This window comes from Pelagihabitans pacificus (genome assembly GCF_009371985.2).
GTDB lineage: Bacteria > Bacteroidota > Bacteroidia > Flavobacteriales > Flavobacteriaceae > Pelagihabitans > Pelagihabitans pacificus.
The window spans coordinates 1-115,343 of record NZ_VIKU02000003.1; the positions used below are offsets into that span (position 1 = coordinate 1).

A 115,343-nucleotide genomic window follows, 5' to 3' on the forward strand; every position below is an offset into this window, starting at 1 on the left:
AGGACGGTCAACGTGGTAATGACCGACGCCACCCCGCCGGTCATCACGCTCAACGGGGCGAACCCCCAGGAAATCGAACTGGGAGCGGGCTATACCGAACTGGGGGCGACCACCGACGACGGTTCGCAGGTCGTCATCGACGCCACGGAGTTCGTGGATGCCGTGGGCAGCTACACCATCTACTACAACGCCACCGATACCGCTGGTAATGGCGCGGTCGAGGTGACCCGTATGGTCAATGTAGTCCAAATCAACCCAACCCAGACCTCTGTGCCCAATGTGGTAAACCTGGAGCAAGCAGCCGCGGAGACAGCTATTGAGGATGCAGGTTTAGTAGTGAGCAGCATCGCTACGGCCAATAGCGATTTGATTCCCTCGGGCAATGTCATCGTTCAGAACCCGACTGGAGGAACATTGGTAGCTATCGGCACCAGAATTGAATTGGTCATTTCCCTTGGAGCCCCATGTCAGGTAGTCATCCTGGAACAACCAGAAGGATTGGCGGTATGCCCTGGTGCTTGTCCATCCCTTTCCGTAGTCACCGAAGGGTCGGGAACGATAACTTATCAATGGCAACTGAACGGTGAAAACCTCTTGGGACCACAAGCGACCAATGCGACCATCACTTTGGATGCTGTTGATGTACAGAACGACGGTGATGCGTATGCTTGTATCATTACCTCCGATAACGGCACACCCGACGATCGCTCGGACGATTGTTCGGTGACCACCGATGTGGCGGTTTTGAATGTGGGTCCATTACCGGTAGTAAACTTTAGCGCCTTGGCCGATATTGATTTGAATGCTGGAATACAAACCGGGCTTACTGGGGGACTTCCCATAGGGGGTGTGTATTCAGGCCCCGGGGTTACAGATGACGGAAACGGACAAACCTACAGTTTTGCCCCGGTAATAGCTGGTCAAGGAATACATACACTTTCCTATACCTATACAAATCAGGACGGATGTTCCAATTCAGCTAGTGATGAAGTGGTGGTGGTGCTAGATCGGGCAGTAGTGCCCGATGTAGTAGGACTTTCTGAAGAAGAGGCGACTTTGGTCCTTGAAGGGGTCGACCTAACGATCGGTACGGTGACCATGACCAATAGTGACACGGTTCCGGCAGGCTTCGTTATCGGTCAAGATCCCGGGGAGGGTTCTTCGGTTATACAAGGCGCCGCGGTAGACCTGGTGGTGTCCGCAGGTACTACCGAGGTTTCCGTACCCGATGTAGTTACTATGAGTCAGGAAGCTGCGGAGAACGCTATCATAGCCGCTGGTTTAATCGTGGGTATAATCAGTTACAGTAGTAGCGATATCATTCCGGCAGGAAGTGTAGTCGATCAGAATCCACTCGGAGGAACCTTAGTAGGTATTGGCACTAGAATCGATTTGGTCATCTCTTCTGGGGAAGAAACCCCGACACCTTCTATAACAGGTTTTATCTTGATGAATGCGATCACCGGGGAAAATCTAATGACCCTATCAGAGGGAGCTATTATTGATATTTCGACCCTTCCTAGCGACCCATTGAATATAAGGGCGATTGTTTCAGAAGATACCGGAAGTGTTCGATGGGTACGTTCCGGCACTGATAATTATAACAGAACGGACAATGTTGCTCCCTTTGAAATATTCGATGGTGATGGAAGCACTTTCATACCTGGTAGGTATAGCATCCAGGCCACTCCCTACTCAGATAGTGATTTGGCCGGTAACCAAGGTATGACCAGGACGGTCAACTTTGAGATTATCGACCAAATATCGGATTGTGCAACTTTCGAAATAAACGTGGATTCCTTCCAAGACCCCTCCAGGTGTGGCGGTACGGACGGACGTATCACCCTTCAAGCACTCGGGGCGTCCGGAGCCGTGACATACCAATGGAGTCATGATGCCCATATAACAGGGAATGAGGCAAACAACCTGGCGGCAGGTACGTACACGATTATTGCCACGGATGACGATTGTATGGATACAATAGTTTTTATACTAACAGACCCGCCGTTGCCAGAAGTAAGTTTGGACGCATTTGTCGATGTTCAGGAAACTGATGATGCCTTTTCATTAACAGGTGGTTTCCCTTCAGGAGGCGTTTATAGCGGAATGGGAGTCGAGAATGGGTCATTCAATCCGTCGGAAGTCGGTGAAGGCACCTATGAAATCTCCTACACGTATACCGATGAATTAGGTTGTAGTAATAGTGCTATCTCAAGTATTACTGTCCAGCCTGTTGGCGCACTTTCCATTAACGGTTTTGTTCTTGTGGATGCCGATACCGATGAGGACATCATGCCATTGACCGATGGTATACAAATCAATCTTTCGGATTTGACAACTGAAAACCTAACCATTCGAGCTGAATATTCGGGAGCGGTAAAAAGTGTTCGTTTCTTGCTGACCGGTGCGTTTGACAGTGAATCTACCGTGAGTCTGGTGCCCTATGCAATTTTTGGATACGGCCCCCAAGGTTATATGGGACAACAATTTTTGATCGGTACCTATGAATTGATGGCAACGCCGTATTCGCAGAATGAGGGAGGGGGAATTCGGGGAAATACCGCAGCCATTAGTTTTGAGATGGTACTACCCTCATCATCAGGACGGCCAGATCGCAAAGGAATGATCGTATACCCGAATCCGGCGGACCAAAAAGTAATGGTCAGTATTGAAGGAGGTGCAAAAATTCAAAAAATTGGTGTATACGATATGTTAGGCCGTCCCATGTTAATTTCTGATATGGAACGTTTGGGCGGCAGCCAGGAATATGAATTAGAGGTTGCGCAATTGTCACCAGGGAGATATGTTCTTTTTACGATAAACGGGCAGGGAGAGACATTGCAACAACAGCTTTTAATAAATCGATAATAAATAAAGACCCAATAGAAATTTAGAGTTTCCGGTACGTATCGAAAAGATTCATTCGGTTTATTGGTCTACGGTACCCAATGTATAGGTCGATGAACGATTCCTGTCTCTTGGCGTGAAGGTGCCCGTCCCAAGAATTCGACTAAGACTATACACCGTCCGTCTCTCTAGCATCCGACCGCTGATTAGGAAAGCTTCCTATCAAATCCTCTTACTTTGAACGGGTTGATTTATTATAGGTAATGCTATCTTTGCGCCATGGAAGAATGGTACCACTACCTGCTCCTGATCGGGGTGGGTTTTGTTGTGGGGTTTATCAATACGGTGGCCGGGGGTGGGTCGCTTCTTTCCCTGCCCGTACTTATTTTTTTGGGGCTCCCGCCAAGTGTGGCCAATGGGACCAATAGGGTAGCGGTCGCCATTCAGAATACGATGGGTACCGCGGGCTTCGCCAGCAAAGGGGTGTCGACCTTTCCTTTCAATATGTATTTGGGAGTCTCCGCACTATTCGGTGCCATACTGGGAGCGTACATCGCCGTTGATATCAAAGGGGAGACGTTTAATAGGATTCTGGCCATTATCATGATCCTCGTGGTGCTGGTCATTGTGTTTAAGCCTAAAATGAAGGTAGAGGAAATGCAGGAACTCGTACTGGGTAGACCCCGCTGGATAGCGACTGCGGCTTTTTTCTTTTTTGGTATCTACGGAGGTTTTATCAACGCTGGGCTAGGCTTTGTAATTATCTTATTTTTGCACTATGTAAACAAGATGACCTTGGTAAGGGCCAATGCGACCAAAACAGTTGTGGTGCTTATCTATACGCTGGCTGCCTTGGCCGTTTTTATAGCAAACGACAAAGTCGATTGGAAAGTAGGACTGGTCTTGGCTATCGGGAATGGTACAGGGGCTTGGATAGCCAGTAGGTTTTCGGCAAGTAAAGGAGACGGATTCATAAAGGCCTTTTTAGTGGTCATGGTGGTCGTCTTATCGATCAAACTTTGGTTCTTTGATTCATAATTAAAAACCTACTTCCCTCAAGATGGAAGTTTTATAACAAATGAAAGATAGTATTACCAGTTTGGAATGGCGCTACGCCGTAAAGAAATTTGACTCGGGTAGGATGTTGGACGATGAACAGGTAGAAAAACTTAAACAGGCCTTTAACCTTACTGCTACGTCCTACGGTTTGCAGCCTATTAAAATGATGGTGCTGCAAAACAAGGAAGTACAGCGTGCGTTGGTAGCCCATTCTTATGGACAGGAACAGGTAGCACAGGCATCCCATGTCCTAATCCTTTGTATCGAGAACCAAATCGATGCTCGCTATATTTCCGACTATTTTGAACAGGTACGAAAGGTTAGGGGAACCAGCGAGGAGATTTTGAACCCGTTTAAGGAGGATTTGGTGAATAGTTTTTCGAAAAAAGATGTGGACGAAATCAAGCGATGGTCTACCAATCAAGCCTATTTGGCCATGGGAAATCTGTTGACCATCTGTGCGTTGGAAAAGATTGATTCCTGTCCCATGGAAGGTTTTGTACCCGAAGCGTACGATGCGCTCTTAGGACTTCATGAAAAAGGGCTTACTTCGGTATTGGTCCTACCGATAGGCTACCGCGCCGAGGATGACATGTTTGCCGATTTTAAAAAAGTACGAAAGAATCTGGAAGAAAGTGTCATTGATATCAATTGAAAGGCGAGAGGATCAAGCCTATGGAAGATGTACGATCAATTTAAGAAATAGGACCGATATGCCGTTCGTTCAAATCAAATCCTATTTTGCCATAACCAATAACCAATAACCAATAACCAAAAAAAAAAATATGCCAGGATTTGAACTGTTTGGGGATAAGGAACGAGCGGAAGTACAGCAGGTACTCGATACAGGAGTATTGATGCGGTATGGTTTCGATGGGATGCGTAACGGTTATTGGAAGGCCAAGGAACTTGAAGAGGCCCTGGCTGCCCGAATGCAAACAAAATACGCCCAAGTTTTGAGCAGTGGCACGGCCGCGTTGACGGTGGCTTTGGCCAGTGCGGGAGTAGGAGCAGGAGATGAGGTCATCATGCCGACCTTCACGTTCGTGGCAAGTTTCGAGTCAATTTTGGCAATCGGCGCCATTCCAATATTGGTCGATGTCGACGATACCCTCACCTTGGATCCCAAAGCGGTTGAAACAGCGATTACCAAACGGACCAAAGTGATAATGCCGGTTCACATGTGCGGCTCTATGGCCGACCTAAGAGCCTTGCATGTTATATGTCAAAAGCACGGATTGCTGTTATTGGAAGATGCCTGCCAGGCTATTGGAGGTACTTTTGAAGGAAAACCGCTGGGAAGCTATGGGGATTTGGGTTGCTTCTCCTTTGATTATGTCAAGACTGTCACCTGTGGCGAAGGAGGGGCGATGATTACCAACAATGAGACCTATTATAAAAATGCCGATCATTACTCCGACCATGGGCATGATCATTCAGGAACGGATAGGGGAGCGGAGCACCACCCTTTTTTAGGGTATAATTATCGGATTTCGGAGTTGAATGCTGCGGTCGGTTTGGCACAAATAGGCCGTTTGGACGAGTTTTTGGACCTTCAGAAAAAGCATTATTCCATTTTGCGAAACGCCTTGGAAACGGTAGAGGGCATTTCGTTCCGACGCGTGCCTAAAGGCGGCGAGGAGAGCTATGCGTTTCTAAACTTCTTTCTTCCAGATGAGACAAAGGCCAGGGCTGCCCATAAGGCGCTAGGCACCGCTGGTGTTGATGGATGTTTTTACTGGTACGACAACAACTGGCACTATTATCGTAAATGGGAGCATTTGATCGGGAAAAAATCCTTGGGAAAATTGCCAAAGGAAGTATATGAACAATTACCCGACTATCGTAAAGCCAATTTTTCAAAGTCCGACCATTGGATGGGTCGCACGATTTCCTGTTTGATTAAGTTGGGATGGAACGAGGAAGCGGTGCATCAAAGGGCCACGACCATGGTCGATACCCTCCGTCCTATAGTTTAATAGGGTACATATTCCACAATTTCCAGACCGTATCCTACCATACCCACTCTTTTTGCCTGGGTGTTGTTGGTCAGTAAGCGCAGCTTGCTGATGCTGAGATCATGAAGAATCTGGGCACCCACTCCAAAATCCTTGGCATCCATTTCAATTTTTGGCGCTTTATAAATACCCTTTTTCTGTAGTTCCTGTAATTCCGATAGTCGGTTCAGCAGGTTCAAATTGCTCGATTCCTGATTGATAAAGACAAAGGCGCCTTTTTCCTCCGTATTAATGGCGGCAAACATATCCTCCAATTTCTTATCGGGATTATTGGTGAGTGTACCCAAAATATCATTGTTGACCAAGGAGGCATTAATGCGCGTCAATATCGGCTCATCCGCTTTCCAATTTCCTTTGGTAAGGGCGATATGAATCTGGTTATTCGTCGTCTGTTGATAGGCACGCAATCGAAATTCACCAAAGCGGGTGGTGATGTTGAAATCCTCTTTCTTTTCGATTAGACTGTCGTTTTCCATACGATATGCCACCAGGTCTTCGATGGATATAATCTTTAAATCGAACTTTTTGGCGACTTCGACCAATTGGGGCAAACGGGCCATTGTACCATCTTCGTTCAATATTTCCACCAAAATCCCTGCGGGATGCAGTCCGGCCAAACGAGCAAGGTCGATGGCAGCTTCGGTATGCCCGGTACGTCTTAGGACACCTCCATTTTTTGCACGTAAAGGAAAAATATGTCCGGGCCGTCCCAATTCGTGCGGTTTGGTGTTTTCATCGACCAAAGCCAAAATGGTTTTCGAGCGATCATGCACTGAAATACCGGTGGTACACCCATGGCCTATTAGGTCTACCGAAACGGTGAACTGGGTTTGATGCAAGACGGTGTTGTTTTGCACCATCATTTCAAGTTCAAGTTCCTTACAACGATCTTCGGTAAGCGGGGCGCAAATAAGACCGCGGCCGTATTTGGCCATGAAATTGATCATTTCAGGGCTCACCTTTTCCGCTGCGGCGATAAAATCCCCTTCATTCTCCCGATTTTCGTCATCCACTACAATAATGACCTTTCCTTGGGCAATATCGGCAATGGCCTCCTCTATGGTATTAAGCTCTATATTCTTTTCCATCGTGGTTATCATGTAGTCGCTATTTTACTTTTCTTTTTGAAAAGGTTCTTAAAGTAATCGGAAACGGCTCCAAAGTTCATCATGCCCTTATCCGCTGTCGCCCTCTTGGTGAGATAGATGCCCAAAGGTAGCATAATCAGTGTAGATAACCATGCCCCCAAGATGGGGTGAATATTGTTTTCCTTGGAGTAGTTTCCCGCAAAAACCCCTACGAAGTAATACACTAAAAACAGGATAATCGCGATGACCATGGGCAAACCAACCCCGCCCTTACGAATAATGGCACCTAATGGCGCTCCTACAAAGAATAAAATAATGCAGGATAGTGCGAGGGCATATTTTTTATGCAATGACAAAATATGCATATTATAAATTTTGTAGCGTTTCTGCATTTCATCCTTTTTAGCCGACACCGAACTCAGTATACTAGCGGTGGAATTTCTGGCGGAGTTCATAATCTGCATTTTTTGCCAATCCTGAAACAAGTCTAAAACGTTAGCGGAAGCGGACAGGGAATCGCCAACAATAGTGTCTACACTATCTGAGAATTTCGGATCAGGCATCGAGTCTTTACCACCGTCACTTTGCGACTGGGCAATCACCTTGGTAGTCGCAGCAACTGAGGGTATGACCCTTCCTGTCGTTGATTCTTCCCCAATTGGTTCCGGGGTCGACAGGGAATCCTCCGGGCTCAACGGTACGAACCCTCCCTTGCGATTCACGATGTTTTTGGAGAAAGCCTCAATAATGCGAATATTATCTTTCTTTATGGAGTCGATATCCTTCTTCAATCGGCTTACGTTCTTCATTTTATCGGTACTAATGTTCCGCTCCTCCTCCAAATCTTGATCCATTTCGGGAATCTCGATATTGATGCGGTATACTTCAAAATTAGCCCTTGCAAAGGGATATTTTCGCTTGTACTTGGACCTTTTCGTCTCCAGATCACGATAATAATGGCCATCGTTTAATACTAGTTGAATAACGTCGGAGTTCTCGCTGCTGACCAACTCCCCAGTTTTGGCCTTAATGACGGTGTTATTGATATTGGTGGCCGTTTTTTGATGAATGATGACATTCCTGAGATATCGGTCCTTTTCCCCATACTTTTCGTCAACCTTGATACTCATTCCTTCAAAATCGCTAAAAACACCTTCTTCAATAGCGGCAGCGGGTTTTACCTTAGCGATATTACGCCGCATGTTGTATATTTTTTGCTCGGAGGCGGGAATCACACTATTGGCAAAGTAAAAAGTGACACCCCCCAAAAAAGTAACGAATATTATGAGGCTTAGCATTGAACGTTGCAAAGAAATGCCCGAGGCCTTCATGGCGGCAAACTCATAATTTTCGGCAAAGGTGCCAAAAGTGAGAATCGATGATAGCAATACGGTGAGCGGAAGTACCTTTTCGGTAAGGTTGGGCATTAGATAGAACAGGAACTTCCCGATGATAATAATATCGAGCCCTTTTCCGGCCAAATCATCGATAAACAGCCATATCGTTTGAAATATGAAGATGAACATCAATATGACAAACGAACTAAAAAAATTAAAGAGAAATCTCGATAAGATATACCGGTCTAGAATTCGCAACAGTCTAATTTCTTATGATATAGTACCCGTTATCCTTGTACTTTTCTTCATCAAAAGTAAATAAGGTTTCCGACAAAGGCTGATCCGTTTTAAAAGAATTAACAGTAATGGTAGTGGTGGTTCCGTTTTTTCCGGTTTCGATCAACTTGTAGATATGCTTGGTCTCCACGTCGATTCCCAATAAAATTGATTTGATTTCCGTATTCGTATCAATGGGAACAAGTTTTACAAACTGTATTTTTCTGCCTTGCACGTTTTGAAGAATATCCCAGGAGTACGTATGGCCTTCTTTGTAAAAAGTGAGCATTTTGGAAGGTGTGATGGTGTTTTCGTCATTTGATTGGGTGTCGATGATGACCTCCTCATTTTCGGGGACAATGTTGTACACCATTCTTCCATCATATAACTGTTGGGCTCCCAAGTAATTGAACAAATACTTATCTCCCTGTAAGGTAACGTCGCCACGCGTCTCCGTATTCACATTGGCCTCGGCGTTGTTCAGGGAATATTTGAAATCAACATAAATATTATCGTAGCTTTTCACCTTGTTATAGACTTCATCCAACAAAGCCTTTGCCTTTTCCGCATTCTGTGCGGAGGCAAAAGCCGAGACAAATAGGGTACACGCTACTAGTAGAATTTTTTTCATGGTGGTTTAATTTTTCTCGTTTTCCAATAATTGATGCAAGGCTGCCAAATCCGATATAAGAACCTGTCTTGCCTTACTACCTTCGAACGGACCTACAATGCCGGCGGCTTCCAGTTGATCAACGATACGCCCGGCCCGGTTATACCCTAATTTGAGCTTTCGCTGAATCAAGGAGGCGGACCCTTGCTGGGCTGTAACGATAACTTCTGCCGCTTCACGAAACATCGAATCGCGTTCCGAAATTTCATAATCAATACTTGTGCCAGAATCTTCACCAACGTATTCCGGGAGTTCATATGCTTCCGGATAGCCCCGTTGTGCCCCGATGTAGGCGGTTATCTTTTCCACCTCAGGAGTGTCGACAAAGGCGCACTGAAGCCGGGTTACATCGTTCCCTTGCGTAAACAGCATATCGCCCCGACCAATCAACTGATCCGCACCCTGGGCATCCAAAATGGTTCTGGAATCGATTTTGGAGGTTACCCTAAACGCAATACGCGCCGGGAAGTTCGCTTTGATAATTCCCGTAATCACATTTACCGAAGGTCGCTGGGTCGCAATGATCAAATGGATACCAATGGCACGCGCCAACTGTGCCAACCGGGCAATCGGGGTCTCGACCTCTTTCCCGGCCGTCATGATCAAATCGGCAAATTCGTCGATGACCAAAACGATATACGGCAAAAATTTATGGCCGTCATGGGGATTCAATTTACGGGCCTTGAATTTTACATTATACTCCTTAATGTTTCGCACCATCGCCGCCTTTAATAGCTCATAGCGATTGTCCATTTCGATACAGAGGGAGTTTAGCGTGTTGATTACCTTTGTGTTATCGGTAATGATGGCGTCTTCCGAATCGGGTAGTTTCGCCAAAAAATGACGTTCGATCTTATTGTAGAGGGTCAATTCGACCTTTTTGGGATCGACCAACACAAATTTTACCTCTGCCGGGTGTTTTTTGTAGAGGAGGGAAGTCAAAACGGCATTCAACCCTACCGATTTACCTTGTCCCGTTGCGCCGGCCATCAAGAGGTGGGGCATCTTGGCCAGGTCCACAACAAAAGTTTCATTACTAATGGTTTTACCAAAGGCAATCGGCAGCTGCATTTCCGCCTTTTGAAATTTGCTAGAAGCGATGACCGATCGCATCGAAACAATCGTGGCATTCTTATTGGGCACTTCGATACCGATAGTACCTTTCCCAGGAATCGGAGCGATAATGCGGATACCCAAGGCCGCCAGCGACAACGCAATATCATCTTCGAGGTTCTTGATTTTTGAAATGCGAACGCCCGCATCGGGTACGATCTCATAGAGTGTTACAGTAGGGCCTATGGTCGCTTTGATCTGTGCAATCCCGATTTTATAATTCTTGAGGGTTTCAACGATCCTGTTCTTGTTTTCCTCCAGTTCTTCTTGATTGATGGTGATTCCACCTGTGGCGCCGTGTTGATCGAGAAGTTCAAGGTTGGGGAATCTATAGTTCCCCAATTCCAAGGTAGGGTCAAATTCCCCAAAGTCTTCCACCAACTTGTCGGCTATATTGTCTTTCTCCTCCTTTTCCTCGACCACTTTCTCTACTTTCATGGCCAATTCCTCCTCGACTTCTTCCGTCACAGGGGCGGTAACCTCCAAAGTTTTTTCGGTCTCTTCCTTTACCAGGGGCGGAATATCTTTTTTATGGGTATAGGTATCTACAATCACTGGTTGATCCTCCTCCAAATCGACCCTTATAGTGGTATCTGCGGCTGTTTTTCCTTCCAATTCGGCCGCTAAACTTGTTTTTTTGCTTTGGAAGTAGCTAAGAAATACTTCTGGGTTAAAGTCAAAAAACCGCACCAGAATAAATATCAATCCGAAAAGAAGTAAAAGAAACACCCCGATTTTACCGGTGTAGTCCTGTAAAAAATCGTTCATTTCGAATCCAACCAACCCCCCTAAAAGAGGTTGCTCCACCGCGAAAAAACCGAGGGCGATCGATATCCAAATCATGAATAATAGGCCCCATATCCATTTCCTGAGCAATCCTTGTTTGGTGAGGCTCAGGAACAGTTGTAGACCGGTCAAGAATAACAAGGCCGTAATAATAAGTGAGGCCAAACCAAAGCCTTTGTAAAGCGCAAAGTGGCTTACCGCGGCCCCAAATTTGTTCAGCAAGTTTTGGGCTTCTTGGTTACGGTCGTGGAACTCGCTCAAAAGGCTCTGATCGTCTTGCCAGGTAAAATAGAACGATATAAAGGAAAAGAATAGGGCGATACTGAAAAGCATCAAGAGGCTTCCCAGTATTATTTTATTTTGCTTGGATATCTTAAAAGGCTGCTTTTTTTTGGTAGATTTTGTTTTAGCCTTTGTTGCCTTCTTTGCCATTAAAATTCGGGTTCTGGGGTCAAAAATACAAATTTAGCAGGGAAGCTGCTCAAAAAACCTTTGGTAGGTAGATGATAAGACCAACGATACTCGAGGCGATGGAGACCAGCATTACCGCCCCGGCGGCAATGTCTTTGATAAAGCCGATTTTCGGGTTGTGGTCGGGATGCACAAAATCGGAAATCTTCTCTATGGCAGTATTGAGCCCCTCGATACCCATGACCAAACCGATGGCCAATATTTGTAAAATCCACTCGGTACTTGAAATATTGAAGTAAAAACCGGCGGCAGTTACTATGATTGCGATAAATACCTGAATCTTGATACTCGCCTCGGTACGTATCAAAAGAAGGGCTCCACGTAAAGCGAAGCCCACACTCTTGATTCTATTTGTCAGAAATGATTCCTTAGCCATTCGCTAGTGCTTCAAGGGCCCCGGCATAGTCGGGCTCGTCGACGATTTCCGGAACCTGTTCCGTGTAGACCACCTCACTATCTTCATTCAACACGACCACTGCCCGCGAATGCAGGGGCATGAGCGGACCGTCTGAAAACGAGAGTCCGTACGATTCCCCGAAATTACCATCCCTGAAATCCGAGAGCATCTCCACGTTTTCTATGCCCTCGGCTCCGCAAAAACGCGCTTGGGCAAAAGGAAGGTCTTTGGAGATACACAGTACCACGGTATTATCCAATCCAGCGGCCTCCTTGTTGAATTGCCGTACCGATTGGGCACAAGTACCGGTATCGATACTCGGGAATATGTTCAAAACCACCTTTTTTCCCCGATAGTCCGAAAGGGTCGCATCGGATAGGTCGCTTTTAGTTAGCTGAAAGTCTGGGGCGTCACTTCCTTTGGAAGGCAATTCGCCCATTGTATGTATTTGAGTTCCTTTAAGTGTTACTGTTGCCATAGTATGGTTTAATTTTGTCGTGAAATTATAAAATTTAGAGGTGTTATGTAAGAAATTGACCGGAAAAAGATCTTTCCCATAGCAATGGGTGATACGTTTTTGGCTTGTACTGGTTTGAGTAGGTTTAGGCGGCTTCCTGACTTTGGACCAATTGTTTGATTTTTATTTGGAAGGCTGCAAAGGTAAGGGTCATAAACGGACTCAGCCAATTGAAGATGGCGTAAAAGAAGTAGTCGGCGACGCTCACCCCCAAAACACCACTGTGATAGGCACCGCAGGTATTCCATGGTATGAGCACAGAGGTAACGGTACCTGAATCCTCTAAAGTCCTACTTAAATTTTCAGGGGCTAACCCCCTGTCATTATAAGCTTTAGCGAACATTTTTCCAGGAACAACGATGGCCAGGTACTGATCCGAGGCGGTGACATTCAGGGCCAAGCAACTGCCTACTGTGCTGGCGAATAGGCCGAAAGTAGTCTTCGCCATTCCGAGTAGGGCTTTCGTAATACGCGAGAGGGCACCGATTCCGTCCATAACGCCTCCAAAGACCATGGCACAGATAATCAGCCAGATGGTGCCCAGCATTCCTTCCATTCCCTTGGCAGAGAATAGATCGTTCAAGGCCGGGTTGTCGGTTGCAACACTGGTACTCACCGTAATGGCGTTCATTATCCCTTTGTATCCCGATACGAAATCAAGGCTGTCGGAGCCTCCGACAGTGGCAACGATGCCTGGTTGGAACAAGAGCGCGAAAAGCCCTCCTAATAGGGTGCCGATCAATAGGGCCAAAAGGGGAGGGGCCTTTTTCACAATTAAGAATACGACGGCAACCGGCACTAAAAATAACCACCCGTTGATGTTAAATGCGGCGTCGATGGAATCCAAAATCGCCTTGGTATCCGTCGTACCGGAACTGTCGATGACAAAGCCCAATATTATAAAAACGGTCAGGGCCACGATATAGGTGGGTACGGTGGTCATGCTCATATATTTGATATGACTGAACAATTCCCCACCCGCCATGGCCGGGGCGAGATTGGTCGTATCGCTTAGCGGCGAGAGTTTGTCCCCAAAATAAGCTCCTGAAAGTACGGCGCCCGCAGTCATTCCAAGGGAAATTCCCAAGGCGCTTCCAATACCTACCAAAGCAATGCCAACCGTGGCAGAGGTGGTCCAGGAACTTCCCGTGGCAATGGAAATGATAGAGCAGATGACCACACAGGCGGCTAGAAAAATAGTGGGATTCAAAATTTGCAGACCATAATAGATCATGGAAGGGATGATGCCGCTGATCAACCAAGTACCCGCGAGGGCGCCGACCATTAAAAGAATCAGCAAGGCACCGGAGGTAGACCGCACATTCTCGGCAACCTCGGTCATCATCTGTTTAAAGGATACTTTATTAAAATGACCGACAACGGCTGCCACTGCCGCGCCCATGAGCAAGATAAACTGGTTCGAGCCACTGAGCGCATCATCACCGAAAACAAAAACATTGTAAGCCAGCATTCCAACCAGGATGAGCACCGGAAGAATGGCTTCCCAGATGTTCAGTTCCTTATTTTCGATAATATTTTCTTCTGTGGGTGGGTTCGGTTGAATGTTTTGGCTCTCCATAAACTGGTACATCGGTTAGAACGTAATATTACGATTTTGATGCCTGTCTTGCAAACCTTGGTCAAATTAGGAAGTAGCCCTGGTAACTTGCCTATTCAATATTCCGACCGATTCCATACATTCCGTCATCAGCGTGTAGGTGCGTTCGATATCGTCGTCAAGCCCTACAGAGAAACGTATCAATCCAGCGCCCAATCCTATTTTGGTCTGCTCCTCCAACGGAATTTCGGAAGAAGTGGAGGTCCCCGGAGCACTGAACAAGGTTTTATAAAATCCAAGGCTTACGGCCAAATAACCCAATTTTCGGTCTTGCATGCGTTCCATTAAAGCATTGGCATTTTCCAAAGACCCCACATCCAAGGTCATCAACCCTCCATAACCATAGGCTAGGTTCATTTGATTTTGAAAAATCGTATGTCCAGGGTGCGAGGGAAGCCCTGGGTAGACTACCCGTAAACCATCGTTTTCAAACCTTTGTGCCAAATAAAGGGCATTTTCGCTGTGTTTTTTCATTCGTATATGGAGTGTACGCATGTTTTTGAGAATGGAAGCCGCCCGAAGACTGTCCAACGTACTTCCCAAAAGCATCCCTGCACCATTATTTACATCCTTGAGTGAAAGGCAAAATTCCTTGGTTCCACATACTACTCCGGCCACACAGTCACTCGTCCCGTTGATAAATTTGGTAAGACTATGTATTACGACGTCGGCCCCCAACCTGGCCGCGGGTATCGACAATGGCGAAAAGGTATTGTCGACTACCAATGGAATACCGTATTTCCTGGCCAATTGGGAAAGTGCCTGGATGTCGGCCACTTCCAAAAGCGGATTGCTGACACTTTCACAATAAATCATTTTAGTGTTAGGGACGATGGACTGTTCTATCGCCTCCAGGTCGGTGATTTCTACGAAAGAAGTCTCGGTGGCGAACCTTTCGAGAAAGTTTTTCAGAAACGCGTAGGTGCCTCCATAAATGGTACGGCTACTGATAATATGGTCGCCGGCACCACAGATTTGCATGATAACGGAAGCAATCGCCCCCATACCACTGGCATATACATTGGCGGTTTCCGTACCCTCCATTGCGGCCAGGGCTTCGCCTAGATATAGGTTGGAAGGCGATGAGTGGCGGCTGTAGAGATAGCATCCTTCCGTATTCCCCTCAAAGGTATCGAACATCGTTTTTGCCGATAGGAAGGTATAGGTCGAGGAATCGGAGATAGATGGGTTTACGCCACCATATTCCCCGAAATATTGTAAATCCTGTAATTCGTTCACTGCCTTATGGTCCATAGTCTTTGATTTGATCCATAAAAATATAACGGATTAGTTTATTTTTCAATCTAAATGCAATAACTTAGAAAATAAATCTACCATATAAGTTTTTAGTAATATAATAATCTAATTAACGAATTTTTCCTCCATAAAAAATGAAAATAAAACATGATGAAACTGGATAAAATAGACAAGGAACTACTGAACCTGTTGCAAAACGATAGCAAAAGGACCACCAAGGAATTTGCCAATGAGCTCAAGCTTTCGACCACGGCAATTTATGAACGTATCAAACGTCTTGAAAGGTCGGGAATCATCACGGGCTATGTCGCTTTGATCGATAGAACGAAAGTGGACCGGTCGTTTACCGTCCTATGTCATGTAAAACTGATACAACATATCAAGGATTTTGTCATTCAATTCGAGCGAGAGGTGCTCAAGTTGAAGGAGGTGGTCGAATGTTTCCATACCAGCGGGGATTATGACTACATATTGAAGATACATGTGAGCGATATGCAAGCCTATCGTGACTTTATGATTACCAAACTGACTGCCATCAGGCACATTGGAAGCACCCAGAGTTCCTTTATAATCAACGAAGTTAAGAACAGTACGGCTGTCTTTCTGGAATAGGAAACCACACCCAAATTGTTGTTAAATAGTAATCTGTCGGTTGATTTATATGCTACATTACGGTTTTAATTACCATACGATGAATAGAAATCATTTTTTACGGAACATCGGGCGTGGCAGTCTTGCTTTAGGCGTTTCACCTTTAGTATCATTCAACAGACAGGACGGGGAAAAAATGGACCCAAAAGTCGTACAGGAGTTTGTTGGGGCCTGCCATAGGGATATGGACAAAGTGAAGACCTTGCTCGAAGAATATCCCACCTTGCTCAATGCGGCCCATGATTGGAAAAAGGGGGATTTTGAAACGGGATTGGGGGCCGCTTCCCATGTTGGCTATAAAGAGCTGGCCCAGTTCTTATTGGATGAGGGCGCTCAGGCCAATATTTTCACAGCCTGCCTATTTGGTAAAATGGATATCGTAAAACCGATGCTTACCGCTTTTCCAAAATCACTGAACGCCCTGGGTCCGCATGGATTCACATTGCTGCACCATGCGGAAAAAGGAGGGGACGAAGCGTTGGAGGTCAAGGAATATCTCCTCTCGTTAGGGGCCAAAGAAACGAAAGTGGCACTTTACTAGACGAGCTCGAAGGGAATATCTTAGAACAGGTATCAACACACCGTTCCCGTTTATTTTCTGCATTGCCCAACAACAAAACATTCGTACTTTTGTGTCTTGAAATTTGGGATCGTTCCTTTCAAGGAAGAATACCCGGAATTGACAAAAATTACACTATGACTCAATATGATGTAGCCGTTATTGGCTCTGGTCCCGGGGGTTATGTAGCAGCGATACGTTGCGCCCAATTGGGAATGAAGACCGCGATTATCGAAAAGTACAGTACCTTGGGAGGTACGTGTTTGAACGTTGGATGTATTCCTTCCAAAGCCTTGTTGGATTCTTCCCATCACTTTGAGGATGCCACGAAGCATTTCGAGGAACACGGCATTGAAATTCCAGGGGAAATAAAAGTGAACCTGGAAAAAATGATAGCCAGAAAACAAGGCGTGGTCGATATGACGACCAAGGGTATTCAATTTTTGATGGACAAGAATAAAATCGATGTCTACCAGGGACTGGGCAGTTTTAAGGATGCGACCCATATCAATATCAAAAAAAGCGATGGAAAGACCGAGACCATCGAAGCTAAGAATACCATTATAGCTACCGGTTCCAAGCCTGCAAGCTTACCATTTATCGAAATTGACAAGGAACGGATTATTACCTCGACGGAAGCCCTTGAATTAAAGGAGATACCGAAGCACATGATGGTTATTGGGGGTGGAGTCATCGGATTGGAACTGGGGCAGGTATATAAAAGGCTAGGTTCCCAAGTAACGGTCATCGAATATATGGATCGTATTATTCCTGGAATGGATGCCGCTTTGTCGAAAGAGCTGATGAAGGTCATGAAGAAGCAGAAAGTCGGTTTCCACCTATCCCATAAGGTGAAGTCCGTTGAAAGAAAAGGCAAGGAGGTCATCGTAAAAGCCGATACTAAAAAAGGGGAGGAAGTAGAATTTAAAGGAGATTACTGTCTAGTATCCGTTGGCAGGCGCCCTTATACCGATGGGCTCAATGTGGAAGCGGCCGGAGTAGAGATGGGTGAAAGGGGGATGATTGCCGTTAACGACCATCTTCAGACCAACGTTCCCAACATCTACGCCATTGGTGATGTGGTACGCGGTGCGATGCTAGCCCATAAGGCCGAGGAGGAAGGCACCATGGTCGCTGAGATTTTAGCGGGTCAAAAACCCCATATCGATTACAACCTGATTCCCGGGGTAGTCTATACCTGGCCCGAAGTGGCGGCGGTTGGCAAGACCGAAGAGCAATTAAAGGAGGCCGGGGTCGAATATAAGTCTGGACAGTTCCCTATGCGTGCCTTGGGCCGTGCCCGTGCCAGTATGGATATTGACGGATTCGTAAAAATATTGGCCGATAAAAACACCGATGAAGTGTTAGGGGTACATATGATCGGCGCCCGTTGTGCCGATTTGATAACCGAAGCGGTGACGGCCATGGAATTTAGGGCCTCTGCCGAGGATATCGCCCGTATGAGCCATGCACACCCAACCTATGCCGAAGCGGTGAAGGAAGCAGCTTTGGCGGCTACGGACAATCGAGCCTTACATGTCTAGTGAAGGCCTACTATGCGCCCTTCTAAGCGCAATAAAAATGCTTTAAAGTCAAATCAAACTGTTATGTGACCCATCGCAAAAGGGTGGGTTACCTGTTTGTTTGCAGGTGCAAAGCCAAGCTTCTTTTGCCTCTTCGGCCGTAAAACCAAGGGCACCCGGCTTATCATGGGCCCTATGGGAACCGTCACAAAAAGGTTGCTGTTCGCTATGGCTGCAAGTGCACCAGGCATAGCGTTTGTCTTTCACTAAATCAACTTTGATAGGTGCGTATGGTTCGTTGCTCATGGTTCTAATGAATTATTGAAGTAACGAATATAACAAAAGAAAGGTTAGTTAGCTTTTCACCAGTCCGATAAGTCTTAGAAATCTATAAAATGAATTTTTTAGCAGTTCCGCTACATAAAGAACTGCCAATTCCGACTTGATCCAAGTGAACCGAAGAATTGTACGCATAGTTAATTTGATAAACTCTTTTTGTTCCTCGTAACGCAAAGCGGTAAATGTACAAATGACCATAAAAATTAAGGCTCCCGAGATGGCAGTCACCGGATGAAGCGAATGGTTGAAAAACGCATAGAGTCCTAGGCCAGTAAAGCTTCCGTATAAAATGATGAAGTGTATCACGTAAATCGAAAGCGTACTCTGTCCGATTTTTAAAATGGTACTGTTCTTAAGAAGACTTCGTATCGACATAAAAGTTGCAAAAACCAAGAATACATCCCCCAAACGAATAAACAAGTAATTATTGAAATAGATATCGGCAAACAATTGAATATCAGTGACTCTTGATATCGACAAAAACAAATCGGAGGAATAGAGTATGAGTCCACTACCGATGGCTATAGATAGGGTGATGGCAGTAGGGTATAGGTACTTATGACTTCTATACTTGGTGAATAAGAGCGATAGAAAGCCCCCGAAAGTTGCATAACCGAACCAGGGAAAAATAGTAAACACCGAACCGTTCACCCGGGTGAAGTAATTCGCAATGGCTTGCGGTAAAAATTCAAGCTGCATGCCTTTGTAGGCCGGTTCAAACAGAAACAGCATCGTTGTAATGCCGAACAGGATGGACGGAAAAACGTTCTTCTTCAATTGATTGGTCAGTAAATAAACCCCAATAATTCCTAAAATCGAAAGTCCGATACAATGCAACACATCGACCAGGTAAAATGAATCGTAGACTTCCCCTTGTAGTAATCCGAATAGGTTCATGCGAAGCAAATAACCTATGAAAAGCAGCTGCAATCCTCTACGGACACCCTTGCGTACCCTAGGGTTTTCAAGGCCCGTTTTATCACCGCGTACCAACAAATAAGTAAAAATAAAACCTGAAACGGTAAAGAAAACAGGAGCGGTGATTCCCCTGAAGTATTTCCATATTGAAAAAACAATGTTGTTGTTATCCCTGAATATAGGGTCTAGCAACCCATCTATGAAATGGCCCTGCAGCATCATCAAGATGGCCCATGCGCGCATGGCATCGATGAAGTATAGTCTAGCTGTTTTGTTATCCACCTTCGGGGTCATTATTTAAGTTGATAGGTCGTTTGCAAAATTTCCTCAGTATGCCCGCTTTCCATGCTTCAAGGTATCCTATATACTTGTATTGCAGTATCTTTGGATCTTTTGCGCTGCAAAATTAGACAAAATACGAACAAGTCACGATGATTTGGGGTATTTTCGAGGCTTTGAAAATTGTAAAACGTAACTATGGCAACAATATTGGCATTCGCGGGAAGTAATTCCTCCACTTCGATCAATTATCAGTTAGTTCGCTATACCGCATCATTGCTTAGCGACCATGAACTTCTGGTATTGAATATGAGCAATTATCCCTTTCCGATGTACAGCGAGGATTATGAACGGGAAAACGGGTATTCAAATTCGTTGGTCGAGTTGCGCGACGACATCAAAAAAGCCGACGGGCTCATCATTTCTGTCAATGAACACAATGGGAACCCATCGGCCTATTTTAAAAATGTAATCGATTGGTTATCCCGATTGGAGCGAACCTTTATTGCCGACAAGAAAATTTTCTTGATGGCTACTTCCAACGGCAAGCGGGGAGCGATTGGATCCTTGAAGGTAAGTGAGGAATTAGTATCCGGTCGGTTTAAGGCACAGGTGGTAGAGACTTTTTCTTTACCCTCTTTTAAGGATAATTTTGACCCAACCACCGGTATTCAAGATGAAGAACTGGCGAAGGAGCATCAAGAAAAATTAAAGTCTTTTCTGGCCAAACTATAGCAGTTGAGAAGAACGGTATCCTTTAAAGTCGATGGTATCCAAAAGTTTAAGGCCCAAACCTTGCAGTGGTCCCATCAGTTTCATGAAAGTTTATGGCTCGATAGTAACGGGCATTCGAATCGCCATAGTTCTTTTGAATCCCTTCTGGCAATCGATGCCCTTACCGTGCTGCAGACCGATGCCGTAAATGCTTTTGATGCCCTGGAGGAATACCAGGCAAGGGTCAACGACTGGCTTTTTGGCTATTTGTCATACGATTTAAAGAACGATGTGGAGCAACTCGATTCCAGCAACCCGGATAGGTTGCAATTTCCGGAGCTTTATTTTTTTCAGCCAAAGAAAATAATCCGAATTCGCCACAACGCGGTCGATTTCATCTATTTAAAAATGGTGGAGGATGAAATTGAGCTGGATTTTCGATCCATTATGGAAGGTGATTTTCGTATCGACAAGGAGAGCGACCCGAACAATGCGCTTCGAATTCGAATGGGTATTTTCAAGGATGAGTATTTTAAACGGGTACGACGAATGTTGGACCACATCCATCGGGGTGATATTTATGAGGCGAATTTTTGTCAGGAGTTTTATGCGGAAGACATCCAAATCAATGCGTTGCGTTCCTATCAAAAGTTAAATGCCATTTCAAAACCACCATTTGCCTGTTTTCTAAGGTTTGGTGACAAATACGTGCTTTCGGCCTCCCCGGAGCGCTATCTAAGGAAGCACGGGAATAAGGTGGTTTCGCAGCCAATCAAAGGCACCGCAAGGCGTTCAAAGGATGATGTTCAAGATGAGAGCTTGAAAGCTTCCCTGGCCAACGATACGAAGGAGCGGGCCGAAAACATCATGATAGTCGATTTGGTGCGCAACGATTTATCGAAGAGCGCACTAAGGGGGAGCGTAAAGGTCGAAGAGCTTTGTGGGGTGTATTCCTTCGAACAGGTGCATCAGATGATTTCAACAATAAGTGCCGAAGTAGCCGAGAGCCAGAACCCGGTAGCATTGATACGGGAGACCTTTCCCATGGGAAGCATGACCGGGGCGCCAAAGGTGTCCGCAATGAAAATTATCGAGGAACTGGAAGCGTTCAAACGGGGACTATACAGCGGGACTGTGGGGTATTTTACGCCCGATGGGGATTTCGATTTTAATGTGGTCATCCGTAGTATTCTCTATCATGAGACGAAAAAAAAGGTCTCGTTTTCAGTGGGAAGCGCCATTACGGCCAAGGCTATCCCCGAAAAGGAATACGAGGAATGCCTATTGAAGGCCAAGGCCATGCGGGAGGTTTTGGAGGGCTAAGGGAGCTTGACAAATACTTAGGGACCAAGAATATGTGTGTCCAAATATGTAAGCTGGTCCATTCCAAAGCACCCATCCTAGAAAGCATTGCTCAAGTAAGAAAAATACAAATGGAAGAATTTCAATTGAAAGCCTTTGGCCTGAAAATTCGGGGGGGATACCTGCGACCGGAACGCCCAAGAGGGTCGGTGGTGTTGGTGCACGGCTTTGGCGAACATTCGGGACGCTATTTGGAGAGCGTGGCACCCATGCTGCTTGAATGTGGGCTTGCGGTAGTGCTCTACGATAATATCGGCCATGGAAAATCGGGCGGTAAGCGTGGCCACTGCCCCAGTTATGAAGCATTATTGGACGTTTTGGAAATGGTGGTGGCCAAGACAAAAAACTTGTTTCCAGAACTACCCTTGTATTTATATGGGCATAGCATGGGCGGTAATCTGGTACTGAACGTGGCGATACGTCGGTCACTGGACATCAGGGGCTTAGTGGTGACAAGTCCGTACCTACGTTTGGCCTTTGACCCACCGAAATGGAAACTACTGCTCGGTCGATGGATGCTCCACATCATGCCTTCGATAACCTTACCATCCGGTCTGGACCCCAAAGGAATCTCGAGAATCCCAGAGGAGGTGGAAAAATACAAGACAGACCCCCTTACTTTTGATCAGGTAAGTCCTATGTATTCCCTTCCGGTGATGGAAGCAGGGGAGTGGGCCGTGCAACATGCGGCAGATTTAAAGACCGAAGCGCTGCTGCTCCATGGGACGGGCGACCCGATAATCGACTTCCGGGCTACGGAGGAATTGCACAAAGGAGCTACGGGCACCTCTTTGTATTTGTTTGAGGGCGCCTTTCACGAACTGCATCATGATCGTTGTAAAGAAGAGTTGCTTTCAATCGTTCAGAAGTGGTTGGACGCGCGAATTCCATAACGGATAAAAAGTGCCAAAAAAGGTATTTTCTACCTAACTTTGTGGCGTGTTGGAAGCATTTAAGGGGCATGTAAAAAAATCTTTTCCGGAATTATTGTCCGAACGGTTCCTATTGGCCTGTAGTGGGGGGCTAGACAGTGTGGTGTTGGCGCATTGTTGTACGACAATGGACATGGAGTTTGCCCTAGCGCATTGTAACTTTCGACTACGGGGCGAAGAAAGCGATGGGGACGAGCGCTTTGTTGCCAATCTCGCCAAGAGTTTGAATAAATATTTGTTTATAACACATTTTGATACAATAGGTTACGTAAATAAAAATAAAGTATCAGTTCAAATGGCTGCCAGGGAACTTCGCTATACATGGTTCGCTGAAATAATGAAACAGCAGGGTATCGATACCTTGGTGACCGCACATCAGGCCGATGATAACTTGGAAACCTTTTTTATTAATTTATCAAGAGGTACAGGTATCGACGGACTTAAAGGAATCCCTCCCAAAACCGATACAGTGAGTAGGCCTTTACTTGCTTTTTCAAGGGCGGAAATTTTGGAATATGCGAAGGCTTCACGACTAGAATGGCGGGAGGATAGCAGTAATAGGGAAACCTATTATTTGCGCAATAAGATTCGGCATGAAATCGCACCCATTTTGAATGAACTGCATCCCGCGTTTCAAGATAACTTTGATCGTACCCAGGCCTATTTGGGTGATACGGCCTTGGTTTTAGAGGCTTACAATAAAAAATTGAGGTCGGAATTGTTTCAATCAGAAAATGGTGTCGTTCGCATAGAAATTACGGATTTACAGCAATTACATCCGCTCAAGCCCCATATGCACTTGCTTTTAAAGGATTTTGGTTTTACCGCTTGGAACGATATTGAAGGTTTGCTGACTGCCACCAGCGGAAAGGAAGTACGGTCGAAAACCCATCGTTTGGTAAAGGATAGAAAACAGTTGTTGCTTGAAAAACTGGGCTATTTGGACACACGGACATACCACATCCATGAAAACCAAAGAGAGATGACACATCCCTTTCGGTTGAAGATCGAGTGCTCGGATGAATTAGGTGAAACCGCTGTGAATACACTATATGTGGATAAAGAAACGTTAAAGTATCCCCTAACTGTTAGGAAATGGCAAAAAGGCGACTATTTTCATCCATTGGGTATGAAAGGGAGAAAAAAGTTATCCAAGTACTTTAAGGACGAAAAAGTGGATGTCATTTCCAAGGATAAGCAGTGGTTGCTCTGTTCGGACAACCAAATCGTATGGGTGGTCGGAAAGCGCGCGGACGAACGTTTTAAAGTACGGAAAGATACCCGGAAAATTGTAAAATTTGAATTGATATAATGAAACAGCTAGTTGTATTTATAGCATTGATTGTCAATGTGTTACCTGTGTTTTCACAGGATGATGACAATCCGGTGCTGTGGTCGCATGAGGTGAACAAAATTTCAGATACTGAATATGAGTTGGTCATGACCGGGAAGATTCATGAAGGCTGGCATGTGTATTCCCAATTCACCGCCGAGGGCGGATCTTTGCCCAGTGAATTCACCTACCTAAAAGCCGGAGAAGATTATGAGTTGGTAGGGCTAACTGGCGAAAGCAAGACCCTAACCGAATACAGTGATATTTTTGAGGTTGATGAAACCTTTTTCAAAAAGGAGGCCGTCTTTACCCAAAAAATCAAATTGTTGGATAAAACCGTAAGACAAGTCGATGTGGATTTGTTTTATCAAGTGTGCAAGGAGGTCTGTATTCCAGCGGATGTTTCCTTCAATTTTTCGTTGGATGGAGGCTCTGTTAGGTTGGAAGAAAAAACCTTGGATGAACGAAGTCTTACCTTAGGGAATTCCCTTCAGCTGAATCTGAAGAACAAGGAGCTTCTAAATACTCGTGGTGAGGCCAATGTCTATGCCGATTCCGGCTTGTGGACGATTTTCGGGCTGGGTTTCTTGGGAGGTCTCATCGCCCTCTTGACCCCTTGTGTCTTTCCCATGATTCCGTTAACGGTTTCCTTTTTTACGAAACAATCGCAAAACAAGTCGAAGGGCATCGTAAATGCACTGCTTTACGGCTTCTTCATTGTACTGATTTACTTTTTATTGAGCTTGCCCTTTCATCTCTTCGACTCGGTAGATTCGCAAATCTTGAATACCATCGCTACAAATAGTTGGTTGAATATCGCATTCTTTGCCATCTTCGTGTTTTTTGCCTTTTCTTTTTTCGGATATTATGAGTTGACCCTACCAAGTTCCTGGGCGAATAAGATGGATGCCGCCTCGACCCAGGTAGGCGGTTTTTTGGGTATATTCTTTATGGCGGTGACGCTGGCGATTGTTTCCTTTTCCTGTACCGGACCTATATTAGGTGGATTGCTGGGGAGTACGACACTCGCCCAAGGCGACGTAGCGACTAACCTATCTGCGGGTATGAGCGGTTTTGGAGTGGCTTTGGCATTGCCATTTGCCTTGTTTGCCTTATTTCCTGCTTGGTTGAACTCCCTTCCAAAATCAGGTGGTTGGATGACCACCGTGAAAGTAGTTTTGGGATTTTTGGAACTGGCGTTGGCGTTCAAGTTTCTTTCCAATGCAGATTTGGTAGGGCACTGGGGAATTTTAAAGCGGGAGGTTTTTATCGTCATTTGGGTGGTTTTGTTCCTCTTGATGGCCGCTTATCTTCTTGGTCTCTTCCGATTTCCACATGATGGCCCTAAGCAGAAACTTTCCCCGACACGTAAAGTCTTCGGATTATTCAGTGCCGCCTTTTCGGTCTATCTCATACTGGGATTGGCAAAGCTTGCACCGCTCAATGTGTTAAGTGGATTGGTTCCACCCGATTTTTATAGTGTTTTTGAACAAGAAAGTGATTGTCCGCTCGGCATAGATTGCTTTAAGGATTTTGAGCAGGGGGTGGCCTTTGCTAAATCGGTGAATAAGCCCATTTTGCTCGACTTCACGGGTTGGGCCTGTGCCAACTGCCGGGATATGGAAGAAAACGTGTGGAGCGATTCGGAGGTATATCCGCTTATCAAGGACAAGTATGTACTCATCTCATTATACGTAGATGATAGCGCCGAACTTCCTGTTGATGAACAATTCGATTTTAAGTATGAAACGGGTCGTGTAAAGACCATTGAAACGATAGGGCAGAAGTGGGGTACTTTCCAGACCCTGAATTTTGGGGCTGCCTCCCAACCATACTACGTACTTTTATCACCTGATATGGAGGTATTGAATCAGGCTATTCAAAAAACGGATGTTTCGAGCTATAGGGCTTGGCTGACCACCGGCCTGAGCAAGTTTGAAGAAAATCGGTTGATATCCGTAAAATAATTCTACGTATTTGGCGCGTTAGTCCCGGCCGAACTTCTTCTCTAAAGCCTTGGATGGTTGATATCTCGGTGAACTTTAGGGAACTCCCGACAAGCTAGGGCAATCCTGATACCCGTTTCTCCCCACTTTGTTTATCGTTTGAATACCTGTATTTTAGTTTAAATATTTGACCGAGGATGAAACGATTGAAAAAAATAGGGCTGTGGTTGCTGGCATTACTAACTATTGTGCTGGTGGGTATTGCCCTGTTCGCCTACACCCTAAAACCGGCATACGAAGGAGAAAAGCAGCTAAGCGGACTAGCTGAGAAAGTCGATGTTTATTTCGATGCGTATGGCATACCGCATATCTACGCGAACAACGAAATGGATGCCATGCGTAGTTTAGGCTATGTGCACGCCCAGGACCGATTATGGCAAATGGAGGTCTTAAGACGAATAGGACGGGGAGGCTTATCGGAGGTATTCGGGAAGGATATGCTTGGAACCGATAAGTTTTTCCTTGCACTGGGTATCGACGACGCTTCTAAGGAAACAGTGGCTCAATTGGATGTAAATAGTACTTCGGTTCGGTTGTCCCAGGCCTATCTCGATGGTATCAATACATTTATAGAAGAGGGTCCGACACCAATAGAGTTTTATTTGACCGGATTGGACAAAGAGAAGTTTCAATTAAAAGACGTTTACAACATCATGGGTTACATGGCGTTCAGTTTTGCCATGGCACACAAGACCGACCCTTTTTTGACCAACATAAAGGAAACACTTGGGGAGGCGTATCTGAAGGATCTGGAAATCGATGTTGATCCCGAAACCGTTTGGATAAAAAACTATGAAAACGAACGTGCCGATACAATTCACTCGAATCTTACCGCATCGGTCATGCAGTCCCTCAAACAACTGTCGATTCCTTTGTTCGAAGGGAGTAATAGCTGGGTTTTGGGGCCTGAAAAAACAAAGGCGGGCAAGGTGATTTTTGCCAACGACCCGCACATAGGATTCTCTCAACCAGCAGTTTGGTACGAAGCCCATTTAAATACACCAACCTATGAAAAGTATGGCTATCACCTTGGTGGGGTGCCATTTCCTCTGTTGGGGCACGATAGAAGGTTGGCCTACGGACTCACCATGTTCGAAAACGATGACGTCGATTTTTATTTTGAAGAAAACCATCCTACCGATAGCACGAAATACAAATTGGGTAATGACTGGGTATCCTTTGAATACGTTGCCAAAAAAATTAAGGTGAAAGATGCGGAAGCAGTCGACTTCGTTTACAAGAAGTCGGTTCGTGGACCTGTTCTTAACGATATCGCGGTTCAGGTGAATGGGGAGCGACCTATTTCGATGTGGTGGGCGTACACCAATGGGGAGAATAGGGTGATGGATGCTGTTTATGGAATGTCCCATGCACGGAATATAGGCGAATTTGAAGAAGCACTTCCAATGATTCATGCACCAGGGCTCAACGTCATGTATGGGGATGCCGAAGGAAACGTGGCATGGTGGGCAACGGGCAAGCTCTATCACATTCCGGATAGCGTGCAGACCAAGTTTGTACAAAATGCCGATACCGGTTTTTCGGTCAAAAGGGAATACCTCGATTTTTCAAAGAATCCACGGGCCATAAATCCACCTTGGCACTATGTATATTCGGCCAATAACCAGCCCGATTCCATTGCGGGCATGTTGTACCCTGGGTATTATTTGCCCGAAAATAGGGCCAGACGAATCGTAGCATTGTTACGACCCAAAAATAATTGGGAGCTCGAATCGGTCGGTGAAATGATAACCGACGGGACCTCGGCGGTGAATCCGTCGGTATTGACCGACTTGGCAAAAAATATCGATATAAAGCAGTTATCGGGGAAACAGGTGAAACTATTAGATCGGATGAAGGCTTGGAAAGGTGACTATGGCTTGAAAAGTGTGGAAGCTACCGTTTATTCGAGATGGATTTATTTTTTTCTGAGGCTTACGTTTTTGGATGAATTGGGCAAAGATCGATTCGACCAGCTGCTTTCGACACATTTGCATAAACGATTGATTGCCCCGATGGCCGCCAATCCCGGTTCTATTTGGTGGGACGATGTCACCACCGAAGACAAGAAAGAGTCACAAAAAGACATCGTGCAAAAGGCCCTTGATGAAGTCTTGGCCTCCTTGGAAAAAGACTTCGGACCGGAAACCGATACTTGGATTTGGGAGAAGGTACACACGGTCGAGCATCCGCACCCGATAGGCCAAGTAGAACTGCTTCGTTCTTTTTTTAACGTTGGGCCTTTTCCGGTTCAGGGTACCCGTGAGGTCATTAACAACATGTATTTTGGCTACGATGGTGATGGATTTTATCAGGTAGGTTCCGGTCCTTCCACCAGGCGTGTCATCGATTTCTCCGATGTCGAAAATAGTATGAGCATACTCCCTACTGGACAATCTGGCAATCCTTTTAGCAATCATTATAGGGATCAAGCCGAAATGTTCGTCAAGGGCGATTTTCGAAAAATGATGATGAATGCAACAGAAATTCGTGACACGGCAGAATCGCTCTTGGTTTTTAAGCCTGTTTCTGACTAGCCCGCTCATTGTGAAATCGTTATAAAAACGTTATCTATTGTGGGATTTGTATTCAGTTGACGGTTGTATAATACAATTTTGTCAATTTTTTCATGACGCTGTGGAGTGGTATTTTTTTTACTTATCTTGAAGCTGATAGCTAATACCACTTTACCTTGAATGAACCATTACCACCTTCGTTTACTAAGCCTTTTCTGTTCCTTTTTCAAACTTCGTATTGTAAGTTAAGGGCGCTCTTGGTCTGTCTTTTTTTTTACGTTCAATTTGGCCTGTCCCAAGAGGCTATTCCTAAAATATCCCTTTCCTATGAGAATCGACCGGTGTCGGAGGTGCTGCAACTCATCGAAGAAGCGTCCGGGCTTCCATTTTATTATGTGGAGCAATGGCTTGGAGAAAAGACAATTTCAGGGAGCTTTGACAATGCATCGGTCCCTGTCATTCTGGAATCTATTTTCAAGGATACGCCCATCAATTTTTACGTGCTCGATGGTCAACGGGTAATCCTTACGAGAAATACCATTATTTACGATGAACTCCCAGGCGGATTTTTTGGTAGAAAGGATAGCATCGCGATGGTCGAAAGAACCGAAAAGAGGACCACCGTGGTCAATCCGGTTTTCTATAATGAAAATAGGACTTCGACTACAAGGAAACTGGAGACCGTACGCATTGGGAAGGCCGACCCGGACAACAGTGCCCAAAGTTTTCTTCTTCAGGGATATGTGCGAAACAAGAATACTGGTGAACCGCTTCAAGACTTGACGATTTTGGTAAAGGGGAGGGGGATCGGTGCGGTTACCGATGCCAACGGTTTTTACAGTATCCGACTGCCGGCGGGACAAAATGTTTTAAGAACTAGTTCAATGGGAATTCAAGGCTCCGAACGGGAAGTGGTTATTTACAACAATGGTACATTGGACTTTGAGTTGGAAGAAAGTCTGGAATTACTCGAAGAGGTTGTGGTGGAGGCAGATGCCGCCAAAAACGTGGAGGAAGCAACCACCGGTACCACACAGATAGTGTCCGAGGAATCGAAGAACATTCCTTTGGTGCTGGGAGAAAGGGATATCCTCAGGGTGGCCACTACCTTGCCTGGGATAACCACCGCAGGCGAAGGGGCAGCTGGTTACAATGTCCGAGGCGGAAAAACCGACCAAAATTTAATCCTATTGGATGATGCGGTCATTTACAATCCTTCACACTTTTTTGGAATTTTCCAAGCCCTGAACCCATACACCACAAAGGGGGTTGACATTTACAAAGGAAATATTCCGGCGGAATATGGAGGGCGTCTTTCGTCTGTTTTCGATATCGAAACAAAAGACGGTAATGTAGAGAAGTTTGCCGGAGAAGCCTCCATAGGGCCGGTAACAGCCAATATTGCTTTGGAAATTCCTTTAAAGAAAGAAAAGTCATCATTGGTAGTCGGCGGTCGGGGTGCCTATTCCGATTGGATTCTACGTTCGTTGGATGATGAACAATTGAGCAACAGTACCGCTTCTTTTTATGACGGAATCGTTAAGTTCAACAGCAACATCAATGAAAACAACGACATTAGGGCTACTGGTTACTACAGTCGGGACGCTTTCAGTATTACCTCCGATTCATTGTTCAACTATAGCAACCGTGGGTTTTCATTGCGATGGGACCACAAGTTCAATGAGAAAAATACGGGAAGCCTTATAGCGGCCAACAGCCAATACCGCTTCAATATCGATTTTGATGGCGAATCGAACAATGATTTTGGACTTGGTTATAAAATCGATGAGACCGAACTAAAACTCAAATTGAGGTATTTGCCCAACGATAAACACACGTTTACTTACGGCTTGGCGGCGAAATATTATGGCGTAGACCCCGGCAGTATAGAGCCCGAGGGGTCGAATTCGATTATACAACCTGTGGCTATCCCCAGGGAGTCGGCCATCGAATCGGCCGTATACCTTTCAGACGAATATCAAATCAGTGATAAATTGTTGTTCGATTTAGGGCTTCGCTATTCTTTTTTCGCATCCTTGGGCGCTACGGAAAAACGAACCTATGCCGACGGACTCCCCAGAAGCGAAGGCACCTTAATTGCTGCCGAGGCGGTCGACGGCGGCGATGTCATTGCAACCTATGGTGGACCCGAAATAAGGGCTTCGGCTAGGTATTTCTTAGGTCCCGACTTATCGGTAAAGGCAAGCTTTAACAGCGGCTATCAGTTTATCCATACGCTTTCAAACAATACCACCGTTTCCCCTATAGACACTTGGAAACTTTCGGATAACAATATCGAACCCCAAACGGGTAATCAGTATTCCCTGGGATTCTACAAGAATTTAAAGGAGAACGAATACGAAATTAGTTTGGAAGGCTATTACAAAACCTCCAAAAATGTATTGGATTTCAAGACCGGGGCGCAATTACTTTTGAATCAAACCATTGAGACCGAGGTGTTACAAGGCAACGGGAGGGCTTATGGAGTTGAGTTTTTGATTCGAAAAGACAAAGGGAAACTGAATGGTTGGTTGGGGTACACCTATAGCCGGTCGCTGATTCAGTTCGATAGTGAATTTAGCGAGGAACGCATCAATAATGGGGAGTTCTTTCCTTCCAACTTTGACAAGCCCCACGATATTAGCCTAGTTGCCAATTACAAGTTTACACGTAGGTATAGCCTTTCCGCGAATTTCGTATATCAGACGGGGCGGCCAGTGACCTATCCCATCGGCACCTATCAATTTAACAACTCCGAGTTTGTTTTCTACAGCAATCGCAATGAGTTTCGCATACCGGACTATTATCGCTTAGATCTAGGTATCAACATAGAGGGGAATCATCGAATCAAGAAGTTCGCCCATAGTTTTTGGACGATTTCCGTGTATAACGTGCTGGGCAGAAACAATCCCTATTCGGTCTTCTTCGTAACGGAAGAAGGGGAGGTAAAGGCATTGCAGAGTTCCATTTTCGCTATTCCAATTCCTTCCATTACATATAATTTTAAGTTTTAAGGCAGATGCTAGTGTTGAAAAGCAAGAAAACATACCTGTTATTTTTGCCGATAGTGGTTGGCTTCTTACTCGCTGGCTGTATCGAACCTTTCAATGCCACGACAGAAAAATTCGAGGATGTCTTGGTTGTCGATGCACTTTTGACCGACGAAATGAAGCGGCAAAAAGTGGTATTGCAAAGAGCCTTCCGTTTTGAGGAAACCGATCCCCAAGGAGAGACCAATGCGATTGTTAAGGTAGTCGATGGCAACGGAAACGCCTATGATTATGAGGAAACCGACCCCGGTGTCTATCTCTCTCAAACTGAATTTGCGGCCCAACAAAATGACTCCTACGAATTGGAGATCAACACTTTCGATGGACGCACGTATCGCTCGATTACTGTTGGAACGCCCAGACAAGTGCCAATCACCGATTTGACGGCGAAAAGAATGGTGGATGATTCGGGGGAAGAAGGTGTAGGTATTTTACTCGACAATGAGGCCAGTTCCTCCGAACCGACCTTTTTCCGCTACGAATACGACGAGACTTATAAGATTATTGCTCCAAGATGGGACCCTTTTGAATTCGAGATTGTCCATTATGTAGCCTGTGATACCATTCCCTATCAAGTTGATATAAAACCGCGTACCCAAGAGCAACGAGTTTGTTTTGGTAATGCAGCTTCCAGAAAGCTTATTCAGGTTACTACCACGGACCTCACAAAAAGCCAGGTCGATGATTTTCAGGTACATTTTTTGAACCGAGACAATTATATCATCTCACATCGTTACAGCATTGAAGTACGGCAGTATTCACAGACGCCCGACGCTTATTCCTTTTATCAGCGGCTCGACGATTTTTCGTCGTCGGACAACATATTTTCACAGGTACAACCTGGTTTTTTCCAGGGGAACGTTTTTTCTGTCGACGACGAAAATGAAAAGGTATTGGGTTTTTTTGAGGTGGCATCGGTTTCTTCCCAACGCCTTTATTTCAATTATGCAGACCTTTTTCCCGAGGAACCATTGCCACCGTATGCTATTAACTGTGAAACCCCAAGAAGTCCGCCACTTTACGGTAGGGCATATCATTGTTTGGACTATTTGGTCTGTGACGGCAATTGTGATTCGCCCCTCATCGAGGCTATCATAGCAGGTTTGATTACTTATGCCGGCGTAAATGAGAATCCCGGCATCGATATGGGTCCTTATTTCACATGGCCGAGCCCCTGCGGCGATTGTACAAAGCTTGGTAGTAATGTGGTACCGGATTTTTGGGCGGAGGAATGAAAAGGAATGCTATGAAAAAAGGAATTTTTTATGGATTAACGTTGGTTTTGTTCACGGGGTGTATCGAGCCGTTCGATGATCTGTCGGTGGAGGAGTCGGAGGCATCACTTGAAACCACTTTAGTCGTGGAGGCTTCCCTGAGCGATGAAATGAAAAGGCAGCGCATCTTGTTAAGTAGGCCGGCCCCACTTCAATTTATTGAACCCTTGGATAGCGTAACAAGCAATGGTTCGGTATTGCTTTCGACGCTTCCGCCGGTGATATACGAACGCAATGCCTCGGTAATCGTGGACGATGATCTTGGAAATCAGTATCGGTTTGTGGAAGAAGCCCCGGGAACCTACCTTTCGGAAACGGAGTTTGCCGTAGAGGTAGGGGTTGAATATACCCTTACTATTGAAACAACCTCGGGCAATCGCTATGTTTCCGAACCGGAAATGGTTCCCTCCGGTGAGTCGACAATCACCCGGCTCTACGCTGAAAAAACGGTTAACGAAGTTGGGGAGGAGGGAGTGGCTATTTTTTTAGACAATAGCAGTACCAATACCGAACCCGACTACTATCGTTTTGATTACGAGGAAACCTATAAGATTATCGCACCGAATTGGAACGCACTTGAATTTGCGTTGCGGGGAGACAGTTATCCCTTCGAAGTAATTACGGTTCCTAGGGAACAGGAAGAACGTGTTTGCTATGCGACCAGCGGCTCCGATCAGATAATATTGGGTAGCACCGTCAACCTTTCTGCCAATCGCATTGAACGATTCCCCCTTCGGTTTCTCCCAAAGGACGATTTCAAGATTGCGAATCGTTACAGTTTGCAGGTACGACAGTACAGTCAGTCTGTAAATGCCCAGGGCTACTTCGAGGCCTTGCGGGATTTCGCAAAGAACGAGAACATTTTTTCGCAGGTGCAGCCAGGATTCATTGAGGGTAACATCAGTGAAGAGTCGGGTATTTCGGGGCGGGTTATCGGGTATTTTGAGGTGGTATCGGTCGCTTCCGAAAGGTTGTTTTTTAATTTTGAGGATTTTTTTGAGAGGGAAGGAGAGGCCGCCTATCCTCTTAACTGTAGTTTTATAGGATCGCCTCCTTTGACCACCCCAGGAGGTACATTTCCCCTGTTAGATGGGGTTCAGGCAGACCTCATAGAATACGTCGGACCAAACGAGGGACAAGTATCCGACGGAGGACCTTTTTTGGTCACAGCAAAAGCTTGCGGTGATTGTACCGTGCTAGGTAGCAATGTGGTACCCGAATTTTGGATAGAGGAATAATATGAGAAAATACGTACTATTTATTTTAATTGGTATTTGTTGCCAGAATTGTATCGAACCCTTTAACGATATCCCTAGGGAAGTATCGGAAAGCGGTTTGGCCGGCACACTTGTGGTGGAAACCACCCTTACCAATGAATTAAAAAGACAACAGGTGGTACTAAGTCGTCCTGCCGATCTGGGCTTTGTAAACCCGCCTGACAGTGTTATTAATCCAGTGGCGGTGCTAAGCCCCATTAAACCACCGGTGGATTACGAACGTAACGCAGCGGTGACTGTCAGCGATGACCAAGGGAACGACTATTTATTTGAAGAAGATGCCCCGGGTATCTATCAATCACAAACGGCTTTTGCCGCGCAGGAGGGTATTTCGTATACCCTATCGATAGAAACGGATGATGGAGTTCGCTATTCCTCTACGCCTGAAAGCTTTCAAGGTTTGGCCACTATCGACTCGGTTTATGCAGTACGTGAGCAAAATGATTTTGGAGAGGAGGGTGTTTTTATTTTCTTGGACGGTAACAGCCCCGATACCAATGCCAATTACTATCGATATACCTACGAGGAGACGTTCAAGATTATTGCTCCTGAATGGCGCGTACAGGATTTTGAACTAACAAATTATGATCCCTGTGCATTGCCCGTAATTACCTTTGATCTTGAAATCATTTTTAGGGACAATGGGGAGGGGAGGGTCTGCTATCGTACCGATGCCTCCAATACCATTATCCAAAATAGTACCTTGGGCCTTCAGGAAAACACTATTCAGCGCTTTCCGGTACGTTTTCTAAGCCGCAATAATTATATCATCTCCCATCGGTACAGCGTTTTAGTAAGGCAATATTTGCAGTCTCAAGGAGCTTATGATTACTACCGTACCTTGGAAAGTTTTTCCTCGTCGGAAGATATCTTTTCCACCGTACAGCCTGGTTTTCTGGAAGGAAATATTCAATCCGTGGATGGAGAGGAAAATAGGGTCATCGGATATTTCGAAGTAGCCCCGGTTACAGAGAAACGAGTGTACTTTAATTATGACGATCTATTTCCCGGTGAGGCTTTACCGGAATACCCGGTTTCCTGCAATCCTACGGCCCCCCCCTTAGATCACGTGTCGTATTGTTTTACAGGATTAACCACGAATTCCTGTCCCTTCTCCATTGTAGAGTCGGTGAACCTTAACCTAATCAGTTATTATGATCTAAACACTGATGGAATCGGAGTCTGTCCAGGCCCTTATTTGGTAACCAATCGGGCCTGCGGCGATTGCACCGTGTTGGGCGACACCCCGGTACCTGTTTTTTGGGAAGAAGAATGATGAAAAAAACGATTGCATACATAGTATTATACGGTTCGGCCGTCGGTTGTGTGGAAACGTTCACAATTCCTCCGGAGGTATTGGAAGTCGTGCCGATCTTGGTGGTCGAGGCGACGGTAACCGATTCGCTTCAAAGGCAAAAAGTGATACTTAGTAGAACGGATGAGCTCGACAGTATCGTAAATATTGGTTCGAGATTCGAACCGAGTCTCAACGCCCCGTTCGCCTCGGCACAACGGAGAGCCATACGGTACGAACGTGATGCCACGGTGATGGTAATCGACCGTTCCAACAACGAATACCTTTTTGTGGAGGAAGAACCGGGAAAATATTATTCACAGGAGGCCTTCGCGGCGGAACAGGGTATGGCGTATCAATTACAAGTGACCACGGCCAATGGGGAAATGTATCGATCGGAATATGAGGAAGTTCGGGGTAAGTCCCAAATAGATGCCCTTTACGCCGATAGGATTACTTCCGATTTAGGCCAAGAGGGCATGGCTATTTATGTGGATAGCTCCGACCTGTTGAAAGAGACCGATTATTTTCGGTACGAATACGAGGAAACCTATAAGATTATTGCCCCGAATTGGACCGCCTTTGAGTTCAAGATCTTGAACGACGGCAGTGTTCCCGGGGAAGTTCCAGCAGTTGAATTGGTTCCCCGGCAGCAGGAAGAAAGGGTTTGTTACAACACAGAGGCTTCTTCCGACATCAAGTTATTGAATACCAATAGTCTGCAAAATCCTGTTTCTACAAGAAACCTGGTACGCTTTATCGACCGGTCAAATCCCATCATATCGCACCGATACAGTATTTTGGTAAGGCAATACACGACCTCTTTGGAAGCGTATAATTATTATGATAATTTACGACGATTCTCGGGTACCGAAAATGTTTTTAGCAATGTGCAACCGGGTTTTTTGGAAGGAAATCTGTCTTCGGCCAATGGTAATTTGATAATTGGATATTTTGACGTGGCAAGTATTGAGGAAAAAAGACTGTATTTTAATTATGAAGACTTTTTTCCTGGGGAACCTTTGCCGCCATATTTTACAGACATCAATTGTGAACGGGCCATAAGCCCCCCTTTGGGAGACCCCGAACGCGATGGTCCGCCATCTCCTTTTGGCCCATGCCCCGAACCTTTGATTCCACGAATCAAAACACAACGAATTGAATTTTTTGGATTTACCGGTAATCCTCCGGAAGTATGCCAAGGTCCCTATTTAGTCACCCCCACGGTATGCGGTGATTGCACCACATTGGGAAGTAATCAAGTCCCTGATTTTTGGATAGAATAAAACAAATAGTATGAATAAGAAAAATGTAATCCTCGCCTTATTAGCAGCTGCATCGTTTGTTACCGTTCGGGCACAATATGTCATTCGGAGCGAGAGCGAATTGGAATCCCTCAAAAAACTTCCGCTGGAGAAGATGTACCTCCATACAAATACCGCCCTTCTTTTTCCAGGGGAGTACCTTTACTATAGCCTCTACAATATCAATGCGGCGACCAATAAGTTGAGCAGCATTAGCCGAATGGGGTACGTAGAATTGGTAGGCGAGGATTTGCAGACCGTTTTCAAACAAAAAGTTCGGCTTAAAGGCGGTAGGGGGCAAGGAGATTTCTTTATTCCCGTTTCGGTACCCTCCGGTAACTATAAGTTGATCGGGTATACACAATGGATGAAAAATGCAGGACTTGATCAGGTATTCCAACAAGATATCGCCATTGTTAATCCATATCGAACGGATCAGCAACGTGTCTTGACCGGAGAGGCAGTCGATTCGATATCCACTTCAGAAGAAACCAGCCTGGGCGAAGATCGTTCCATTCTTTTGCTGACCGACCGGGATGCCTATGGAAAAAGGGAAATGGTTAGCTTGACGCCTAGAAATTTCCGTGGTCCCTTGGGATATGGTGATTACTCCATCAGCGTGCGTCGTAAGGGTTCCTTGAACGCGAAAAACGCCATGAGAGCACGGGAATTTGGAACAAAGTACTTACAGGTAACGAAAACGTTGCCGAAAACCGTCAACGATTCCATCTTTTTGCCGGAACAGCGGGGGGAACTATTTTTTGGTACGGTAGTAGATTCCAACAATCAGCCTGTGCAGGACGAGACCGTCATACTATCCATACCCGGTGATGACTTTCAGCTAAAATCGGCAGTCACCGATCGAAACGGGAATTTTTATGCTTACATCTATAAACCTTACGATGCATCGAAACTCCTGGCCCAAACCCTGGACGGAGGTCGTGAAGACCAGCGTATAATCCTCAAAAGGAAGCCTTCCATGAACTATGAAGGCTTGCAATTTGGCGATTTCACCATTGACCGAAAGGATGAAAAAGCCATTCTAGACCGTAGCGTTTACAACCAAATCGAGAATGCGTACTACAGCGTGAAGCCCGACTCTATATTGGCGATCAACGAAAAAGATCCTTACGATGGCGGAACCCCGGACGTCATCTATTTGGATGAGTATACCCGCTTTCCCACCCTGAGGGAGACCTTGATCGAAGTGGTGCCCAACTTATGGGTGCGAAAGTTGGATGATGGTTCTTATAGCTTCTGGGTACGGGAAGAGCAAGAACGTTATGAGAAAGACTTCGAATCAGATCCACCACTGGTGTTGGTCGATGGTATCTTCGTTCCCAATCATAATAGTTTGTTGGAGTTCAATGCGCGTTTGATCGAAAAAATAAGTATCCTAAGAGATCCGTTGGTCCTTGGGTCTAAAAAATATCTGGGCATGGTCGTTATCGAAACCTATGAGGGCGATTATCTGGAGCGCATGGGAACCTCGAAAATGGCGCAATATGACTTAAATTTACCGGCTTTGGAGAAGAATTATTTTTTTCAGTCCTATGCCCCGGAAACGAGTGGGGAATACCAGCGAATTCCGGATTTTAGATATCAGTTGTTTTGGATGCCCCAGTTCGAAATCGGCAAGGATACGGCTGAACAGTCGTTCGAGTTTTATACCTCTGACGTGCCCGGGGAATATGAGATCGTCTTGGAAGGATTCACTACCTATGGCAAACCGATTTCTACCCTAACGACGATAACTGTCGACTAATCTTACAATAAAATACGTCGAATTATTTTTCCTATAGGAGTAAAAAGGACTACATTTAGTGGTAAATACCAGCCATGCTTACAAAAGTTTTTGGAAGTGCGGTATTCGGTGTCGAAGCAACCACCATTACCGTTGAAGTGAATGTAGATATCGGGGTAGGGTACCATCTAGTAGGCCTTCCGGACAATGCCATCAAGGAAAGTAATTACCGCATCGCGGCTGCCTTAAAGAATAATGGGTATAAGATTCCCGGAAAGAAAATCACCCTAAACTTAGCCCCGGCCGATTTACGCAAGGAAGGTTCCGCCTATGATCTTACCCTGGCGATGGGCATTTTAACAGCCTCGGATCAAATTAGGGCCGAACACCTCGAACAATTCATCATCATGGGCGAGCTTTCGTTGGATGGAAGCCTTCAACCCATAAAAGGGGCCCTCCCAATTGCGATTAAGGCAAAGGAAGAGGGTTTCAAAGGTTTTATACTTCCCAATGATAATGCGAAGGAAGCGGCCATCGTAGACGGACTCGAAGTGTACGGCGTCGACAATATTGCCGAGGTGATTGCTTATTTCGACAAGAACGAGCCTCTCGAACGCACTGTGGTCGACATTCAAGAGGAATTCTACAAAAATTTGGACTTTCCGGAGTTCGATTTTTCCGATGTCAAGGGGCAGGAAAGCATCAAACGCTGTATGGAAATTGCGGCGGCAGGCGGGCATAATATTATTTTAATTGGTCCGCCCGGGGCCGGAAAGACCATGCTGGCCAAACGATTGCCCTCTATCTTGCCGCCCATGACGATGAGCGAGGCCTTGGAGACCACCAAAATACATAGCGTGGTAGGTAAAATCAAGAATATGGGTTTAATGAGCCAACGTCCGTTTCGGAGCCCTCACCATACCATTAGTGATGTGGCACTGGTCGGGGGAGGTGCTTACCCGCAACCGGGCGAGATTTCCCTGTCGCATAACGGGGTTTTGTTTTTGGACGAGTTACCAGAATTCAAAAGAGGGGTACTGGAAGTCATGCGCCAACCCTTGGAAGACCGGGAGGTCACTATTTCGAGGGCGAGGTTCACGGTAACCTACCCCAGCAGTTTTATGTTGGTCGCCAGTATGAATCCCAGTCCCGGCGGGTATTTCAACGACCCCGATGCCCCCGTAACCTCTTCTCCGGCCGAGATGCAGCGCTATTTGAGCAAGATTTCGGGACCACTTTTAGACCGTATCGACATTCACATCGAAGTAACGCCCGTACCTTTTGAAAAATTATCGGAAGACCGAAAAGGGGAGGGGAGTGTTGAAATTCGGAAAAGAGTAACCAGCGCCCGGGAAATCCAATCACGACGTTTTGAGGGCTTGGAGAATGTACACTATAACGCTCAAATGAATACGAAGCAGATCCGGGAGTTCTGCCAATTGGACAAGGCATCCAAGACTATGCTTAAAAATGCCATGGAACGCCTGAACCTTTCGGCCCGCGCCTACGACCGCATCCTCAAAGTGGCACGGACTATTGCCGACCTCGAACGTTCGGAAGCCGTACACGGGAATCACATTGGGGAGGCCATTCAGTATCGGTCGTTAGACAGAGAGGGATGGTTGGGGTAGAAGGGAAGTAGGAAGAACGACAATAGAAAATCGAAGTTTGAGAGGTGGAAATACAAAATTTATCCTTGACGACGATTAGGAGCGTGCATGTCAACCCTATTTTGTAAGTAAAGTATTCGGGAATAAGCCCAAAATAAAACAACTTCATAGCTGCTTAAATCCCATTATTCCTTATTTTAGAGGTGAAAAAGTGACCGTCCACCGGCTACTACAAATTTTCTGGAGTGAACAACTACGACTAAATATGTATCGAAATGCGCCGCTCTGTAACTGTTTTTGCCATTTATGCTTGGAAAGACAAAGATGCCGTAGGCCGACTAATACATCGTTTAAAGCCTTTGGGAGGCAAAGTTGACCTGACCATTTGGCAAGAGGATCCCATTTATCCCGAACAAGCATGGGCGCCCCGAATACCCTCCCGCATACAGAAAGCCGAGGTATTTCTTTTCTTGTTGAGCAACGCCTTTATGTATTCGGAATTCATTAATCAAAACGAATTCAAAGCGATCATCGATCGGTATAAGGAGGGGTCCGCAACGGTAATCCCCGTGCTTCTCGAGGAGTGTCCCTGGAATACCGATTTTAAATCGGATGACTACGATTTTAATTTTAACGAATTACAGGTTTTACCAGAGGAAAGGAAACCTATCAAGAGTTGGGGTTCCGAGGAGGAAGCCTATGTGAATATCGCATCCCATTTAGAACGGACCATACTTTCATTTAGTGGGGTAGCGGACCCCGAGCCATCCAACCAAGACCAGAAAGAGCATATCGAGGATGATTTCACGGCGGATCGGTTGGCGATCCCATTTTCTGAAGAAGAAGCCGAAGCCAAGCGCATCGCAGGCGAGGAGCAAAGATCACAGGAGGAGGTTGAGACCGCGAGAAGGGCCAAGGAGCGGAAACGATTGAAGGAAGAAGCGGAATCCAAAAGAAAGAACGAGGAGGAAAAGAGGCGTCGTATAGAAGCGGAGAATTTGGAAAAGATCGAGAAAGAGAATCGACTAAGGGATGAGGCAGAGGCGAAGCGAAAGGCCGAAGAGGCAAGACAAAGCCATGAAAGTGCAACTAAAAAAGGAGTAAAGCAAGAATATCGTCACAGCGATAAGGAGGCAATTCATGCACCATTTGCTGATGGGAATACAGCAAAAATTAAAAAATCCCGGAAGAAAACGAACATAAAAAAAGGAGTTTTCGCAGTATTATTTATAGCATTGGTCGCGTTGACGGCACTATTCTTTTTTTCACTGTTCAATACAGGTCCGGAATTAAAATCAAGTCCATTGCCCGTAAACGACAGTTTGGCCGTACCCAACGACAGAAAACCCAAAATCGATTTACCGGAAGAGAAAGCACCTATTTTGAAATTGGCCATAGGGGATACCTATGGGGGAGGTATTGTTTTTTCATTTGATGAGGCCTCGGCTACCGGCAAAATAGCCCATTTAAATGATGCGGGACCTATGCCTTGGAAGAATGCCATGAATATCCATGAGCAATTGGGTCAGGGGTGGCGGCTACCTACTTTTGATGAATTGCGATTGATGTACCGGACGATTGGTCAAGGTGCCGACAACAGCGGTCAGTTTGCCGATGCGCTGTATTGGAGCGCCACTCCCTACGAAACCTATCAAGCCCGGCTATTACGGTTTCGCGACGGTAATACATCCTATCATTACAACAAGGAGGTGGAACATCGGAAATTTTTGGTTCGGGCCATAAAGGATTTTTAGCCATAATTCCGTAAGGTTGTGCTTTTGGCATTTTTGGTGTGGATTACCGTACATAGATTACACTTTCTCGACCAATCGCTTAAAATTCCCCATTACTTTAGGGAGTACTTTTTTAAATCCACCACCCAAAAGAAGGCCATATAGTCTTTTTAAAGGCCCGGTAAACCGAATGTCGTCGGTGAAATAGGTCATTAGTTCCTTCGATTCCAGGGTCCGGCGAATGACCAGATGGCCAAGCGGCATCTCGGTGTTAAATGCGTAGGATTGAAAGGGCACCAATTCTGAGATGAAAAAGTCGAGTTCCGGCCCTTTTTTTGGAGTCAGTTTTCCTTTTGTGCCGAGCTCAAAATCACCTAACAGTTTAGCGGATTTCAGCTCGGTATCCCAGTTCGTCCATTTTGTGACATCGGTGAGATACTCCCATGTTTTTTCCAGGGAGCTATCTATTTCGATCGTATAACTGAAGTGGTGCTTGGTCTGTTGAAGGTTTTTTGACATGGTTCAATTTTTACCAAATTTCGATACTTCTAACCAAGTATCGGTTACCTTATGGTAAATTCACCACTTCAGCTTTTTGAATCACCTTTAAAAGTCATCCAACCTTGGAATACTCCAGCTCCCGCAACTTGTTCAATGCTTCGGATTTCGAGTTTACATCGAGCTTCAAATAAATATTTTGTATATGAAAATTGACCGCACTGGCCGTTACAAAAAGCTTTTCCGCAATGGTTTTATAAGTGGCGCCTTGTGACAGGTATTCAATCACCTGATTTTCCCTCTCGGAAAGAAAGTCATACGATTTTCGCTGGAACATCGAGATAACCTTCTTGGCGATGTCATTGCTAATGGTGGCGCCCTCGCATTTGATAGAGTCCAGCGCATTGTAAAGGGTCCGCTCATCCACTGGTTTGGTCAAATAGCCATTGGCACTCTTTTTAAAAGCGGTCTTGACAAGCTCAAAATCGTTTTGGGCACTCAGCATAATGATTTTCACATGCGGGTCTTTGTTTCTCAAATGCTCGATGCCTTCAATACCGCATTCGTCCTGTAGTGCGACTTCCGAAAAAATGATATCGGGGGCTACTTTCTCGAAATCGGTTAAAGCCTCCTTTATCGATACGTAGATGCCGGTCAATACATATTCCAAATACATATCAAAATAGGTTCGGTAAGCTTGGTGCAATGATCGATCATTATCGATGACTATAATCCTTAGGGTATTCGTAATCATGCTACTTGGTTTTGCCGCATGACCGTAAGCTGCCGTTGGCAGGCCGGAACATGCGATAGTGGGTTTGGTGAACTTTGGGCGATACAAGATTGCTTGGGTAACAACTTGTTAACACTAAGACGCAGGAAGAATTACCCGATTGCCATACGCAATCGTGGGAGGTGTTCCGCTACCGAAAAGACATGGGTTGGGCCCTAGCACTAGGAATTCTTGGGTTCCTGATACCAGCGACTATTCCGTCGGTACAGTTTCTATTCTATGTTACGCTTAATGGGGTCTCTTTACTCTGAGCGCTTCCAAGGCTATTGCTCAAAGTAGGCATGCGGATTGCATCTAAGCACCAAACTCTTTTCGGTGAAGGCAGAAATTCCAAGGTTGGATGCGGAATTTTTGCAGGTGCTGTTTTCTTGGATTTGTTGTAAGTAAGTATACGTTTTCATGTAGTGGGGGGATTTGGGGTTTCACAATTTGGTTACATGCTGTTAGTGATTTCAAACATAGAAAAATTTTAAAGTAGCCTACATTTTGTTGTGGTATTTTCGTTCAACTGCAGTCAATTGTTAAATTTTTGTGTTCTTCATCGAGGTTTGGAGAAGGGCTATTCATGGGTTTTAAGTATCCACCTGAAAACAAAAACATAAAAAAACCTTCCCGACAGCGCGGAAAGGTTCTTTCAAATAGAAAATAGCGGGGGCATGTCCCCGCTATTTTTTCCCGGCTCCAAGTAAACCGGGACCCACTAACCCAAAATTAAGCTGTCGATATTCTAATTTTTTTGCTTCAAGGTTCTCCTATTATCTTCTATGTGTAAGAAATGATTTTCTTGCAATAGAAGTCCTTTGGCTTTTAATCGAGATACATATTGTCTACGATGGCCGAGTTATCGGCAACTTCCATAATCCATTTTTCATCCTGGTATTTGCCGTCCAGATTGGATACATAGGCATCCTTTGCCTCTTCCTTATAGTTGAAGTCCGCCAGATATACGTAGTACAATCCATTTTCCTTGTTATAGAATTGCCTGGCATCCAACCCCTGCTTCTTGAGATCGTTCATAAATAGGGTTAAATACTTTTTATTACTATAAACATTTACGATTACATAATAACCGGACTGCACGCCCATTAGGGCTGCCTGATCCATCATCTTGATAGGTAGGTCTTTATAGTCCGGATGTTCAATAGTATTCAAGCCATCAATGTTAGCTATCTCCGTGGTTGCTGTTGTTGGTACTTTAACCATTGGCTTTTTTGTTGCTTCATTTTCCCCCTTACCGTCGGTTTCTACTTTAGGCAGTGTGGCTCCTAACACTTGGTTGGTGCGTGTTACTCTTTGAATTTCCTGTTCAACCCGTGCTTTTTGGATGGCTGTCAGCACCCCTGTGCTTTTAACAGTGACAGGTGCCTGGCTCGTTGTTTCCACTTTCGGAAGCCTAGCTCCAAGTGCTTCGTTTGTACGTGTAATCTTTTGGATTTCCTCATCTGCGCGCGCTTTTTGGATATCAGTAAGTACTCCTATCTTTTTAACCGGCTCAGCTGCCGCGATGTCGGTTCTTTTACGAGACGCTTTTTTGCTGGCTGGTGTCTGTTCCGTTTGTGCAATCGCGATATTTCTTTGGGTTCCCATACTATTTTGCGGTTGGATACCCATATTTTGTTTGAGATCGTTTCGCAAAAGGGTGAACATGGTCTCGAATCGCTTTTCGAAAGCTGCGGCACGGGCCTGTTCTATAGAATCCTGTCTTAATATCAATTCATCCAGTATCAGTCTATTTTCGTAGGCCAAGGAATAGGTATCCGCCTCTTGGACCTCCCTTTTTGCCCCTTTTCGTTCCGAACGTTTTTTGGTGGAACGTTTGATGGGCCTCTCTAGTTTACTTTCAGGAATTTTTCCGTTTTCAAGGTTTGCGACCAGTTCTTTTTTATCTGCCATTAGCTGTAAAATCTGCTCTTCGTAGTTTCGGATGATTTGATTTACCTTCGCATCTTCCGAGGTAGATGCATAGGCGCCCGGGCTGTTGTTGTCCTTGAAAGTATATGCTAGGGATACTTCATGGTTCCAGCCGAGATTGGCATCCTCCTGGGCAATGTCTTTTTCCAACAAATACCCTAATGACATTTTTTTACTTAGATTAAACCCTAAGCCCATTGACAGCCCGTAGGTTTCATCATATGTGGTCTGAAGCCAACCATAATTAGGCAAATCGAGCAACAGCGAGCCCACGTAGTCCAAACTGCCATCTTGGTTTTTGCCTAGCTGCACGAGAGGCATTAATCGGGCATCTTCAAACAAGCCTCTTGATGCCATAAAAGGGTGATTGTATTGGAGGGTAGCTTTCATATTTTGCACATTGAGACCTGTTAAAAAGTCATTGGTCGTCTGATTGTACTGAAACATATCCTCGGCGTATAAACCGAAATCGAATTTTCCGATGGACAGGGTGATCCCTGGTTGAATGGCCAGCTTACTTTCTTTACGTGATTCCGAAATTTTTAAATCTTCCTCGGTCGCTACCACACGATTTTTGTCCAAGCCTTCGTTGAAATAGGTGATATTCGTACCAAAGGCCAATTTGCTTTTGGCACCCAATTGAATCGACTTGGCATAGTTGGCATTGAATCCAAACTCTTGTACTACTCCCGACCACTGACTGTAAACGCTGACACCAAGGGCGGTATGGTCGTTTATCTTATTGCTAAAACCCAGAAAATAGTTCTGGCTGTTATCTTCAAAAGCGGCATACTGGTTTCGATGTAAAATGTTGATATAAGACTTGTTTTCCCGTACTAGGGAAAATGTCGGGTTTATCAAGAATCGATTAAAAAACAATTGGTTGTGATAGGTGTTTTTTGAATCTAAGTTTGTATTAAGCTCTTGGGCATTCATGGTTAGTTTACCAAGGAACAGAACAAGAACGAGTAACAAGCCTACTTTATTGGGGATAGTGAAATTGCAGCTCATCTTAGTAAATTTTAATTTTAGGGCTATCGCATAAGGTCCGATAGAAACCAAGGGCACTCATAACAGTTCCCGTAAGGATACATGCCTTCCTTGTTGGGACCGCTTAACATTTGTCGAGAGATTACGGTGTACCATCACTCGACGTTTTTCTTGGGATTGATTATTCAAAGCACAGGAAAAGGTTCTTTGCTGCTGCTACGACCATTTGGGTTGGTGGTAGCAGTTGCATGATGTCCTTTTATTCATCTTCGAATAGGGTAGAGGAGTAGTCGATTTTTTGTTCGTCGTTTAGTGCCTCCAGCACGTCGTACTCCCTCTTTTGAAGCGTGGTATGCCGCTTGTTTTTTAACGAGAAGGCTACCCGGTGAACAGAGTTCTTATCCCTGCCACGGTTTGATAGTACATAGCCCATACCTCCACCTTTTTGCAGGGAGATGGAAAAATCGTCATCCTCACTATTAATATCGCTTCCAAGGTTGGCCGACCATACGACACTCTTATGGCCTACCTCTGCCATATATACATCGAGGCCACCGAACCCTTTGCGCCCTTCCGAGGCAAAGAACAGCGTATTCCCGGCGGCAAGCTTTGGATATAGGTCGTTCTTTTTGGTGTTGACCTTTTGTCCTAGATTTTTTGCTCTTCCGACCCTGCCATCCTTTCCGATAGTTGAAACGTAGATGTCAAACTCCCCGAATGTTCCCGGCATGTTGGAGGCGAAAAACAGACGTCTTCCGTCTTCCGAAACAGCTGGATGCATCGCAGAGGCATATTTAGGGCATACCGGTACCTCTTTCACATTTTGCCATTGCCCATTGATCTTTTCAGCGCGGTATATTTTATGAACCAATTCCTTTTTGGAAAATATCCCATAGGCCGGCTTTTGGTAGATCGCTTTGCTGAAATAGGCAATATTGCCATCCGCTGTCATCGCAAGGGGCGCTTGGTAGCCACCTTTCGTGTTGGGGTTTTCCCCCACAAGCGATTCATAGGCCCGCTGCATTGATAGCGCGTTTCCGGTAAGTAATTCACCGTTCGATTGAATCTTGAAATCCTTGAATTTACTGGTCTTCTTTTTGACTTGATAGTCGGATCTGACATCGGCCAACCAGTCCTTTTGGTTTGCATCAAGGGAAGCTTGTCCGCCGCCCTTTTTCATCAAAGCATGTTCGTATCGGTCCTGATAACGGCCGCTCAAGGTCTTACTTTGGCTCACCTCTTTTAACTTATCATACCAAAACAAGGCGGCCTCATACTTTGCGGCCAGAAAGTTGGCATTTCCGAGATCTTGATAAATCTCTTTGTTCGTAAGCCCCAACTTTTTAAGTTCGAGATAATTGTTTAACTGTTTGTCGGTGTCATTGCCAACGAAACGGTCATTGTTCAAATTCGCCGTTGTCTGGGCAGACAGCGAATAGCTGAATAATGTTATTGCACATGCACAAATAACATTGTAGGTTAGTATACTTTTCATAGGGGAAAGATTTTTATTATCGAAGGTATGGGACTCTCCTTTTACACTTTGATCAAGGAACCGAACTTTAGTGGCTTTTTTCATCATACTATCGATAAAGGGTTAATAATCTTCGACAAAGTACACGAAAAGCGCGCAATCGTTACTTAATAAAAATTCATAGGTTTTTCACAAAAGGAAGCCCTTTTTTGTTAAAATCACCTGTCAAAATGAATGTTTTTTGAGGAGAGAAAAATGCTGTATGGCCTTAAACTATTGGGATAACAGCGTTTTGAGAACTAGTACCGGAAACATGGATGGCTGAACGGGTACTTTTTAGCCGATTTTGTTCGTTTCTTTTGCGAACCTAGTATTTTTTCATTTCTTAATCAACCTATTTCCTGAAATAAAATTTCAGTTTAGGCCCTTGGGGTATCCTATCTTACTCCTTTACATTGATCAACACCGCTTCACAGCTCTTCAGGTCGGAATTCAGTACGATATTTTCCGACGCGTCACCATCAACAATTTCGATTGAAACCGTGTTTGGGGGATACTTGCCAAGGTTGTGGGCATACAGAAACAAGTCGTTTGGTCGGGTAGGGTCCAATTTTATTTCAAATCCTTTTTTATGGTAGTCAAGGAAATATTTGTAGACAACGGCTTCCCCGTTTAGGTAGATTGAAACAATGTCATCATCTTTTCTACCGTGGTCCCAAATGTTTATTTGAATGGTTTCGCTGGAAACTTCCAATTTCTCCACATATGAAATGTCTCGCCCATCAAACGTATGCCGTATGGCATTTTTTTCAACAACTTTGCTTTCTACAGGTCTTGGCTTTCTGGAAAGGCCTTTGATCGTGAAAAAAGAAGTGGCAAACTTTGCGATACTTTTGGTGTCATTTGGAAATAGTTCAATCCCCATGACCCGGTAATTATTGCCCGTCTGAAGACTTTTATTTAGTTGTATGCCGTCTGCAAACCTTTTGTTCTCAAAGATTCCCAACTCCTGCACGACCATATCATCCTTGACCAAATAGAATTTGATGGTTTTATCGACGGGGATATTCTTCGTGTCCCAGACTATTTCCACTGGGTCGGAAACATTCCATATAGTATTGCTATTGGGAGAACTAATTTTGATGGCCGTGGGGGATGGACTTTGAAATTCCGTAGGTTGATGTAGTGGTGTCCCAAGAAAAAAATAGGGAACGTTGTTGGCATTTAAACGGTTTGCGGTTCCTGTTAAGAAAATAGCCAATAACCATACAATACCTTGTATACTTAATTTCACTTGGCAATGAAAAACTGCTTTCATAATCCTTAAAGTAGGCCTATCGGTATGCTATTACGGGTTAGGGGAGGGTGCGTTTAGCAAAGTTCACGAATTTCTTAACCTTTGGTCTAGTTGATAATTTAACGCTAAATCACGTCTCTTATTGTGAATTCGGAATAGCGGGAATGTCAGGTATAGGAAAGTGCCTACCAATTTTCAGCTCGTATTGATGTAGGGCTTTATGTATCATGGGGTTCTTTGGTGAAAACCGATGGTGGAATATCACTCAGAAAAACAAAATATAAATTGCCCATACTATACAAAAGCCACAAAAAACATATACCAGGTAATCGTTCAGGGTAGTTTTTTGCTTCATAAGATTAGGTTTACCTATAAAACCCATAAAAGGACCGAAGGTTGTAAATCGACCGAGCAAAGGAAGGAATATTCGATTTGTGGTTTGAAATCGGTTCAAAGGGCTTTTTCATCCATAAAAGTAAACCATTGAAACAGCTGTAAAACCAGTAAAAGAAGCAGTTCATCGACCAGCGGTATACATCGCTTAGCCTAGTACTTTTTTTAGTGCCGTGCCAAACCGTTCCATTTCCTGTAGTGTACCGGTGCTTATTCTTGCCCATTCAAAAAACGGAGGGAAAGGTCTGCCGATGATCACTTGCTCATTGGCCATATCGGTAATGAGTTTGCCAATAGGTCTTCCCGTTTTAAAGAACACAAAGTTGGTATGCGAAGGAATATATTGTAGCCTTAAGTTGTTCAACGTACGATAAACGTGTTCCTTTGCCTCTACATTCTTAGCGAGGCTGAATTTATAGAAATCGTCGTCTCTCAAAGCTTCCTTAGCAGCCTCGATGGCCAGAATATTGGTGTTTGCCATCACACTTGCCTTTAAACGGTCTGCAATATCAGGTCTGGCTATCAAATAACCGATGCGAAGTCCGGCAAGGCCAAATACTTTCGAGAAAGTCTTGGAAACGATTACATTCCTACCCTGCTTTACCAGTTCGACCATAGAAGGATAATCTGGTTCGGTAATATAGTCATAATAGGCCTCATCGCTAAATACCACTGCCCGATGGTCCACCGCGCTACAGAAATCCTTGAGTTTGTCCTTATCCAGAAGTGTTCCGGTCGGATTATTGGGATTGCAAACGAAAATGAGACCTGTATTGCCGGTCACCCGACGTTCCATTGCTTCCAAATCATGTCCGAAATTATCATCTACCGGCACACGGTGTACATGGGCACCAAAAGTTTCCGCGTATCGGAGCATTGCTTGGAAGGTAGGGTCGGCCGCTATGATTTCCTTTCCGTGCAGTCCGTAAGTAATTCCTGCTGCTTTAAGACCTTCCGTAGACCCGCCGGTCACTACCACATGGTCTTTGGTCACGCCTTCCTTATCTGCAATTATAGGGACCAGCCCGGAAAGTGCTTGAAACGGATAGCGACAAGCGTCATCGAAAGTCTCGGTAATGACGGCCCGTACCCGGTCCGATGGGCCAAAGGGATTTTCGTTGGAGTTGAGTTTGGCCACTCTATTGGCAATGCGGGTTGTCGTGGTAGTATTTAGCGCTAAAGCGTCGAGTCCGCCCAATAAGGCAAAACCACCGGAAAGTCCCATGGTTTTGAGCCAATTTCTTCGATCTATAGTTCTCATAATAGGATTGATTATGGGAAATAAGATACGAATTATTACGTATGATATAAGGATTCTTTGGTCATGCCATTGTAAGCACGAACCTCAACTCCCAATGCGATATCAGATTCCGCTCAGAATCCAATTACTGGCTAATTTAGGGTTTATAGCGTATGGGAAGGTATTATAATTGAAACTCTTCGCTACTGGAATCTTCTTTCTTGATTCTCGCAGTGCTAAAGAGATCTTTCACTATATAAAGGGCCACCATTACAATGCCCAGCACCAGTAAAGCACTTGCAAACTCCCACTGCAAAATCTTCATCAGGCCTCCAATAATGATGCATAGCGTTCCCAGCACCATGGCGATGTTCCACCATATCTGTAGGGAACTATTTTTGGCCCTGCGGTCTTCATCCATAAAATAGGCGGTTCCCTCCATTATGAACCAAAAGATAAAACTACCACCCATAACTATCTGAAAGAAAATAGTATACTGGAGATGGAACATGGTCAAGATTCCGTAAGTGGAACAGGTTAGGACCAATATCAATTTGATGTAATCAAGAAAGACCTTAGGCTTTTTTTTCCAAAAACGTATGGCGTACAAAATAGCTATTCCGCTTAAGGATGTAATGACCAATTCCGTACCGAATGGCCACTGAACGATGCGTGCCAATACCCCGATCAACAGTACCACCAGTGCGACCCTTAACGGGGATTTGAGAACTTTCTTTTTTGCAGACATAGTTTTGTATTTAGTTTATATTGCCTTTATATTGGCTTTTAGACCCTCCATAATACCTAGGATATTATGAACGGTTTCCTTGAGGTAATGTCGGATTAGAATGTGCGGGATGCGGATGGTCGTGAAACCATTTTTAAAAGAATGCATGGCCTCCTCCAAATCGTTCATCGCCTGTTCATGGGTCAACATGTGATATTCCACATCGATTTCAATGTTGAGCTTTACCCGTGATATGGCAATGTCCACTGACTTTTTACCATCCCACCATTCCAACATCGCTTGTACGCCCGCTTCCTTTAGGCCATAGTACAATTGAATGGCTTCCATGGGGGTGTTGTTCTTTTCTACAAGTCGTTCCATTCGTTCCTGGTGCTTCGCACATAGCTCGACACCCAACGAGTCCATAGCATTTCTGTGGTCCAGATAACTCAGTTCTTTGTTACATTCTAAACAAGTCATTCAGTAGGTCGATTTTACACTCCAAGCTCAGCTCGAAGGCGGGGGTTATTTCATGTGATTTGGGATAATAATAACCGTACGATTCTAGGATTATTATAAACCTTCGACGTATGACACCCTACTTTTAGACGAACTGCATTTTTTTAGATGAAATGCAATCAAAAGTGTTAAATGTGTTGTGAAAATCACCCTTTGAAAAGTCCTTTTGTATGCTGTTTATCGATTATATTTACTATACATCCTTAATTCAAATGCATGTTCAAAAAAATGGGTCCCGGGGTACTGGTGGCCGCTGCCTTTATCGGACCCGGAACCGTAACGGCCTGTATGCTTGCAGGGGTCGGATTTGGTTATAGCCTCCTATGGGCCATGTTGCTTTCGGTGGTCGCTACCCTGGTGTTACAGGAAATGTCGGCCCGTTTGGGGGTGGTCACCCAAAAGGGATTGGCCGATACCATCAAAAACGAATTGAGTTCTCCGGTACTCCGAAATACGGTTATCGGTATAATTCTCGCTGCGATTGTTATAGGCAATGCGGCTTATGAGGGAGGTAATATCGGTGGAGCTACCTTGGGTTTGGAGGCACTTTTTGGAACGGAGTATACGACCAGCTATCCTTTTATCATCGGGGGTATGGCCTTCGTACTTTTATATCTGGGCAACTATAAATTTTTGGAAAAAGTATTTGTGGGCTTGGTTTTGGTTATGAGCCTTTCTTTTTTGGTCACTGCGGTTATAACAAAACCAAATCTCGGGTCGGTTCTAAAAGGGTTGTTCGTTCCTAGTGCTCCGGAAGAAAGTATATTGACAATCATCGCATTGGTCGGTACAACGGTGGTGCCCTATAATCTTTTTCTGCATGCCTCTTTGGTAAGTGAGAAGTGGAAATCAAAAGATGACCTGAACTTGGTCCGCAGGGATACTTGGGTGGCTATTATGCTAGGGGGCCTGGTATCGATATCGATCATTATAGCAGCTGCGGCCATTCCAGGCGGAGAGGTGCGAAATGTGATGGATATGGCTCGAGGTCTGGAACCCCTCTATGGGAACGCCGCCAACTATTTTATAGGCATTGGTCTTTTTGCGGCAGGGGTTACCTCCGCTATCACGGCACCTTTGGCGGCTGCCTATGTAGTGAACAGTTGTTTTGGTTGGAATGCGGGGCTAAAGGATTTTCGATTTAAACTGGTTTGGATGGTTATCCTCTTTCTAGGAGTCTTTTTTATGTCGTTTGGCATACAACCTATCGAAATCATCAAATTTGCCCAAATCGCTAACGGATTGTTGTTACCCGTCATCGCCATTTTTTTGCTTTGGGTAGTGAACAAAGCGACGGTTATGGGTAACTATAGGAATTCATTTATCCAAAATGCTTTTGGGATATTGATTATCTGCCTTTCGATACTGTTGGGTGTCCGAAGTATTTTAAAGGTCTTTGGGATGTTCTAAGCGCCCAACGCTGTGCTGTTGGGTCAAAGGGACTCCTTGAGGGGCGCTCCGTGCTATTCGAACAAGTTGGAAGATAAATAGCGGTCTCCCCGGTCACAGATAATTGATACGATGAGCCCCTTCTCTAGCGTACTGGCTAGTCTAAGGGCGGCGGTCGCGGCACCTCCGCTGCTCATTCCGGAAAAAATGCCTTCCTCTTTTGCCAGTCTTCTGGCCATATGGGCCGCTTCGTCCTCGCTGACCTCCATTATCTGGTCTACTTTTTTGGGATCGAATATTTTAGGCAGGTACTCCTCAGGCCATTTTCTGATTCCTGGAATTCGGGAACCCTCCTTGGGCTGTACTCCAATAATCTGTATTTCAGGATTTTGCCCTTTCAAGTAGGCCGAAGTGCCCATAATCGTTCCTGTGGTGCCCATGGAAGACACGAAATGAGTAATTTTTTGATGGGTGGCAGACCAGATTTCGGGACCTGTAGACCTATAGTGAGCTTTCCAATTATCATGGTTGGCGAATTGGTCCATCATTATATAGCCTTCTTCCTTCACCTTTAGTTCTGCATAATCCCTCGCACCTTCAATACCTTCATCTGCCGCAGTAAGCGTCACTTGTGCGCCGTATGCCCTCATTGTTTGTACCCGTTCCATGGTGCTATTCTCTGGCATGACCAGTTCAATGTTTAGCCCGTAAATTCCCGCGATCATCGCCAAGGCAATACCGGTATTGCCGCTGGTGGCTTCAATAAGTTTGGAATTTTTATCAAAATCGCCTCTTTCGAGTCCACTCCGGATCATATTCAGTGCGGCCCTGTCTTTTACACTTCCTCCCGGATTATGCCCCTCCATTTTAAAAAGTAGTCGTACATTGGGATTTTGGTTCAATACCCTGGATTCAACCAAAGGGGTATCTCCAATGAGTTCAATGAGGCTATACGGCATTCGGCAATGTTTTAATTTTGATTTCGGGAGTGTGGAAAACGGTCGAGTTGGCAGGTACTGAAGCGGTTACCCATGCGTTACCACCAATGATGCTATTCTCACCGATCACGGTGTCGCCACCTAATATAGTGGCATTGGCATAAATAGTGACATTGTTCTCAATGGTAGGATGCCGTTTGGTCCGCTGTAAATTTTTGGCCACATACAAGGCCCCGAGGGTAACCCCTTGGTACACTTTCACGTGGTCTTTGATGACCGCGGTTTCCCCAATAACCACACCCGTGGCATGGTCTATGAAGAACGACTTTCCAATTTTCGCACCCGGATTAATGTCGACCCCGGTTTGTCTATGTGCGTACTCGGTCATCAGTCTTGGTACTAAGGGAAATCCCTTTTCATAGAGTTTATGGGCCAACCGATAAATCGCAATGGCATAAAAACCCGGATACGCCATATACACCTCCTCGATAGAGAGTGATGCGGGATCACAACTGACAATGGCCTCGGCATCCAGGTTCAACTTTTCGAGTATCCCTGGCAATTGGGCCATATAGTTTTCCCAAACCTTTTTACAGGGTTTGTCGGTTTCCCAGCAGGCCAATGTGACGAGTTCATCAAATTTGGTTTCCAGTACGGCCATATTCTCTTCTACAGGAGTCTCTATATCAAAAAGAGTGTAAAAAAGAAGATCTGTAAATGTTTCAACTTTCTTCTTTAGGCGAAAACGCAGATTGGGTTGTTTTTTGTGCTTTTGTATTTTCCTGATAATCGCTGTTTTATCCATAGTAACTTGCTAGACTATTCAAATTTAGAAATTATTACCAGAGTACTTTGGCGCAAATGGTTAACTTTAGCTTAAAATATGCACCCTATCAGGGGTTCGGTCAACATATTCGTCGCATGGCACAAGCTATCATTACCAAGGAAGTTTTCGATTTTCTACGAACTTTGGAAAAAAATAATAACCGGGAATGGTTTACGGAACATAAGAAGCAGTTTAAAACCTTGGAGTCGGCCGTTAAGGAGGTATTCGCGACCATTTCCGAAAAAATGAAGTCTCACGACGAGATTGAAAAGTTAAAAGTTTTCAGAATTTATAGGGATGTGCGTTTCTCCCATGACAAGACCCCCTACAAAATCAATTTCTCTGCCTCCATGTCCCGCGCCGGGGCCCACCAGCGTGGCGGTTATTATGTGCATTTACAACCCAATGGCAGTTTCATAGCTGCAGGATTCTGGAACCCCAATAAGGAAGATTTACTACGAATTCGAAAAGAATGGGAGTTTGATGCCGAGGAGCTTAGAAAAATTATCGAAAACAAAGACTTCAAGGATGTATGGGGAGAATTAATCGGCGACGAGGTCAAAACCGCACCCAAGGGTTTCGACAGGGAACACCCCAATATCGATCTGATTAGAAAGAAACAATTTCTTTTTGTCAAGAACTTCACGGATAAAGAAGTACTCTCACAACATTTTACCGATCGTGCAAATGAAGCCTTTAAGGCGATTCGGCCCTATTTTGATTTGATGAGTACTGTATTGACGACAAATTTGAACGGGGAATCCCTGCTTAATTAGGAACAACCGTAGGGTATTGCACTTTGGTCGGTAAAGGTTTTTTTCCGAAAAATGCCAATGCAAACCAACTTACTTGGAGTACCGTAGGTTTTCCTTAATCATTCCATATGCAATAAAAAGAATGGTGCCTCCCCCAAAGCAGAGACTCGCTGCTAGAAAAATGTTGATGATGGTAGCCATTTCAAATAGTGGTTATAGTTCTTATGACAGGCTAAAAATATATTCAAACCGGTGAATACTTTTATTGAAATGTATAGTTGGTATGAAAATCGGTGTAAATGGTCAAATTATTTCGAAACCTATAATCTGTGCCTATTCTGAAGAGCCTGAAATCCAAGAAGAACAGGGAAAAGACCATAGTAGCTATCCATGAGTGGTGATCGGAAAGAAGAAAATAGGATCAAGGGAGCGCTACAACCTGTCTTTCAAAAACCTGCAGTTGATCTTGTAACCGTTTTACCACCATGTTCATCATCCGCTTGTTCAATGAAGAGGAGTTTTTAATGTAGTCGATGTACTCTTGCTCCGTAAACTGGCCTATTATTATACCCTTTAGTGCATTACGGAATTTGATATCTTTTTGAATGGCATTTTCAATATACTCCAACCGCTTCTGAAGCGTAAGTTCATAGAATCTATTTTTGTGTTTTACTATATAATTTGCAAAAACAGCGAGGAGCAAGGGGTTCTGTAGCTTGATAATAGGACGAAGTGTAGCGTTTTGAAAATACTCATCGCTCGTCATTTCAGCAGAGACCTTGGCCGATGGAATAACAGGGCGTATGGCTAAAAGATGTTGGGACCGCTCGTTCATTTGAAATATTTTTATAAAGGTAGGAAATCAAAAGAGGTGCCAAATAGGGTAGATGGGTTAGTTTTTAACGGGCTTATGAACAAAAAAAGGCCAACGATTGTATCCGTTGGCCTTTAGGTGTTTTGCAAAAAATTATTTGCTTTCCAAGAACTCTTCAAAGCTCTTTACGGCAAGCGCATCGGAATGTTTAAACTTCTTTTTTAACTTTTCAAAATCGTTTTTGGCGGTTTCAAAACGCTTTTCAATAACCGCCAGGTTCTGAAGTTCGGTCGATGAGGGCTTATCATAACTATTTGCCAATTTGCTAAACAAGTCTGCCATTTTCTCCCGCAATTGGGGTTCTGCCGCACCAACATAGTTATCACCGGTGGTGATTACCAATGTTTCCTTCAACGCATTGAGTTTCTTGGCGGTCTTGGTATCGTTTGCTTCCTCCGATTTTGCGATCATCTCATCGAGCTCATAGACCAAATATGCCAGTTTCTCTGTCATATCGTAGAGCTTCATGGTAGTTTCGTTCTTGAGTTTACGGTCCGTCTCGTTCAAGAGCGATTTGGAATCATACACCAAGTCGAATGTGTGTTCGTAGGTGTCCTTTCCTTTGGTCATGACCACTTTGTAGGTGCCCGCAGGTACTTGCGGACTTGTAAAACCTCCGAAAGAAAAGGTTTTTCCTTTGGCTACTTTGGGCTGCTTTCTGGTATAATTCCAGTTAACGATATTGATCCCTTTGGATTTACCTGGTCCCAACTCGACAATTTTATTGCCCTCCATGTCCTGTATCTCCATAATCATTTTTCCGAAAGTATGCCGCTTGTTCAAATAATACTTTATTTGAGCGCTTTTTGTCTTATTACGGCCTACAAACTGGGTTTCTCCTCCAAAACTTCCTGAGAATTCACTCTCCTCATTGATTACCGTAGGCTCGCTTTTAAAGAAATGTACTTTCTTGGCGAGCACTTCCTCGTTCAATTCCCTTAGTGGTGAAATATCGTCGATGATAATGACGCCACGACCATGGGTACCCATCACCAAATCATCAGTGGCCTTTTGCAACTCGATCGCGTGAACGGCCACCGACGGCATATTGTTGGTAAACTTCTTCCAGTTGGCACCGCCATCCAGCGTGATATAGAGTCCGAATTCCGTGCCGAGGAACAAAAGGTCCTGATTTACGTAATCCTCTTGGATGCTACGGACAAACCCGGTCACATCGTCGGAAATTATGCTGTTCCATGTTTTCCCAAAGTCGGTCGTTTTATATGCATAAGGATTCATATCGTTTTGGGTATGACCATCAAAAACGGCATAGGCGGTACCCTTATCGAAGGTACTGGCCTCAATCTGATAACACCAGGTATTGACCGGAAGCCCGGGAATATTCGCAACCGTATTGGTCCACGTTTTTCCACCATCTTGGGTTACCTGTACATTTCCATCGTCGGTACCGACCCAAATCACGTTTTCATCCAACGGCGATTCCACAATGGTAAAAACGGTCGTATGGTTTTCGGCACCGGAATTATCCTTTGAAAGTCCGCCAGAGTCTTCCTGCGTCTGTTTGGCCGGGTCGTTGGTAGTTAGGTCAGGGGAGATTATTTCCCATGTATCACCCATATCCTCCGATTTGTGCAAAAACTGGCTTCCCATATAAAATCGGTCTGGTTGATGGGCGCTTACCGCCATTGGGGCGTTCCAATTAAAACGAAGTTTGGGAACCCCTTCGGTCTGCAACGGTTGTATTGTCTTTAACACCTTTCGGTCGGTATCGTATCGCCAAACATTTTCGGCGCCCTGCATTTCCGAGTAAATGATATTTTTGGTGGGATGTTTTAGCACACGAAATCCATCTCCATAACCGACCGAGTTCCAATCGCGTGCCTGCACGCCTCCGGGAGCTGATGAAGGCCCGTACCAAGATCCGTTATCTTGCAGACCTCCATACACATTATAAGGCGTCGCATCGTCTACGCTGATGTGGTAGAATTGTGAAAGCGGCAGGTTTTCCACGATTTCCATATTGGTTCCTCCGTCCCAGCTGCGATAGACACCGCCATCGGTTCCCACGTACATGATATCGGAATCCTTGATACTGAAAACGATGTCGTGAATGTCACTGTGCATATTGCCCAAATTTTTGAAGGTCTTTCCTCCATCGCGTGAAATGGAACCGCTTAATCCGCCTTTGACAATTACATTTTCGTCCTTGGGATCAACGACGATTCTCGAAAAATAGAAAGGCCGCACCGTAATTCCGAAATCGTTGTTCAATTGAGACCAGCTTTCCCCGGCATCGTCGCTTCGGTAAAGACCTTTGCGTTCATCTTTTTCAGCTTCAATTACGGTGTATAACACCTTGGGATTCGAAGGAGCAATCGCTATCCCCAACCTTCCCAATTTTCCTTCCGGAAAACCGTTGTGTATTTTATTCCAACTTTTGCCACCATCCGTAGATTTATAAAGAGCGCTGTTTTCTCCTCCCGATTCAAAAGACCATCCGGTTCTTCTAAATTCCCACATAGAGGCGTATAGCACATTGGGGTCTGTTGGATCCATGGCTAGGTCGGCACAGCCTGTTTTGGGATTAACATATAGTAATTTGGTCCAGGTGGCACCTCCGTCCTCCGACTTAAAAACACCTCGTTCCTCACTATCGCCCCATAAGGCCCCTAATACACCGACGTAAATTTCCTGTGAATTTTTGGGATTGACAATGATGTTCGCAATGCGTTCCGACTTGTCAAATCCGATTTTATTCCAATTGGCACCGCCGTCGGTCGACTTATATAGTCCGTCACCAACCGAAACGCTATTTCGCGTCCAGGTTTCCCCTGTACCTACATAAATCGTGTTATCGGGATCGTTTGGGTCTAAGGAAACCGCACCGATTGATTGGCAATACTCATCGAATATCGGTGTAAATGTGGCTCCTGCATCATTGGATTTCCAGACTCCGCCACCAGCTGTTCCCGCATAGATTATTCTGCTGTTCGTAGGATGTACTTCCATATCGTTGATACGGCCGCTCATGAGCGCCGGACCGATGTGCCGGGCGGTCATATCACCAAATAACTGTTTTCCGTCGTTGGTCGACTGGGCGGTAGAAGTATAGGTAGCCAACGACACCAATGCCAGTGTGGCAAATAGTATTTTTTTCATTTCTCGGTAGGATTATGGAAAAAGACCCTTCAATCAAAGGGTCTTTTTATGTTTAGCTATTATTTTTCCTCTTCTTTAGTGGTCTCTTCCTCTGGAAAGGCGAAGGCATTTTCGTCAACGGTAGGGTTAAGTTCAACGGTTTCCATCGTAATGGGTGAACCGGGCTGGCCCTTGACTCCCTGGGTCATGGAGAAGGGGAAATAAAGACCATCTACCTCTTGGTAGTCGCTGAAGGTTACCTCTTGCGTCATACCTTTTCCTGGACCGGACTTCACTTCGGATTGCATGGCAATCGGCACGTAGTTTTCGGTATCGAAAAAGTAGAAAGAGACATCTTCTTCCTGCTTACCATCCACGGTGATGGGTTCCTTCACCAATTTGATCTTATATGCTTCGGCACCATCGATCGTTTCTTTCCCGATAAGCTCCACGGTGTATCCCTTTTCTTTATAATCTACAAAGGAATCGGGGAAATCATTGGTATTTAATTTAAAATTGGCAGTAGCCTCGGCATCACTTTTTTCAGCCTTCATGGTCATAAAGTTATGGCTCCATAAAGTCTCACCGTCAAAGACGCCTTGTTTGATTTCCTTTCCTTGAAAATTGATGGATGTCATTTGTCGTCCATCGCTCATTTGCACAATTTCTATCGGGATTTCCATTCCCTGCTGATTAACTTTTGCCGTCATCTTTACACCCTTTAAAGCCTTAAAATTCTCAAGCCCTCCGATATTCTCGAAATAAGTGCTGATGATTTCATCGGCTGTTTGCGCCTGGGTGGGGGCCATAATCATTAAAGTGATTACGGCGATACATACTTTTAGTGTTTTCATTTTCTATTTTTTGAGATTACTTTTCGTTAGTATCAAATATAGGGCGAATGTTACAGAATTTCGAGTTTTTTTGCGCATACGACGACTTTTACATTGGAAGGGATATGAATGAAGTATGATGGAAATCGTTACATTTAAACTGGATTTATAAGTTGATAGGATGAAATTTGGAAAAGTAGAACACCCAGAGTTGATTGACTTTAGTTTCCCACAGGATCACCCCGATACCGAGGTGGTACTTTCAAAATACAAGGAAAAGGGCACCGAAAGTATCTACGTTGGCTGTGCCAAGTGGAACCGCCAAGATCTGAAGAACTTCTATCCGCGCGGCACAAAAGACGAATTGCAATATTATGCTTCCCAATTTAACTGCATTGAGCTCAACGCCACATTCTACCGTATTTTTCCAGGGGAGCAATACGAAAAATGGTATGCCAAAACACCGGCAGGGTTTAAATTTTTTCCCAAAATAGCACAGGATATTAGTCATTTAAGACGTTTGAACGATGCCGTCTACCCCATCGTAGACCGGTATTTGGAGGTTACTTCCAACCTAAAGGAAAAGTTGGGCACTATCTTTTTGCAAATGCATGGGAATTTCGGCCCTAAGAATTGGGACAGGGTGGTACGTTTCGTGGAATATTGGCCGAAAGAATTTTCCCTAGCAATCGAATTTCGTCACACCGATTGGTTCAATGACAATACCGTCGCAAACGAACTTTATTATCTTTTGGAAGAAAACAACATCGCCAACATTTTAGTCGATACTGCGGGCAGGCGGGATTTAATGCATATGCGTTTGACCAATGACGAGGCTTTTATACGTTATGTCGGGGCCAATCATGAAAGTGATTATGCCCGACTGGACGATTGGGTAGACAAGTTGGCCGATTGGCAAGAAAAAGGGCTGAACAATATTCATTTTTTCGTGCATCAAAATATGGAATTGGAATCCCCCTTACTATCGGCGTACTTCATTGGTAAACTGAACAACAGATTGGGTTGTGACCTAAAAATTCCACAGACCTTGGTGCCACCCAAAACACTTTTTTAGAGTCTTTCCTCGCGGGGCGAATTAATGGTTTTTATTAGTATTATACCATTGATTTACAATAGATAAAAGTTGGTAATCGTTAGTTTTTGTCCATGCTATTCGCTACTGACTGCACTTCATCCAAAACGCGGAGCAGGTTACCTCCCCATAGCTTGGCGATTTCCTCTTCGATATAGCCACGCTTCACCAACTCCAAGGTTACGTTGAAGGTCTCCGAGGCATCGTTCCACCCGGCGATACCACCACCACCATCGAAATCGGAACTGATACCGACATGATCGATTCCCATTACTTTGACCATATAGTCGATATGATTTACAAAGTCGGCTACATCTACCGCTGGTGGTGCATCGGACTTATTCTCCGCTTGCTTTTTTGCGATTGTCATTACCTTGGGATAGTTTGCGATAAAAGCTTCTTTTTGCGCATCGGTCAGGGATGAAAACTGTGACCGCTCGTACCACTCGATTCCCAAAGAATCCGCTACTTGTTGATAAATCGCCTTCATATAGGCAGCGCGGGCTTCGTGCTTCTCGGTATTCAGATACGAGCTGAATGCTACGGCCTGTACCACACCGCCATTTTCCTTCATCAATTTTAACTGCTCGTCATCTAGGTTCCTACTATGGTCACAAAGTGCCCGAGCCGAGGAATGCGAAGCAATAATCGGTGCTTTCGATAAGGCGATCATCTGCTCCATAGCTTTTTTGGATGGATGTGAAACGTCAATCATTATTCCCAATCTATTCATCTCATTTACAGCTTTTTTACCCAATTCACTTAAACCATCATGTAACCATAAGCTATCGGCCTCCCCTGTATTGGAATCCGAAAATTGGCTGTGGCCATTGTGTGCGAGGGAAACGTAACGGGCTCCCAAATTGTGATATCTTTCGAACTCCGAAAGGTCTTTTCCGATCGGATAAGCGTTCTCGACCCCGATCATGGCCACTTTTTTGCCAGCTGCATGTATTCTTCGTACGTCATTCGAAGTCAGTGCGAGCTCAATCTGATCGGGAGCCAGCTCCTCGCAAAAACGGTGTATGGCATCGAACTTCGCCATGGCATTTTCTTTTGCCTTGGCGTAGCCATTGTCGTTCAACGAATCCTGACCGGTGTATACAATTAGCCACGCAACATCCAATCCGCCTTCTTGCATTTTTGGAAGGTTCAATTGTGTTTCCAAACGTTGGGTGTAATTGATGCTATCGGTAAAATTCTTCACGTTAATGTCATCATGCGTATCAATGCTTATCACTTTCGCATGGATTTTCTTTGCTTTCTCTTCTACCGATTCAGCGACCTCTTTGGGAGCTTCTTGACAGGACAACGCTAATAAAATACAGAGCTGGAGGATGCGAAACTTCATATTGTAAGAATTTTAGACCTACAAATAAAGCGATTTGACAACAGAAAAAGGGCATTCGGTAACATTTAATTGTTCACTCCTGAGAATTTGAGGATTTTTAAGCCATAGGAACTTTATTGAATGTAAGCGAAATTAACAAGACGATGTAAGAAAAAGTTTTTATCCCAAATTTTACTGTATAACCAAATCAATCCCCCATTGAAACCAAAAGACCTACTTGCGCAAATTACCCACGTCGAATCGTTGCTAAACGAGTTTTCTTTTGATGAACTCAGCTCCGATGAGGCCGGTCAACTGAAAAAGTCGTTTGAATCGTTCAAACACCACCTTCAGGAAAAGGTCTTGACCCAAAATGGCATTACTTCCGAAAGCCTGAATAATTCATCTTCGCCAACCGGTAAAAGGTCTCACGATAAGCTTCAAAGGGACAACCAAAGCGAAGCTTCCCTGTTAGTGGCCCATGTGAGTCATGAAATACGTACCCCTTTGAACGGCATAATCGGTTTTACCGATCTTTTGAAGGAAGACAGTCTGAGCACCACACAGCTAGAACTTGTAAACGCCATTCAATCCGCTTCCTACTCGTTAATGGAAATTATTAACGAGCTTTTGGAGTATTCGAAACTATCGGCGGGATTGGAGACTTTCGAATCTGTCCATTTCAATTTTTATGCGCTTACAAGAGACATTCTCTACCTCTGCAAAACACTTATCGTGGAGGAAAAAATGAATCTTGAGGCCGATATCGATACCTCCATTCCGGAAGTATTGGTTGGTGATCCCGCAAAATTGAGCCAAGTATTGCTCAACCTTCTGGGCAATGCCATCAAATTCGCGCAAAAGGGTGAAATACGTCTCCGAATCGTTTTGAAAAAGCAAAAAGATGGCCAATTGCTGCTGGAATTTTTGGTCTCTGACCAAGGTATCGGCATTGGGGAGGAGGAACTCCCTTACATCTTCGATTCGTATCGACAGGTGGGGGAAAATACTTCCACAAAGTATGGGGGTACTGGCCTGGGCCTTTCCATTGTGAAAGAAATAATTGTAAATCAAGGAGGGCATATAACGGTCGCCAGCAACTTGGGAGAAGGGACTACCTTTCGATTCGTATTGCCCTATCTCGTAGGCGATAAGTCAAAACTACCCCAAAAAGCCCTGAAAAAGGAATACCTGACCGAAGGTGCCAAACTACTTAAGGGAACCGGAATCTTGGTATTCGAGGATAATCTACTAAATCAGCGACTTATTGAACAACGCCTGAAAAAATGGGGCTGTAACATATGGATTACGGATAATTGTCAATACGGACTACATATTTTGGAAAAACAGCGAATCGATTTGGTCCTAATGGATTTGAGAATGCCCGGGATGAGTGGTTTCGATGTAACACAGCGTATACGAGAGAATGAAAATGAACGGTTACGTCAAGTACCTATTGTAGCACTCACTGCCGACTTTACCATTCAAGACAAGGAACAATCAGAACTACATGGGATTAATGACTACATCCTGAAGCCCTATAGTCCGGATGAACTGCTTTTAAAATTGATCAAAAACAAAAGAAATATGGAGCATATCGATAACATTGAAGAAATGACCTTGACTACCGTACCCAGCCAAGACAAGGAACGGGAGAGTTTTGATTTGGAGCCTATCCTGGGCGACTGTATGGGCGACCTGTCGTTGCTCGAAGAGTTGATCAGGCTTTACAAACAAAATGCAATCGAGTTTATCGGGGCTGCAAAGATTCATTTGGAACAACGGAATTTTGAGGAACTGGAGTTTGTATTGCACAAAATCAAGTCGGGTCTGGCGATGATGCGGACCGAAAGTCTGCACACTATCGTGTCAGAGATGCATACCTCGAGCAAAGAGGACAAGGACACCAAGCATATGGAGTTTTTATATGGATGTTTTTTGGAAGAATATCCTATCGTCGAGAAGAAAATCGATGATGCTTTTGAAAAATTAAAGAACAATAGTAGGTAGAAAAAAATGGAGAGGAAAAAACTGTTGCTGGCGGAAGACGATGAGCTATTGGCCTCTTTATTGAGTTTCCGGCTACAAAAAGGAGGATATGAGGTTATGCACGTACCCAACGGCAAGGAAGTCAAGGAGCAGTTGGAGATGTATTTGCCCGATATCATTGTCAGCGATATTATGATGCCCTATTTCTCGGGTATCGAGCTAATAGATTATGTTCGAAACGAACTGGGTTCGAGCATCCCTATTATCATTCTCTCCTCTGCCGGTAACGAAGAAAATGTTCTTAGTGCATTTGATCTAGGGGCGAACGATTTCATTTCGAAACCCGTGAGCCCATCAGAACTCATGGTCCGGGTTGCCAGGGAATTGAACAAAGCCTAATTTGAAGTTAAACAACTATACATATAACGTTTATTCGCTCATCAATGCGCCAAAGATCCATACGGATCTTTTATGGGATCTTAGTCTACTATTTGTAGGGATTGCGGCCGTTTATTTCATCGCAATTTTTTTATTTAAAAAGAGAATTTCGGCAACATCCGCGAAAACCAAAAAATTGAAGCAGCAGATCTCCCCGATGATCAGCGAGTTTATCTTTCTTGAAGAGGATGCCACAAAAGATGAAAAAAGTAGTTACGTAAACCTGAAAGTGGAGATTCGGGAACAGATTAAAGACGTATTTTATAGAAAGACCGTCACCGAAGTGTTGCTTGACCTGCGAAAAGACGTATCTGGAACTGCCCAGAAACGGTTATTTGAACTCTTTAAGGATCTAGAGCTACACAAAGTATCCTACCAAAAGTTAAAAAGTTGGCGTTGGGAGACCATTTCACAAGGTATCAGAGAGCTCACGCAAATGGAAGTAGTGGACTCCTATGGCTTTATTACCAAGTTCATAAACGACAAGCGGGCCACGATTCGGAAGCAGGCAGAGATTGCAGTGGTGACGCTCAGGCATGAGGGAATCAATTACTTCCTGGATACTACCAAGCATCGAATTTCAGAATGGCAACAATTGAAGTTGATGGAGGTCATCGCCAATAAAGACGACTTTCTTCCACCAAGTTTTAAGGTCTGGCTTACCAGCAAAAACAAGTATGTGGTCCTTTTTGCATTGCGCTTGATCAAACATTACGACCAGAACGACGCCAACAATTCAATTATTGAACTGGTAAAACATAAAAACAGCAGAATCAAGCGCGAAGCGATCGATTGTATAAAGACCTTTCACATCACTAGTGCCCTTGAAACATTGAAAACCGTTTTTTGGAAATGTAGCGCGGATATAAAGGTTATTATTTTGGACACCATTGGGGAATTGGGTTCCTCAGAGGAACTTGATTTTCTGAATCTTATCGAAAATAAAGAAACGCATTTTTCTGTCAGAAGTAAGGCACTGGCCGCCATTAACACAATTTCTCCAGAGACTATTCTTCCCACAGAAGGTATTGTTGATACCTCTAACTATCGGATACCGGAAGATATAAAACCCACGAAGAAGGAAACGATGGAGGAATACAATTCCTTGGATGAAAACCAGGAGGAAATTGGTGATGATGGGCCGCATGATCGAGCGTTGAATAGAGAGTCTAGCTCCCTTGAAAGTCGAAGCTTACCTACTGAAATAGAGGGGGGCGAAGAAACCGAGACAGCTCAAATGGAAACTTCTGAAATCGATGCTACCGTTGAAAACGTATCGACAATGACCCCTTTCTTGAAGGAAGAGAGGTCTCAGGCATCCGAATTAGATGAAGAAAAGGAGCTCCCAAGCACCAATAAAACCAAAAGTAAGAATGCGGTCACCCCTGGGAACAACACGGCCAAACATGATACAAAATTAGAAATGGAAGAAACAAATTTCATGAACGGGGACGAAAACGAATCGAAACCGTCCCTAGAGGGTGGAACCCCCTTATTTTCAATTGATTTTCTACCCCTGGTCGTTGATTGCAATGTCCAAAACAGTCATGGCAAGGCGCCGCAGCAACCAAACCTTATGAATATCGAGGTGTTTTTTGAAGAGATTGACAATGGGGGCATACCTTTTCAAGAAAAGGGAAAGAAGATAAGCCCATACAGATTTGAGATAGCCGAGGAAGACATCCACTTTATTCCCCTAGTTGTTGACACTACCGAACAGCAAGAGGATGGTACTATAAATCAGGAAGAGTACCTGATGGCCATGAATGTTGTTTATGAAGAAATCCCGGCGTATGTAAGGGCGAAAGAGGATGAAGTAAATCCGCTTGAACTCATAGTGTACTGTGAAGAGATAAAGTCGCCACAGCCTAAAAAAGGAGAAATAAATCTCTTGGATCTGGACGTATTTTATGAAGAGATAAAAATACCTGAATTGTTGACCCCAGCTACCGCAGCATCTATGAAGGAAATCGATGTGACGACCCTAACTGTGATCTATGAAGAAATCAAAGGTGTCGACTTGCACCTACCTTCCCTTTTCCAATCAAAAGAATCGATAAACATCGCCTCATTGGAGGTAGAATTCGAGGAAGTGACAGTTGCCGAGGCAAAATCATTGGATAATATGGAGGTCATTTTTGAACCTGTCTTAATTGAAAAGGAAATAACCGAACAAGAACTACCCAACTGGCTTTTGGAAGAAATTGCCAGTCCGGTTACGGCTATCCCAAAGAAAGAGGAAATAAAGATGGAAGGCCCCGAATGGGACGCTAAGGCTTCCAAAATGATGGATGATATAGAATACTATCTAAAATATATCCCCGAACCGAAAATTTATCAAAGTGAAACTGCCGAAACGATGCAGATGTTGGATGATATCGACTTTTTCGGTGATGAACGCGAAATACCATTGCTACGGGAACTGATGGAAATAGAAGAAAAAGAAGAGGCCCGGCTGCGGATCAAAAACATTATGTCCCGCTTTCTAGGTAACAATCCAGACCGTCTTGCAGACACCAAAGAAGATTTACAAGTTCAGGGCAGCAATCCCTACAGTATTTTCGAAGAATTCTTTCGACATTGTGATACCGAGTCAAAACTCATATTGCTCGACGAGATCGTAGCTATCGGTGATGAGAAGGAAGTTTACTTCTTGGAGCAGCTCTTGGAAGACCCGGAACCCGACATTCGTCACAAAGCCTCACAGGCATTGGCACAGTTGAAAGAACGAATGTCCGTGCCGGATAAAACGGTTACTAGGACTGAAACCACTCGGATTCAGTCAACCGCTAGCACAACGGTTGTCGAATATGAACAGTTGTTGGATGAAATGCAGATAAGGCCTCCAAAGGAATCCGATATTTTTGATATCGGATTCGAGCTTTCGGAGAATCTGGATGACCGTCCTGAATCGCTAATGGATGAAGGAAATGAAGACCAGTCGGACCCTGATACCGAATCGAATACCTCTGCCTATAAGCTGTTCAAAAAATTGACCAACAGAAAAAGACCCAGACGCGATGGATAGTGGAATTTTCCAAATAATCCTGGAGTACATAAATGTCGTTTTCTTTACGTTTACGGTGGTGTTGTTTACCATGTTTACCGTCATGGGATACCTATCTACCAGAAATTCGATTCATTATCGAAATAAAAACAGTTTTGGCGACCTTTCCAAGGTAATGGCCTCGCCGTTGGCCCCGAGTATCACCATCATTGCACCAGCCTATAATGAGGGGTTGACGATTGTCGAAAATATTCGCTCACTCTTATCATTGCGCTATGTAAACTACGAGGTAATGGTGGTGAACGATGGGAGTAGAGACGACACGTTGGAGAAAATGATAGCAGCCTATGATCTCATAAAAGTAGAGCGGGAAATAGACCCGAATTGGAAATCAAAGCCTATTCGGGGCATTTACAAATCGAAGCAACGTTCTTTCTCCAAACTAACGGTTATCGACAAGGAAAATGGGGGGAAATCGGATGCTTTGAATACAGGTATGGCCCTCTCCACCAATCAATATGTAGGTTGTATCGACGTAGATTGTCTTTTGTTGCCCGATGCACTACTACATGTGGTCAAATCGTTCTATCAACGATCCGGAAAACGTGTCATTGCCGTTGGCGGAGTGATTCGTGTGGCAAATTCCTGTGTGATTCAAGGTGGCCAATTGGAAGAAATTCGACTTCCGAAAAGTTGGTTGGCCAGGTTCCAATTATTGGAATATACCCGGTCTTTTATACTGGGAAGAATGGCGTGGGGACGCATCGATAGTCTGCTTATTATTTCTGGGGCATTTGGTTTTTTTGATCGGGAAATCGCCATGGCCGTCGGGGGTTACGATACCAATACGGTGGGTGAGGACATGGAAATTGTCTTTCGAATGCGGCGCTATATGCACGACCGAAGAATGCCCTACACCGTCGAATATATTCCCGATTCGCTCTGCTGGACAGAGGTTCCTGAAGACCTTAAAATCTTGATAAACCAGCGAGATCGATGGGCGAGGGGTAATCTGGAAACCTTGATTACCCATAAAGATATGTTCTTTAACTCCAAATATGGTCGGCTCGGTCTTATCAGTTATCCCTATTGGTTCTTTTATGAGTGGCTGGCACCAATACTGGAGTTTTTTGGCTTCCTCTCGATCCTTTTGTTCTATTACCTGGGTATTCTGAATTTAGACTTTTTCCTAGCCATTACGGCGGCAGTCTATATGTATTCGGTGATGTTTTCGTTCTATGCCATTTTATGGGAAGTATATTCCTATAACGAGTATAAAAGAACCAAGGATATTTTCATCCTGATGTTCTGTGCCATTATCGAACCCATTACCTTTCATCCTATTGTGGTATGGGCGGCGATTCGTGGTAATTATAAAAAACTGTTTAAGATTAAATCAGGTTGGGGGTCACAGGTACGAAAAGGATTTGCCAAAGCAACTTAGAAACGTATTATGAATACCAGTACGATCGATAGCTATAGCTTAAAGCATTATACCAGATTGATGATTTCATTTTTTGGGTGTCTTTTGGTGCTTTCGATTTTCCAATATAGTATCCTATACGCGAAGGGAGTTGTCGATAGTGTCATTGGCAGAAGTTTTCTGATAGCCTTGGTACATCAAATCGGGTTTACCTCGATCGTAGGCGTGCTTTTGGCTTTCCCCTTTAAGTTTTGGGAGAACTTTAGACCTAGGTACGGTTTTGTGCTTGTCTTTACGTTGCTCGGTATCTTATTGATTATCGAAGCCATGCTCATCGCCTATTTCTGTACCACCTTGGTACCCTTAGGGTCCGATATTTTGGGCTACAGTTGGGACGATATCAAAATTACGATTTCCAATTCCGGCGGATTTGCCATATCCATCTATCTTTTTATCGGAATTGTCTTCCTTATGACCCTGTTTTTCGGACTTTATAGGATTACCTCAAAGTTTTATCACAAGATCAGCGGTATGTATCCCTTTACGATTATTTTATTCAGTCTGTTCGTAGCGACGCTATTCACCGAGGGGAGGCCCATTAATCAAAACAAGACCCAATATCTGGCAGTAAACCTTTACAATAGCTCTACCGAGGATAATACGTATGTGGCCGATGTGGAGTATCCACTCATCAAAAGACCTGAAACGCCCAATGTGCTCGGCGGGTACTTTGATCTGAAGGAGGAAAAACCCAATATCGTATTCATCATGGTCGAGGGATTGGGTCGTGATTTTGTTGGGGAGGGTGCCGAATATGGCGGTTTCACACCTTTTCTCGATTCCCTAACGACCAAATCGTTGTATTGGGAAAACTGTTTGAGCAATACAGGAAGAACTTTTGGGGTAATTCCGTCATTATTGGGATCTCTACCCTTTGGTAAAAGCGGCTTTATGGAGCTGGAAGATTATCCCAATAAACTGACACTTTACGGCATTCTAAAAAACAATGGCTACCATACATCATTCTATCAGGGAACCAACAGTTCTTTTGATAATGTAGAGAAGTTTTTGCGTAGCGAGAACATCGATTTCATCTTGGACAAATCAGGTTTCGGAAAGAATTATGAGTTACAGGCCGAAGATGCCGCTGGATCATCATGGGGCTATCCTGATTTGGAACTTTTCAAGAAGAGCATGAGTTTGCCGCGAAAATCGGCGCAACCCCGTATAGAGGTATATATGACGATAAGTACCCACGAACCTTTTATTCCACCAAGGGCCGAGTTTTATACCAAGAAGGTCGATAAGATCGTAAATAACGGAAACTTTGAAAGGAAAAAGGAAAAAGTGATTAAGAACAACGATGGGGTATTCGCTAGTTTATTATATACCGACGATGCGCTGAGATGGGTTTTTGACGCTTATAAGAAACAGCCCAATTATGGGAACACCATATTTGTTATAACCGGAGATCATCGATTGATTCCAATACCACAGAGAAACAACCTTAGCCGTTTCCACGTGCCGTTGATTATTTACAGTCCTATGTTGAAAGAGACACGGAGAATGAGTGCAGTATCCTCCCATTTCGACGTAACCCCCACCATCTTATCGCTCTTAAACGGGAAGTACGAATTGAAAATGCCCAAAAAAGTAGCTTGGATGGGCGACGCCCTTGATATGAACGAAGCCTTTCGGTCTACCAAGGATATTCCTTTGATGCGGAATAAGAACGAACTGAAAGAATATATCAGCGGTACCAAACTTTATTCCGATGGGGATGTGTTGGAACTGGAGGAAAACCTGAATGTAGGTTCTTCTTTCGGCGGTGGTTCCCAAGTTGAGCGGAAATTGGACAATTTCAAGTCACTGAACGCTTATGTGACTGCGAATAACAAAATCATTCCCGATAGCTTGGCAATCTTTACCATCCAAAAAGAGAAATTCGATGAAAGCGAGATTGTATGGGTCAATAGTGTATTCAACGGGAAGAATTTTGACAAGGCCTACCTTACCGCAAAGGAATTGGCGTTTGACAAGGAATACGATAGGGCCTTGTTACTGTCACGTTTTATCTTATCCGAAGTCCCTGGACATATCGACACAAAGGTATTAATGGGCAGAATCAACGCTTGGAACGGTAGGTATGGCACCGCTATCGAAATATTGCAGGAATGCATCAACATGGTGCCCGATTATGTTGATTCGTATTCGGCCCTTTTCGATGTGTACTTCTGGTCGGGTAAGAATAAGGAGGCCTATGAACTAATAACGCTGGTCCAACAAAATAGTTCGGGAGTAGATGAAATACAGGATAAGATAGCAAGGGCGCGTAGGGAATATCGAAAAGGAAAAGTGGTAGCCGCTAAATAGGAAGCAACAGCGGCGTTGGCAATTTTAAACTATAACGTGATTTTAAAAAAACAACTATATACAACGATTTTTTTACACCTTTTCCTGTGTTGGGGATGGGCGCAGGATTTGGCATACCAAAGCACGGGCGGGAGTATTTATGAAAAGGCACACTATCTCGCCTTTGAAGGAAACCTATCATCCGCAAAGAAATTGTTAGAGGAGGAGACGACCAAAAATGGCACGGATACGGATGCTTCTGCTTTATTGGCCCGTATCTATAGTTGGGAAGGCAACCATGCCGAAGCACGAAAAAAGTTCAATAGAATCATTTCAGAGGAACGTAAAAATACGGATGTCTGGATCAGTGCAGTCAAGAACGAATTATACGCCAACAATGATGCCACCGCATTGGGGCTGGCCAATAAAGCCTTGTTTTACCTCGGTCAGAACCGGGAAATAGAACGTCTGAAAGAACTTGCCGTCCAAAACATCCGAAATAAAAAATACCCACCATTGGGACCGAATGTGGGTATTGCGACTTCCAAGGTTTCAAAAAAGGGAGGAAAGCGGAACAAGAAATCATTGGAAGCATCGGAAAAAGTCGTGGCAAAAGAAAAAGATGAAAACGCTAAGAAAAAGCCCTTGGAGGAAAAAGAGATGAACAATCGGATAGGCATTATGAACTCATTCATGGTATTCGATAAAGTCTATGAACCCATGGTATTTTCCAATATATCCTATAGGAGGCAAACCCTGGCCGGCAGTATCATCCCCAGAATCAACTATAATAACCGTCTGAACAAACATGGGATACAGTACGATTTGGATTTCTATCCAAAATTTTCCAAACGTTTCTATGCCTATTTAAATTATGGCTATTCGAACGCCTCGATTTTCCCCAATCATAAGGTAGGGGGCGACCTATATGCCAACTTACCGGGAGCGTTTGAATTTTCCGCCGGGGCGCGCTATATCAGTTTTGAAACCAAGAATGTCACGGTTATCACCAATTCATTAGGGCACTACAGGGGGAATTATTATTTTTCATTACGTTCCTATATCACCCCGCAGCCGAACAACCTAACAAGGATTTCCGGAAACCTGCTGGTACGGAAATATTTCCGGGACGGGGAAAACTTCCTTGGGGTGAACGTCGGCATGGGCTATTCTCCCGAGCTAAGACAATTAAGGGATGGGGATGAACTTCTCGCTGAAACCCTACTATATATAGAATCGCAACGGATGAGTCTTCAATATCAATTCACACCCAAAAAGAGTCCGAATATTTATATGGCCAATTTAGGCGTGGCCCGGCAAGAACTCTCTTTTGACACAGGTAACTTCTTTTGGTCGGTTACAGCGGGAATTACCTATAGTGTAAAGTTCTGATTTCGAAATGATCGTTGAAATCCATCTTGTATTTTCTTTATGAAAAGCTTAACCTTTCCTTTTCAATACTTTCACAACAAGTTTCTTAGTTTACACCACAATTAATTGCTTTCGGGCCACGTTACTATTATGTTTATATCATGATACTTGAAGCCCAATTCAAGTGAAATCGAACTTAAACCCAAATATTAACTTAACCTAACAACGGAATGCTCTACGACACCTACGGCGAGGAATATTTAAACTTCCTCCAAGATCTAAACGAAATTTTAAGTTTAAACGAGTTGGTAGAGTTAGACTACATGTAGTAGTGTAACCCTTTGTCCCGATTCTCCAAAACCTACTATTATGGCAAATCAAAATTCAGACAATGCAGCGTATCTGAACTTCATTGAAGATTTAAACGAAATCCTGACAGATTTCGAAATCAGCAAATTGAACTATTCCTAAGCGCTTATCAAAAGTTAGATAAAAAAAGTCCCTGACCGATAAAGTCAGGGACTTTTTTATGATGTATAAAGTGTGCTAGCCTAAATAGGTCTTTAACATCTTACTCCTGGAATTATGACGCAGCTTACGAATGGCTTTCTCACGAATCTGGCGCACCCGCTCCCTGGTGAGGTCAAAGGTCAATCCGATTTCGGCCAAGGTCATCGACTGCTGGTCCCCAATACCGTAATAAAGTTTTACGACATCTGCCTCCCGTGGGGACAAGGTTTCCAAGGCCCTGTTAATTTCCGTATTTAATGACTGCTGCATTAAAATGTTATCCGGTTTCGGAGATTCTCCGGCTCTCAACACATCATAGAGATTGGAGTCTTCACCTTCCCGCAATGGCGCGTCCATCGAAACGTGGCGTCCCGAGTTTTTCAAGGATTGTCGTACTTCGTTGACCGTCATCTCCAATTCCTTTGCAATTTCTTCTGCAGAGGGTGGACGCTCATGAGCCTGCTCCAAGTAGGAAAAGGTCTTTTTAATCTTATTGATCGAGCCGATTTTATTCAATGGAAGCCTAACAACTCGTGATTGCTCGGCCAATGCCTGTAGAATAGACTGACGAATCCACCAAACCGCATAGGAGATAAATTTGAACCCACGGGTCTCGTCGAAACGTTTGGCTGCCTTTACAAGGCCCACATTGCCTTCGTTGATCAAATCGGGGAGGGTAAGCCCTTGGTTTTGGTACTGTTTGGCTACTGAGACTACAAATCGAAGGTTTGCAGTCGTTAATTTCTCCAGGGCGGCTTGATCTCCGTCCCTGATTTTTTGCGCCAGTTCGACTTCTTCACTGGCAGTTATCAAGTCGATTTTACTGATATCCTGCAGATATTTATCCAACGATTTCGATTCTCGATTGGTTACCTGCTTGATAATCTTTAATTGCCTCATATATATTTATTTGTTTTTGATATTGTACAAGTTCTCATTATACATTTTTAAATGCTCTTATCCAAGGGATTTGGCTTATTATTATACATATTTTATGAGCGTTTTGGGAATAATCCAAAGGATTGTGGGTCATATGCCGATATTCTTTCAGCTTATATTATTTTTGGGGAATAAGCGAATATCATGAGTACATCGGAACCGAAAATTGCGATCATTGGAGCTGGATTGAGCGGTTTGGTGGCTGCCATCTGTTTGGAGGAACAGGGATTTGCGCCTGAAATATTCGAGGCTTCCGATAGTATTGGGGGTAGGATTAAGACCGATTTTTATGAGGGAATACCTCTTGACCACGGTTTTCAGGTGTTATTGACCGAATATCCTTTGACCAAGAAATATCTTGATTATGGTGCTTTGGGCTTGAAGCACTTTCTTCCTGGCGCCTTGTTATACCGAAAGGGGAAGACATCCAAAATCGGCGATCCGTTAAGAAATGCGACTTTTCTTTTTTCTACCGTGTTTTCAGGAGTTGGGAGTATCCAGGATAAATGGAAAATATTTCGTTTATCTTCATCCTTAAAGAATAAATCGATTGCACAATTATTCGAAGCACCCGGCACTTCTACCTTGGATTTTTTAAAGGAATACGGATTTTCCGATCGCATCATCGATAATTTTTTCCGCCCTTTTTTCTCTGGGATTTTTCTAGAGGATGAACTTACCACTTCGAGTCGGATGTTTCAATTCGTTTATAAGATGTTCTCCGAAGGCGATGCCGCCATCCCGGAAAAAGGAATGCAAGAAATACCTAAACAATTGTATGAACGGCTATGGAATACAAAAATTCATTACAATCGCAGCGTGGCACGAGTCGATGGAAAAACGATCCATATCAACGGAGATATCCTCGATTTTGATGCCGTTATTATCGCTACCGATCCCACGAAGCTATTGGAACAGTTAAGCGCGACCCCAGTGCAGTGGCACAGCTCCCATACCTTGTATTTTAAGACAAAGGCATCAACGATGAATCTGCCAATAATCGGACTATTGACAAAATCCGATACTTTGGTCAATAATCTTCATTTTGTCACCGATGTGATTCCTGTGAGCGGTTCGGATGCCATACTATCGGCAACAGTAGTGAGAGCCCACGAATTATCCGAAACCGATTTGGTGGCCCGGGCTAAAAAAGAGCTTTTGGATTGTTGTAAACTGAATGACTTGGAATTTATTAGGGGCTATCGAATCGACAGGGCATTACCTAAGCTAAAGACCGCTCATTACGAGAGTCGACTCGTGAAATACTCCGACCATGTATTTCTAGCAGGGGACCATTTGGCCAACGGAAGTATCAATGCCGCCATGCTTTCGGGTGAGCAGGCCGCTAGTGAAACGATGAAAGCACTGGAGCAAACAAAATGAGTAAAAGACAATTAAAAAAATACCTGTCCGATTTACCAAAGGAAGCGCTGGAGGAACAGTTAATGGACCTTTACCAACGATTTCCTGTCATAAAGGAATATTATGATTTCGTTTTTAATCCAAAAGAGGACAAGCTTGTTCAGGAAGCGAAGGCCAAAATCTCGAACGAATACTTCCCGGTGCGGCGAAAACGCCCTAAGGCAAGACGTTCCGTGGCGCAGAAATATATCAAACATTTCGTCAAACTAGGAGTGGCCCCTCATTTGATTGCCGATGTCATGCTTTACAATCTTGAGACTGCCCAGACCTATTCAATCAATAGAAACCTACCCGATTCTTTTTTTAAAAGCATGCTCAACTCTTTTGACCAGGCGGTACATTTTGTATCCACCCATGGTCTTTTAGGGGACTTTCGGCCACGAATAGCGAAAATCCATACCCAGACACAGGAAGGGCAGTGGCCTTTGGAAGAAGGTTTTTCCAGGGTGTTGGATAGTATTGATTAAAACTGAATTTTTGGAACCATGAGCATTGTAATTCTACGACAAGACGATAAAATAGATCTATGGAAGCACGCCCTCAGATCGGCTGCTCCCGATATTCCTGTTTACAGTGGCGACGAAGACCATCCCAAAGACCGCATCGATATGGCATTGGTCTGGAAACATCGTCCTGGTAGCCTAAGTGAGTATCCCAATCTTAAGTGCATTGCGTCTTCGGGAGCCGGTGTTGATTTCATTTTTGAGGATGCCTCGGCTCCTACCCACTTACCGATTACCCGTGTGGTAAACCCGATGTTGGCAAGCGATATGTCCGAACATGTGATTGCCCTTATTTTTGCCTACCTTAAAAACTTGAACCATTATAAAATAGATCAGCAGCATAAAATTTGGAAACCCCTCAATTACAAAAGAATAAAGGACTTTACGGTAGGTATATTGGGTCTGGGTGCCTTGGGTGCTGTGTTGGCCAATGACTTGGTCCGTGTTGGTTTTAAGGTACAGGGATGGTCCCGTTCCAAGAAAACAATGAAAAATATAAAAACCTTTTTCGGAAACGAAGATCTTGCCGACTTCCTTGCAACCACCGGGATTTTGGTCTGCTTGTTGCCTTTAACACAGGCGACCGCAGGTATCCTGAACTCGGAATTGTTTCAAAAGCTTCCTAAAGGGGCCTATCTTATCAATGTGGCCAGGGGAGGTCATTTAGTGAACCGAGACCTACTGGAGGCGTTAAAGAACGAACATTTAAGTGGAGCGGCGCTCGATGTATTCCATGAGGAGCCTTTGCCCGTTGCACATCCCTTTTGGGAACATCCAAAAATTCATATGAGTCCCCATTGCGCCAGCGTTTCGGACACCGATTCAGTGGTTCCCCAGATCGTCGAAAACCATCAAAGGTTATTGGCGGGAAAACCCTTGAACAACCTGGTACATATCGAAAGGGGATACTAGTATTTTGGGGAGGTAAAAAAAGTTACCTTGAATTCCCCCTCTAAATTTTTCTTAAGGAGAAAATTCTGCTAATTTTGTAAAATTGGGGTTGAGGCAAAATTTCCCTGAACCATAACATCTAAAATCTCCTACCTACTTGGAACTGCAAAAAGCTACGGAAAAAACCTTATACGATTACCAGATTGAGGATTTGAACACTATTTTCAAACACCTCGACGAAGCCGGTACGGGTAATTTACTATACCAATTACCCACCGGGGGGGGGAAGACCGTAGTGTTTTCGGAAATAGCCAAAAGATATATCCAACGGAATAAAAAGAAGGTCGTGGTACTCACGCACCGCATCGAGTTGAGCGTACAGACCTCGAAAATGCTGCATGGTTTTGGTGTAAATAACAAAATCATCAATAGCGGGGTCAAAGAACTCCAAGATCAGGATGATTACATGTGCTTTGTTGCCATGGTAGAGACTTTGAACAATAGGCTTCAGGAAGAGAAGGTTGAAATCAAGAATATCGGTCTGGTCATTATCGATGAGGCCCATTACAATTCCTTCAGAAAGTTGTTCAAATATTTCGAGGAGTCGACCATTCTTGGAGTGACCGCCACACCGCTGAGCTCCAATATAAAGCTTCCGATGAAAGATAATTACCAAAAACTGATTATCGGGGAATCGATAAATTCGCTTATAGAAAAGAAGTTTTTGGCGAAGGCCAACATGTACAACTACGATGTAAGCCTTCAAAGCTTAAAATTGGGTATCAATGGGGATTATACCGTGAAATCATCCGATGAACTCTATGGCAATCAAAGCATGCTGAGTAAATTAATGACGGCATATAACGAAATCGCCAAAGGCACCAAAACCCTGATTTTCAATAACGGAATCAATACCTCACGGTATGTATATGAGACTTTCAAGAAAGCGGGATATGACATTCGTCACTTGGATAATAAAAATACGGCCGCCGAGCGAAAGGAAATACTAAGCTGGTTTTCGACAACCCCGGGTGCCATCTTGACTTCGGTCAGTATCTTGACCACTGGTTTTGACGAGCCAACGGTGGAAACCATTATATTAAATCGGGCAACCCGGTCGTTAACGCTTTACTTTCAAATGATTGGCAGGGGGTCTAGGATACTGCCAAATAAAGAGGAATTCACGGTCATCGATATGGGGAACAACGTTGCCCGTTTCGGTATGTGGGATGCTCCTATCGATTGGCAGGAAATATTTCATTTTCCGGACTTCTTTTTGGAGAATATCAAGAATGATGAGGAGATTGAGCGTGAATTCGTTTACGAAATGCCAGCAGAGCTAAAGGCAAAGTTCAGCAAATCGAAGGAAATTGAGTTCGATGTGAAGGAAGAATACAAGAAAATTTTCGCACAGGGCCTGCGATCCAAGGTGGTCTTGGAGCGAAGCATCGAACAACACGCCAAAATTTGTGTAGAAAATGCAGAGGATGTCTTCGATGCCCGGATTTTGGCCAAACAGTTGAAGGAAGAAATCTCTTACAGGGTGCGCCAGTATTCTTATTGTATTATGAACAATACCAAGAACTATAAGGAATGGCTAGAAGAGGACTATGAAAGGCGTTTGCGTTCAAGTATATCCAAAAAGTTCGCGGCTAGGATGTAGAACTCACCGAGCTCCTTGTTTCCGACCTGTACGGTATGATTTGTAAAACAATGCTGATAATCGGTTTTACCTGGCCCGAGCCAAACGCAACGGCTGCTGGTAGCAGAATGCTGCAGTTGATTTCTTTTTTTTTGGATGAGGGATATGCGATTACGTTTGCCAGTACTTCGAAACCCACCGATTTCAGTTTAAATCTCGAAGCCTTAGGTGTCAAGAGAGAAACTATCGAATTGAACCACCCTTCGTTTGATAGCTTCATTAAAGGGCTACTACCCGACATTGTTTTATTCGATCGCTTTTTAACGGAAGAGCAATTTGGATGGCGGGTTGCCGAATCCACTCCCAATGCCGTCCGGATACTGGATACGGAGGACCTACATTCATTGCGATATGCCAGGAAAAAGGCTTTTAAGGCCGGAATCAAGTTTGATTTGGATTTCTGGCTTCGGCAGGAAATAACGAAAAGGGAGATGGCTAGCATCTATCGTTGTGACCTGTCCCTTATTATTTCATCCTATGAGATGAAGCTCCTCGAGCAAGTTGTGGCAGTACCTGGGGCACTATTGCTACATCTGCCTTTTATGATCGAAACACCGTCGGCGTTTACAACCGATTCATGGCCCTGCTTTGGGCAAAGGCAACATTTTATGTTTATTGGTACCGGCAAACATGAACCCAACCTAGATGCCATTGTTTGGCTGAAACAAGAAATTTGGCCCTGCATACGCGAGGCGTTGCCAAAGGAGGAACTGCACATCTATGGTAGTTATTTACCCAAACTAATAACCGAATTGCATCAACCTGGCGAAGGCTTTTATGTGAAAGGAAAGCTATCGAATATCGAGGCGGCAATGCGTCGGCATAGGGTTAATTTGGCGCCCTTGCGTTTCGGGGCGGGTATCAAGGGAAAGCTCATCGACTCCATGCGGTACGGCATGCCGAGTGTCACCACGGGTATCGGAGCCGAGGGTATGCATAGCGACCTTCCATGGAACGGCAGTATCGCCGAATCAGCTTCCGATTTTGCCAAAGCCGCAATCGCTTTACATACCAATCAATTTGAATGGGACAAAGCACAGCAGCATGGGATTGAAATTTTAAGATCCTGCTATGATGCACGGCGTCAAAGGCAAGTGCTCCGAAACAAGATTCATAGTTTATCCCGAGGGTTGAAAAAGCACCGATTCAAAAACTTCACCGGAGCCATGTTGGGTCACCACAGTCTGCAGAGTAGCAAATACCTTTCGAAATGGATAGAAGCCAAGAACAGAGGTGTTAAAAACAACTAAGTCTTTTTATCTTTGGCATATTCTTTTAAAATCACCATATGAACAAACCTGATTGGAAAATTGCCAAGAAATTTGAGGATATCACCTATAAAAAATGCAAGGGCGTTGCCCGTATTGCATTTAATCGTCCCAATGTACGCAATGCTTTTCGACCCAAGACGACGAGCGAATTATATGAAGCCTTTTATGATGCCCAGGAAGATACGTCCATTGGGGTCGTGTTATTGTCTGCCGAAGGCCCTTCCACCAAAGACGGTGTGTACTCCTTCTGCAGCGGTGGGGACCAAAAGGCTAGGGGAGAACAGGGCTATGTGGGCGAAGACGGTATGCATCGGTTGAATATCTTGGAGGTTCAACGCCAGATTCGGTTCATGCCAAAGGCGGTTATCGCAGTAGTGCCCGGTTGGGCCGTGGGTGGCGGACATAGCTTGCATGTGGTATGTGACTTGACATTGGCCAGTAGGGAACATGCCATCTTCAAACAGACCGATGCCGATGTGACCAGCTTCGACGGCGGATATGGATCTGCCTACTTGGCCAAAATGGTCGGCCAGAAAAAAGCTAGGGAAATCTTCTTTTTGGGCCGCAACTACTCTGCCCAGGAAGCCTATGAGATGGGAATGGTGAATGCCGTCGTACCTCATGATGAGCTCGAAGATACGGCCTATCAATGGGCACAGGAGATTTTGGAAAAATCCCCTACATCCATAAAGATGCTCAAATTTGCCATGAACTTAACGGATGATGGCATGGTGGGGCAACAAGTGTTCGCCGGCGAGGCCACCCGCTTGGCCTATATGACCGAGGAGGCCAAAGAGGGGCGGAATGCCTTTTTGGAAAAACGAAAGCCGAATTTCGGAGAGAACAAATGGATTCCGTAACAAGGGTAGGGACGAACTAAAAAGAGCCCTGACTTTGTCGTCAGGACTCTTTTACGAGAACACTATATGAAAATGAAAAAATTTAACGCTATGTTTTAATAACACCGTAAACTTAGCGCAGACTTCTCTTACAGGGAAATTATTGTTGTGTAGTAAGGCAGGTTTGTGGTGTACCCCCTATATTTTGATATTTGAGGAATAGCAAAAACCTGGCAACATGGCATTTTGGCTATTGGACAGCCGACACTACTTCCCTTAAAAACCGGTTCACGTCAAAATCAGGTGCTTCCGCCAGGCCCGTTCTTACAATGACCAAATCTTTAGAAGGTATGATAAAGACATATTGCCCCTGATAGCCGTTGGCAGAAAAGAGGTCTTTGGGTACGTCGGGATACTTACCTCCGGCATTTAGCCAAAAATGGGCACCATACGCCCCGCCAGATCCGTCCGTGGGCTTCCGCACATAGTCGACCCACTTGGGGTCGAACAATTGCTCCCCATTCCATTGCCCTTTGTTTAAGTACAGTAGTCCGAATTTTGCCCAATCCCGGGTATTGGCCCATCCGTAGGAGGAGCCGACGAAGTTCCCTTCCATATCGGCTTCGATCAACATAGAGTGCATTCCCATCTTATCGATAAGGGCCTCATACGGAAAATCCAAGTACTCCTGGTGCTTGGTAAACTGTTTTCGTAAAATGCCTGACAGAAGGTTCGAAGTGCCGGAAGAGTAGTTCCATACTTCACCGGGAGGTGCAATCGCTTCCTTTTGGGCTTGCTTTGTTGTCATGTCCGCGTTCAGAAACAGCATTTCCGTCACGTCGGAAATACTAGTGTAATCTTCCTCCCAAGCTAAACCACTTTGCATACGTAGCAGATTATCAAGTGTTATTTCCTTACGGCCATCCTCTTGCCAGGCGTCCACCGGGGCACCATCGCTCACCTTCAATTTTCCTTGATACTCCAATATTCCAAATAGCGTTGCCAATACGCTTTTTGTCATCGACCAACCTAAAATGGGGGTAGCTTCCGTGAACCCTTCGATGTATTTTTCCGCAACGATATGGCCTTTATATACCACCAGCACCGTTCTTGTTTTCTGGATTTCATTTTCGGAAAAGGCATTTTCAATGGCTTTTTGCAGTAATTCATAGTCTACATTTCCGAATACGCTATCTTTCGTTCCGTTGTTGCCAAAAGGGAAGGGCCTTCGGTTCTTCATTTGGATCCTCCTAGGTGTTGGCAATGTAGTGTTCGATTGATCCTTTTCAGATACCAGTACGCAGCCCAGACCTTCCCTACAAAAAGTGCTACGTTCCATCAACCCAAAGACCGATGCCGTTACCCCGTTCTCATTTTCCTCGGTTTCTGCCAACTTTATCAAAGGCATATTGTTATCGTTTTCAGTAATATCGTTATACTCCCTTCCCGCAATGAAATGGGTAGAGGCCATGTTCTTGGCCGCGTATCCGGAAATGATGTTCAACTTTGGATAGTTGACGAAGCCCGTAACGACAATTATCAGTAACGACAATAGGACTATTCGCCTAAATAGTTTCATGGTTCCTTGTTATTGAAAATGTTATATTCGATTTGTTTATCTGTGTAAAAGCTAAATGTAGCTTAATTTGTAAAAACGAAGGAGTTATTTCATAATTTGTGAACATTATTGGTCCATAACACTTTTTACCATGCAAAATAGAAGAACGTTTATCAAAAAATCGGGACTTTTCTTGGCAGCCAGTTCCTTGCCATTGACAAGTTTTTCCATACCGGTCCAAAAGAAAAAGTTGGGTGTGGCCCTCGTAGGATTGGGGTACTACAGTACCGACTTGCTGGCACCCGCACTGCAATTGACAAAACATTGTGAATTGAGGGGAATCGTCACCGGGAGTCCGGAAAAGATTCCTGTATGGCAGAACAAATATGGTATCAAGGACAGCAATGTTTATAATTACGGGAACATGCATACGATTGCGGATAACGACGACATAGATGTGGTCTATATCGTACTCCCCAATAAATTACACCTTCCCTATGCACTTATCGGTGCAGAAGCCGGAAAACATGTGTGGTGCGAAAAGCCCATGGCCACTACGGTCGACGAATGTCAGCGGATGATCGATGCCTGTCAAAAGAATGGAGTGCAACTGACGATTGGTTATCGGATGCAGCACGAACCCGTGACGCAAAAAATCATTGGTTGGGCTACTTCCAAACCGTATGGGAGTATCAAAAGTATCTATGCGGAAGCGGGATTTCGAAATGGGGCCAATGATCCCACGCATTGGAAAATCAACAAAGAGCTCGGTGGGGGAGCCATGTTCGATATGGGCGTTTATCCCCTGAACGCCGTACGTTATTGTACGGGTTTGGAACCGATCTCGGTAAGCGCCACCCAAGAAAATACACGCTCCCATATATTCAATGCGGATGAGACTACCTACTTTAATCTGGAATTTCCGGAAGGGATTACCGCCGAATGTAAAACCACGTTTGCCGAGCACATCAATACCCTTAATGTCGATTGCGATAAAGGAGGATACAAAATAAGTCCGTTTCAGTCCTATACGGGTGTTCAAGGGACCACCAGTGATGGAAAGGTTCTGGAACCTTTCAAGGGAAATCAGCAAGCCAAACAAATGGACGAGGATGCCCTGGCTATCCTGAGCGGTACTCCAAACCAAGTAATAGTACCAGGGGAGGAGGGACTTAGGGATATCAAAGTGGTTGAAGCCATTTTTGCCTCCGCTGCTGATGGCGGAAAAAGAATAACGCTGTAGGGTATGTCGAATATCGGATTGATTATTGAGGAACGAAGCCGCGATATTGGGGATTTTTTGGTGGGTAGGTTGATTCCCTTTCGCAAAAAACGGATGATAGGCCCCTTCATCTTTATCGATCATATGGGACCGACGGTCTTAGGTCCCACAACGTACATGGATGTAGACCAGCATCCCCATATCGGGTTGGCAACGCTTACTTACATGCTCGAGGGGGAATTAATGCATGCCGACAGCATGGGAACGCAACAACGTATCGCCCCAGGGTCGGTCAACTGGATGGTAGCGGGCAAAGGGGTTTCGCATACCGAACGTACCCCGGATGATTGGCGCCATGGAAAACAGTTTACGGCCCATGGTTATCAAATCTGGGTAGCGTTACCAAAGGACAAGGAAGATATCGACCCCGAGTTTCATCATATCCCTGGACATGAACTACCTATGTGGGAAGACGGACCGGCTTCCTTTAAACTGGTAGCAGGGGAGGGGTATGGCCGAAAATCCCCTGTACCGATATATTCACCTTTGTTTATGATTGAAATCAAGACCACCGATGAATACCTGTTAGACACAAAGGCTCATCTTAAGGGGGAAATTGGTTTGTGTATTGTCGAAGGAGCCATTGAAGCCTGCGGAGAAATCGTCGAAAAGGGCCATATCGTAGTATCAAAAGTTTCCGATACTTGCAAGACTACTTTAAGGCCGAACACCCATTTACTGCTATTCGGCGGAGCGTCCTTACCCGAAGAACGCCATATTTACTGGAATTTTGTCTCCCATGATCAGAAAAAAATTGAAAGGGCCAAAACGGAATGGGCCGCCAAAACCTTTCCGATGATGGACGATGATCACAGCTATGTACCCTTACCCGGTCGGTAGTTTTTCCCACATCTTGTCAGGGCCTAAGCGAAAACTGCCCAAAAAATCAAAATTGCATTCCTTGGGGGATAAAATCGATAGAAAGGTACTTTCATCCTTGGAGCGATACAAGTGATATACTTTTCCGGTGATAGGCTCAAAACTATACTTGGCACTGTAGACGAGGTTGTTGTATTCGAACTGTTCCATCATCGCTTGGTACTGCATCTGGATATCCTCGTACCGCGCCTTAAACTCATTATTGGCAGCAACGATGTTCGTATTTTTCCATGTTGTCACATCGGGCGGGACAATTTTCGGGGCGGCTACCCCACTCGCATAAGGTAGCAGACTGCCATTGTAGGTCTGCGTTTCCTCATCGAATACTACCGCATCCGGTTTCTTTTCTTTTTTCATAGGCTGCAAATTTATGAAAAGTGCCTTAATTATTGGAGGATAGAGTGGGGTTCCATATCTTCCGGTGGTATTAAGCACCAACAGGACGATGAAATTCTATTTTCCAATCCTCGTATTCACAACGTTTTTAGTATGTAATTCTTGTAAAAGGGATAAGGAACTTTTTTTGTGGAAATCGATGGAAGTCAACGTATCGGCTTATAACTCTGTGTCTTCCCAAACCGATGAACAGCCCAATATCGCGGCCTGGGGAGATACCTTACGATCTGGAATGCGATGCATCGCCGTCTCAAGAGATCTACTAGCTTTGGGGCTGGATTACAATACACCTGTAAAAATAGAAGGTTTGGAGGGCGTTTACCTGGTGAAGGATAAGATGCATCCCAGGTGGAGGAACCGTATCGATATCTATATGGGCAAAAATGTCAAAAAGGCAAGGCAATGGGGTAGGAAAAAGCTATTAATCGAATTTCAGGTGAGAAAGGATAGTTTAAATTCAATCGGTAAATGACGCTATAGCAATGGGAAAATATTTTGTATTCTTCTTGATTGCCCTAGAAATGGTTTCCTGTACCGTGTCCAGAGAAATCATCGACGAACCTCTGGTGTTCGATGAAGAGAGAACGCAACTCACTTTGGACTATCTATCGGAACGATATGGTATCGTTCAGGAAGCACCTACGATCGTTCCCAAGATGATCGTACTTCATTGGACCGTGATACCAACTTTTGAGGAATCTTTCAAAACATTCGACCCTCCGGCCTTGCCTGCCAGACCGGACATCAAGAAGGCTAGCGCTTTAAACGTATCCTCGCAGTTCATGGTCGATAGGGATGGTACCATTTACCGTTTGCTTCCTGAAACCACTATGGCCCGGCACGTTATCGGTTTGAACCACTGCGCCATTGGAATTGAAAACGTTGGAGGGGCCGAGAATCTTCCTTTGACCAAGGCACAGCTAAAATCAAACATTTGGCTCGTTACCTACTTAGCCGAAAAATACGATATTGAATACCTCATCGGCCATCACGAGTATATCCGCTTTGAAGGGCATCCATTGTGGCTTGAAAGAGATGAAGGCTATCGCACCGAAAAGACCGATCCCGGGGAAGACTTTATGCAAAAAGTTCGTAAAGCCACTAAAGAATTTAATTTTAAACCAATCCCATCGAAACCTTCTGAATGATGAAACCGACACTTTGCTTTATTTTACTATGGATAGGATACCATTGTTGTTTTGGACAGGAAAAGGAACTTACCGCGGCCCTCTACGAAACCTACGGGAAGTACAAAGAGCCGAGCTTGGATAAACGCCGTATCAAACATCACGAGCTACAGCCATTGATTACACAATATCGAAAAAACCCAAAATTTACAGTAAAAACCGTGGGCAAGTCCATAGAAGGCAGGGATTTGAACCTAATCAGTATCGGACAGGGAGATACGGATGTTTTTTTGTGGTCGCAGATGCATGGCGATGAACCTACCGCCACCCAAGCGTTGTTCGATATTTTCAAATTTTTGGATAGCGATGATTTTGAATCGGAGAAAAGGGACATCCTGAGCAACCTGACCCTTCATTTTCTACCCATGTTAAATCCGGACGGGGCGGAAATCTTTGAGCGAAGAAACCGTTTGGGTATCGATATCAATAGGGATGCCCTGCGTTTACAGTCCCCCGAAGGGCAAACCTTGAAAAGGGTTCGGGATAGTCTAGAGGCCGATTTTGGTTTCAACCTGCACGACCAAAGTACCTACTACAACGCAGAGCGAACCGAAAAGCCCGCTACTATTTCCTATTTGGCTCCCGCCTATAATTATGAAAAGGAGATTAACGAGAAACGGGGCAATGCCATGAAAGTCATCGTCTTCATGAACACTATTATTCAGCAATATGCCCCAGGCCAGGTAGGTCGTTATAATGATGATTTTGAGCCTAGGGCCTTTGGGGATAACATTCAAAAATGGGGGACAGCTACCATTTTGATCGAATCAGGTGGTTATGCCAATGATGTGGAAAAACAAGAAATCCGGAAATTAAATTATGTGTCTATCCTATCTGCCATTTATACCATTGCCAAGGGAAATTATAGGGATATTCCTCTGGAGGATTATGAAAAAATCCCGGAAAATGATCGCAAGCTGTTTGATTTGAAAATCGAAAATGCGACCTATGAGCTTCTGGGAAAGCCCTATACTATTGATATTGGTATCAACCGATTGGAAGTAGACGAGGAAGATTATGCGGACTTTTGGTACAGTAGTCGCATCATTGACCAAGGTGACCTTTCTACCTACTACGGATATAAGACCGTTGATGCCTCCGATTACACGGTACGGGCTGGAAAAGTGTATCCTGATATCCAAAAAACAAGTCAAGAGTTGGGTTCGATGAATGTTGTTGACCTTCTTAGAGAAGGGTATACCTATGTGCGTGTAAAGAATATCCCGCCCGAACAGTTGAAATCCCCTGTTCCTATGCATATCATCAGTACGACCTATGAAGTACCGGAATTTACCGTAGAAGTAGGTACAAATCCGACTTTTCTACTGGAAAAACACGGCATTCTTGAATATGCGGTTGTGAACGGTCACCTTATCGACCTTAAAACGGGTCAAGGCAATTTCAAGAATGCGATGATTTATCGTTAACTCCCCAAATAGTATTTCCGATAGCAATGACGTGCTAAAGATCAATACCCAAACCGGATCGTCATCCCTGGACCTTGGGTTATGAGGATAAACAAAGAGGTTATGACGGTGACGAGGATAAGCGAGAAAAGCAATAGGGTAGTCGCCTTATACCAAGTAGGCATGCCCTGTAAGGAACTGTTTTGAATCAATACGTTGAGTACATCCATGATTTCTACATTTTTTGCCCGACCTTGGCCGAGCAGGGTGAAACAATCATAGTCTTTAGGATGTAGGCGGTCAGTCTAAGATCATATAGGGTTCTATTAATGGAACAATTACCTTCTTAAAAACCCTACCGGCGGTAATTTGGCTAAAACAAAAAGAGAGGCAGGGCGCCTCTCTTTTCTCGTACTATTCTTAAAATTTTGTTATAGACTTTCTGCCTCCAAAAGAGCGAAGAATTTGTCTAGATTTGGAATGATTACAATTTTGGTTCGTCTGTTTTTGGCCATGTTTTCTTTGCTGTCGTTTTCAACAAGTGGCACATAACTGCTTCTACCGGCGGCAATCATTTTAGATGGGTCTACATTGTACTTATTCTGTAAAATACGAACGATCGAAGTCGCGCGCTTCACACTCAAATCCCAGTTATCCTGAAACATTTCGGTATTGATGGTTCTTGAGTCGGTGTGCCCTTCCACCATCACCTCCATACTGGGTTCGGAGTTGATGACCTCGGCCAACTTGCCCAAAATGGCATCGGCCTTGTTACTCACTCGATAGCTGCCGCTGTTGAACAACAATTTATCGGAGATATTGATCATCACCACGGTCTTATCGATATCTACGTTGATATCGTCTTCCTCGTCGGCGATGGACTTTTTCAGATGGTACGACACGGCCAAGTTCATGGAGTCTTGCAAGGTTTTGGCTTCCGCCAATTTAGCGGGGTCTACTTTGGTCAATGTGGAACGCATTTTTTCCTTGGTATTATTGCTCATGACCGCCACATCATCGACTGAAGTGTACTGATTGTCGTTTATCTCCTTCAGGCTGTTGATTTTTTCATTGTATTCTGCAACACGTGCCTCGATCTTGGAAACCTTGGTCTCCAATTCTTCCTTTTCTACCTGTGTTTTGGAAAGAACACTTTTTGTCTCCGCCAGGTCGGTCTCCAAGGCTACGTATTTCTTTTTGGATACACATGAGGATAAGACTGCAATTGATAGTGCACTTATGATAACTGATTTTTTCATATTGTAATAGTATATATGTTATTGTTCTATTAACTTATACGTATGCAAGGGGAAATAGGATGTTTCACAGCCCATAAGATTTATTGATTACCAAGGAACTTTCCAATAAATGACGGGTAATGAGAAGATTATGAAAAACAAAAAAGACTGCCCAAAGGCAGCCTTTTCGAATAATTCGGTTTATCGATTATCTATTCGCACCCCCCTGTGAACCCGTCCGCACTGAACTTTGTCTGTACGGCTCCCTGTCGGCTTCCGTCCCTAACCTGGATAGCGAGGTTATTCTCACCACTTCCATCGCGCTTTGGGCTACAGTATTCAAACAGATAAAAGCTGTTTGCCTGTTGTGATACCCTAAAAGAAATGTCGTTGAAGGTAGTTTCCAATTCTTCTTTGTTTCCGGCGAAAACACTAAAGGTCTTACCGATATCCGAGAGTACCTGGGTATCGATTTCGGCTCCCAAACCTATGGTGAAGAAAGCAATGTTCGGATTGGCATTATCCACCTTTTGCTGTGCAGCTTCTTGGGTAAACCGCGAGGCCTGATCGGTACCATCGGTAAAGATAACGACCGAAGCTGCGCCTATTTTTCCTCCCTGGGTACTGGCGGCCAGAAGTTCGCTGGCCTTATCGGTAGATTTGATGACCGCCCCATATAAATCGGTAGACGGGTCGTTACTGATATCGGTGGTAATGCCATTTATGGCTGCGGTGAGTTCCTCCCTGTTCGGGCTAAGGTCGTTCAAAAGATGCAAGACGTTTTCCCCGTCGAACCAGTAGATGGCCATTTGAAACGATTCTGATGGGGTAGCAGGCATCACATTGTTGATGAAGCTCGTGGTAGCCGCTTGCAATTCTTCCAAACTACTGCTCAGCACACTGTTACTTAAATCAAGGACTAAGAGCGTATTGTTAGTGAATATTTGGGAGTTGGGGGAAATACGGGCCAAGGATTCCGAGGTCGATATAGTATTAAAACACGCGTCATTTCTTCCTTGCTCATAAATAGTAAACTGGTCTGCCGTCAGGCCAGGGACTGGATTGCCATCGGTATCGGAGACCTTGAAAAAAATCGAAACTTTCCCTGGAGGCGTAACGAATTGCTCTTGGATGGATAATACCAAGTCGCTTTCAGGAAAGTTAAGGCAATCATCTACTGGAATTCCTTTTCCAAGTCCATCGCCGCCCGTATTCAACCCGAAGTTGACATCATCATCCGCATTTCCACAGGAGATGACCATGGTTGTTGCTAAAAAAAGAAGGAGTAGTTTGGTGTATGATTTCATTTTCAATTTGTTTAACGTTCATCTAGCAGAACGAAGCAAATGCATATAAAGTATAGACAGCTAAAAAATAATAGATCGTTTAACAATCCGTTAACTTTTGCTTGGCAACTTTGGACTTCTAATTTTAATACCTTACGGTTTAATTACTACTAATCATCTAAAAAACATTAGTATGCCAACGTATCAACTACAAGTAAACGGAAAAGCGACTACGGTAGAGGCAAGCGAAGACAGCCCTGTATTATGGGTACTTCGTGACCATTTGAACCTGGTCGGAACGAAATATGGCTGCGGAATCGCCCAATGCGGTTCCTGTACCATTCATTTGGACGGGGAAGCCGTACGCAGTTGCTCCATAACCATGACACAGGTCGTAGGAAAATCGATAACCACAATTGAGGGATTGTCCGAAGATGGGTCGCACCCGGTGCAGCAAGCCTGGAAAGAAGTCGATGTCCCGCAATGCGGCTATTGCCAAGCCGGACAAATCATGACCGCCTCCGCATTTTTGGAAAAAAATCCAAATCCGACCGAAGAGGACATCAAAACAGCCATGAATGCAAATATATGCCGATGCGCCGCTTATAATCGGATTCATAAAGCCGTGACCCTTGCTGCCGAAAAAATGGTCTAACCTTTTTCGACAGTAACTGTTCCCCTTAGTTTATCGTAGAACAAAAAGTAATATGCCAGAAATGTATTCTGGATAAAAAAATCTAAAACATGTCAACTAGAACCTCCATCCCTTTTAGCCGCAGGGCTTTTTTAAAATCCTCATCGCTAGCCAGCGGTGGGCTACTCATCGGTTTCAATCTTTTTACTGCGTGTAAGCCCAAGGCAGTAGAATCACCTATGGATCTTTCCTCATTGGATTACCAGGACTTCAATGCTTTTATCAAGATTGCGAAGAACGGGGCCGTAACCATTTTTTCGCCAAATCCGGAGATAGGGCAGGGGGTCAAAACCTCCATGCCTATGATAATCGCCGAGGAATTGGATGTGGCCTGGGATATGGTGCACGTGGAACAGGGAATATTAGATACACAAAATTACACCCGCCAAGTGGCCGGCGGAAGCCAGTCCATTCGTTTTGGATGGGATGCCCTGCGAACCACAGGGGCTACCGCTAAACAAATGTTAATAAATGCTGCTGCTGCCCGTTGGGGGGTCGAGGCTTCCGAATGTACCGTAAGCGAGGGCGTCATCACCAATGCCAAGGGAGATACCTTGGGGTATGGGGATTTGGTGGAGGAAGCCGCCAAACTCGAAACCCCCGAGGAGGTAACCCTAAAAGAACCTAAGGATTATAAGATTATCGGTACAGGAAAAGTAAATGTGGATATTGATGAAATCGTGACCGGCAAGCCCTTATTCGGATTGGATTATAAAACCGAGGGGATGGTCTATGCCTCCGTTATGCGTCCGCCGGCTTTCGGACAAAAATTGGAATCGTTCGACGCCACCGAAGCAAAAGCCATGCCCAATGTAGTCGATGTAATCCAAGTGGGGGATAAGATCGCCGTTCTGGCAAAGGATACCTGGTCGGCGATGAAGGCGAAAAAAGCCCTGAAAGCCGAATGGAAAGCGGACACAAAATTGGAAAGTTCGGAAGACCATGATAGAATTTTGAAGGGACTGTTAAATGGAAACAAATTCGAGACACTTCGTGCGGATGGAAACGTACAAAAAGCGTTCGCAGAAGCGGATAACGTATTGGAACGCACGTACGAGTCCCCCTTCCTTCCGCACAATTGTATGGAACCGATGAATTTCTTTGCCCATGTGACAGATGAGAAGATTCACTTGGTCGGTCCCATACAAACACCGGAGGGCACTGCGGGCCGCATCGCGGAAATGCTCGAAAGGGATGCAAACGACGTGCACTTGGAGATGACCCGTCAGGGAGGAGGCTTTGGCAGACGTTTATATGGGGATTTTGCCATTGAAGCCGCAGAGATTTCCAATAAGGCCCGGCTTCCTGTAAAAGTTGTTTTTTCAAGGGAGGACGACATGGCCGATGGTATTTACCGGCCGGCAATCAAATATCGTATCAAGGCAAGTGTCAAGGATGGCCAAATCACAGGCTATCACTTAAAGGAAGCGGCCATCAATAGTAATATGTACGGATTGATTCCCAACTTCTTTCCAGCGGGTGCCATTGAAAATTATCAGGTAGATGTGGCTAAATACGATAGCAATATCACCACTGGTGCCTGGCGCGCTCCGTATACTAACTTCTTGGCGTATGCGGAACAGAGTTTCTTTGATGAGTTGTTTGAAATGATGGAAGTCGATAAGATACAAATGCGCTTGGATTTATTGGAAAAGGTGAAAGGCACTACCGACGAGCGTATCCAATATTCACCGGAACGTATGCAGGAAGTCATAAAGACAGCCGTCGAGAAATCGGGTTGGGGTAAACAAGCCGATGGCGTGTACCAGGGTTTTGTCGCCTATTACTGCCATAACTCCCATGTGGCCGAGGTAGCCGATGTTCAAATTGAGGGTGGGATGCCTGTGGTGAAAAAGGTGACATGCGTAGTCGATTGTGGTATTGTTGTCAACACCTTGGGAGCCCTTAATCAGGCAGAAGGTGGGGTCATTGATGGTATCGGCCATGCGATGTATGGCCAATTCGGATTTGATAGTGGCATGCCCACTGCAACCAACTACGACAAGTACCGACTTATTCGAATGCAGGAAGCACCCAAAGTAACGGCCCACTTTATTCAAAATGAGTATTCGCCCACTGGACTTGGAGAACCTACCCTACCACCGGCAGGTGGTGCCGTGGCCAATGCCTTCAAAGCGGCTACCGGTAAACGCATCTATAAACAACCTTTTATGGAGAATCCGGAATTTTGGCGTTTAAGCGATCAACCGATTTTGGGATAGCTACTTCGCTTTGGAATGAAGAACAACAGCGAATCATCCCATTTTACCTCGGTAGGATGGGATTTTTTATTGGAGTGTGTTGACTAAGGGACTTCATTATGCCTAAACCGAATAAATCGATAAAAATAACGGAAGTTCCCATTATACCAGATAGCAAATACAAAGGCCGTATAGAGCAGCCAATCGGGGAAAACCGCTGTGTTATAATAGGTCTTTCCAATCAAGAAGCCAAGGGCCACTACGGAGATACTCAAGGATACTAATGTTCTCCTATCTTTTCGATTCAACAAAATAAGCAGGATGATCAATATGGCCATAACCGGTTTGGCATGCAATAGGAAAGGGGCCAACTGTGCATTGTCGATATCAAAAAATAGCACCACGGCACTCATATAGGCAGTAAGGCACAAGGGACATTTAGGAAGTAGTATTAATAAAACGGTGGACAGAAACGACATGGATCCATTGGCACCGCTCATTTTATTTTGCGATGACCGTTTGGTTTTACAACACCCGGTTTCGACCGTTTCCATTTTAATTCATTAAAATTTAGTTCTATAAGATACAAAAGGATAGACTTCTCCCTGCTTAAATTCGCTTTTATTTTGCGGTAGTATTAGAAAACCATCGGTTTTTACCAAATTGGCAAAATCGCCGGAGCCATTGCCTTTGATGGGGTCCGCTAAAAGGGTGCCATCCGGGCGACTCTCCAGTGTAGCTTCTAGAAAATAGACCAGCTCAGGTTTGAACTCCACATCGTTTTTTAGCTTCACGTAAAGCGTCTCAGGTTCAATATGCAAGGACTTCCGTAACCAAAATTTTAAATACATATATACGCAGACAAAAGAAGAAACCGGATTCCCGGGAAGGGCAAAAATTTTTTTCCCGTTTGCAGTGCTTCCGAACCAAAAGGGTTTACCTGGGCGTTGTTGAATTTTATGAAAGTGTTTCTCGATATGCAACGCCTCCAATACATCGGGTAGGTAGTCGAACTTTCCTTTGGAAACGCCTCCTGTAAATACAAAAAGGTCGTATTTATTAAGTGCTATTGAAATGACTTGGAGCATCTCTTTTTTATCATCGGCAAGGTGATGAAGGTCTGCGGGAATTCCCCATTCTTTTAAGGTAGCTTGAATTCCGTAGATGTTTGAACGTCGGATTTGATGCAGCTTTGGAGTTTCATGAACATCCACCAATTCATCTCCAGTTGAAAAAATAACTACTTTTGGAAGCTGCCTCACTTTTAGTTCAGCTTTTCCGACTGCCGCGGCAATATTGATTTCCGCGCTAGAAATTTGTTTTCCTTTCTGAACGATTACAGCACCCTGGGGAATATCCATGCCCTTGAAATGAATGTTTTGTTTATATTCCAAAGTATCCAAAAGGAGGGTGGCCTTCCCGTCACTAATTTTCAAATCCTCATATCGGATGACCGTATCGACACCCCGCGGCATGATGGCCCCTGTCATTACTTCAATACAATTTTGTGGGTCCCGTAAGGTCATTTGAGGTGCTCCGGCAGCAGCGGTCGCTTCTATGATGTATTCCTGCTGTCCACCTTTAAAACGGTCATGGCGAATGGCGATTCCATCCATCGTTACCCGATCAAAGGGCGGAAAGTCCCGGTCAGCAATCAAATCCTCGGCCAAGTAAGCACCGATGCAGTCCCCCAGTTTTCGGCTTTGAATGGGAAAATCACCTCTATGGGACGCCAATATCGAAAGGGCTTTTTCATAAGGGATAAAAACATTCTCCATATATCATTTCTTTTATCCCCCGATACTGCTCATACTTTTCATGGCCTGCATAGTATTTTTGCGCTGTTTTTCTGCCTCAAAGCCGTCTTTGGGTTTTAAACGGATAATTTCGCGAAACTTGTCCGCCAACTCCGTATCGGACACCCCCGCCCGCATGTAATCACGAATATTGAATACCCCGTCATCGTACAAACAACTCTTGATTTCGCCTTTCGAAGCGATTCGCAATCGGTTACAGGTGTTGCAAAAGGTGCGGGAGAAAGCGGCTATTACGCCTAAGTTTCCCTGATACCCCGGAACCTGAAATACGGTAGCCGTATCGCCGTGTTTGGCCGGAAGTTTCTCCAAGGTGGGGTAATGGGCCTTTAAATCGGAATGGATATCACGGGCACTATACATCTGTATGTTTTGCTTGTAACCCCCGTTAAAGGGCATTTCCTCAATGAAACGCACCCCGACAGGATATGCTTTGGCAAGTTCTGCCAAGGAAATAATGTCCTGGGTATTAATGCCGTGCATGATCACCGCATTGAGTTTGATTTGAAAGCCATGTTCGACAAGCATGTGAAATGTTTGCCACACTTTTTCAAAATCGTTGCGGCGTGTAATCTGATGAAAACGCTCTGGATCGAGGGAATCGATACTAAGATTGATTTTGGAAATGCCCAACTCCTTCAATCTTGTGATATGTTTTTGAAGCAGCGTACCGTTGGAGGTAATATGGATAGAATCATACACTCCCAATTCGACCGTTTTTTCCAAGAGCTTTATGAAATCTTTCCTTAGGAAAGGTTCCCCGCCCGTAAAACGCACCTTTTTAAATCCCAATCCGCCCAAAACATCCAATAATCTGATGATTTCTTCGTAACTTAATAGGTGCTTTTTAGGTTCGTAGGGAATTCCATTGGCTGGCATGCAGTAAAAACATCGTAGGTTACAACGATCAGTGACCGCAATACGCACATAATCGATACTTCTGTCAAACGAATCTTTCATAGCACGGGACGCATCCCATTATTATTTTAGCATTTGAATATAACTATTTTTAAATATATTAGGGAGCTAGTTGGGAAAGAAATAACGCTTAAATCGATGGCCTGGTCAATTTAAGGCATTATAGTCAACAAATCTCCCAAATGTAAAGCACCATGAAAGAAATAAAATCTATTATACAACTCTACAATACCTACAAAAATGCTGGGGACCGATGTGCGATTGCCCAAGTCGTCAGGGTCGAGGAATCTTCCTATCGAAGGGAGGGCGCCCGTATGCTCGTCTTTGAATCAGGTGTTTTTGAAGGGGGTATCAGCGGGGGATGCTTGGAAGGCGATGCGTTGCAACGTTCCCAAATTGCCATTCTTAAGCAAGAGCCTTCCATCGTTACCTACGATACTTCCAAAGAAAAGGAAATAGGAGTCGGACTCGGTTGCAATGGTATCATCGATGTCTTGATTTCACCCATATCGGACGAATCTCCGATGATGGCAATGTTGCAGAAATGTGTTTCGGAGCGCGGTGAACATACAATCGCTACGGTAACGGCCTTGGAAGGAACCTTGGATTCGGTTTCCTTGGGAGAAAGTTTTTACTATGAGGCCAAAAGTGCTACCTTACACCACTGTGCGAATGAGGAGTTGAAGGCTTTTATACAGGACAAGGTTTCCGAGGTGCACGAGCAAAAAAGATCAAAGACTTATCACTACGAAACAGAAACTTCCACAGCACGTATTTTCATCGAGTTGATTCCGTCACAGTTCCACCTGGCCATTTATGGGGATAATTATGATGTGTATCCGATGTTGGAGATGGCAAAGGTGATGGACTGGGACGTGAGCCTCACCGGAAACATTCAAAAACTGAAAAAGGAAAAACTACAGTCCGTAGCAAACCTGTACCCGAAAGACTTACCGGAACGTCCGGAAATCGACAATCGTACCGCCGTCGTCTTAATGGCCCACGACTACAAGACGGATTCGGCCAACTTATTGGAATTGATCAAAAGTCCTGCACCTTACATCGCTTCCCTGGGACCTCGAAAACGGTTCGATAGAATGGTTATGGAATTCAGAAGTCAAGGTGTCGAGTTTTCTCAAGAACAACAGCATCGAATCTTTGCCCCATGCGGACTTGAAATTGGGGCCAATACTCCCGAGGAAATCGCCATCAGCGTTTTTGGGGAAATCCTCGCTGTCTTCTCAGAGAAAAAAGGAGGGGTGTTACGGGAGAAAGAAGGACCGATTCATGAGCGGGTTTGAAAATTCATTCCTTTTCAAAAGTATAGGTATCAATTACGGTAACTAGCTGTTTTTTAGCACAATACGAAAGCGGGCTTTACCCGCTTCGAGATGTTCCATAGCTTCGTTTACTTGGTGCATCGGAAACTCCTCAGTGGTGGGGTAGATGTCATGTCGTACACAAAATTCAAGCATCGTCCTGTTCAGTGCGGGACTGCCCAAGGGACTACCGCCCACCGATTTTTCACCCCCTATCAAAGTGAATGCCGGAATGGGCATAGGTTCCAATACTGCTCCTACGGTATGCAATTTTCCTTGGGGTGCCAAGGTGGTAAGGTACGAATTCCAATCGAGCGGGACGTTGGTGGTGTTTAGAATGAAATTCAGTTTCCCAGCGATGCTTTCCAATGCTTCCGAAGAAGTAGAATCGATAACCCGATGGGCTCCCATCTCCAAAATCTGTGCCTTTTTATCCGGATTTGAGCTAAAAGCATAGACCTCACATCCCCAATGTTTTAAAAATTTTAAGGCCATATGTCCCAAGCCACCAATCCCGATGACTCCTACCTTATCTGTTGGACGTACTTCGGATAGGATGATGGGATTAAACACGGTGATACCGCCACAAAGTAAGGGTCCCGCTTTTGACATATCGATACCATCCGGAAGTGGAATAGCCCAAGACCAATGCCCGCGAACATAGTCGGCAAAACCGCCATGTCTACCCACGATAGTCGCTTCGTTGTTGGCGCAGAGGTGATGCTTGCCACCCATACACTCTTGGCAGCTCATACAAGAGGCCGCAAACCAACCCAAGCCTACCTTGTCCCCAAGACTTACATTTTTCACGGCACTTCCGGTAGCGACCACTTCCCCGACGATTTCATGTCCGGGGACCAGAGGATACTGGCTGATGCCCCAGTCATTGTTGATCATACTGAGATCGGAATGGCAAACGCCACAATAGTATACTTTGATATCAACTTGTTCAGGGCCTAGTTCGCCCAATTCATAGGTATAAGATTCCAATTTTCCTTTAGGTCCTTTTGCGGCATAGGCATTTACATTCATAGGGCGTTGGTTGATGGTTTTTGAATAAGGTTATAGCTAAATAAAGGTAGGAATTTAAATTGAAGTAGGGCAGGGATAAAAAGGGGTGGATGGCAAGGACTAAATGACCCAGATCATGGTATTTATCGGCTAGTAAGATTAATTTGCTTCCAATACCTTGATTTTCATCAATTTGGAATCACTAACCGAGCAACGAGCAAAAGGGATGACCATGATTATTCAAAATCACAGACAATTTTTGGCAGGCGTTATGACCATCGCCCTTGGAATGCTTTTATATGTGGCTATAAGACCTTCATGGCAAACCTTCTGGACAATCGACCTTATTTCATTGGAATGGCGTGAATTTTGGTTTCTTAGAATGATCGGTAACAATCTCCCTTCATTTCTTCATGTAGTCGGTTTGAGTCTTCTAACAGCTGCGGTAGTTGCCAAAAAAAAATCGATATATATGGTAATCTGTTGTTCATGGTTATCGATAAACCTTGTATTTGAATTCTTACAATCGGATGTGGCCTATGCTCGGTTAAACCATTGGTCAGTTAATCATGAAATAATGAATCCCATGGTGCAATGGTTTAAAAATTATTCTCTGAATGCCATTTATGATACAAGTGATGTCCTTGCCCTATTCATAGGCGCAGTTTTGGCCTATATCATTTTATTAAAAACCGGTCTTGCCGACAGGCGAGCAAATAAAACAGCTTAAAATGAAAATATCGAAATCCTATTTAAAACTGACACGGATTATGGTGGTCGGTCTCATCTTTGTGATTGGAATTATTGGAATCATAGGTACCAATGGCAAACCAACGGTACACGGCGCCTTGAAAGTGGCCACGAACGTAGACGGACCTTGGATACTTACGAATGATGGGGCCATTTATGCTTTCAACAATTCGGTATGGAATCAGAAAGAGCCTCCAGGAACCGCCGTTGATTTTGAAATTTGCGGTACCTTTCTTACGATTCTGACACCACCGGATGCGCAAGGGAAGCATTTGGTAAAATCACGTAAGACGAACGAGACCAGCTGGACGACATATCCCTCTATAGGGGCGACCGATATATCACAGGTCGCCTGTGACGGATACGAACCAGTGGTCATCACTACCACCTCACAGAAAGATGTCTTTAAATATTACAACGACACAAAGAGCTGGAAGGCCATTCATGATGGAGCCACGGAAATTTCTGTCGAAAACGGGTACCTTTTTTATCTTTATCCCACGACCTCTACTGGCAATGTGTGGAGCCGGGATGTCGATAGTGGGCCCTATACGCGATGGGGCGACAAGTTGGTTGCCGAGCGAATTGCCGGAGACGCTAATGGTTATCCCTGGGTGGCCATCAATGCCACCACCAATCCCCTACGTAAATGGGATGCCAAAAATAAAAAATGGACCTTCGGTTTCAATTCCGGTCCGGTGTACGACATGGATATTCAATCATATGTACGAATGTATATTCTCAGCGACCCAAAGATAAGCGGTGGTGGATACACCCTCTATTCCCACGAACTGTATTGGGGAGGGTGGACAACGTATTCATTACCCACCTATTGATGACGACTAATAGTCTGGAATATCTAGCAGGAAAGGAGAATAATAAAGATTGGACCCGATGGATGTAGTACGCGTGAGGACCGATGAGCAGGTGAGGACGGGAATTGCTATGAAAGGTGGCGTCCTCGTAGTGGTAGGTATTGCGTGGAGCAGGATTGGACTTTATATGAGGACACCTGTTTGAAATCGGTTTTTATTTTTCAATTTGATATACCAATAATTCTTTGCAATCGTTTGGTAATTGAGTCGTGCCGGTCAATTTTAGTCCTAGTTTTTCCAATAGTTTTTGGGAAGAGGTATTGTCTTTTGTAGTAATTGCACTAATCGTTTCAATGCTAAAATCGTTGAATGCTGCCTCTTTTATTCGATTGGCTGCTTCAAAAGCAAATCCTTTGCGTTCATAATCAGGAAGAAAAGCAAATCCTATGTCGATTCCTTCCAAGCCTTCCCTGTCATACAATCCGCATGTTCCAATTTTTTGATCGGTATCTTTTTTGATTACGGTGTAACAAGAATATCCAAGTCTCTCAAGTTGCGGGGTCATCCTGTTTTTTATATAGTCTTTGGCACTTCCAACGGTTTTTATATTTCTGTCCCCAATATATGCAATCCATTTGGGGGTATTTAGAAGTTGAAAAATGAACTCGGCATCATTTTCCGAAGTGGGTCGGATAATAAGTCTTGCTGTTTCAAAAGTTCTATATTTCATCTTTTAAATAGGATAGATCATACGAAAAATACGGTTTAAATAGTGGCTTTTCATTGAACTTAGGACCTACGTTCCCACAATATATTGTTCTCCCGCAGCTTGGATACTTCCTGGGTCACGATGGCGATTACTTTTTTAACCTCTTCCTGTGTTGTGTAGCGCCCAAGACTAAAGCGAAGGGAGGAAAAGGCCAGGCTTGGTTCCACGCCCATGGCCAACAAGACATGTGAGGGTTCCACCGAAGCAGAGTTGCAGGCGGAGCCATTGGAGACCGCCAACTGGCTACCCAATGCAGTGAGGAGATTCACCCCGTCGACATAGGGAAAGGAGACATTCACCGTATTCGGCAAACGTTGTTCCGAGGTGCTATTGGAGACAGATAGGTCAATCGCGAGCAGTCCTTCCTCTAATCGGTTCCGTAAGGTCTTCAAACGGGTCGTTTCGTCACCCAAATTTTGGTAGGCCAGCTCGATAGCCTTGGCGAATCCGACAATCAATGGGGTGTTGATGGTACCCCCGCGTTGTCCCTTTTGCTGCCCGCCCCCTTGTATGAAACTGGGCAGGGCATCGTAGTTGTCGTTCTCCTTACAGTACACCAATCCGATGCCCTTTGGACCATAGACCTTATGTCCCGAGAAACAGGCAAAGTCCACTTGCCGCAACACATCGGTCAAGTCTACCTTCCCCAAGGCTTGGGTAGTATCGGAAAAAAGAAGGCTTCCGTTGGCATGAACGAGCTCCGCTATTTCTTCAAGAGGCTGAATGGCTCCCGTTTCGTTGTTGGCGTAGATCATCGAGACCAGAATGGTATCAGGTCGTAAGGCCCGCATCAATTGTTTTGTGGATACCAGCCCTTTTGCATCCACCCCCAGGTAGGTTACCTCAAAACCATCCTCCTCCAAAAAAGCACAGGTATCCAATACGGCTTTATGCTCCGCTTGGGTCGTTATGATGTGTCGCCCTTTGGAGCGCAGTTTTCTGGCAACTCCCTTAAGAACCATATTAATACTTTCGGTGGCCCCGGAGGTATAGATGAGACTATTCGTGGAAATATCCAGGGCCTTGGCAATCGACATAGTGGCCTCCTCAACAGCGCTCTTGGCCAACCAACCATAGGGGTGATGGCTGCTCGAGGGATTTCCAAAATCTTCCTGAAAATAGGGCAGCATCGCATCTACTACTTCCTTGACACAGGGAGTGGTCGCATTGTAATCGAAATACAATTGGGAAACCATTTTTGCTACTGATTTATTGGGTTTCCAAAGGTACGGATTATCTAAAAAATCGTTTAACAATTCCCGCTGGTTCAAACTGAAAGTGAATTCGTCTTAAAGAATTATTAAATTATGAGTAAAGGTGTTTTTTGATTGTCATATCAGAATAAAAGCGATATATTTATTGTCTACCTCATAAATTAATTCAAGATAAATTATGATTCCAGCGAATTTCAACTATCACAAAGCAACTTCTTTGAAAGAAGCCATTGCTTTGGCTGGGGAGCTGGGCGAAGAAGCGAAGTATATGTCGGGCGGACACAGTCTGCTTCCAATGATGAAACTTCGTTTTGCCACTCCCGAACACATTATTGACATCAGTAAAATAGAGGGTCTTTCCTATATAAAGGAAGAAGGTGAATTCCTTAAAATCGGAGCCTTGACCACACAGACCGAAATTGAGCATAGTCCATTGTTAAAGGAGCACTATCCAATTTTTGGCGATGCCGTTTGGTTAACGGCGGACCCTTCGGTGCGCAATTGTGGAACCATAGGCGGTAACATCGCGCATGGTGATGCCGCTAATGACCAACCCGCTTTGATGCTGGCTGTTCGTGCTACAATTATCGCCGAAGGTCCAGATGGTACAAAAACGATACCCATTGACGAATTTTTCCATGGTTTTTATATGACCGCTCTAGAGCCAGGTGATATCTTGACTGAAATACAGATCCCCAAAGCGAAAAAGAATAGTGGTGGAGCTTACTATAAAATGGAACGAAAAGTAGGGGACTATGCAACCGCAGGAGTTGCGGTTCACGTAGAGCTGGATGATGACGGTGTATGCCAAGAAATCGGAATCGGTTTGACGAACGTCAGTGCGGTACCTATGCGATTGGAAAGAGGGGAAGAAGTGCTTAGAGGAAAAAAGATTACGGACGAATTGATTGCCGAAGTTGGCCAAATCGCAAGTGAAGATTGTGAGCCAGAGTCCGATTTAAGAGGTTCGGAGGCTTATAAAAGGTCCATTGTAAATACAATAACAAAACGAATGTTGAACAAAGCTTTGGAAAGAGCAAGACAATAAATCAATTATGGCAAAACATACAGTCACAATGACAATTAACGGAGAAAGCGTTACCGCCGAAGTAGATTCGCGCTTGCTCCTTGTACACTTTATTAGGGAAAATCTTGATATGACAGGAACCCACATCGGTTGTGATACATCAAGCTGTGGAGCTTGCACTATTTTAATCGATGGCAAATCGGTAAAATCCTGTACTTATCTGGCGGTCCGTGCAGACGGAGCTAACATAACTACGATCGAAGGTATTGCCGCCGATGGTACGAACCATCCGCTGCAACAGGCATTTCATGACCAACACGGATTGCATTGTGGATTCTGCACACCTGGAATGATCATGCGTGCCATTGATTTGTTGGAGACCAATCCCAATCCGACGGAGGAAGAGATTCGATGGGGGATTTCAGGGAATCTATGCCGCTGTACAGGTTATAATAATATTGTGAAATCGGTGCAACAGGCAGCTAAAGAAATGGCAAAGGAAAAAGAAGCTACAGTCTAACCTCTTAAATATAAACTTATGTTCTCATGTAAAACATCACCGGAGGTTGGCGGAATGGGTCACTCTGTAAAACGAAAGGAAGATGCACGATTTTTGCACGGTAAAGGGAACTATACCGACGACGTAAAATTACCGGGCATGTTGAGTATGGTTATGGTGCGTAGTCCTTATGCCTATGCCAAGATAAAAAGTATCAACAAAGAAAAAGCATTGGCCATTGATGGCGTATTGGCCGTCATTACAGGTGAGGATTTAGCGCAGTACAATTTGCACTGGATGCCCACCTTGCTTTCCGATACCCAAATGGTATTGCCGACCGATACGGTCATGCATCAATCACAGGAGGTATGCGCCGTTATTGCTACGGATCGATATATAGCGGTTGACGGTGCCGAAGCGGTTGATGTTCAATATGAACCCATGCAGGCCATTGTAGACCCCTTCAAGGCTTTGGATGATGATGCACCGCTGTTACGACCCGATAAGGAGGGCCAAAAAGACAATCACATTTACCATTGGGAAAGAGGTGATAAAGCCAAGACGGAAGCAGCCATCGCCGCTGCCGACGTAGTGGTAAAAGAACGTATCCATCTGCCCCGAATTCACGTAGCATCCATAGAAACCTGTGGGGTCGTGGCATCCTATGATAAGGATACGGAAAAAATGCTGATTTATTTGACTTCCCAAGCACCTCATGCCATCCGTACGATTTTGGCCTTGGTCGCTGGCCATGTTGGACTATCCGAAGAAAAGATTCGAATAATCGCCCCGGATATTGGGGGTGGGTTTGGAGGTAAAGTTCCCGTGTATCCTGGATATGTAGTTGCTATAGCAGCTTCCTTCCTAATCGGGAAACCAGTGAAATGGATTGAAGATCGCTCCGAAAATCTGGTCAACGGTTTTGCACGGGATTATCATATGGATTGCGAACTCGCAGCTACGAAAGATGGGAAAATCCAAGCTTTTAAGGTTTCTACCTTGGCGGATCATGGGTATACCGATTCTTCGGCAAATCCTTCTAAATATCCTACGGGTATGTTCTCGATTTGTACGGGATCCTATGATTATGAACACGCTTTCGCGGAGTTGGATGCCGTATACACCAATAAAGCGCCAGGAGGAGTTGCGTATCGTTGCTCTTTCCGCGTTACGGAAGCCGTTCATGCCATCGAACGAATGGTAGATAAGCTGGCAGCGGAGCTACAAATGGATCCGGCCGAGATCCGATTTAAGAACTTTATCAAAAAAGATCAGTTTCCCTATGCTTCCCCCTTGGGCTGGAGCTATGATAGTGGAGACTATGATGCTACCTTAAAAAAGGCGATGGAAATGGTCGGTTATGATGACTATAAAAAAGAGCAAGCGGAAAAGCGTGCCCAAGGAAAATTGATGGGAATCGGACTATGTACTTTTACCGAAGTTGTTGGAGCAGGTCCATCCAAAGACTTTGATATTTTGGGTATTGCGATGTTCGATAGTGCTGAAATACGAGTACATCCGACAGGAAAGGCAATGGCGCGTTTTGGTACGAAGTCGCAAGGACAAGGTCATGAAACGACCTATGCACAGATTTTAGCGGAAGAGCTGGGAATTCCCTATACGGATATTGAAATTGAGGAAGGAGATACCGATACCGCTCCCTACGGACTGGGAACCTACGCCAGTAGAAGTACTCCTACAGCCGGTGCCGCTGCGGCTATTGCAGCGCGTAAGTTAAAGGACAAAGGAAAGAAAATCGCGGCTCATTTGCTGGAAGTCAGTGAAGAGGATATCGAATGGGAAGTAGGGAAATACTTCGTAAAAGGAGCTCCTGAGAAATCGAAAACCATTCAAGACGTGGCCTTTGCCGCTTACACCAATTTTCCTCCAGGTATGGAACCGGGATTTGAAGCTACGCACTATTATGATCCGCCAAATTTGACCTTCCCGAACGGTGCCTACATCTGTGTGGTCGAGGTGGATGAGGAAACGGGTGCTATTGATGTCAAGCGTTTCGTAGCCATTGACGATTGCGGAAATATCATCAATCCGATGATTGTGGAAGGACAGGTACACGGAGGATTGACACAGGGAATTGCTCCTGCCATGTATGAAGGTATCGAATACGATGACGAAGGAAATGTGCTCAACGGAACATTAATGGATTATTTGGTACCGACCGCGGTAGAATCCCCTCACTGGGAAACCGGTCATACGATTACGCCATCACCACATCATCCGTTAGGAGCAAAAGGTGTCGCTGAATCGCCAACGGTAGGTGCCCCACCCGCTATTGCGAATGCTATTATAGATGCCTTGTATCCTTTAGGAATCAAGCACTTGGATATTCCTATCACCCCGGCTAAAGTTTGGGAGGCGATTCAGGAGGCCAAGGCGAAAGCTTAGAAAAGAGACTAAACGATAAGGAGAGGTGAATCAAACCAAAGGTTTGAAACCCAAGTTTCGGTTTGAACCGCTTAACACAATTTGAAGCGCAATCATATAGAAAACTCAGAACAAAATAAAAACAGATTCCCGCATTAGCGGGAACAAAAAAAATAAATATGAAAACACAATTAGATAAATCGTTTGAGGTGCCACAGGGCACGGAACTCGTCTGGGAGCATTTGATCGACCCGGAGAAAATAATGGACTGTGTGCCTGGCGTATCGGTTGAGGAAAAAGTGGGTGACAATCACTATAAAGGTAAAGTCGGCATGAAGTTTGGCCCGATGGGCGTGAAATACGACGCCGATATTTTCTATAAAGAAATCGACGAGGATAATCGCAAGATCATAATTACCGGTGATGGAGTGGACTCCAAAGGAAATGGAAATGCGGAGATGATGATGACCATTGATCTTACTGAAAAAGAGGAGGGAGGAGTCAAGCTGGACGCTATCATGGATGTTACCATAAACGGAAAAATAGCACAGTTTGGATCTCGATTGATTACAACGGTATCCAACCAGTTGTTTAAACAGTTTGTTTCAAACTTTTCCAAAAAATTGGCCGCAGCGGAAGCGGCAGCGGTGTAGACAGTCGCTTATGATATGTAATCGGAAGCTATGCTCCCCCGAGCATAGCTTTTATAATAAGCGATTCCAATTTTCAATCTAAATTTTTGCTTTTGAACAAAGAAATTGATGCGCTGATAAAAGACTTTTATGAGCATGATTACATTTTAAATGAAGCGTTGGCGACTTCTATCTTTCTATTGAAGAATTTGGAAAAGCCTTTGCTATTGGAAGGGAATCCGGGAGTAGGAAAGACGATGTTAGCCAAAACCTTGGCAGCTCATCTGGGAACTAATTTGATTCGTTTACAATGCTACGAAGGGTTGGATGTAAGTACTACCATCTACGAATGGAACTATCAAAAACAGTTGCTCCATATCAAACTTTTCGAACAGGAAGAGGATAAAATGACCCTCCAAAATCAGATTTTCGGAATGGATTATGTGCTGCAAAGACCGTTGTTGCAGTCCATTAGTTCAGAAAAGCCTGTAGTACTCCTAATTGATGAAATTGATCGAGCGGATGAGGAGTTTGAAGCCTATTTGTTGGAGTTGCTTTCCGATTTTCAAATCAGTATCCCTGAATTGGGCACGATACAGGCAACCTCAAAACCCTTGGTAATTCTCACGTCCAATAGGACAAGAGAACTAAGTGATGCCTTGCGAAGAAGATGTTTGTATCATTGGGTAGACTTCCCTTCCAAAACCAAGGAAATTGATATCATAGCCAAAAAGCTACCAACGATAGATGAGGAATTGGCGACCCAGGTCGTGACTTTTATCCATAATCTTCGGAAATCAAGTCTGCACAAACCTCCGGGGATAGCTGAATCGCTGGATTGGGCCAAAACCCTTTTGCTAATGAACCAAAAGAATATTACCGACGAGATTGTACAAAATACCATCGGTAGTGTCCTAAAGCATAAAGACGATGTCGAGTTTGTACGCAGCAGATCGGTTCGGGAGTTTTTGGTTCCAATTAGCTGAGATGTTACTTTTCGCCTTTAGACTGCGCTCAAGACAGGCTCTGTAAAGAACAGGCTTAACGTAAGAAATTCAAAGAATCCAAGTATCTAATTATTCCTTAATCCAACAGTCCAGAAGTGCAAGCGATTACCAAAACTTTCAAAGAACGTCTTATCGACTTTACCATGTATTGTCGGGAGCGACAGTTTGTGCTCGGTCCGCAAGAAACACGGGATGCTTTTGAGGTAGCGGAACGTGGTTGGGTGTTGGATCGTAAACTCTTTCAGTATAGTTTAAAGGCCATCTATTGCAAGCGCAAAGAGCATTTTGATCGTTTTGACGAAATGTTCGATCGTTTTTGGAGTCGCTATTACGAGGAGAAGTTGGAACAACGCAAAAAGCAAATTAAACAGCTTAAAAAGGAAAAAGATACAGCAACGGTTATTTTTTTGGGAACGGAATTCAAGCTCCCGAAGAAAGAAGTTAAGGAACAGGAGGCCAAGGAAACTGTGGGTGCCAATGAAAGTATCCGTTTGCGGTTTACCGATTTTTCCAAAGTGAATGTTACCGACAAAGAGAAGTTGGAAGAATTGGCCGAGGAACTCTTTCACCAAATGAGCATGCGTTTTAAACGTAGATTGGAAAACGCCAACCAAGGTAGTATCGATGTGCGAAATACCATTCGTCAAGGAATTTCCAAAGGCGGCATGTTGTTGCATCTCGCGTATAAACGCAAACGTAAAGAAAAGCGCAAAGTTGTTTTTATTCTCGATGTGAGCGGCTCTATGGATACGTACAGCTATTATTTGTTACGGTATGTCATGGTGTTAAAGAAGTATTTTAAGAGTTTGGAGTTTTTTACCTTTAGTACAGAGCTAACCCATGTGACCCCGATGTTACGGCAAAACAATGAACAGGAAATCTTAAGGCAGATTGGCAAGAATGTACACTCCTGGTCAAGTGGCACGAAGATAGGGGCGTCCTTGACGGAATTTCTCGCTGTATATGGGAGCAAGTTTTTGAGCCAAAAACATATTGTAGTGATTTTGAGCGACGGACTCGAAACCGGAAACGTAACCATTCTAAAGGAAGCGGTGCGAACGATACGAAGAAAATGTAAAACCTTGATATGGTTGAATCCGTTGAAAGGCATGGCGGGTTACCAACCTATACAAAAGGGCATGGTCAACGTAATGCCCCATTTGGATGCCTTTGAATCGGCCCACAACTTGGATAGTTTATTGAAATTGGAAAAATTGTTGATGGATGTTTAATGAATTGGCCCTACATATAGAAAAACACCTGGCTCAGGGTTCCGACTTCGCCATAGCCCAAGTAATCGACCGAATCGCACCCAGTTCTGGCAAGGTAGGGGATAAGGCCCTTATCCTGGAAACTGGGGAAATGATCGGCTGGGTAGGCGGTGGCTGTGTACGGGGTATCGTTATTAAGGAAGCCATCGAGGTAATACGAACAAAACGGTATCGGAGGGTCCGTATATCTCCTGAGGGAGGCACACTGGAAACGGCCAACTATAAAGAATATGTCATGTCATGTCAAAGCAAAGGAACCTTGGAAGTTATGATTGAACCAGTCATCCCACAGCCTGAATTGATTATTGTCGGCAAGAGCAATATCGCACGCAAATTGTCTCAATTGGCAGTCGCCGCAGACTTTCGGGTCACGGTATTGGCCAGTGCCATTGATGCACAAATGTTTCCCTCTGCACATGCAATGTCAGATCAAGTAGACTTTACTTCGTTTGAAAACCTGAACAATACTTATATCATCGTTACTACCCAAGGCGAAGACGATGACCTTTCGGTCAAAAAGGCCTTGGATACTGCCGTAGCATATGTTGGCTTTGTTGCAAGCAAGAAAAAGGCCAAGGATATCAAAGCCTATTTAAAATCGGAAGGAATCCCTGAAAAACGTATTGCCGAATTACGGAGTCCGGTCGGTTTGGATATCAACGCCAAACTCGCCAGTGAGGTGGCCATCAGTATTTTAGCGGAGGTCATCGGCCATTTTCGCAACCGGAATGTACTTAGCAGCGATCCCAAACAGGAAACCCTTAAATCGGCTTCAGAGCCGCCCGAATCCTCTGCCGCGGATAAATTTGCCGAGGAATATTACATTAACCCAGTATGTCAGGTACCCGTTTCTAAAAGTAATCCGAAACATGTGTTGGAATACAAAGGGGAGAAAGTCTATTTCTGCTGTGATGGGTGTAAGGTAAGTTTTGAGAAAGACCCGGAGGCCTATATGAAGTAACCCTTGGTTTAAATGAGGCGTTCCTCCATAAATCAAGAAGCGATTTGTGAAGGTTTTTTATTTTCTGGTAAAAGCCATGATTAATTCGCGATGTTCAGGAAACTGCCCTATTAACCGTTCACGGGCTGGCAACACAAAATCATCGAAGCTAAAGCCCGGGGAAACCGTGCAACCTACCAGGGCATATGCCTCGGGTTCCAAGATCCTGGCAGCGAACCAATGACCGCCCGGCACCACCAATTGAGGTACTTGCCCTTTAGTAAGATCCTTCCCTATCACATATTCGATATGTTTTCCATCTGGTGATAACGTATGCAACTGAATCGGTGCACCTTCATAAAAATGCCAGATTTCATCCTGTGCAATCCGATGAAATGCCGAAAATATTTCGGAAGTCAGCAAAAAGTAAATACAGGTACAATAGTTTCTACTGCCTTTATAGCCTGTACCCAAATTGTTTTCGGAAATCGTGCCCTTGCTGCGGTAGGTTTCGCGAAAATACCCACCTTCAGGGTGCGGTTGGAGGTTGAGGGTTTGGATAATTTTTTTTACCTGTTCCATGGATTCGGATTAAAAACTAAAAATAGTATTTTAAAAATTGAAAGCTTCAATGGAAAAAAATTGCGGCCGTGATTTCAAAATCGAATGGTTTTAATTTGAATATAGGACCCGTTTCGCTTTGTTCAAAGAAATTCTATTTTTACAGTAATGACCGGTACCAAATCCAATATAGCCCTTGTCATCCTCGCTGCCGGTGCCTCGACACGCATGGGACGACCGAAACAGCTATTGCCCTGGGGCCAGGACAATTTGCTACGGCATGCCATCAAACAGGCTCATGGTACCGGTTTGAAGCAAATACTTGTAGTTTTGGGTGCAAATGCCCAGGTTATTAAGAAAAACTTGGGACCGCATTTTGTGGATACCGTAACAAATCCAGATTGGGAAGAAGGACTCGGAAGTTCCCTATCCTATGGAATTCAACAACTATTGGCAAGCCAACAATCGTTCAAAGGGGTTTTAATAATGTTGGCGGATCAACCCTTGGTCGATAAGGACTACTTAAACGAACTTATCACCGCTTTTGAAACCCGGGAAAAAGGTATTGTTGTGACTTCTTACGGACAACGGGTAGGAGTGCCCGCTGTATTTCACTCGAGATATTTTGAGCGATTGAAGGCTCTTAACAAAGATTTTGGTGCGAAGGAAATCATCCAACGCCATAAAAATGATATGTTTGTAGTCGACCCGAAGGGAAAGGCTGTGGATGTGGATACGAGGGATGTGTATGAGCGATTGTGGAAAGAAGCCGGTGATGACAATAAGCAATAGGAAGTGGTTTCAGTATGGTAAGGTATTCATCAAAACTACTAAGAATGGGCTTACATGAAGTTATAAGTGGTTTCAAGAGGCTAGCGGGGTAGCACCTAAAAAAGTGCATCAGGTTACCGTTGGTAGCACCCTATTACATTTGGGGATGTTTGTCAACAGTGCCTAACAAATGACCAAATAAAGTATCGAAACCAATACGGAATGAATGACCTGATAATCTAAACCAAAGACAATTATGAAAATCACATATTCCCTTTTTTTAACGCTTATATCAACCGCCCTAAGCGCTCAAGATATGAGTTTTGAGGAATACAACCCGACTTCGACCTTGGTCGTCGAGGGTGAGGAAGTACCTAGGGCCAAGTTTCCTTTCATTGATGTACACAGCCATCAGCGTGATATGTCTGCGTCGACCCTCAAGGAAATGGTGGCTGATATGGATCGTATCAACGAGGCGGTCATGGTCAACTTGAGTGGAGGTTCGGGAAATGGACTTAAAAGTATGGTAGAAAGCATCAATGCAAACTATCCCAATCGTTTTGCCGTCTTTGCCAATGTTGATTTCGATGGGGTGGGGAAAACGGATTGGGGCGCCAAGGCTGCGCAACAACTGGAGGAAGATGTCAAAGCAGGCGCCAAAGGCCTTAAAATCTACAAGAGCCTGGGGCTTCGTTATAAAGACACCAATGGCAACCGACTGGCAATCGACGACCCCCGATTGGATCCGATATGGGCCAAATGTGCGGAATTAGGGATACCTGTTCTTATCCACGCCGCAGACCCTAAATCTTTTTGGGACCCGATGGACAGTAAGAATGAACGCTGGTTAGAGTTAAAAACCAGACCACGCAGAAAACGTTCGGACGACGATCCGGCTCCTTGGCAGCAAATTATCGATGAGCAGCACCGAATGTTCAAAAAACATCCGAAGACCAAATTTATCAACGCCCATATGGGCTGGTATGCCAACAATCTCGGTAAATTATCGGAATTGATGGACGAGATGCCTAACATGTCCGTCGGAATCGGCGCTATTATCGCCGAACTTGGCCGACAGCCTAAAACGGCCCGTGCCTTTTTTATTAAATACCAGGACCGTATCCTTTTTGGGAAGGATAGCTGGAACCCAGCAGAATTTCCTACCTATTTCCGCGTTTTGGAGAGCGATGACGAATACTTTCCATACTACAAAAAATACCACGCATTCTGGGCGATGTACGGCTTGGATCTTCCAGATGATGTCTTAAGGAAGGTCTACTACAAAAATGCGTTGAAGTTGATTCCAGGATTGGATAGGAGTCTATTCCCAGAGGAATAGCTAAAAATTTTAATCAAATAATTGATTATGAATTATTTACGCATTTTTGCCTTATGTATTGTTTTTATAACAACCACTGGTCACTCGCAGGGTGCTTCTTCCAATATCATATGGCCGAACGGGGCCAAAGCAGCCATTTGCCTCACCTACGATGATGCGATGGTCACTCAATTGGAACATGCGCTGCCCTCATTGGACTCAGTAGGGTTAAAAGGCACTTTTTTTCTGAACCCTACCCGGTCAAGGAGCGAAATTTTAGGATGGATGGATGCGGCTCGAAACGGCCATGAGCTGGGAAATCACTCAGTTCTGCACCCGTGTCCCGCCGCCCTCGGCTGGGACGCCCGTGTCACCACCGAGAACTATACGGTAGAACAGATGCTGAACGAGGTGCGGCTAATGAACGATTTCTTGCAGACATTGGATAGCGCCCGAGTAGAACGTACCTATGCTTACCCTTGTAGTAACTTGGAAGTTGGCGGTGGTTCCTATGTCAGGGCACTCAAAGAATCCAAATTGGTACGTTATGCTCGCAAGGGCGGAAATTCCGAGAGTATCATATTCGATTTTGGAAAGCTGAATTTTTATGAAGTTCCCTCCTACGAAGTACAGAAAGCGACGAGTGGAAAAGCCCTTATTCGGTATGTTGAAAGAACAAAGGAGCTGAACGGGCTTGGCGTTTTCATGTTTCATGGTATAAATGGGCAATGGTTCAATGTGTTGAAAAAAGATCATGATGAGTTGCTTGCATACCTTAAAAAAAACATAGATACATTTTGGGTAACCACCTTTTCCGAAGCGATGCAATATGTAGAAGAGCAAAGAAATCAGTAGGATTTTCTCATATCCTGCTTCACCAGAATCTTAATGCATTGTTTTATTCCCTACCGAGACGCACGAAATTGTGGTAACAATCCCTAAATTCTGATAATAGGCCTAACAACCATCCGTACCATATTGGGCCGCCCTAGATGCTTTCACTATTCCTTGTCTGTTTTTCCAGAAACCACTTCCCCAAACCCATAATCCTGAAAAATACCACAGGATCTTTCTTTTTTGACCAATGAATCGCTCCTCGTCTTTTTCTTTTTGGCAAAATCTTCGATTTCTGGCGAAAGGTATCCCATATGTTCAGATGTAAGAATTGGCCTTTAGTGCAGTTACCTACGTATCGTCCGGACGTGAAGTAACACCGATTATTCTTAAGCAAAATTAATGGTTGCTGGCCGTGCTTGAACAAATTTCATTTAAAGTTTGTGATTTTTTGGAAGTAAGGACTACTAATGAATGTGAAAAGGTTGTAAAAGGTATCTTGTACCCTAGATATTTTTAAAAAAAGGTGGTCTATCCCCTACAACAACAGAACCAAACCCGATAATGCCTACAGAAGACGACTTTGTAAAGCTGATCCAACAAAACGAGGGGATTATTTTTAAGATTACGACGGTATATACCGATAATGCCGATGACCAAAAAGACCTGTATCAAGACATAGTATACCAACTTTGGAAATCGTTCGATAGCTTTCGCAGGGAAGCCAAGGTGAGTACCTGGCTCTATCGTGTAGCAATGAACACGGCCCTGACACGCCTTCGAAAGCATAAACGGAAGGGAATTTCCATTCCGATGGATAAAGTGGTCCTACAACAAACCGAGCGGTACAATACCGAATTTGAAGAACGTCTAAAACTGCTTTATGAGCACATAGGGAAGCTAAACATTTTGGATAAAGGGTTGGTACTTTTATTGTTGGAGGGGAAAAAATATGATGAAATCGCAGAAATCTCCGGATTAAGTCCAAGCAATGTAGGAACCCGAATATCCCGAATTAAACAAAAACTAAGAAAACAGATTAACCAAAAGTAACTGCTATGGAACTAGAGGAACTTCAGGCGACTTGGGCCCAACTAGGACAGGAATTGGATAAACAGAAAAAATTAACCCATAAAATTATAGTGGAAATGACACAACAACGCTATTCCCGTAAGTTTGATAAAATCGCGGTATATGAAATTGTCGGAAGCATCATTTGCTTACTGGCGGCAGGTTATATCCTGATTCATTTTGATCGATTGGATACCTGGTATTTACAGCTTTGTGGTGCTTTAGGTATCGTGATACTTGTAATTCTTCCAGTACTGATACTATGGTCTTTGCATACCATTCGTAACGTGAATGTGGCAAACAGTGATTACAAGGATGTTCTAATACGGTTTACAAGGGAAAAGAACCGATTATTGCTGCTTCAACGTCTGAATATCTATATCAGTTTTCTGTTTATGATTATCTCATTGCCCATTTTTAGTATGATTTTAAAAGGGAAGGATCTCTTTGTTGATTACAAGGTGTGGTGGTGGTACCTTCCAATAATGGCCGTGTTCTTGTTTTTCTTTACACGTTGGGGCTATGGTTGTTACAAAAGTGTTACAAACTCTGCCGAGGATATTTTGAACGAGTTGGAGTAGGAGGTGAGAAACGTAGGAAGTAAACAATATCTTTGGCTCATGGGTCGATACAGACTGACAATTGTATCATAGTGGTCCTGACCGGATTATAGAACTACCAACTGTTTCTCGATAAAGTCCTGTACCAAATACCAGTTCATTTTAAGCACCAAGGCGGCCGATGGTACGTTGTTGTCCTCGATGGCCGAGATGATGGCCTCG

General features: G+C 44.5%; 97 protein-coding genes (1 of these 97 running past the window's edge). 58 read left to right on the forward strand and 39 right to left on the reverse strand.

Translation table 11 applies throughout. The features are described 5' to 3' along the window. The 4 genes from FK220_RS10650 to FK220_RS10665 form a co-directional block, all read left to right on the forward strand. The coding region (locus FK220_RS10650) for a PASTA domain-containing protein (protein ID WP_152574316.1) at positions 1 to 2,868 on the forward strand (2,868 nt) is incomplete at its 5' end. A 258-nt stretch (positions 2,869 to 3,126) separates the two neighbouring features. Further along, a complete protein-coding gene (locus FK220_RS10655; RefSeq protein ID WP_152574317.1) occupies positions 3,127 to 3,885 on the forward strand; it encodes a sulfite exporter TauE/SafE family protein in 759 nt (252 codons plus the stop codon). 40 nt (positions 3,886 to 3,925) lie between these two features. Continuing rightward, on the forward strand, positions 3,926 to 4,561 hold the full coding sequence (locus FK220_RS10660) for an NAD(P)H-dependent oxidoreductase (RefSeq protein ID WP_152574318.1): 636 nt from the start codon (positions 3,926 to 3,928) through the stop codon (positions 4,559 to 4,561). 130 nt (positions 4,562 to 4,691) lie between these two features. Further along, the gene (locus tag FK220_RS10665; RefSeq protein ID WP_152574319.1) at positions 4,692 to 5,885 is read left to right on the forward strand and encodes a DegT/DnrJ/EryC1/StrS family aminotransferase; all 1,194 of its coding nucleotides are present in this window, start codon (positions 4,692 to 4,694) and stop codon (positions 5,883 to 5,885) included. On the opposite strand, the gene ribB is transcribed toward FK220_RS10665, so the two are convergent. The 8 genes from ribB to FK220_RS10705 all read right to left on the reverse strand — a co-directional run bounded on the left by ribB (position 5,882) and on the right by FK220_RS10705 (position 15,451). Continuing rightward, positions 5,882 to 7,024 (reverse strand): 3,4-dihydroxy-2-butanone-4-phosphate synthase, encoded by a 1,143-nt coding sequence (gene ribB, locus FK220_RS10670; RefSeq protein WP_152574320.1) that lies wholly within the window; start codon positions 7,022 to 7,024, stop codon positions 5,882 to 5,884. The genes FK220_RS10665 and ribB overlap by 4 nt on opposite strands. Further along, positions 7,021 to 8,538, reverse strand: a complete 1,518-nt coding sequence (locus FK220_RS10675) for an LptF/LptG family permease (RefSeq protein ID WP_238718988.1) — start codon at positions 8,536 to 8,538, stop codon at positions 7,021 to 7,023. Before FK220_RS10675 ends, ribB begins: the two co-directional genes overlap by 4 nt. Positions 8,539 to 8,611: 73 nt before the next feature. Further along, positions 8,612 to 9,256, reverse strand: coding sequence for a LolA family protein (locus FK220_RS10680; RefSeq protein ID WP_152574322.1), 645 nt, complete (start codon positions 9,254 to 9,256; stop codon positions 8,612 to 8,614). Positions 9,257 to 9,262: 6 nt separating this feature from the next. Continuing rightward, complete coding sequence (locus FK220_RS10685; protein WP_152574323.1) at positions 9,263 to 11,626, reverse strand: FtsK/SpoIIIE family DNA translocase; 2,364 nt, start codon at positions 11,624 to 11,626, stop codon at positions 9,263 to 9,265. Positions 11,627 to 11,675: 49 nt separating this feature from the next. Continuing rightward, a complete protein-coding gene (locus FK220_RS10690; protein WP_152574324.1) occupies positions 11,676 to 12,041 on the reverse strand; it encodes a diacylglycerol kinase in 366 nt (121 codons plus the stop codon). Then, positions 12,034 to 12,540 (reverse strand): thiol peroxidase, encoded by a 507-nt coding sequence (tpx, locus tag FK220_RS10695; RefSeq protein ID WP_152574325.1) that lies wholly within the window; start codon positions 12,538 to 12,540, stop codon positions 12,034 to 12,036. The genes FK220_RS10690 and tpx overlap by 8 nt, the downstream gene beginning before the upstream one ends. 124 nt (positions 12,541 to 12,664) lie before the next feature. Beyond that, positions 12,665 to 14,158, reverse strand: a complete 1,494-nt coding sequence (gene nhaC, locus FK220_RS10700) for a Na+/H+ antiporter NhaC (RefSeq protein WP_152574326.1) — start codon at positions 14,156 to 14,158, stop codon at positions 12,665 to 12,667. A gap of 66 nt (positions 14,159 to 14,224) precedes the next feature. Further along, positions 14,225 to 15,451, reverse strand: a complete 1,227-nt coding sequence (locus tag FK220_RS10705) for an aminotransferase class I/II-fold pyridoxal phosphate-dependent enzyme (protein ID WP_152574327.1) — start codon at positions 15,449 to 15,451, stop codon at positions 14,225 to 14,227. 153 nt (positions 15,452 to 15,604) lie between these two features. Here FK220_RS10705 and FK220_RS10710 point away from each other — a divergent pair, with 153 nt between their 5' ends. The 3 genes from FK220_RS10710 (at position 15,605) to lpdA (ending at position 18,208) form a co-directional block, all read left to right on the forward strand. Next, positions 15,605 to 16,066: an Lrp/AsnC family transcriptional regulator gene (locus FK220_RS10710; protein WP_152574777.1), complete on the forward strand. Its 462-nt coding sequence runs from the start codon at positions 15,605 to 15,607 to the stop codon at positions 16,064 to 16,066. A gap of 79 nt (positions 16,067 to 16,145) precedes the next feature. After that, positions 16,146 to 16,646, forward strand: a complete 501-nt coding sequence (locus tag FK220_RS10715) for an ankyrin repeat domain-containing protein (RefSeq protein WP_152574328.1) — start codon at positions 16,146 to 16,148, stop codon at positions 16,644 to 16,646. Between the two features lie 155 nt (positions 16,647 to 16,801). Then, the gene (gene lpdA, locus FK220_RS10720; protein ID WP_152574329.1) at positions 16,802 to 18,208 is read left to right on the forward strand and encodes a dihydrolipoyl dehydrogenase; all 1,407 of its coding nucleotides are present in this window, start codon (positions 16,802 to 16,804) and stop codon (positions 18,206 to 18,208) included. 48 nt (positions 18,209 to 18,256) lie between these two features. Here lpdA and FK220_RS10725 read toward each other — a convergent pair whose 3' ends face one another. Both FK220_RS10725 and FK220_RS10730 read right to left on the reverse strand, forming a co-directional pair. Then, positions 18,257 to 18,493, reverse strand: coding sequence for a CDGSH iron-sulfur domain-containing protein (locus FK220_RS10725; RefSeq protein WP_152574330.1), 237 nt, complete (start codon positions 18,491 to 18,493; stop codon positions 18,257 to 18,259). Between the two features lie 48 nt (positions 18,494 to 18,541). Beyond that, positions 18,542 to 19,738, reverse strand: coding sequence for an acyltransferase family protein (locus FK220_RS10730; RefSeq protein WP_238718989.1), 1,197 nt, complete (start codon positions 19,736 to 19,738; stop codon positions 18,542 to 18,544). A 183-nt stretch (positions 19,739 to 19,921) separates the two neighbouring features. Between FK220_RS10730 and FK220_RS10735 the strand changes: the two genes are divergently transcribed. The 14 genes from FK220_RS10735 to FK220_RS10800 all read left to right on the forward strand — a co-directional run bounded on the left by FK220_RS10735 (position 19,922) and on the right by FK220_RS10800 (position 41,893). Further along, a complete protein-coding gene (locus FK220_RS10735; RefSeq protein ID WP_152574331.1) occupies positions 19,922 to 20,458 on the forward strand; it encodes an NADPH-dependent FMN reductase in 537 nt (178 codons plus the stop codon). Between the two features lie 3 nt (positions 20,459 to 20,461). Next, a complete protein-coding gene (locus tag FK220_RS10740) occupies positions 20,462 to 21,760 on the forward strand; it encodes an anthranilate synthase component I family protein (protein ID WP_152574332.1) in 1,299 nt (432 codons plus the stop codon). 110 nt (positions 21,761 to 21,870) lie between these two features. Further along, positions 21,871 to 22,692, forward strand: coding sequence for an alpha/beta hydrolase (locus FK220_RS10745; protein ID WP_152574333.1), 822 nt, complete (start codon positions 21,871 to 21,873; stop codon positions 22,690 to 22,692). Positions 22,693 to 22,738: 46 nt separating this feature from the next. Continuing rightward, a complete protein-coding gene (tilS, locus tag FK220_RS10750; RefSeq protein WP_152574334.1) occupies positions 22,739 to 24,043 on the forward strand; it encodes a tRNA lysidine(34) synthetase TilS in 1,305 nt (434 codons plus the stop codon). Continuing rightward, on the forward strand, positions 24,043 to 26,031 hold the full coding sequence (locus tag FK220_RS10755) for a protein-disulfide reductase DsbD family protein (protein WP_152574335.1): 1,989 nt from the start codon (positions 24,043 to 24,045) through the stop codon (positions 26,029 to 26,031). The genes tilS and FK220_RS10755 overlap by 1 nt, the downstream gene beginning before the upstream one ends. Positions 26,032 to 26,207: 176 nt before the next feature. Continuing rightward, positions 26,208 to 28,607 carry a penicillin acylase family protein gene (locus FK220_RS10760; RefSeq protein WP_152574336.1) on the forward strand — a complete coding sequence of 800 codons (2,400 nt, stop codon included), beginning with the start codon at positions 26,208 to 26,210 and terminating at the stop codon, positions 28,605 to 28,607. Between the two features lie 155 nt (positions 28,608 to 28,762). Beyond that, positions 28,763 to 31,600: a TonB-dependent receptor gene (locus FK220_RS10765; protein WP_238718991.1), complete on the forward strand. Its 2,838-nt coding sequence runs from the start codon at positions 28,763 to 28,765 to the stop codon at positions 31,598 to 31,600. 5 nt (positions 31,601 to 31,605) lie between these two features. Continuing rightward, the gene (locus FK220_RS10770; RefSeq protein ID WP_152574337.1) at positions 31,606 to 32,871 is read left to right on the forward strand and encodes a DUF4249 domain-containing protein; all 1,266 of its coding nucleotides are present in this window, start codon (positions 31,606 to 31,608) and stop codon (positions 32,869 to 32,871) included. An 11-nt stretch (positions 32,872 to 32,882) separates the two neighbouring features. Beyond that, positions 32,883 to 34,148, forward strand: a complete 1,266-nt coding sequence (locus FK220_RS10775) for a DUF4249 domain-containing protein (RefSeq protein ID WP_166204868.1) — start codon at positions 32,883 to 32,885, stop codon at positions 34,146 to 34,148. A 1-nt stretch (position 34,149) separates the two neighbouring features. Then, positions 34,150 to 35,463 (forward strand): DUF4249 domain-containing protein, encoded by a 1,314-nt coding sequence (locus FK220_RS10780; protein WP_152574339.1) that lies wholly within the window; start codon positions 34,150 to 34,152, stop codon positions 35,461 to 35,463. Beyond that, a complete protein-coding gene (locus FK220_RS10785) occupies positions 35,460 to 36,767 on the forward strand; it encodes a DUF4249 domain-containing protein (RefSeq protein WP_152574340.1) in 1,308 nt (435 codons plus the stop codon). The genes FK220_RS10780 and FK220_RS10785 overlap by 4 nt, the downstream gene beginning before the upstream one ends. 10 nt (positions 36,768 to 36,777) lie before the next feature. Continuing rightward, positions 36,778 to 38,550 (forward strand): Ig-like domain-containing protein, encoded by a 1,773-nt coding sequence (locus tag FK220_RS10790; RefSeq protein ID WP_152574341.1) that lies wholly within the window; start codon positions 36,778 to 36,780, stop codon positions 38,548 to 38,550. A 74-nt stretch (positions 38,551 to 38,624) separates the two neighbouring features. Beyond that, positions 38,625 to 40,160: a YifB family Mg chelatase-like AAA ATPase gene (locus FK220_RS10795; RefSeq protein WP_152574342.1), complete on the forward strand. Its 1,536-nt coding sequence runs from the start codon at positions 38,625 to 38,627 to the stop codon at positions 40,158 to 40,160. A gap of 254 nt (positions 40,161 to 40,414) precedes the next feature. Next, positions 40,415 to 41,893, forward strand: a complete 1,479-nt coding sequence (locus tag FK220_RS10800; RefSeq protein ID WP_152574343.1) for a TIR domain-containing protein — start codon at positions 40,415 to 40,417, stop codon at positions 41,891 to 41,893. A gap of 57 nt (positions 41,894 to 41,950) precedes the next feature. Here FK220_RS10800 and FK220_RS10805 read toward each other — a convergent pair whose 3' ends face one another. From FK220_RS10805 to FK220_RS10840, 8 genes are all read right to left on the reverse strand, one after another. Beyond that, positions 41,951 to 42,391, reverse strand: coding sequence for an SRPBCC family protein (locus FK220_RS10805; RefSeq protein WP_152574344.1), 441 nt, complete (start codon positions 42,389 to 42,391; stop codon positions 41,951 to 41,953). Between the two features lie 94 nt (positions 42,392 to 42,485). Then, on the reverse strand, positions 42,486 to 43,124 hold the full coding sequence (locus tag FK220_RS10810; RefSeq protein ID WP_152574345.1) for a response regulator transcription factor: 639 nt from the start codon (positions 43,122 to 43,124) through the stop codon (positions 42,486 to 42,488). Positions 43,125 to 43,970: 846 nt separating this feature from the next. Next, positions 43,971 to 46,085, reverse strand: coding sequence for a PorP/SprF family type IX secretion system membrane protein (locus FK220_RS10815; RefSeq protein WP_152574346.1), 2,115 nt, complete (start codon positions 46,083 to 46,085; stop codon positions 43,971 to 43,973). 238 nt (positions 46,086 to 46,323) lie between these two features. Further along, positions 46,324 to 47,559, reverse strand: a complete 1,236-nt coding sequence (locus tag FK220_RS10820; RefSeq protein WP_152574347.1) for a TolB-like translocation protein — start codon at positions 47,557 to 47,559, stop codon at positions 46,324 to 46,326. A 421-nt stretch (positions 47,560 to 47,980) separates the two neighbouring features. Further along, a complete protein-coding gene (locus FK220_RS10825) occupies positions 47,981 to 48,856 on the reverse strand; it encodes a hypothetical protein (protein WP_152574348.1) in 876 nt (291 codons plus the stop codon). Positions 48,857 to 49,376: 520 nt separating this feature from the next. After that, on the reverse strand, positions 49,377 to 50,489 hold the full coding sequence (locus tag FK220_RS10830; RefSeq protein ID WP_152574349.1) for a pyridoxal phosphate-dependent aminotransferase: 1,113 nt from the start codon (positions 50,487 to 50,489) through the stop codon (positions 49,377 to 49,379). Positions 50,490 to 50,652: 163 nt separating this feature from the next. Then, positions 50,653 to 51,216, reverse strand: coding sequence for a hypothetical protein (locus tag FK220_RS10835; RefSeq protein WP_152574350.1), 564 nt, complete (start codon positions 51,214 to 51,216; stop codon positions 50,653 to 50,655). A gap of 15 nt (positions 51,217 to 51,231) precedes the next feature. Next, positions 51,232 to 51,675 (reverse strand): hypothetical protein, encoded by a 444-nt coding sequence (locus FK220_RS10840; protein WP_152574351.1) that lies wholly within the window; start codon positions 51,673 to 51,675, stop codon positions 51,232 to 51,234. A gap of 255 nt (positions 51,676 to 51,930) precedes the next feature. On the opposite strand from FK220_RS10840, the gene FK220_RS10845 reads away from it, so the two are divergent. Continuing rightward, positions 51,931 to 53,124 carry an Nramp family divalent metal transporter gene (locus FK220_RS10845; RefSeq protein WP_152574352.1) on the forward strand — a complete coding sequence of 398 codons (1,194 nt, stop codon included), beginning with the start codon at positions 51,931 to 51,933 and terminating at the stop codon, positions 53,122 to 53,124. 53 nt (positions 53,125 to 53,177) lie between these two features. On the opposite strand, the gene cysM is transcribed toward FK220_RS10845, so the two are convergent. Both cysM and epsC read right to left on the reverse strand, forming a co-directional pair. Next, on the reverse strand, positions 53,178 to 54,062 hold the full coding sequence (gene cysM / locus FK220_RS10850) for a cysteine synthase CysM (RefSeq protein WP_152574353.1): 885 nt from the start codon (positions 54,060 to 54,062) through the stop codon (positions 53,178 to 53,180). Further along, positions 54,052 to 54,846 carry a serine O-acetyltransferase EpsC gene (gene epsC, locus FK220_RS10855; protein ID WP_152574354.1) on the reverse strand — a complete coding sequence of 265 codons (795 nt, stop codon included), beginning with the start codon at positions 54,844 to 54,846 and terminating at the stop codon, positions 54,052 to 54,054. Before epsC ends, cysM begins: the two co-directional genes overlap by 11 nt. 116 nt (positions 54,847 to 54,962) lie before the next feature. Here epsC and FK220_RS10860 point away from each other — a divergent pair, with 116 nt between their 5' ends. Further along, the gene (locus tag FK220_RS10860; RefSeq protein ID WP_152574355.1) at positions 54,963 to 55,643 is read left to right on the forward strand and encodes a DUF2461 domain-containing protein; all 681 of its coding nucleotides are present in this window, start codon (positions 54,963 to 54,965) and stop codon (positions 55,641 to 55,643) included. 400 nt (positions 55,644 to 56,043) lie between these two features. Here the strand turns inward: FK220_RS10860 and FK220_RS10865 are convergent, their stop codons facing one another. The 3 genes from FK220_RS10865 to FK220_RS10875 all read right to left on the reverse strand — a co-directional run bounded on the left by FK220_RS10865 (position 56,044) and on the right by FK220_RS10875 (position 60,449). Continuing rightward, positions 56,044 to 56,457 (reverse strand): glyoxalase, encoded by a 414-nt coding sequence (locus tag FK220_RS10865; RefSeq protein ID WP_152574356.1) that lies wholly within the window; start codon positions 56,455 to 56,457, stop codon positions 56,044 to 56,046. Between the two features lie 132 nt (positions 56,458 to 56,589). After that, positions 56,590 to 59,616 (reverse strand): WD40/YVTN/BNR-like repeat-containing protein, encoded by a 3,027-nt coding sequence (locus FK220_RS10870; RefSeq protein ID WP_152574357.1) that lies wholly within the window; start codon positions 59,614 to 59,616, stop codon positions 56,590 to 56,592. A 59-nt stretch (positions 59,617 to 59,675) separates the two neighbouring features. Further along, positions 59,676 to 60,449, reverse strand: coding sequence for an outer membrane lipoprotein-sorting protein (locus tag FK220_RS10875; RefSeq protein WP_152574358.1), 774 nt, complete (start codon positions 60,447 to 60,449; stop codon positions 59,676 to 59,678). Between the two features lie 160 nt (positions 60,450 to 60,609). On the opposite strand from FK220_RS10875, the gene FK220_RS10880 reads away from it, so the two are divergent. Next, entirely contained in the window at positions 60,610 to 61,503 is an 894-nt protein-coding gene (locus tag FK220_RS10880; protein WP_152574359.1) for a DUF72 domain-containing protein, read from the forward strand. A gap of 79 nt (positions 61,504 to 61,582) precedes the next feature. Here the strand turns inward: FK220_RS10880 and FK220_RS10885 are convergent, their stop codons facing one another. Continuing rightward, positions 61,583 to 62,872 carry a dipeptidase gene (locus FK220_RS10885; RefSeq protein WP_152574360.1) on the reverse strand — a complete coding sequence of 430 codons (1,290 nt, stop codon included), beginning with the start codon at positions 62,870 to 62,872 and terminating at the stop codon, positions 61,583 to 61,585. A gap of 198 nt (positions 62,873 to 63,070) precedes the next feature. On the opposite strand from FK220_RS10885, the gene FK220_RS10890 reads away from it, so the two are divergent. The 6 genes from FK220_RS10890 (at position 63,071) to FK220_RS10915 (ending at position 73,452) form a co-directional block, all read left to right on the forward strand. Continuing rightward, a complete protein-coding gene (locus tag FK220_RS10890; RefSeq protein ID WP_152574361.1) occupies positions 63,071 to 64,861 on the forward strand; it encodes an ATP-binding protein in 1,791 nt (596 codons plus the stop codon). Positions 64,862 to 64,867: 6 nt separating this feature from the next. After that, positions 64,868 to 65,239, forward strand: a complete 372-nt coding sequence (locus tag FK220_RS10895) for a response regulator transcription factor (protein ID WP_152574362.1) — start codon at positions 64,868 to 64,870, stop codon at positions 65,237 to 65,239. Between the two features lie 175 nt (positions 65,240 to 65,414). Beyond that, complete coding sequence (locus FK220_RS10900) at positions 65,415 to 68,306, forward strand: HEAT repeat domain-containing protein (protein WP_152574363.1); 2,892 nt, start codon at positions 65,415 to 65,417, stop codon at positions 68,304 to 68,306. Next, positions 68,299 to 69,729: a glycosyltransferase family 2 protein gene (locus FK220_RS10905; RefSeq protein ID WP_152574364.1), complete on the forward strand. Its 1,431-nt coding sequence runs from the start codon at positions 68,299 to 68,301 to the stop codon at positions 69,727 to 69,729. The genes FK220_RS10900 and FK220_RS10905 overlap by 8 nt, the downstream gene beginning before the upstream one ends. 9 nt (positions 69,730 to 69,738) lie before the next feature. Then, a complete protein-coding gene (locus tag FK220_RS10910) occupies positions 69,739 to 72,081 on the forward strand; it encodes a sulfatase-like hydrolase/transferase (RefSeq protein WP_152574365.1) in 2,343 nt (780 codons plus the stop codon). Positions 72,082 to 72,117: 36 nt separating this feature from the next. Next, positions 72,118 to 73,452: a YaiO family outer membrane beta-barrel protein gene (locus FK220_RS10915; protein WP_317168326.1), complete on the forward strand. Its 1,335-nt coding sequence runs from the start codon at positions 72,118 to 72,120 to the stop codon at positions 73,450 to 73,452. A gap of 525 nt (positions 73,453 to 73,977) precedes the next feature. On the opposite strand, the gene FK220_RS10920 is transcribed toward FK220_RS10915, so the two are convergent. Continuing rightward, positions 73,978 to 74,841 carry a sigma-70 family RNA polymerase sigma factor gene (locus tag FK220_RS10920; RefSeq protein ID WP_152574366.1) on the reverse strand — a complete coding sequence of 288 codons (864 nt, stop codon included), beginning with the start codon at positions 74,839 to 74,841 and terminating at the stop codon, positions 73,978 to 73,980. 183 nt (positions 74,842 to 75,024) lie between these two features. Here FK220_RS10920 and FK220_RS10925 point away from each other — a divergent pair, with 183 nt between their 5' ends. From FK220_RS10925 to FK220_RS10950, 6 genes are all read left to right on the forward strand, one after another. Beyond that, complete coding sequence (locus tag FK220_RS10925) at positions 75,025 to 76,263, forward strand: protoporphyrinogen/coproporphyrinogen oxidase (RefSeq protein ID WP_152574367.1); 1,239 nt, start codon at positions 75,025 to 75,027, stop codon at positions 76,261 to 76,263. Next, the gene (locus tag FK220_RS10930) at positions 76,260 to 76,769 is read left to right on the forward strand and encodes a DUF6155 family protein (protein ID WP_152574368.1); all 510 of its coding nucleotides are present in this window, start codon (positions 76,260 to 76,262) and stop codon (positions 76,767 to 76,769) included. Before FK220_RS10925 ends, FK220_RS10930 begins: the two co-directional genes overlap by 4 nt. An 18-nt stretch (positions 76,770 to 76,787) precedes the next feature. Then, entirely contained in the window at positions 76,788 to 77,717 is a 930-nt protein-coding gene (locus tag FK220_RS10935; RefSeq protein WP_152574369.1) for a 2-hydroxyacid dehydrogenase, read from the forward strand. A 136-nt stretch (positions 77,718 to 77,853) separates the two neighbouring features. After that, complete coding sequence (locus tag FK220_RS10940; RefSeq protein WP_152574370.1) at positions 77,854 to 79,359, forward strand: DEAD/DEAH box helicase; 1,506 nt, start codon at positions 77,854 to 77,856, stop codon at positions 79,357 to 79,359. 35 nt (positions 79,360 to 79,394) lie between these two features. Beyond that, positions 79,395 to 80,648 (forward strand): glycosyltransferase, encoded by a 1,254-nt coding sequence (locus FK220_RS10945; protein ID WP_152574371.1) that lies wholly within the window; start codon positions 79,395 to 79,397, stop codon positions 80,646 to 80,648. A gap of 38 nt (positions 80,649 to 80,686) precedes the next feature. After that, positions 80,687 to 81,529, forward strand: coding sequence for a 1,4-dihydroxy-2-naphthoyl-CoA synthase (locus FK220_RS10950; protein ID WP_152574372.1), 843 nt, complete (start codon positions 80,687 to 80,689; stop codon positions 81,527 to 81,529). 229 nt (positions 81,530 to 81,758) lie between these two features. Here FK220_RS10950 and FK220_RS10955 read toward each other — a convergent pair whose 3' ends face one another. After that, positions 81,759 to 83,087 carry a serine hydrolase domain-containing protein gene (locus FK220_RS10955; protein WP_152574373.1) on the reverse strand — a complete coding sequence of 443 codons (1,329 nt, stop codon included), beginning with the start codon at positions 83,085 to 83,087 and terminating at the stop codon, positions 81,759 to 81,761. A gap of 130 nt (positions 83,088 to 83,217) precedes the next feature. Between FK220_RS10955 and FK220_RS10960 the strand changes: the two genes are divergently transcribed. Together FK220_RS10960 and FK220_RS10965 are read left to right on the forward strand one after the other, a co-directional pair. Beyond that, complete coding sequence (locus FK220_RS10960; protein ID WP_152574374.1) at positions 83,218 to 84,309, forward strand: Gfo/Idh/MocA family protein; 1,092 nt, start codon at positions 83,218 to 83,220, stop codon at positions 84,307 to 84,309. A 3-nt stretch (positions 84,310 to 84,312) separates the two neighbouring features. Beyond that, positions 84,313 to 85,188 carry a pirin family protein gene (locus FK220_RS10965; RefSeq protein ID WP_152574375.1) on the forward strand — a complete coding sequence of 292 codons (876 nt, stop codon included), beginning with the start codon at positions 84,313 to 84,315 and terminating at the stop codon, positions 85,186 to 85,188. On the opposite strand, the gene FK220_RS10970 is transcribed toward FK220_RS10965, so the two are convergent. After that, positions 85,174 to 85,584, reverse strand: coding sequence for a DUF2452 domain-containing protein (locus FK220_RS10970; RefSeq protein WP_152574376.1), 411 nt, complete (start codon positions 85,582 to 85,584; stop codon positions 85,174 to 85,176). The two genes, FK220_RS10965 and FK220_RS10970, sit on opposite strands and share 15 nt — an antisense overlap. Positions 85,585 to 85,762: 178 nt before the next feature. Here FK220_RS10970 and FK220_RS10975 point away from each other — a divergent pair, with 178 nt between their 5' ends. From FK220_RS10975 to FK220_RS10985, 3 genes are read left to right on the forward strand one after another with little or no spacing between them, the layout of a single operon-like run. Beyond that, positions 85,763 to 86,095, forward strand: coding sequence for a 3D domain-containing protein (locus FK220_RS10975; RefSeq protein ID WP_152574377.1), 333 nt, complete (start codon positions 85,763 to 85,765; stop codon positions 86,093 to 86,095). Positions 86,096 to 86,105: 10 nt separating this feature from the next. Further along, a complete protein-coding gene (locus tag FK220_RS10980) occupies positions 86,106 to 86,771 on the forward strand; it encodes an N-acetylmuramoyl-L-alanine amidase (RefSeq protein WP_152574378.1) in 666 nt (221 codons plus the stop codon). Continuing rightward, the gene (locus FK220_RS10985; RefSeq protein ID WP_152574781.1) at positions 86,771 to 88,237 is read left to right on the forward strand and encodes a M14 family metallopeptidase; all 1,467 of its coding nucleotides are present in this window, start codon (positions 86,771 to 86,773) and stop codon (positions 88,235 to 88,237) included. The genes FK220_RS10980 and FK220_RS10985 overlap by 1 nt, the downstream gene beginning before the upstream one ends. A 41-nt stretch (positions 88,238 to 88,278) precedes the next feature. Here the strand turns inward: FK220_RS10985 and FK220_RS10990 are convergent, their stop codons facing one another. The 3 genes from FK220_RS10990 to FK220_RS11000 all read right to left on the reverse strand — a co-directional run bounded on the left by FK220_RS10990 (position 88,279) and on the right by FK220_RS11000 (position 90,761). After that, on the reverse strand, positions 88,279 to 88,446 hold the full coding sequence (locus FK220_RS10990; RefSeq protein WP_166204870.1) for a hypothetical protein: 168 nt from the start codon (positions 88,444 to 88,446) through the stop codon (positions 88,279 to 88,281). A 201-nt stretch (positions 88,447 to 88,647) separates the two neighbouring features. Continuing rightward, positions 88,648 to 89,475 carry an OmpA/MotB family protein gene (locus FK220_RS10995; protein WP_152574379.1) on the reverse strand — a complete coding sequence of 276 codons (828 nt, stop codon included), beginning with the start codon at positions 89,473 to 89,475 and terminating at the stop codon, positions 88,648 to 88,650. Positions 89,476 to 89,666: 191 nt separating this feature from the next. Continuing rightward, complete coding sequence (locus FK220_RS11000) at positions 89,667 to 90,761, reverse strand: vWA domain-containing protein (RefSeq protein WP_152574380.1); 1,095 nt, start codon at positions 90,759 to 90,761, stop codon at positions 89,667 to 89,669. A 172-nt stretch (positions 90,762 to 90,933) separates the two neighbouring features. Between FK220_RS11000 and FK220_RS11005 the strand changes: the two genes are divergently transcribed. Both FK220_RS11005 and FK220_RS11010 read left to right on the forward strand, forming a co-directional pair. Further along, positions 90,934 to 91,395, forward strand: coding sequence for a (2Fe-2S)-binding protein (locus FK220_RS11005; RefSeq protein WP_152574381.1), 462 nt, complete (start codon positions 90,934 to 90,936; stop codon positions 91,393 to 91,395). 89 nt (positions 91,396 to 91,484) lie between these two features. Continuing rightward, the gene (locus tag FK220_RS11010) at positions 91,485 to 93,656 is read left to right on the forward strand and encodes a xanthine dehydrogenase family protein molybdopterin-binding subunit (RefSeq protein ID WP_152574382.1); all 2,172 of its coding nucleotides are present in this window, start codon (positions 91,485 to 91,487) and stop codon (positions 93,654 to 93,656) included. An 83-nt stretch (positions 93,657 to 93,739) separates the two neighbouring features. Here FK220_RS11010 and FK220_RS11015 read toward each other — a convergent pair whose 3' ends face one another. The 3 genes from FK220_RS11015 to moaA are packed head-to-tail and all read right to left on the reverse strand — an operon-like array spanning position 93,740 to position 96,409. Beyond that, on the reverse strand, positions 93,740 to 94,189 hold the full coding sequence (locus FK220_RS11015) for a hypothetical protein (RefSeq protein WP_152574383.1): 450 nt from the start codon (positions 94,187 to 94,189) through the stop codon (positions 93,740 to 93,742). Positions 94,190 to 94,198: 9 nt separating this feature from the next. Then, positions 94,199 to 95,413: a molybdopterin molybdotransferase MoeA gene (locus tag FK220_RS11020; protein WP_152574384.1), complete on the reverse strand. Its 1,215-nt coding sequence runs from the start codon at positions 95,411 to 95,413 to the stop codon at positions 94,199 to 94,201. A 12-nt stretch (positions 95,414 to 95,425) separates the two neighbouring features. Beyond that, positions 95,426 to 96,409 carry a GTP 3',8-cyclase MoaA gene (gene moaA / locus FK220_RS11025; protein ID WP_152574385.1) on the reverse strand — a complete coding sequence of 328 codons (984 nt, stop codon included), beginning with the start codon at positions 96,407 to 96,409 and terminating at the stop codon, positions 95,426 to 95,428. Positions 96,410 to 96,561: 152 nt separating this feature from the next. Here moaA and FK220_RS11030 point away from each other — a divergent pair, with 152 nt between their 5' ends. Continuing rightward, complete coding sequence (locus tag FK220_RS11030; protein ID WP_152574386.1) at positions 96,562 to 97,668, forward strand: XdhC family protein; 1,107 nt, start codon at positions 96,562 to 96,564, stop codon at positions 97,666 to 97,668. A 42-nt stretch (positions 97,669 to 97,710) separates the two neighbouring features. Here FK220_RS11030 and ahr read toward each other — a convergent pair whose 3' ends face one another. Continuing rightward, entirely contained in the window at positions 97,711 to 98,718 is a 1,008-nt protein-coding gene (gene ahr / locus FK220_RS11035) for an NADPH-dependent aldehyde reductase Ahr (protein ID WP_152574387.1), read from the reverse strand. 172 nt (positions 98,719 to 98,890) lie between these two features. Here ahr and FK220_RS11040 point away from each other — a divergent pair, with 172 nt between their 5' ends. Together FK220_RS11040 and FK220_RS11045 are read left to right on the forward strand one after the other, a co-directional pair. Continuing rightward, entirely contained in the window at positions 98,891 to 99,427 is a 537-nt protein-coding gene (locus tag FK220_RS11040; protein ID WP_166204872.1) for a hypothetical protein, read from the forward strand. A gap of 1 nt (position 99,428) precedes the next feature. Then, a complete protein-coding gene (locus FK220_RS11045; protein WP_152574389.1) occupies positions 99,429 to 100,283 on the forward strand; it encodes a hypothetical protein in 855 nt (284 codons plus the stop codon). A gap of 193 nt (positions 100,284 to 100,476) precedes the next feature. On the opposite strand, the gene FK220_RS11050 is transcribed toward FK220_RS11045, so the two are convergent. Together FK220_RS11050 and FK220_RS11055 are read right to left on the reverse strand one after the other, a co-directional pair. Beyond that, a complete protein-coding gene (locus FK220_RS11050; RefSeq protein ID WP_152574390.1) occupies positions 100,477 to 100,992 on the reverse strand; it encodes a GNAT family N-acetyltransferase in 516 nt (171 codons plus the stop codon). 59 nt (positions 100,993 to 101,051) lie between these two features. Further along, complete coding sequence (locus FK220_RS11055; protein ID WP_152574391.1) at positions 101,052 to 102,227, reverse strand: cysteine desulfurase family protein; 1,176 nt, start codon at positions 102,225 to 102,227, stop codon at positions 101,052 to 101,054. Positions 102,228 to 102,423: 196 nt separating this feature from the next. On the opposite strand from FK220_RS11055, the gene FK220_RS11060 reads away from it, so the two are divergent. The 7 genes from FK220_RS11060 (at position 102,424) to FK220_RS11090 (ending at position 110,027) form a co-directional block, all read left to right on the forward strand. After that, the gene (locus FK220_RS11060) at positions 102,424 to 103,293 is read left to right on the forward strand and encodes an FAD binding domain-containing protein (RefSeq protein ID WP_152574392.1); all 870 of its coding nucleotides are present in this window, start codon (positions 102,424 to 102,426) and stop codon (positions 103,291 to 103,293) included. A gap of 7 nt (positions 103,294 to 103,300) precedes the next feature. Further along, on the forward strand, positions 103,301 to 103,792 hold the full coding sequence (locus tag FK220_RS11065) for a (2Fe-2S)-binding protein (RefSeq protein ID WP_152574393.1): 492 nt from the start codon (positions 103,301 to 103,303) through the stop codon (positions 103,790 to 103,792). A gap of 18 nt (positions 103,793 to 103,810) precedes the next feature. Further along, entirely contained in the window at positions 103,811 to 106,177 is a 2,367-nt protein-coding gene (locus tag FK220_RS11070) for an aerobic carbon-monoxide dehydrogenase large subunit (protein WP_152574394.1), read from the forward strand. Between the two features lie 158 nt (positions 106,178 to 106,335). Continuing rightward, on the forward strand, positions 106,336 to 106,809 hold the full coding sequence (locus FK220_RS11075; RefSeq protein WP_152574395.1) for an SRPBCC family protein: 474 nt from the start codon (positions 106,336 to 106,338) through the stop codon (positions 106,807 to 106,809). A 92-nt stretch (positions 106,810 to 106,901) separates the two neighbouring features. After that, positions 106,902 to 107,774, forward strand: a complete 873-nt coding sequence (locus FK220_RS11080) for an AAA family ATPase (protein ID WP_152574396.1) — start codon at positions 106,902 to 106,904, stop codon at positions 107,772 to 107,774. A 116-nt stretch (positions 107,775 to 107,890) separates the two neighbouring features. Next, the gene (locus FK220_RS20055) at positions 107,891 to 109,027 is read left to right on the forward strand and encodes a vWA domain-containing protein (RefSeq protein WP_152574397.1); all 1,137 of its coding nucleotides are present in this window, start codon (positions 107,891 to 107,893) and stop codon (positions 109,025 to 109,027) included. Further along, on the forward strand, positions 109,020 to 110,027 hold the full coding sequence (locus tag FK220_RS11090; protein WP_152574398.1) for an XdhC family protein: 1,008 nt from the start codon (positions 109,020 to 109,022) through the stop codon (positions 110,025 to 110,027). The genes FK220_RS20055 and FK220_RS11090 overlap by 8 nt, the downstream gene beginning before the upstream one ends. 57 nt (positions 110,028 to 110,084) lie before the next feature. Here the strand turns inward: FK220_RS11090 and FK220_RS11095 are convergent, their stop codons facing one another. Then, on the reverse strand, positions 110,085 to 110,588 hold the full coding sequence (locus FK220_RS11095; RefSeq protein WP_152574399.1) for a cupin domain-containing protein: 504 nt from the start codon (positions 110,586 to 110,588) through the stop codon (positions 110,085 to 110,087). 147 nt (positions 110,589 to 110,735) lie between these two features. Between FK220_RS11095 and FK220_RS11100 the strand changes: the two genes are divergently transcribed. From FK220_RS11100 to FK220_RS11110, 3 genes are all read left to right on the forward strand, one after another. After that, on the forward strand, positions 110,736 to 111,359 hold the full coding sequence (locus FK220_RS11100; RefSeq protein WP_152574400.1) for a nucleotidyltransferase family protein: 624 nt from the start codon (positions 110,736 to 110,738) through the stop codon (positions 111,357 to 111,359). A 235-nt stretch (positions 111,360 to 111,594) separates the two neighbouring features. Beyond that, positions 111,595 to 112,677 carry an amidohydrolase family protein gene (locus tag FK220_RS11105; protein ID WP_152574401.1) on the forward strand — a complete coding sequence of 361 codons (1,083 nt, stop codon included), beginning with the start codon at positions 111,595 to 111,597 and terminating at the stop codon, positions 112,675 to 112,677. Between the two features lie 27 nt (positions 112,678 to 112,704). Next, a complete protein-coding gene (locus tag FK220_RS11110) occupies positions 112,705 to 113,511 on the forward strand; it encodes a polysaccharide deacetylase family protein (RefSeq protein WP_152574402.1) in 807 nt (268 codons plus the stop codon). A 146-nt stretch (positions 113,512 to 113,657) separates the two neighbouring features. On the opposite strand, the gene FK220_RS11115 is transcribed toward FK220_RS11110, so the two are convergent. Next, entirely contained in the window at positions 113,658 to 113,804 is a 147-nt protein-coding gene (locus FK220_RS11115) for a hypothetical protein (protein ID WP_166204876.1), read from the reverse strand. 250 nt (positions 113,805 to 114,054) lie between these two features. Here FK220_RS11115 and FK220_RS11120 point away from each other — a divergent pair, with 250 nt between their 5' ends. Together FK220_RS11120 and FK220_RS11125 are read left to right on the forward strand one after the other, a co-directional pair. Beyond that, the gene (locus tag FK220_RS11120) at positions 114,055 to 114,543 is read left to right on the forward strand and encodes an RNA polymerase sigma factor (RefSeq protein ID WP_152574403.1); all 489 of its coding nucleotides are present in this window, start codon (positions 114,055 to 114,057) and stop codon (positions 114,541 to 114,543) included. Positions 114,544 to 114,548: 5 nt separating this feature from the next. Continuing rightward, complete coding sequence (locus FK220_RS11125) at positions 114,549 to 115,142, forward strand: hypothetical protein (protein ID WP_152574404.1); 594 nt, start codon at positions 114,549 to 114,551, stop codon at positions 115,140 to 115,142. A gap of 86 nt (positions 115,143 to 115,228) precedes the next feature. Here FK220_RS11125 and FK220_RS11130 read toward each other — a convergent pair whose 3' ends face one another. Then, positions 115,229 to 115,343, reverse strand: partial view of a GntR family transcriptional regulator gene (locus FK220_RS11130; RefSeq protein ID WP_238718992.1) — the final stretch only. 587 nt of this gene lie beyond the right edge of the window; the window shows 115 of its 702 coding nt (coding positions 588-702); its start codon lies beyond the right edge, outside the window; its stop codon occupies positions 115,229 to 115,231.

Coding starts and splice junctions, on each gene's coding strand:
- FK220_RS10655 (WP_152574317.1), top strand. CDS start 3,127: ATGGAAGAATGGTACCACTACCTGCTCCTGATCGGGGTGGGTTTTGTT.
- FK220_RS10660 (WP_152574318.1), top strand. CDS start 3,926: ATGAAAGATAGTATTACCAGTTTGGAATGGCGCTACGCCGTAAAGAAA.
- FK220_RS10665 (WP_152574319.1), top strand. CDS start 4,692: ATGCCAGGATTTGAACTGTTTGGGGATAAGGAACGAGCGGAAGTACAG.
- ribB (WP_152574320.1), bottom strand. CDS start 7,024: ATGATAACCACGATGGAAAAGAATATAGAGCTTAATACCATAGAGGAG.
- FK220_RS10675 (WP_238718988.1), bottom strand. CDS start 8,538: ATGTTCATCTTCATATTTCAAACGATATGGCTGTTTATCGATGATTTG.
- FK220_RS10680 (WP_152574322.1), bottom strand. CDS start 9,256: ATGAAAAAAATTCTACTAGTAGCGTGTACCCTATTTGTCTCGGCTTTT.
- FK220_RS10685 (WP_152574323.1), bottom strand. CDS start 11,626: ATGGCAAAGAAGGCAACAAAGGCTAAAACAAAATCTACCAAAAAAAAG.
- FK220_RS10690 (WP_152574324.1), bottom strand. CDS start 12,041: ATGGCTAAGGAATCATTTCTGACAAATAGAATCAAGAGTGTGGGCTTC.
- tpx (WP_152574325.1), bottom strand. CDS start 12,540: ATGGCAACAGTAACACTTAAAGGAACTCAAATACATACAATGGGCGAA.
- nhaC (WP_152574326.1), bottom strand. CDS start 14,158: ATGGAGAGCCAAAACATTCAACCGAACCCACCCACAGAAGAAAATATT.
- FK220_RS10705 (WP_152574327.1), bottom strand. CDS start 15,451: ATGGACCATAAGGCAGTGAACGAATTACAGGATTTACAATATTTCGGG.
- FK220_RS10710 (WP_152574777.1), top strand. CDS start 15,605: ATGAAACTGGATAAAATAGACAAGGAACTACTGAACCTGTTGCAAAAC.
- FK220_RS10715 (WP_152574328.1), top strand. CDS start 16,146: ATGAATAGAAATCATTTTTTACGGAACATCGGGCGTGGCAGTCTTGCT.
- lpdA (WP_152574329.1), top strand. CDS start 16,802: ATGACTCAATATGATGTAGCCGTTATTGGCTCTGGTCCCGGGGGTTAT.
- FK220_RS10725 (WP_152574330.1), bottom strand. CDS start 18,493: ATGAGCAACGAACCATACGCACCTATCAAAGTTGATTTAGTGAAAGAC.
- FK220_RS10730 (WP_238718989.1), bottom strand. CDS start 19,738: ATGACCCCGAAGGTGGATAACAAAACAGCTAGACTATACTTCATCGAT.
- FK220_RS10735 (WP_152574331.1), top strand. CDS start 19,922: ATGGCAACAATATTGGCATTCGCGGGAAGTAATTCCTCCACTTCGATC.
- FK220_RS10745 (WP_152574333.1), top strand. CDS start 21,871: ATGGAAGAATTTCAATTGAAAGCCTTTGGCCTGAAAATTCGGGGGGGA.
- FK220_RS10755 (WP_152574335.1), top strand. CDS start 24,043: ATGAAACAGCTAGTTGTATTTATAGCATTGATTGTCAATGTGTTACCT.
- FK220_RS10760 (WP_152574336.1), top strand. CDS start 26,208: ATGAAACGATTGAAAAAAATAGGGCTGTGGTTGCTGGCATTACTAACT.
- FK220_RS10770 (WP_152574337.1), top strand. CDS start 31,606: ATGCTAGTGTTGAAAAGCAAGAAAACATACCTGTTATTTTTGCCGATA.
- FK220_RS10775 (WP_166204868.1), top strand. CDS start 32,883: ATGAAAAAAGGAATTTTTTATGGATTAACGTTGGTTTTGTTCACGGGG.
- FK220_RS10780 (WP_152574339.1), top strand. CDS start 34,150: ATGAGAAAATACGTACTATTTATTTTAATTGGTATTTGTTGCCAGAAT.
- FK220_RS10785 (WP_152574340.1), top strand. CDS start 35,460: ATGATGAAAAAAACGATTGCATACATAGTATTATACGGTTCGGCCGTC.
- FK220_RS10790 (WP_152574341.1), top strand. CDS start 36,778: ATGAATAAGAAAAATGTAATCCTCGCCTTATTAGCAGCTGCATCGTTT.
- FK220_RS10795 (WP_152574342.1), top strand. CDS start 38,625: ATGCTTACAAAAGTTTTTGGAAGTGCGGTATTCGGTGTCGAAGCAACC.
- FK220_RS10800 (WP_152574343.1), top strand. CDS start 40,415: ATGCGCCGCTCTGTAACTGTTTTTGCCATTTATGCTTGGAAAGACAAA.
- FK220_RS10805 (WP_152574344.1), bottom strand. CDS start 42,391: ATGTCAAAAAACCTTCAACAGACCAAGCACCACTTCAGTTATACGATC.
- FK220_RS10810 (WP_152574345.1), bottom strand. CDS start 43,124: ATGATTACGAATACCCTAAGGATTATAGTCATCGATAATGATCGATCA.
- FK220_RS10815 (WP_152574346.1), bottom strand. CDS start 46,085: ATGAGCTGCAATTTCACTATCCCCAATAAAGTAGGCTTGTTACTCGTT.
- FK220_RS10820 (WP_152574347.1), bottom strand. CDS start 47,559: ATGAAAAGTATACTAACCTACAATGTTATTTGTGCATGTGCAATAACA.
- FK220_RS10825 (WP_152574348.1), bottom strand. CDS start 48,856: ATGAAAGCAGTTTTTCATTGCCAAGTGAAATTAAGTATACAAGGTATT.
- FK220_RS10830 (WP_152574349.1), bottom strand. CDS start 50,489: ATGAGAACTATAGATCGAAGAAATTGGCTCAAAACCATGGGACTTTCC.
- FK220_RS10835 (WP_152574350.1), bottom strand. CDS start 51,216: ATGTCTGCAAAAAAGAAAGTTCTCAAATCCCCGTTAAGGGTCGCACTG.
- FK220_RS10840 (WP_152574351.1), bottom strand. CDS start 51,675: ATGACTTGTTTAGAATGTAACAAAGAACTGAGTTATCTGGACCACAGA.
- FK220_RS10845 (WP_152574352.1), top strand. CDS start 51,931: ATGTTCAAAAAAATGGGTCCCGGGGTACTGGTGGCCGCTGCCTTTATC.
- cysM (WP_152574353.1), bottom strand. CDS start 54,062: ATGCCGTATAGCCTCATTGAACTCATTGGAGATACCCCTTTGGTTGAA.
- epsC (WP_152574354.1), bottom strand. CDS start 54,846: ATGGATAAAACAGCGATTATCAGGAAAATACAAAAGCACAAAAAACAA.
- FK220_RS10860 (WP_152574355.1), top strand. CDS start 54,963: ATGGCACAAGCTATCATTACCAAGGAAGTTTTCGATTTTCTACGAACT.
- FK220_RS10865 (WP_152574356.1), bottom strand. CDS start 56,457: ATGAACGAGCGGTCCCAACATCTTTTAGCCATACGCCCTGTTATTCCA.
- FK220_RS10870 (WP_152574357.1), bottom strand. CDS start 59,616: ATGAAAAAAATACTATTTGCCACACTGGCATTGGTGTCGTTGGCTACC.
- FK220_RS10875 (WP_152574358.1), bottom strand. CDS start 60,449: ATGAAAACACTAAAAGTATGTATCGCCGTAATCACTTTAATGATTATG.
- FK220_RS10880 (WP_152574359.1), top strand. CDS start 60,610: ATGAAATTTGGAAAAGTAGAACACCCAGAGTTGATTGACTTTAGTTTC.
- FK220_RS10885 (WP_152574360.1), bottom strand. CDS start 62,872: ATGAAGTTTCGCATCCTCCAGCTCTGTATTTTATTAGCGTTGTCCTGT.
- FK220_RS10895 (WP_152574362.1), top strand. CDS start 64,868: ATGGAGAGGAAAAAACTGTTGCTGGCGGAAGACGATGAGCTATTGGCC.
- FK220_RS10905 (WP_152574364.1), top strand. CDS start 68,299: ATGGATAGTGGAATTTTCCAAATAATCCTGGAGTACATAAATGTCGTT.
- FK220_RS10910 (WP_152574365.1), top strand. CDS start 69,739: ATGAATACCAGTACGATCGATAGCTATAGCTTAAAGCATTATACCAGA.
- FK220_RS10920 (WP_152574366.1), bottom strand. CDS start 74,841: ATGAGGCAATTAAAGATTATCAAGCAGGTAACCAATCGAGAATCGAAA.
- FK220_RS10925 (WP_152574367.1), top strand. CDS start 75,025: ATGAGTACATCGGAACCGAAAATTGCGATCATTGGAGCTGGATTGAGC.
- FK220_RS10930 (WP_152574368.1), top strand. CDS start 76,260: ATGAGTAAAAGACAATTAAAAAAATACCTGTCCGATTTACCAAAGGAA.
- FK220_RS10935 (WP_152574369.1), top strand. CDS start 76,788: ATGAGCATTGTAATTCTACGACAAGACGATAAAATAGATCTATGGAAG.
- FK220_RS10945 (WP_152574371.1), top strand. CDS start 79,395: ATGATTTGTAAAACAATGCTGATAATCGGTTTTACCTGGCCCGAGCCA.
- FK220_RS10950 (WP_152574372.1), top strand. CDS start 80,687: ATGAACAAACCTGATTGGAAAATTGCCAAGAAATTTGAGGATATCACC.
- FK220_RS10955 (WP_152574373.1), bottom strand. CDS start 83,087: ATGAAACTATTTAGGCGAATAGTCCTATTGTCGTTACTGATAATTGTC.
- FK220_RS10960 (WP_152574374.1), top strand. CDS start 83,218: ATGCAAAATAGAAGAACGTTTATCAAAAAATCGGGACTTTTCTTGGCA.
- FK220_RS10965 (WP_152574375.1), top strand. CDS start 84,313: ATGTCGAATATCGGATTGATTATTGAGGAACGAAGCCGCGATATTGGG.
- FK220_RS10970 (WP_152574376.1), bottom strand. CDS start 85,584: ATGAAAAAAGAAAAGAAACCGGATGCGGTAGTATTCGATGAGGAAACG.
- FK220_RS10975 (WP_152574377.1), top strand. CDS start 85,763: ATGGAAGTCAACGTATCGGCTTATAACTCTGTGTCTTCCCAAACCGAT.
- FK220_RS10980 (WP_152574378.1), top strand. CDS start 86,106: ATGGGAAAATATTTTGTATTCTTCTTGATTGCCCTAGAAATGGTTTCC.
- FK220_RS10985 (WP_152574781.1), top strand. CDS start 86,771: ATGAAACCGACACTTTGCTTTATTTTACTATGGATAGGATACCATTGT.
- FK220_RS10990 (WP_166204870.1), bottom strand. CDS start 88,446: ATGGATGTACTCAACGTATTGATTCAAAACAGTTCCTTACAGGGCATG.
- FK220_RS10995 (WP_152574379.1), bottom strand. CDS start 89,475: ATGAAAAAATCAGTTATCATAAGTGCACTATCAATTGCAGTCTTATCC.
- FK220_RS11000 (WP_152574380.1), bottom strand. CDS start 90,761: ATGAAATCATACACCAAACTACTCCTTCTTTTTTTAGCAACAACCATG.
- FK220_RS11005 (WP_152574381.1), top strand. CDS start 90,934: ATGCCAACGTATCAACTACAAGTAAACGGAAAAGCGACTACGGTAGAG.
- FK220_RS11010 (WP_152574382.1), top strand. CDS start 91,485: ATGTCAACTAGAACCTCCATCCCTTTTAGCCGCAGGGCTTTTTTAAAA.
- FK220_RS11015 (WP_152574383.1), bottom strand. CDS start 94,189: ATGGAAACGGTCGAAACCGGGTGTTGTAAAACCAAACGGTCATCGCAA.
- FK220_RS11020 (WP_152574384.1), bottom strand. CDS start 95,413: ATGGAGAATGTTTTTATCCCTTATGAAAAAGCCCTTTCGATATTGGCG.
- moaA (WP_152574385.1), bottom strand. CDS start 96,409: ATGAAAGATTCGTTTGACAGAAGTATCGATTATGTGCGTATTGCGGTC.
- FK220_RS11030 (WP_152574386.1), top strand. CDS start 96,562: ATGAAAGAAATAAAATCTATTATACAACTCTACAATACCTACAAAAAT.
- ahr (WP_152574387.1), bottom strand. CDS start 98,718: ATGAATGTAAATGCCTATGCCGCAAAAGGACCTAAAGGAAAATTGGAA.
- FK220_RS11045 (WP_152574389.1), top strand. CDS start 99,429: ATGAAAATATCGAAATCCTATTTAAAACTGACACGGATTATGGTGGTC.
- FK220_RS11050 (WP_152574390.1), bottom strand. CDS start 100,992: ATGAAATATAGAACTTTTGAAACAGCAAGACTTATTATCCGACCCACT.
- FK220_RS11055 (WP_152574391.1), bottom strand. CDS start 102,227: ATGGTTTCCCAATTGTATTTCGATTACAATGCGACCACTCCCTGTGTC.
- FK220_RS11060 (WP_152574392.1), top strand. CDS start 102,424: ATGATTCCAGCGAATTTCAACTATCACAAAGCAACTTCTTTGAAAGAA.
- FK220_RS11065 (WP_152574393.1), top strand. CDS start 103,301: ATGGCAAAACATACAGTCACAATGACAATTAACGGAGAAAGCGTTACC.
- FK220_RS11070 (WP_152574394.1), top strand. CDS start 103,811: ATGTTCTCATGTAAAACATCACCGGAGGTTGGCGGAATGGGTCACTCT.
- FK220_RS11075 (WP_152574395.1), top strand. CDS start 106,336: ATGAAAACACAATTAGATAAATCGTTTGAGGTGCCACAGGGCACGGAA.
- FK220_RS11090 (WP_152574398.1), top strand. CDS start 109,020: ATGTTTAATGAATTGGCCCTACATATAGAAAAACACCTGGCTCAGGGT.
- FK220_RS11095 (WP_152574399.1), bottom strand. CDS start 110,588: ATGGAACAGGTAAAAAAAATTATCCAAACCCTCAACCTCCAACCGCAC.
- FK220_RS11100 (WP_152574400.1), top strand. CDS start 110,736: ATGACCGGTACCAAATCCAATATAGCCCTTGTCATCCTCGCTGCCGGT.
- FK220_RS11105 (WP_152574401.1), top strand. CDS start 111,595: ATGAAAATCACATATTCCCTTTTTTTAACGCTTATATCAACCGCCCTA.
- FK220_RS11110 (WP_152574402.1), top strand. CDS start 112,705: ATGAATTATTTACGCATTTTTGCCTTATGTATTGTTTTTATAACAACC.
- FK220_RS11115 (WP_166204876.1), bottom strand. CDS start 113,804: ATGGGATACCTTTCGCCAGAAATCGAAGATTTTGCCAAAAAGAAAAAG.
- FK220_RS11120 (WP_152574403.1), top strand. CDS start 114,055: ATGCCTACAGAAGACGACTTTGTAAAGCTGATCCAACAAAACGAGGGG.
- FK220_RS11125 (WP_152574404.1), top strand. CDS start 114,549: ATGGAACTAGAGGAACTTCAGGCGACTTGGGCCCAACTAGGACAGGAA.